At 40.9% G+C, this 102,580-nt stretch carries 80 protein-coding genes, 1 other RNA gene and 3 pseudogenes (1 of these 84 running past the window's edge); 47 read left to right on the forward strand and 37 right to left on the reverse strand.

Translation table 11 applies throughout. The features are described 5' to 3' along the window. The 7 genes from GTQ34_RS14210 to GTQ34_RS14240 all read right to left on the reverse strand — a co-directional run. Nucleotides 1-253 carry the start of an OmpA family protein gene (locus GTQ34_RS14210; protein WP_166524480.1) on the reverse strand. The gene continues 833 nt to the left of window position 1, outside the view, so only the first 253 of its 1,086 coding nucleotides appear in the window; it begins with the start codon at nt 251-253; the stop codon falls past the left edge of the window. Between the two features lie 122 nt (nt 254-375). Continuing rightward, nucleotides 376-1,770, reverse strand: coding sequence for an alpha/beta fold hydrolase (locus GTQ34_RS14215; protein WP_166524481.1), 1,395 nt, complete (start codon nt 1,768-1,770; stop codon nt 376-378). 7 nt (nt 1,771-1,777) lie between these two features. Further along, a complete protein-coding gene (locus tag GTQ34_RS14220; RefSeq protein WP_166524482.1) occupies nt 1,778-3,457 on the reverse strand; it encodes an alpha/beta hydrolase in 1,680 nt (559 codons plus the stop codon). Between the two features lie 102 nt (nt 3,458-3,559). Next, nucleotides 3,560-4,798 (reverse strand): FG-GAP repeat domain-containing protein, encoded by a 1,239-nt coding sequence (locus GTQ34_RS14225; protein ID WP_166524483.1) that lies wholly within the window; start codon nt 4,796-4,798, stop codon nt 3,560-3,562. 52 nt (nt 4,799-4,850) lie between these two features. Further along, entirely contained in the window at nt 4,851-5,657 is an 807-nt protein-coding gene (locus GTQ34_RS14230) for a helix-turn-helix transcriptional regulator (protein ID WP_166524484.1), read from the reverse strand. Nucleotides 5,658-5,737: 80 nt separating this feature from the next. After that, a complete protein-coding gene (locus tag GTQ34_RS14235) occupies nt 5,738-7,489 on the reverse strand; it encodes a TonB-dependent receptor (protein ID WP_166524485.1) in 1,752 nt (583 codons plus the stop codon). A 13-nt stretch (nt 7,490-7,502) separates the two neighbouring features. Next, nucleotides 7,503-10,526 (reverse strand): tetratricopeptide repeat protein, encoded by a 3,024-nt coding sequence (locus GTQ34_RS14240; RefSeq protein WP_166524486.1) that lies wholly within the window; start codon nt 10,524-10,526, stop codon nt 7,503-7,505. A gap of 221 nt (nt 10,527-10,747) precedes the next feature. Between GTQ34_RS14240 and GTQ34_RS14245 the strand changes: the two genes are divergently transcribed. The 4 genes from GTQ34_RS14245 (at nt 10,748) to ppgK (ending at nt 14,089) form a co-directional block, all read left to right on the forward strand. Next, a complete protein-coding gene (locus GTQ34_RS14245; RefSeq protein ID WP_166524487.1) occupies nt 10,748-11,290 on the forward strand; it encodes a LemA family protein in 543 nt (180 codons plus the stop codon). 14 nt (nt 11,291-11,304) lie between these two features. Further along, nucleotides 11,305-12,405: a DUF3137 domain-containing protein gene (locus GTQ34_RS14250; protein WP_166524488.1), complete on the forward strand. Its 1,101-nt coding sequence runs from the start codon at nt 11,305-11,307 to the stop codon at nt 12,403-12,405. 97 nt (nt 12,406-12,502) lie between these two features. Continuing rightward, nucleotides 12,503-13,186 carry a cell division ATP-binding protein FtsE gene (locus GTQ34_RS14255; protein ID WP_166524489.1) on the forward strand — a complete coding sequence of 228 codons (684 nt, stop codon included), beginning with the start codon at nt 12,503-12,505 and terminating at the stop codon, nt 13,184-13,186. Nucleotides 13,187-13,321: 135 nt separating this feature from the next. Continuing rightward, nucleotides 13,322-14,089 carry a polyphosphate--glucose phosphotransferase gene (ppgK, locus tag GTQ34_RS14260; protein ID WP_166524490.1) on the forward strand — a complete coding sequence of 256 codons (768 nt, stop codon included), beginning with the start codon at nt 13,322-13,324 and terminating at the stop codon, nt 14,087-14,089. Here the strand turns inward: ppgK and typA are convergent. Next, the gene (gene typA / locus GTQ34_RS14265; RefSeq protein ID WP_166524491.1) at nt 14,086-15,885 is read right to left on the reverse strand and encodes a translational GTPase TypA; all 1,800 of its coding nucleotides are present in this window, start codon (nt 15,883-15,885) and stop codon (nt 14,086-14,088) included. The genes ppgK and typA overlap by 4 nt on opposite strands. Nucleotides 15,886-15,982: 97 nt before the next feature. Further along, complete coding sequence (locus GTQ34_RS14270; RefSeq protein ID WP_166524492.1) at nt 15,983-16,540, reverse strand: hypothetical protein; 558 nt, start codon at nt 16,538-16,540, stop codon at nt 15,983-15,985. Nucleotides 16,541-16,609: 69 nt separating this feature from the next. On the opposite strand from GTQ34_RS14270, the gene kdsA reads away from it, so the two are divergent. Beyond that, nucleotides 16,610-17,428 carry a 3-deoxy-8-phosphooctulonate synthase gene (gene kdsA, locus GTQ34_RS14275; protein ID WP_166524493.1) on the forward strand — a complete coding sequence of 273 codons (819 nt, stop codon included), beginning with the start codon at nt 16,610-16,612 and terminating at the stop codon, nt 17,426-17,428. Here kdsA and GTQ34_RS14280 read toward each other — a convergent pair. The 3 genes from GTQ34_RS14280 to GTQ34_RS14290 form a co-directional block, all read right to left on the reverse strand. After that, complete coding sequence (locus GTQ34_RS14280; RefSeq protein ID WP_166524494.1) at nt 17,425-17,796, reverse strand: DUF1801 domain-containing protein; 372 nt, start codon at nt 17,794-17,796, stop codon at nt 17,425-17,427. The genes kdsA and GTQ34_RS14280 overlap by 4 nt on opposite strands. A gap of 97 nt (nt 17,797-17,893) precedes the next feature. After that, nucleotides 17,894-18,049: a hypothetical protein gene (locus tag GTQ34_RS14285; RefSeq protein ID WP_166524495.1), complete on the reverse strand. Its 156-nt coding sequence runs from the start codon at nt 18,047-18,049 to the stop codon at nt 17,894-17,896. A gap of 181 nt (nt 18,050-18,230) precedes the next feature. Beyond that, the gene (locus GTQ34_RS14290; RefSeq protein ID WP_166524496.1) at nt 18,231-19,436 is read right to left on the reverse strand and encodes an NAD(P)-dependent oxidoreductase; all 1,206 of its coding nucleotides are present in this window, start codon (nt 19,434-19,436) and stop codon (nt 18,231-18,233) included. 239 nt (nt 19,437-19,675) lie between these two features. Here GTQ34_RS14290 and ssrA point away from each other — a divergent pair. The 3 genes from ssrA (at nt 19,676) to GTQ34_RS16960 (ending at nt 21,520) form a co-directional block, all read left to right on the forward strand. After that, nucleotides 19,676-20,073, forward strand: a transfer-messenger RNA (tmRNA) gene (gene ssrA / locus GTQ34_RS14295). A 233-nt stretch (nt 20,074-20,306) separates the two neighbouring features. Continuing rightward, nucleotides 20,307-21,251 carry a site-specific integrase gene (locus GTQ34_RS14300; RefSeq protein ID WP_313790509.1) on the forward strand — a complete coding sequence of 315 codons (945 nt, stop codon included), beginning with the start codon at nt 20,307-20,309 and terminating at the stop codon, nt 21,249-21,251. 35 nt (nt 21,252-21,286) lie between these two features. After that, nucleotides 21,287-21,520, forward strand: coding sequence for a tyrosine-type recombinase/integrase (locus GTQ34_RS16960; protein WP_313790510.1), 234 nt, complete (start codon nt 21,287-21,289; stop codon nt 21,518-21,520). Here the strand turns inward: GTQ34_RS16960 and GTQ34_RS14305 are convergent. Further along, nucleotides 21,515-21,682 carry a hypothetical protein gene (locus tag GTQ34_RS14305; protein WP_166524497.1) on the reverse strand — a complete coding sequence of 56 codons (168 nt, stop codon included), beginning with the start codon at nt 21,680-21,682 and terminating at the stop codon, nt 21,515-21,517. The two genes, GTQ34_RS16960 and GTQ34_RS14305, sit on opposite strands and share 6 nt — an antisense overlap. 99 nt (nt 21,683-21,781) lie before the next feature. On the opposite strand from GTQ34_RS14305, the pseudogene GTQ34_RS14310 reads away from it, so the two are divergent. Further along, a pseudogene (locus tag GTQ34_RS14310) lies at nt 21,782-23,121 on the forward strand (IS3 family transposase). On the opposite strand, the gene GTQ34_RS14315 reads toward GTQ34_RS14310, so the two are convergent. The 4 genes from GTQ34_RS14315 to GTQ34_RS16825 all read right to left on the reverse strand — a co-directional run bounded on the left by GTQ34_RS14315 (nt 23,116) and on the right by GTQ34_RS16825 (nt 25,404). Beyond that, nucleotides 23,116-23,601, reverse strand: a complete 486-nt coding sequence (locus tag GTQ34_RS14315) for a JAB domain-containing protein (protein ID WP_166524498.1) — start codon at nt 23,599-23,601, stop codon at nt 23,116-23,118. The pseudogene GTQ34_RS14310 and the gene GTQ34_RS14315 sit on opposite strands and share 6 nt — an antisense overlap. Nucleotides 23,602-23,656: 55 nt before the next feature. Continuing rightward, the gene (locus tag GTQ34_RS14320) at nt 23,657-24,001 is read right to left on the reverse strand and encodes a single-stranded DNA-binding protein (protein ID WP_166524499.1); all 345 of its coding nucleotides are present in this window, start codon (nt 23,999-24,001) and stop codon (nt 23,657-23,659) included. 364 nt (nt 24,002-24,365) lie between these two features. Next, nucleotides 24,366-25,016, reverse strand: a complete 651-nt coding sequence (locus GTQ34_RS14325) for a transposase (protein WP_166524500.1) — start codon at nt 25,014-25,016, stop codon at nt 24,366-24,368. Further along, nucleotides 25,009-25,404 carry a transposase gene (locus GTQ34_RS16825; protein ID WP_313790512.1) on the reverse strand — a complete coding sequence of 132 codons (396 nt, stop codon included), beginning with the start codon at nt 25,402-25,404 and terminating at the stop codon, nt 25,009-25,011. Before GTQ34_RS16825 ends, GTQ34_RS14325 begins: the two co-directional genes overlap by 8 nt. Between GTQ34_RS16825 and GTQ34_RS16965 the strand changes: the two genes are divergently transcribed. From GTQ34_RS16965 to GTQ34_RS14345, 3 genes are all read left to right on the forward strand, one after another. Continuing rightward, a complete protein-coding gene (locus GTQ34_RS16965) occupies nt 25,342-25,479 on the forward strand; it encodes a hypothetical protein (RefSeq protein WP_166524502.1) in 138 nt (45 codons plus the stop codon). The two genes, GTQ34_RS16825 and GTQ34_RS16965, sit on opposite strands and share 63 nt — an antisense overlap. Nucleotides 25,480-25,894: 415 nt before the next feature. After that, complete coding sequence (locus tag GTQ34_RS14340; protein ID WP_166524503.1) at nt 25,895-26,671, forward strand: glycosyltransferase family 32 protein; 777 nt, start codon at nt 25,895-25,897, stop codon at nt 26,669-26,671. Nucleotides 26,672-26,815: 144 nt separating this feature from the next. After that, nucleotides 26,816-27,940: a glycoside hydrolase family 76 protein gene (locus GTQ34_RS14345; RefSeq protein WP_166524504.1), complete on the forward strand. Its 1,125-nt coding sequence runs from the start codon at nt 26,816-26,818 to the stop codon at nt 27,938-27,940. Nucleotides 27,941-27,952: 12 nt separating this feature from the next. Here GTQ34_RS14345 and GTQ34_RS14350 read toward each other — a convergent pair whose 3' ends face one another. Further along, nucleotides 27,953-29,095, reverse strand: coding sequence for a glycosyltransferase family 4 protein (locus GTQ34_RS14350; RefSeq protein WP_166524505.1), 1,143 nt, complete (start codon nt 29,093-29,095; stop codon nt 27,953-27,955). A 125-nt stretch (nt 29,096-29,220) separates the two neighbouring features. On the opposite strand from GTQ34_RS14350, the gene GTQ34_RS14355 reads away from it, so the two are divergent. From GTQ34_RS14355 to GTQ34_RS14420, 12 genes are all read left to right on the forward strand, one after another. Beyond that, nucleotides 29,221-30,300 (forward strand): HNH endonuclease, encoded by a 1,080-nt coding sequence (locus GTQ34_RS14355; protein WP_166524506.1) that lies wholly within the window; start codon nt 29,221-29,223, stop codon nt 30,298-30,300. A gap of 11 nt (nt 30,301-30,311) precedes the next feature. Further along, nucleotides 30,312-31,166 (forward strand): hypothetical protein, encoded by an 855-nt coding sequence (locus tag GTQ34_RS14360; RefSeq protein ID WP_166524507.1) that lies wholly within the window; start codon nt 30,312-30,314, stop codon nt 31,164-31,166. A 12-nt stretch (nt 31,167-31,178) separates the two neighbouring features. Continuing rightward, on the forward strand, nt 31,179-36,896 hold the full coding sequence (locus tag GTQ34_RS16830; RefSeq protein WP_235915054.1) for a collagen-like protein: 5,718 nt from the start codon (nt 31,179-31,181) through the stop codon (nt 36,894-36,896). An 11-nt stretch (nt 36,897-36,907) separates the two neighbouring features. After that, a complete protein-coding gene (locus GTQ34_RS16970) occupies nt 36,908-37,654 on the forward strand; it encodes a collagen-like domain-containing protein (RefSeq protein WP_166524508.1) in 747 nt (248 codons plus the stop codon). 80 nt (nt 37,655-37,734) lie between these two features. After that, nucleotides 37,735-38,451, forward strand: coding sequence for a glycosyltransferase family 2 protein (locus GTQ34_RS14380; RefSeq protein ID WP_262885618.1), 717 nt, complete (start codon nt 37,735-37,737; stop codon nt 38,449-38,451). Then, entirely contained in the window at nt 38,448-40,286 is a 1,839-nt protein-coding gene (locus GTQ34_RS14385) for a glycosyltransferase (RefSeq protein WP_166524510.1), read from the forward strand. Before GTQ34_RS14380 ends, GTQ34_RS14385 begins: the two co-directional genes overlap by 4 nt. A 307-nt stretch (nt 40,287-40,593) precedes the next feature. Further along, nucleotides 40,594-41,220, forward strand: coding sequence for a hypothetical protein (locus GTQ34_RS14390; RefSeq protein WP_166524511.1), 627 nt, complete (start codon nt 40,594-40,596; stop codon nt 41,218-41,220). Between the two features lie 774 nt (nt 41,221-41,994). Further along, complete coding sequence (locus GTQ34_RS16975) at nt 41,995-42,801, forward strand: LytR/AlgR family response regulator transcription factor (protein ID WP_313790511.1); 807 nt, start codon at nt 41,995-41,997, stop codon at nt 42,799-42,801. 126 nt (nt 42,802-42,927) lie between these two features. After that, nucleotides 42,928-43,590, forward strand: a complete 663-nt coding sequence (locus GTQ34_RS14405) for a CPBP family intramembrane glutamic endopeptidase (RefSeq protein ID WP_166524513.1) — start codon at nt 42,928-42,930, stop codon at nt 43,588-43,590. A gap of 264 nt (nt 43,591-43,854) precedes the next feature. Continuing rightward, a complete protein-coding gene (locus GTQ34_RS14410; protein ID WP_166524514.1) occupies nt 43,855-45,387 on the forward strand; it encodes an alpha/beta hydrolase in 1,533 nt (510 codons plus the stop codon). Nucleotides 45,388-45,788: 401 nt separating this feature from the next. Then, nucleotides 45,789-46,307: a hypothetical protein gene (locus tag GTQ34_RS14415; RefSeq protein WP_235915050.1), complete on the forward strand. Its 519-nt coding sequence runs from the start codon at nt 45,789-45,791 to the stop codon at nt 46,305-46,307. Continuing rightward, the gene (locus tag GTQ34_RS14420; RefSeq protein WP_166524515.1) at nt 46,301-46,996 is read left to right on the forward strand and encodes a nucleotidyl transferase AbiEii/AbiGii toxin family protein; all 696 of its coding nucleotides are present in this window, start codon (nt 46,301-46,303) and stop codon (nt 46,994-46,996) included. The genes GTQ34_RS14415 and GTQ34_RS14420 overlap by 7 nt, the downstream gene beginning before the upstream one ends. Before the next feature lie 178 nt (nt 46,997-47,174). Here the strand turns inward: GTQ34_RS14420 and GTQ34_RS14425 are convergent, their stop codons facing one another. From GTQ34_RS14425 to GTQ34_RS14455, 7 genes and pseudogenes are all read right to left on the reverse strand, one after another. Next, entirely contained in the window at nt 47,175-50,615 is a 3,441-nt protein-coding gene (locus tag GTQ34_RS14425) for an alkaline phosphatase family protein (RefSeq protein WP_166524516.1), read from the reverse strand. Nucleotides 50,616-50,649: 34 nt separating this feature from the next. Further along, on the reverse strand, nt 50,650-52,014 hold the full coding sequence (locus tag GTQ34_RS14430) for a hypothetical protein (protein ID WP_166524517.1): 1,365 nt from the start codon (nt 52,012-52,014) through the stop codon (nt 50,650-50,652). Between the two features lie 6 nt (nt 52,015-52,020). Then, entirely contained in the window at nt 52,021-52,980 is a 960-nt protein-coding gene (locus GTQ34_RS14435) for a hypothetical protein (protein WP_166524518.1), read from the reverse strand. Between the two features lie 156 nt (nt 52,981-53,136). Next, nucleotides 53,137-54,476 (reverse strand): annotated as a pseudogene (locus GTQ34_RS14440) (IS3 family transposase). Between the two features lie 848 nt (nt 54,477-55,324). Further along, entirely contained in the window at nt 55,325-56,212 is an 888-nt protein-coding gene (locus GTQ34_RS14445) for a hypothetical protein (protein WP_166524519.1), read from the reverse strand. A 33-nt stretch (nt 56,213-56,245) separates the two neighbouring features. Further along, complete coding sequence (locus GTQ34_RS14450; RefSeq protein WP_166524520.1) at nt 56,246-57,979, reverse strand: SusD/RagB family nutrient-binding outer membrane lipoprotein; 1,734 nt, start codon at nt 57,977-57,979, stop codon at nt 56,246-56,248. Nucleotides 57,980-57,998: 19 nt separating this feature from the next. After that, nucleotides 57,999-61,256 carry a SusC/RagA family TonB-linked outer membrane protein gene (locus tag GTQ34_RS14455; protein WP_166524521.1) on the reverse strand — a complete coding sequence of 1,086 codons (3,258 nt, stop codon included), beginning with the start codon at nt 61,254-61,256 and terminating at the stop codon, nt 57,999-58,001. A 329-nt stretch (nt 61,257-61,585) separates the two neighbouring features. Here GTQ34_RS14455 and GTQ34_RS14460 point away from each other — a divergent pair, with 329 nt between their 5' ends. The 9 genes and pseudogenes from GTQ34_RS14460 to GTQ34_RS14495 all read left to right on the forward strand — a co-directional run bounded on the left by GTQ34_RS14460 (nt 61,586) and on the right by GTQ34_RS14495 (nt 70,425). Next, on the forward strand, nt 61,586-62,368 hold the full coding sequence (locus GTQ34_RS14460) for a LytR/AlgR family response regulator transcription factor (protein ID WP_208103903.1): 783 nt from the start codon (nt 61,586-61,588) through the stop codon (nt 62,366-62,368). Beyond that, the gene (locus GTQ34_RS14465; RefSeq protein ID WP_166524522.1) at nt 62,365-63,471 is read left to right on the forward strand and encodes a sensor histidine kinase; all 1,107 of its coding nucleotides are present in this window, start codon (nt 62,365-62,367) and stop codon (nt 63,469-63,471) included. The genes GTQ34_RS14460 and GTQ34_RS14465 overlap by 4 nt, the downstream gene beginning before the upstream one ends. Before the next feature lie 297 nt (nt 63,472-63,768). After that, nucleotides 63,769-64,254: a helix-turn-helix domain-containing protein gene (locus tag GTQ34_RS17040; RefSeq protein ID WP_417936291.1), complete on the forward strand. Its 486-nt coding sequence runs from the start codon at nt 63,769-63,771 to the stop codon at nt 64,252-64,254. 96 nt (nt 64,255-64,350) lie between these two features. Further along, complete coding sequence (locus GTQ34_RS17045) at nt 64,351-64,683, forward strand: integrase core domain-containing protein (protein ID WP_417936292.1); 333 nt, start codon at nt 64,351-64,353, stop codon at nt 64,681-64,683. A gap of 160 nt (nt 64,684-64,843) precedes the next feature. Then, on the forward strand, nt 64,844-65,902 hold the full coding sequence (locus GTQ34_RS14475; protein ID WP_166524523.1) for a helix-turn-helix domain-containing protein: 1,059 nt from the start codon (nt 64,844-64,846) through the stop codon (nt 65,900-65,902). A gap of 95 nt (nt 65,903-65,997) precedes the next feature. Then, entirely contained in the window at nt 65,998-66,894 is an 897-nt protein-coding gene (locus tag GTQ34_RS14480) for a M61 family metallopeptidase (RefSeq protein WP_166524524.1), read from the forward strand. After that, nucleotides 66,876-67,454 carry a hypothetical protein gene (locus GTQ34_RS14485; RefSeq protein WP_166524525.1) on the forward strand — a complete coding sequence of 193 codons (579 nt, stop codon included), beginning with the start codon at nt 66,876-66,878 and terminating at the stop codon, nt 67,452-67,454. The genes GTQ34_RS14480 and GTQ34_RS14485 overlap by 19 nt, the downstream gene beginning before the upstream one ends. 37 nt (nt 67,455-67,491) lie before the next feature. Continuing rightward, nucleotides 67,492-69,258, forward strand: coding sequence for an amidohydrolase family protein (locus GTQ34_RS14490; protein WP_166524526.1), 1,767 nt, complete (start codon nt 67,492-67,494; stop codon nt 69,256-69,258). Between the two features lie 101 nt (nt 69,259-69,359). Further along, nucleotides 69,360-70,425: pseudogene (locus GTQ34_RS14495) on the forward strand (IS3 family transposase). Between the two features lie 506 nt (nt 70,426-70,931). On the opposite strand, the gene GTQ34_RS14500 reads toward GTQ34_RS14495, so the two are convergent. After that, on the reverse strand, nt 70,932-72,626 hold the full coding sequence (locus tag GTQ34_RS14500) for a hypothetical protein (RefSeq protein ID WP_166524527.1): 1,695 nt from the start codon (nt 72,624-72,626) through the stop codon (nt 70,932-70,934). 198 nt (nt 72,627-72,824) lie between these two features. Here GTQ34_RS14500 and GTQ34_RS14505 point away from each other — a divergent pair, with 198 nt between their 5' ends. Together GTQ34_RS14505 and GTQ34_RS14510 are read left to right on the forward strand one after the other, a co-directional pair. Then, complete coding sequence (locus tag GTQ34_RS14505) at nt 72,825-73,340, forward strand: RNA polymerase sigma factor (RefSeq protein WP_166524528.1); 516 nt, start codon at nt 72,825-72,827, stop codon at nt 73,338-73,340. A gap of 11 nt (nt 73,341-73,351) precedes the next feature. After that, complete coding sequence (locus GTQ34_RS14510) at nt 73,352-73,819, forward strand: hypothetical protein (RefSeq protein WP_166524529.1); 468 nt, start codon at nt 73,352-73,354, stop codon at nt 73,817-73,819. A gap of 211 nt (nt 73,820-74,030) precedes the next feature. On the opposite strand, the gene GTQ34_RS14515 is transcribed toward GTQ34_RS14510, so the two are convergent. The 8 genes from GTQ34_RS14515 to GTQ34_RS14550 form a co-directional block, all read right to left on the reverse strand. Further along, the gene (locus tag GTQ34_RS14515; protein ID WP_166524530.1) at nt 74,031-75,284 is read right to left on the reverse strand and encodes a hypothetical protein; all 1,254 of its coding nucleotides are present in this window, start codon (nt 75,282-75,284) and stop codon (nt 74,031-74,033) included. A 77-nt stretch (nt 75,285-75,361) separates the two neighbouring features. Then, a complete protein-coding gene (locus tag GTQ34_RS14520; protein WP_166524531.1) occupies nt 75,362-77,083 on the reverse strand; it encodes a SusD/RagB family nutrient-binding outer membrane lipoprotein in 1,722 nt (573 codons plus the stop codon). A gap of 22 nt (nt 77,084-77,105) precedes the next feature. Beyond that, nucleotides 77,106-80,360: a SusC/RagA family TonB-linked outer membrane protein gene (locus GTQ34_RS14525; protein ID WP_166524532.1), complete on the reverse strand. Its 3,255-nt coding sequence runs from the start codon at nt 80,358-80,360 to the stop codon at nt 77,106-77,108. 438 nt (nt 80,361-80,798) lie between these two features. Further along, nucleotides 80,799-81,218, reverse strand: coding sequence for a helix-turn-helix domain-containing protein (locus tag GTQ34_RS14530; RefSeq protein ID WP_166524533.1), 420 nt, complete (start codon nt 81,216-81,218; stop codon nt 80,799-80,801). Then, nucleotides 81,215-81,580, reverse strand: coding sequence for a hypothetical protein (locus GTQ34_RS14535; RefSeq protein WP_166524534.1), 366 nt, complete (start codon nt 81,578-81,580; stop codon nt 81,215-81,217). Before GTQ34_RS14535 ends, GTQ34_RS14530 begins: the two co-directional genes overlap by 4 nt. A gap of 87 nt (nt 81,581-81,667) precedes the next feature. Next, nucleotides 81,668-81,868, reverse strand: coding sequence for a hypothetical protein (locus GTQ34_RS14540; RefSeq protein WP_166524535.1), 201 nt, complete (start codon nt 81,866-81,868; stop codon nt 81,668-81,670). Nucleotides 81,869-81,901: 33 nt separating this feature from the next. After that, nucleotides 81,902-82,288, reverse strand: a complete 387-nt coding sequence (locus GTQ34_RS14545; protein ID WP_166524536.1) for a hypothetical protein — start codon at nt 82,286-82,288, stop codon at nt 81,902-81,904. 245 nt (nt 82,289-82,533) lie between these two features. Next, the gene (locus GTQ34_RS14550; protein ID WP_166524537.1) at nt 82,534-83,364 is read right to left on the reverse strand and encodes a helix-turn-helix domain-containing protein; all 831 of its coding nucleotides are present in this window, start codon (nt 83,362-83,364) and stop codon (nt 82,534-82,536) included. A 597-nt stretch (nt 83,365-83,961) separates the two neighbouring features. On the opposite strand from GTQ34_RS14550, the gene GTQ34_RS14555 reads away from it, so the two are divergent. The 5 genes from GTQ34_RS14555 to GTQ34_RS14575 all read left to right on the forward strand — a co-directional run bounded on the left by GTQ34_RS14555 (nt 83,962) and on the right by GTQ34_RS14575 (nt 89,125). Then, nucleotides 83,962-84,741: a hypothetical protein gene (locus tag GTQ34_RS14555; protein WP_166524538.1), complete on the forward strand. Its 780-nt coding sequence runs from the start codon at nt 83,962-83,964 to the stop codon at nt 84,739-84,741. A gap of 660 nt (nt 84,742-85,401) precedes the next feature. Next, nucleotides 85,402-85,923: a (2Fe-2S)-binding protein gene (locus GTQ34_RS14560; RefSeq protein ID WP_166524539.1), complete on the forward strand. Its 522-nt coding sequence runs from the start codon at nt 85,402-85,404 to the stop codon at nt 85,921-85,923. 68 nt (nt 85,924-85,991) lie between these two features. Further along, the gene (locus GTQ34_RS14565; protein WP_335341374.1) at nt 85,992-88,079 is read left to right on the forward strand and encodes a xanthine dehydrogenase family protein molybdopterin-binding subunit; all 2,088 of its coding nucleotides are present in this window, start codon (nt 85,992-85,994) and stop codon (nt 88,077-88,079) included. Nucleotides 88,080-88,192: 113 nt separating this feature from the next. Beyond that, complete coding sequence (locus GTQ34_RS14570) at nt 88,193-88,366, forward strand: hypothetical protein (RefSeq protein WP_166524541.1); 174 nt, start codon at nt 88,193-88,195, stop codon at nt 88,364-88,366. A 198-nt stretch (nt 88,367-88,564) separates the two neighbouring features. Continuing rightward, a complete protein-coding gene (locus GTQ34_RS14575) occupies nt 88,565-89,125 on the forward strand; it encodes a hypothetical protein (RefSeq protein WP_166524542.1) in 561 nt (186 codons plus the stop codon). A gap of 248 nt (nt 89,126-89,373) precedes the next feature. Here GTQ34_RS14575 and GTQ34_RS14580 read toward each other — a convergent pair whose 3' ends face one another. From GTQ34_RS14580 to GTQ34_RS14590, 3 genes are all read right to left on the reverse strand, one after another. Next, a complete protein-coding gene (locus tag GTQ34_RS14580; RefSeq protein WP_166524543.1) occupies nt 89,374-90,681 on the reverse strand; it encodes a TolB family protein in 1,308 nt (435 codons plus the stop codon). A gap of 370 nt (nt 90,682-91,051) precedes the next feature. Continuing rightward, on the reverse strand, nt 91,052-91,558 hold the full coding sequence (locus GTQ34_RS14585) for a DUF4199 domain-containing protein (RefSeq protein ID WP_313790513.1): 507 nt from the start codon (nt 91,556-91,558) through the stop codon (nt 91,052-91,054). A gap of 338 nt (nt 91,559-91,896) precedes the next feature. Continuing rightward, on the reverse strand, nt 91,897-92,229 hold the full coding sequence (locus GTQ34_RS14590) for a hypothetical protein (protein WP_166524545.1): 333 nt from the start codon (nt 92,227-92,229) through the stop codon (nt 91,897-91,899). Between the two features lie 397 nt (nt 92,230-92,626). On the opposite strand from GTQ34_RS14590, the gene GTQ34_RS14595 reads away from it, so the two are divergent. The 7 genes from GTQ34_RS14595 (at nt 92,627) to GTQ34_RS14625 (ending at nt 102,446) form a co-directional block, all read left to right on the forward strand. Further along, a complete protein-coding gene (locus GTQ34_RS14595) occupies nt 92,627-93,502 on the forward strand; it encodes an alpha/beta hydrolase family protein (protein ID WP_166524546.1) in 876 nt (291 codons plus the stop codon). A gap of 824 nt (nt 93,503-94,326) precedes the next feature. Further along, nucleotides 94,327-96,165: an amidohydrolase family protein gene (locus GTQ34_RS14600; RefSeq protein WP_166524547.1), complete on the forward strand. Its 1,839-nt coding sequence runs from the start codon at nt 94,327-94,329 to the stop codon at nt 96,163-96,165. 29 nt (nt 96,166-96,194) lie between these two features. Continuing rightward, nucleotides 96,195-97,130: a DNA/RNA non-specific endonuclease gene (locus GTQ34_RS14605; protein ID WP_166524548.1), complete on the forward strand. Its 936-nt coding sequence runs from the start codon at nt 96,195-96,197 to the stop codon at nt 97,128-97,130. Between the two features lie 13 nt (nt 97,131-97,143). Beyond that, nucleotides 97,144-98,070 carry a CHAT domain-containing protein gene (locus GTQ34_RS14610; RefSeq protein ID WP_166524549.1) on the forward strand — a complete coding sequence of 309 codons (927 nt, stop codon included), beginning with the start codon at nt 97,144-97,146 and terminating at the stop codon, nt 98,068-98,070. A gap of 5 nt (nt 98,071-98,075) precedes the next feature. Next, nucleotides 98,076-98,762 carry a hypothetical protein gene (locus GTQ34_RS14615; RefSeq protein WP_166524550.1) on the forward strand — a complete coding sequence of 229 codons (687 nt, stop codon included), beginning with the start codon at nt 98,076-98,078 and terminating at the stop codon, nt 98,760-98,762. Nucleotides 98,763-99,020: 258 nt separating this feature from the next. Then, nucleotides 99,021-101,303, forward strand: a complete 2,283-nt coding sequence (locus GTQ34_RS14620; RefSeq protein WP_262885617.1) for a tetratricopeptide repeat protein — start codon at nt 99,021-99,023, stop codon at nt 101,301-101,303. Nucleotides 101,304-101,525: 222 nt separating this feature from the next. Continuing rightward, complete coding sequence (locus GTQ34_RS14625) at nt 101,526-102,446, forward strand: tyrosine-type recombinase/integrase (RefSeq protein WP_166524552.1); 921 nt, start codon at nt 101,526-101,528, stop codon at nt 102,444-102,446. Nucleotides 102,447-102,580 lie beyond the last annotated feature (134 nt).

Here is a 102,580-nt window from a genome sequence, read left to right on the forward strand (position 1 = left end):
CCTCAAATGCCTCCTGTTTTCCTTTAAAGTTCAGCGGAATGCCCAGCTTGGTCTTGCTACACTTGTTAAAATAGTCTGTGGTGCCCAGTGTAGGAGCGTTCCAGAACTCCGCATCTCTATTTAGGTTGCTCATTTTTACAGGGCAAGTGGCGAAATCTTCAAAACCTCCATTATGTACGAGATTTTGGGAGCGGGTTGTTCCAGAGCACAGAAAAACCGTTATGGACACTATGTGAATGAATCGCAATGACATGAGTTCCAATAATTTTGGAACGCCCAATCGCAATTTAGGTTGATTGACTGGCGTACGTACTATAACGCCATTTTTCAGAATTTATTTCGTTAATACCTAATAATCAGTCATTTGAAAAAAAATCAATTAACGGCATGCATCCAATCAATAACTTCTTTGGCAATTTCTGGATGGTAATTTTCCCTTATATAGTTCCTATACCTCCCTTGAAGGGACAACCTTGCACCTTCTTCCTTGGATTTTGTTCTTGCAAACACATGATCAGCTTCCTGAATTTCCAAAAAGGTACCATGACCCGGATTTTCTTCATTAATCAAGGACACAATATCCTTAGCAGCTTCATTGCTTAGCGCTTGAAGGTCCGAAGTTCCATAAATGGCCAGCACTTTTGATTTTACTTTGGACCATGATTCGGCATTACTGATAGCGTTCATTGTGGAGAAAAAACTAAAATGCCTGCCAAAAAAGTAATCACCGTCATTGTAGTTAAAAGCATTCATCTCTTCAACCAAGTATTTTTTATTTTTTGGATCGTCCCGTATTTCCTGAGGCGATTTTCCCTCTATTAACCATTGGTGCATCAATGAAATGGAGTTTCTTGCCATTTCGTCCATTTGCTTCCGGGTTTCCACTCCGTAATAGACAGGTTGTTCCCGAAAATTATCGAGAAAATATTCAAACCATGTCTTGTAAATTGGTGCATAAACAACAACTCCTTTGGGTTGATACACTTCTGCCAAAATTGGTGCTGTAACACTTCCCATGGAATGGCCAAAGAGAAACAATTGCGATTGATCCACATAAGGCAATGTCCTAAACTGTTCGTAAGCCGCCCTATATATATCCAGTTCTTCTTTGTAATCAATATCTCTACAGTGTTTGGTTCCTCCACTATCTCCAATACCTGGTCGTTCAACTCTGTAAACAGTATATCCCGCATTTACAAAATCATCAATTAAACGTTTGGCAGGTTCTGTTGGGTTCGCCCAAAAATCTTGAGAACCACAATAAATACCTTGTAGAAAGAAAATTGCAGGGGATTTATCCTTCTTTTTTGATCTATGGACAATGGTGCGCAAAGTCCCAAGTTTTGTTTGAAGTGCACCATAGATTGCCTCGCCATCGTCTACAGGAGTTTCTTTTGGTCTCCCCAATGCTTTTCCATGGATTTTTTTTAACCTTCCCCGTCTATTAAGATGAACAATTAAATCGTCATCCTGCCTCAAATTGGCAGAAATTCTAAAAACCTGCGATCTGTCCGTTATACGTTGACCATTAATTTGTAAGATTACATCTCCCTCTTCCAGCCCTAGGACATCAGCGGTAGTTTCAGGGATACGTCTTGTTATTAGGATTCCTTCATTGGTTTTTAAATTGTGAACTTTGGCCAACGAATCATTTACGTTAGCCATTCCTATGCCCAAAGAAGCTTTTCGCTGTAATTTCTGGGCAGGTGCTACTGAACAAAACAAAAAACTAGCCATAAATGCCAATATCATTTGATTTCTTATATCCATAGCATGGTTATCCATTTTTTTTGAAAAAATCATCAATCGCTTTAAAATATTCACCTGGAGCATCCAACCATCCATAATGGGCACAATTTTTCAGGAGTTCAAAAGTTGAATTCGGAAATATAGCGTGCATAAAAACTGCATGTTTTGGATCTACAATATCATTTTCTCCGTGAATGATCAGAACCGGTTTTGTGAATTGTTTCATCGTATCGACCACATCATAGTTTGTTTCCCTCAAATCCGCCCATAATAGCTGATTTATTCTGGGGTGGTATCTGGAATTGAAAGCCAAACCTCTAAAAACCTTATCCTTATTTTTTTTGTAGAAAAGATATCCTCCTGCCAGGGCCTTGGATTGCTTCATGGAACGTAAATCTGGATTTTGTACCTCATCCAATTCAGCCAAAGCAATCCTATCGGTCTCTTCCAAGTTGCTCGTCAATCTTTTATCCACAGTGTTCAGAAAATCCATGTTCATACCACCGGAATGCGACAAAATCATGCCCTTTACATGTTCTGGGTACTTTGCGGCATAGCTCATTGCATAAATCCCCCCAAAAGATTGCCCAAATAAGGTGATTTCCCGCAGTCCCAAATGTCTTCGTATCGCCTCCATATCCTCAACCATTGCACTCATGGTAACATTGTCTTCATTCGGTTCAGCTAATTTTGAGAAACCGGTGCCCCGCTGGTCAAACAGCACTACCAAATGGTTCTTGGAAAATTTTTGGGCCAAGGAGACAAAATTATGACTGGAAAAACCTGGTCCCCCATTAAGGATAAACAATGGCTCGCCTTGTCCAAATATTTTATAGGCCAAGTTTATATCCTTCATCTCCAAATAGGAATAATCCGCTTGGTTCTTTTGAATATAGTCCACTATGAGACTTCGATATTTGGAGTTCTTAGGTTTTGCTAAATCGCGAAGCAATTGTCCATGGTTCATGTCTTTAGCGTGATAAAAATCCATGGTTTTGTAATTGGCTTGGCTGGCAGCGTGTTCTAGCAATTGGGTATAACCGTAGGTGTCCTTTTCCGAGATGACCAACATTGGAATCCATTGATTCTCGATGTAAAAAGTGGGCGAGGCGTTTTTAAACTGCTTTGGTGTATTTCCAAAAACAGCTTGCACATGTTTTTCGGCCATATCCCTGCCATTATACCTCAAATGGCTTTCATGATAAGCAGCTATGTCATAAGCTCCAGCTATGGGAATTGCTCCCTTAATCTCTCTAACAGATCTTCGAACTTCGGACAGATAGCTAGGGTCCATGGCCAATAGAGCGGACAAATGACCTCCCGCGGAATAACCACTCACGAAAATTGAATTTTGATCGTAGTCAAAAGATTTTGCGTTCTTATACACCCAAGAAAAAGCACGAGCCACATCCTTAATATGTTCAGGATGCTGAACGCCTTCATCAAATTTCGGATTCTTCCAAGTACCAGGACTCAATCTGTAGCTTATCGCAGCTACTGCAATACCATCACTTGCAAACGCTCGAGCCAAATCTGTTTCAAACTTCCTTCCTCCAAAAGCCCAAGCACCACCATGAATCCAAATCAGTATCGGTGGATTTTCAACATCTTCCGGAAGAAACAGGTTAAGCTTATGCTTTACGGAATCCGCATCTTTCCCTTCATAATAGACCAAATCGTGGTGCTCGCGAATATTTTCGACCTGCACCTTGTTTTGGAAACCTGAACATCCCCAAGTGCAGACAAGACATAAAAGGCAAATCAATGTTACAACGAGGGGCTTTTTTCTAATTTCGTTCATTCTATAGCTCTATTTATTTCTTTTGAGCAAGAGGTCTTGACCTCTAAAATTGCACAAATACATATCTGCGAGACCGTCTCTGTTGAAATCGCCAAAAACAAAATCAAAGGTGTAGCATTCTATTTCTGGAAAGAAATCGGACGTTTGATCTTTGAAGGTGGCATCTCCCTGATTAATCAAGACCATCATTTGTCGTCCGTTGAATCGATTTCCGTTGATCAAATCCAAAAATCCATCATTATTGATGTCAAAGAATGATGCCCCCACGGTTCTAAAGTTGTTTTTGGGCAATGATTGCTGAGTGATTTCCGTGAAAATTCCGTGTCCGTCATTCATCAAAAGTCGATTTTGGGGATTGCCAACTCCACCAAAGTCGACGTTGGCGAAAAAAATATCCAAATCACCATCATTGTCAACATCTCCCAGTTCAACCTCACGGGTTTGATCATTTACCGTTGGCAATCGCTCACCGGTCTCATCTCTAAAATGGCCCTTGCCATAATTGATCATAATTCGGTTTTGGGTTTCGTTGGCTTCCACAAAATCCAAATCCCCGTCGCCATCCAAATCGCCTAGTTCAATATCTTGCGTTGTTGATGAATCCGACGGTAATCTCAGTTGGGTCTCATCAGTAAATACTCCATTTTTGTCATTGATCAACAAAAAATTCTGTCCTTGATTTCCTATGATCAAGTCTCTAAATCCATCTTCATTAAAATCGGCAGTTTCCACGACGTTGGATATCCCTTTTACTGGTAGTCCCTTTGGATGATCCTCAAAAAAACCAGGGCCTTTATTGAGATAGTATTCATTTGTTTGATCATCCTCACTAACAAATATCAAATCCACATCACCGTCCTTGTCAAAGTCTCCCATAGCGATGTCCTCAGAATCATGAGTGTTCTTTGGAAACCTATTTCCGCTTTCATCCACTAAAGAACCCTTTCCATTATTGATGAGAATAACATTTCTTCCAAATTCAATGGCCAGAACCACATCCTCATAACCATCGCCGTTAAAGTCAAAAGCCTTTCCAGCCATGGAGTTTTGGTCTAAGTTCTTGCTTTTTAAGGCATTGGAATCAATATTGTAAATTGTTTCGGATGTACTTTTCTGTTCAACCCAAACAGTGCTTAACATAGACTCCTTCAAGAACAGAAATCCCATGAACAAAACAGAAATAAATAATACAATGAAAAACAATAGAGCAGACCCTTCGCGTCCCACTATCAATCGATTCAATAACATGTGAACAATTTAGTGCTTGCCCGAATAGGGTCGAGGTAAAATCTTGCGAATTTTATTCGATGGATCTTTTCTTTAAGCACTTTTTTAGATAATGCGCATCACTGAAGCCACAATGAAGAGCAGTATAAGTAGCATCATGTCCATTTAGAAGCATTTGCTCAGCATGCTGCATTCTAACTTTGGTCAAGTACTTACTGGGAGATTGCCCATAAAAACTCTTAAATTTCTTTTGAAAATGAAATGGGGATAAGCAGGCTGCCTTGGCGATTTGCTCAAGACTTAATTTTGAATTGTAGTTTTTTTCAATAAACATTCTCCCCTTTTCCATCTTTTCCCATAAATGACATTGGGTTTCTTTTTTTTTCGCATCAAGCTGAGGCAGTTTACTGGAAGAATGTGTAAGGTATGGGATCAGTCTACCAAAGACGTTTTCAAGAAAAACATCTGGGTCGCTCCACTGCATCTTGTTAGAGGGGCAAGAAAAAACGTCGGGGACGGCCAAATATGAGGTAGAAATTGGAAAAATTGGAACTATGGGAAATTCTGTTTGATACCTGTCCAGTTGCTCTTCAAAAGCCTCCTTCGAAAAATAAGCGCAAACCCCCTTTACCGATTCGTTTGCTTTGATTCTGGTTTCCAATTCCTGACCGGGTGGCACCAGCAAAAACTGATTTTGACCCACAGTTTTCTTTTGCCCATTGACGATGTACTGTTCGGCTCCATGGAAAACCAACTTTAAGGAATAGTTTTCGGTTAAGGAATGCGCCCTAAACTCTGTTAGATTGGAAAAAAGGACTTTTCCATCAACCTTCTTTCCCGTAAAGCTGTTGATCTCACCCTTTTTAATTTCTACCTCCATGGTTCGGCCTTTGAACTAATATAAAGACTTTCCAACGTTTGGTCGAAATCTTTTTTGATAATTTACAGTGTGGTGCAATGCTACAGATCAAACTTATAGGAAACTCCAGCCAACGCCTGAAAACTTTGAACTCTAAAATTGGCCCATCGCTGATAATCATTATTGGCAATATTGGATGCCTTGATGAATATGGACAATTGCTCATTGAACCGATATCCAAAATGCGCATTGACATCAAAAAAACCATCCAAGGTCAATATCGTGGCTGGAAACTCGGAAGGCTGAACATTTTCTACTACCAATGAAGTTAAATCCTCTCTCTCGCCAATATAAAAAAGATTGGCCCCAAGATACCATTGATCATTGATTTGATAGTCCATAAACAAAGAACCTTTTACCGAAGGTAAATTCCATGCAGGGTTATCGGTCTCAGTATCATAATCATTAAATTCCGCATTGATTCCCAACATAAAATTCCTGTTTACATCCACATTTAGTTCTGCGAAAATGCCCAAGGTTTTGACATCATCATAGAAGACTTGGAAAGAGTTGCCATAAGTGTAGCCTTTTTCATCATTTCTGAACAGGTTTTGTGGATTCAACAAAAACAAGGGTTTTCTGTTTTCTGCAGTATAGGAACCCTTTACATTGTAGCCCACATTGGATGTTAACTGCCCTTTCAAACCCACGTAGCTTTCATATTGCCGATCCGTCGGCTGTATGTCAAGTGTTGGGGATACAAAGGGGTTCTCATCCACAAAATCATGATAGGAGTTTTGCTCCAATTGCCCTTCAATACCACCATATACAATCACATTATCTTCTAGCAATCGATACGATGCGATTACTGCCGGATAAATGAAAAAATTACTATCGCTGTTCTCTGTTTCCAGACCGTACACAAAACAGGCACCCAAATTCAAGGCAAGGTCGTCACGAAGTACCAATAAACTTGGTGTGACACCTGCTTGAAACTGACTATAATCAATTCCTCCGTCATTCACTGTGTTATTGACCGAAGTGTTTTCAAAACTTCCATTTACAAGGTCGAGTCTCACATCAACAGTCAACAACTCCTCTGTAATCGGCAACTCTAGGGTAGAATTGATTATGGCCCTATTTTCGGCTGACTCCGCAACGTCCCAAAATCGTCGTAGCAATACATCGCCTTTCCTAAAATAAGAATCTTCGAATTCCAAATGGGCTGTGCCCTGGGCATTAAAATAATGCTGTGTTTCGTCAATCCCATCAATGATAGCTTGGTCCAAACTTTCACTTTCAATCCCATACCAGTTATACATTTGATGTTGAAGACCAATACCCGCACCCCAATTCATATCCCTATCTTTCTTTTGGTAGGAAACATCCAGTTTGGTATTGTAGAAATCCGTGTCCAACGGGGTGAAATCGATATCGCCTCTTGAAGAAAAATGGTTCAACCCTACATCCAAAAAATCTTCTCGCCTGTTCAGCTCCTGACTTGTATAAAAATCCAGCAAGGCATTGTTATAATTTCCAAGACCCAAAGACGCATACGTATTGTACAGGGTAGGTGGCGGAACTTTTTTTACCCTGGAGGCTTTCCCTTTGGCCGGGGTAAAGGTGGAAGCGACCGGCACTGAAAATATACTATAATCAATATCCTTTTTCTGCAATACAATGGAATCATTTAGGTTTGGGGAAGACTTGATTTTGAAAGCATCTGAAACTGTTGGTGAATAGGGCTTGACAACCGTAACGGTTTCTGTGCCTATATTATCGGTTTCTTGGGCCAAAAGGACACCCCAAATGCTCAAAAAAAGCAATGGAAATATACAGGTTCTCTTATCCATATTGGTTCTCAATTTAATTTTGATTGGGGTCAACGGATGAATTGATTTCCGCTTCTTTCGTTTTGATTACAGCCAATTCCCCTTTTGCCTCGGCCACAATTGTTTCAAACTCCGAAAAGCTGGAAATAACACTTTCCAGAATATAGGTGGCCTGAAAGGCATCGCCCATGTTATAAAAATTCTTGGCCATGATGATGAGTCCTTTTCCTCCCCATTTTTTATAAGCAGAATAGTCCTTGGCCAATTTTTGTACGGATATATTGGAAGCTTCAAAATCTTGGTCCTTGTTTTTGAAAAAGGCATCATAATACCAAGCTTCAGCTGCCAGTTCACCCGTTGCGATTTCCTTTACTTTTTGATAGGCTATTTGCGCCAAACTTTCATTTTCTGTTGCCATGGCCGATCGTGCAATCATAATTTGCGCATCGCTCTTTATACGATCATCGACTTGCTCGGCTCCCAATACTTTTTCGGCGTATTCAATTGTCTTGTCGTAATTTTTTTTATTGTAGTATCCTTTCATCAAATTGGATTGTGCGAAAGTCCTGTTTTGGGAAATTTCTGCTATATTTTCCAATTGTTTTAGGTAGGAAATGGCATTTTGATAATCTTGTTTCTCCACATAAATTTCGCATACCCGTGTTAGGGCCTGTTCCACAAACTCACCACTACCGCTGTTTGCAACCACCTGATACTTGGGCAATGCCTTTGCTTTGTCTCCATTTGCAAAATAGAGCTGCGCCAGTTTAAAATTGACCTCCAAGGCATTCATCCCATTGGGAAATTCGTTTAGGTAATCTTCGTAAGCCCTTATGGCAACCTCCGTTTTTCCCTCCATATACTTACGTTCCGCAGCCTCATAACTGGCATTGTCCAATTCTGCATCTGTCACTTCCACAAAATCCAAACCTCGAGCCCATGCAGCATATTCACTTACCTTACCCTCATCAACATAGACCAATTTTGCCGTGGCCACTGCCTGTTTGGCCTCTTGGGTGTTTGGATATTTTTGTACCACTATTTTTAGTTTATCCAAGGCTTGATCGTTTCTGCTAGCGTTATAGTGGACCAATCCTTGGCGCAACAAGGCCCTTGGTGCAAACCTGCTGCGTGAGTATTCCGCAATCAATCGGTCATAGGTTTTCAATCCTTCCGACTCTCGATTGACCTTGATATATGTATTGCCCAGTTCAAAAAGTGCATCATCACGTAATGGGGATTTGGGGTATCGAATCAAGAATTCATTGATGCCCGCTATTTTTCCGGAACTGTTTCCCAGAAATCCAACACATAGTGTTTTTTGGAATGCTGCATAATCCCGTTCAGGTCCGTTTGCCTTAGAAGCTTCTTCATAAGCGGACTGTGCCAACCTATATTTACTGGTGACGAAATAACTGTCACCCAGTCGAAGATAGCCATCATTTCGCTGCTGATCATCTATGCCGGTGGCATTTGTGACCTTTTTAAAATGGGATATGGCATTGGAATAATCTTTGAGTTTGAAATAGCAATATCCCAAATTGTAGTCAGACACTTCATACTCTTCCATGGACTTGGCCGCTGGCAGTTTTTGATATCGGATGAAATCAGCCAAGGCTTCTTCAAAACGGTTCAATCGATAGGCGGACTCGGCCTTCCAATATAGGGCCCGAGCTTCAAAATTTGGATTTTCAGTATTTTTTAATGCTTTGGCAAAGCGTTCCAAAGCCGCTTCGTATTGTCCATCAATGAACAGCTCCACACCTCTATAATAGGCCACTTTTTGGTAGGTCTCCTTGCTGGCATAGGAACTGTTTTCCTCCAATAGTTGCATGGCGCCCTCAAAATTTTTGGAGGTGATGTATGAATCCACTAAAAGTTCCTGAATCTCAGATTGATGTTCATCTTTTGGGTATTTCTCCAAGTATGCCGCCATCACTTGGGGAACGGGCTGGTAAGGATTGCCTATTTCATAGCATAGCCGGGCGTAGTTGAGAAAGGCATCTTTCTGGATATCACCACTGAAATCCATCTGGGATGCATTTCGGAACGCGTTTAATGCTTCCGGTTTTTTATCCACATTCAAATAGCACTCGGCTAAATGGTAATAGGCATTTTGGGAAACACTGTTGGTGCCTCCAATTATTTTGTTGAACTGTTGAATCGCGCTTTCATAGTCGCCTTGCTTGTAGTGTGCGTATCCCAATAGATAATAATCGGTGTTGTTCAGCTTTCCCCTTTTTCCCCGATACTTTTTTAGATAAGGAATGGCTTCGTCATATCTTTTCAAGTTAAAATAGCTTTCGCCAATTATCTTGTTCAACTCGGATTGTTCCTTTCGGTCCGATTTGGGCAATTGTTTTTCGGCCATGGCAATGGCCTCTTCAAAATTTCCAAGCTTGAAGTTTAGATCGGCCTGATAATAGGACAGCTTTTCATTTAGCAACTCAGGGTCGGTAATTTGGTCAAAGCGGGCGCTGGCCTGTTCGTAGTCGTCTTGTTCATACGCAATATATCCCAAGTAGTATTTTGCCTGGGACCCATATTTGGCTGAAGTGCTCACTTTGCTCAAGTACCGTTCGGCTTCCTTGGCCCGTTTAGAGGCATACAAGGCGTATCCCATATTGAAGTTGAACCTTTCTCCATCAGAATGGGACATAGCAGATTGGTCCACTTTTTTATACCATTTTAGGGCATACGGATATTTACCAGTATCAAAATAGTAATCAGCCACATCCATAAATGCCGAATTGCGCTTGGTCGATGTTGGGTAACGTTCCACAAAATCCTCCATCATTTTATCGGCACCGCGCTGGTTTAGTCGAATTGCGGCATTGGCAGAATAGTACGCGCTGTTGGCTTCGGTCTCGTAATCTTCGGTATTTGCCCTTACTTTCTCAAAAACGGCCTGTGCAGCCTGATACTGTTGGTTGTTGTACAATGCCAAGGCGTCCTGAAAGGCTTTGTCATCATGCACGAATACTTGCGATTCTTGTGAAAAGAGTGTGAAAAGAACTCCCATAAAAATGGGAAAAAAGATGAGGTTTTTTCGATTCATAGTGTTCTACGCTGTTCTCGATTGACTGCTATCATAACGTCAAAATCTGTGTCAAAGTATGTTTTGTCAATTCATAATATGCATATGTCCATTGACACTCTGTTTTATGATTAAATTTTTTGAATTTAAACCCACAACTAAAAAGTGGTGCTTGACTTCTTAAAATTGGATAAAGAAAATCCTATCCGAAAAGAGTCATTACCACATTAAAACATAACATAATGATTTATCTAGGCATTTTTTCCGTGTTTGTTGGGGTTTTTATCATTCTATATAATAACCTAATCCGTAAAAAGAATAAGCTCAAAGAGGCCTATAGCAGCATCGACGTAATGTTCAGGAAAAGAACTGACCTAATACCCCAGCTAGTACGAACCGTAAAAGGATATTTAGAATATGAAAGGGAAACTCTGACTGAAATCACAAAATTGCGAACACAGGTTATGGATGAAAATATGGATGATGATCAACGTATCGCCCTGGAAAACAAGCTTGATTCAATGTTGGGCAAATTACAGATTGCCGTGGAGGCCTATCCGGATTTGAAAGCAAGTGAAAACTTTCTGCAATTACAGGCCAGTTTAAATGAAGTGGAAGAACAATTATCAGCGGCAAGGAGGTCCTACAACGCCGCTGTAAATGCGCTGAATAATGGCATAGAAATGTTTCCTTCCAATATAGTGGCCAAATTGATGGGATATCGTCAAAAAAGTATGTTCGCAATAACTGAAAATGAAACAAATCCTCCTAAAATTAAATTTTAACCCCATGTTGCAAGATGAATTTTCAAGAAGTTAAAAAAGAGCTCCTCCCCATTTTGGAGAAGGCCGAAGAAAAACGAAAGGTCTACAGGCGTTATAAATTAATAAGTACCTTGTTTCTGCAGCTTTTTTTTCTCGCAATAATTATAGTTCCAGTTGCGATGTACCTTTTCAACTCACAATTTGTAGCATGGGTGGGAACATTGCCCAAAAACACCATATCAGGATTCCCGATCCAGTTCGCAATGTTGTTTTTTTGGGGTGCTTTTATTGTTGTAATCGTTATTTCCAACAATCGAAAAAGGGAGTACCGCAATCTTGAAGGAGAAATTTTATCAAAGCTTATAAAAAAAATAGCTCCTTCTTTCAGATACTACCAGCACAGACAAATCAGCTCCGAAGCATTGAAAAAAAGTGAATTACTTACGAAATACAATCCCTTCATCAAGAACAAAAAACAGGAGACCATATACAATCTTAACCAAGGGGTTCTTTTAGGAAAAGTCGATTCCACAGATATTACCATGGGCAATGTTAAAACTGTCGAAACAAACTATGGGTCTTATTTAATGTTCCTGCCAATTCTGGCTCATTTATACTTGGCATATGAACATCTTAAACCTTGGTTCAAAAAAGAAGCAAGTATTGAGCAAATAGGGGGCAGCTTCGTTGGAATGTTTGCTTTTGTTGACTTTCCTAAAAGTTTTAAAGGCACTACGGTAGTGCTCCCCGACCAGTATGAAAAAAAATTGGGATATCTGGCAAAGAATATACAATCCATAAACTTCAAACGTGACGAATTAGTAAACTTAGAAGATGTTGCTTTTGAAAATGAATTTGTGGTCTATAGCACTGATCAAGTGGAAGCTAGGTATTTATTATCCCCCTCTTTAATGGAGCGGATAAGTAATTTCAAAAGAAAAATAAAAAGTCCTATCTCTTTATCCTTTAAGGATAATAAACTTTATATAGCGGTGACTATGCCACACGGGTTTTTAAGTTTAAGAACAAATGAAAACCTGATTACATCCAATGCGCTTGAACTTTTTTATGATGACATCACAACAGCGATTGGAATTGTGGAAGACCTTAACTTAAACACCAAGATCTGGGGATAGATAGATTAATTTAATAAGAACAGAAGTACATTTCATGGATTTCAGAAGCCCCAAATGATATTAATCTCACTATTTTTATGGCATACTTTTAAAAATTATGTCCGAGACCATCGTTTCTTTGAATGACGTAGCCATTTTCCAAAATGAAAATCTCATCTTGAACCATATTGACCTTGAGGTGAAAAAAGGAGATTTTGTGTATGTAATCGGTAAAACAGGAAGTGGCAAAAGTAGTTTTATGAAAACCTTGTATGCCGACCTGCCTTTGAAACAAGGTTCTGGGAACGTGGTCGGTTTTAATTTAAAAGGGCTTTCGGAGAGAGAAATTCCATTTTTACGCAGAAAATTGGGCATTGTTTTTCAAGATTTTAAATTATTGCCCGACCGTAACGTGAACAATAACCTTCGGTTTGTGCTTAAAGCGACAGGGTGGACCGACAATTCAAAGATGGATGCTAAGATTGACGAGGTCTTGGACAAAGTAGGCATGAAGACCAAAGGCTTCAAGTTTCCGCATGAGCTTTCTGGTGGTGAGCAACAACGTATCGCCATTGCCCGTTCACTATTGAATGACCCGGAATTGATCTTAGCGGATGAACCAACCGGAAATCTGGACCCCCAAACCAGTGTTGAGGTAATGAAAGTGTTGCAAGATATCAACCAAAATGGAAAAACCATCATTATGGCAACGCATGATTATGCATTGATCTTGAAATATCCGCATAAAACCCTAAAATGTGATGGCAGCAAGGTTTTTGAAGTAGTACAAAAAGCGATTTAATCCCAATACATTCTAAGTGAAAAAAGCTGCCAACTTTAGCATATGTCAATCGGTGTTCAATTCGATATCTGCATTATATGTTCACCCCAAAAGTTTTTTTGTTTCTTTGCCTAAATTAAAATTCACTAACCGTTTATGAATATTCTAGGTATTGATATTGGTGGCTCAGGTATTAAAGGTGCTCTGGTCAATGCAGAAACCGGTGAAATGCTGACGGAGCGTTTTCGAATTCCTACACCAAAATCAAGAAAACCCAAAGAAATGGCCCAAGTGGTCGCGCAAATTGTTGAACACTTTGATTACAAGGGCCCTGTGGGCTGTGGCTTCCCCTCTATCGTTAAAAATGGGATTTGCCGCTCCGAAGGCAATCTTCATCCCAGTTGGATAGGGATCAATGTGGATGAACTGTTCACCGAGGCCACGGGACGTGAGTTTACCGTATTGAACGATGCCGATGCTGCTGGCTATGCTTCCATGAATTATGGTGTGGGAAAAGGAAAAATGGGGCTGGTAATTATGATTACAATAGGTACTGGGCTGGGAAGCGGCGCTTTCTTCAATGGTATGCTTATTCCCAATTTTGAACTCGGGCAAATTCCATACAAGAATTATAAGAAAATTGAACTTTGGGCAGCCGCCTCGGCAAAAGAACGAGAAGGTCTCAGCTTCGAAAAGTGGGGCAAGCGTTTTAACAAATTCCTTAAAATTGTGGAAACCGTGGTTGCTCCTGATCTTATCATTGTTGGCGGAGGCACTTCAAAAAAATGGAACGAGTTCAGTCATTTCATCAATATTGAAACCGATGTGGTAAAAGCGGAACTAATGAACCATGCCGGCATTATTGGCGCCGCTGTGGCCTGTTTGCGCGAACAACACCATGGGCACTTGAGTGCAAAAACTTAGCCTAGTTTATTTCTTTTGCGGTCTACTTCCTTAAGAAAGATTTTTCGTAGTCGAAGATGATTCGGGGTTACTTCCACATACTCGTTTTTTTGGATGTATTCAAGAGCTTCCTCCAAGGAAAACTTGATGGCAGGTACTATTTTGGCTTTGTCATCCGCTCCTGCAGAACGTACGTTGGTAAGTTTCTTCGTTTTGGTCACATTGACCACCATATCATCTCCTCGGGAATTCTCACCAATCACCTGGCCTTCGTAGATATCCTCCCCTGGATCAATAAAAAACTTGCCCCGTTCTTGAAGTTTGTCGATAGAATACGGGATAGCAGTTCCGTTTTCCATGGAAACCAGTGAACCATTCTGCCTTTGGGCAATATCTCCCTTTAACGGCTGATATTCAAAGAAACGATGCGCCATAATGGCTTCTCCCGCAGTTGCCGTAAGCAATTGGTTTCTTAACCCAATAATTCCTCTTGAAGGGATAATGAACTCACAAACCATACGGGACCCCTTGGCTTCCATGCTCGTCATTTCGCCTTTTCTGATGGATACCATTTCCACCGCTTTTCCTGATACTTCCTCCGGAAGGTCTATGGTCAAATGCTCAACAGGCTCGCATTTTACACCATCAATTTCCTTAATGATGACTTGGGGCTGACCAATTTGGAGTTCATAGCCCTCACGCCTCATGGTCTCTATCAACACGGATAAGTGAAGGACTCCCCGTCCAAACACCATAAATTTATCAGCACTATCGGTTTCTTCAACACGTAGTGCCAGATTCTTTTCCAGTTCCTTTTCCAACCGTTCCTTAATGTGTCTTGAAGTGACAAACTTACCATCCTTTCCGAAAAAGGGACTGTCGTTTATAGTGAACAACATGCTCATCGTAGGTTCGTCAATGGAAATGGTCTTCAGCTTTTCAGGATTTTCAAAATCGGCCACGGTATCACCAATCTCAAAGCCTTCCACCCCTACAATGGCGCAGATATCCCCTGCCTCCACTTCTTCCACTTTTTTACGGCCCAAACCTTCAAAAATGTAAAGTTCTTTTACCCTGGTTTTGATTATTTTTCCATCTCGCTTTACCAAAGAAATCTGTTGGTTTTCCCTCAATGTTCCTCGTTGCAATCTTCCAATGGCGATTCTCCCTGTGAAGGATGAAAAATCCAAAGAGGTTATCAGCATTTGGGTAGACCCTTCTTCAGGCTGAAATTCGGGTACATGCTCGATGACCATATCCAAAAGTGGTTCTATGCTTTCCGTTGGCTTTCGCCAATCCTCACTCATCCAGTTCTGTTTTGCAGAGCCATATACCGTGGGGAAATCCAACTGCCATTCTTCTGCTCCCAGTTCAAACATGAGATCGAACACCTTTTCATGAACCTCCTCAGGCGTACAATTCTCTTTATCCACCTTATTGATCACCACACAAGGCTTCAACCCCAGATCAATTGCTTTCTGCAACACAAACCGGGTTTGCGGCATAGGCCCTTCAAAAGCATCGACCAACAACAAAACTCCATCGGCCATATTCAAAACGCGTTCCACTTCGCCACCAAAATCGGCGTGACCAGGGGTATCTATAATATTGATTTTGGTACCCTTGAAGACCACGGAAACATTTTTTGAAACAATGGTAATTCCACGTTCCCGCTCCAAATCGTTGTTATCCAAAATAAGATCACCTTTGTTTTCATTATCCCGAAACAAGCGACAGTGGTACATAATCTTATCTACCAAAGTGGTCTTGCCGTGATCTACGTGGGCAATAATGGCAATATTCTTTATTTTGGACATAACCTGAATTTTAAGCCCGCAAAGATACTGCTATTTTCTACTTGTCAATACGCCAAAATGTTATTTTTATCTTATTGATTTTGTGAAAGTTCCATACTTACAGGCCCACACACCAACGTTTCTCGCTGATGATCCATCCGATACTAAGGTTTACCACTGGATGAATGGCTCCCTTGAAAGGTCCCACATAATACCCTGCACCGGCATCGATGGAAAAACTAAACCCCGCGTCGAAGCTACGTTGAATACCATAAACCAAGCCTGCGTATCCATGCAAACCGTCAACCAATATGCCCTCTACTATTCTTTCGCCCGGTGAAAAAAGTGCTATGCTGGGTGCTAGATAATTCCCCGAATTACCATAAATGGATCTTCCCCTTCTATGACGTGAATTAAAATTGTGGTAATACCTATTCTGTGCGGTTATTGCTGGAAAAAAATCATAATTTTCAATCGGTTCGGAACTTGCAGGTTCAAGGGCAACTTGCCAAGCAACCCTAATATCCAAAGTACTGTTCACACCCAGACCCATTTCATATTCAATACCCGGGTTGAACAGGTTTAGCTTCACTTGTCGTACTTCACAATTTTTACCGAATTGAGCATTGGCCGATACAGCCGTACCTAGCCAAATTAAAATGAAGAATCGCCACATAGTAGGTTATTTGGGTATTAGTATAACAAATCCTTTTTCAAAATAGTATTTTTGCCAAAAAGGTTTCCGATGCAATTAGACGTAATTCCCCAGATAAAACATACAGATAGCGGTAATTTTTTCCTATTGGCAGGTCCTTGCGCTATTGAAGGCGAGGAAATGGCTTTAAAAATTGCAGAAAAAGTAGTCGCCATTACCAACAAACTTCAAATACCCTATGTGTTCAAGGGAAGTTTTAAAAAAGCGAACCGCAGTCGTATTGATTCTTTTACCGGGATCGGGGATGAAAAAGCGTTGAAAATTTTGAAAAAAGTTTCTGATACTTTTGAAGTTCCCACCATAACGGATATCCATGAAATATCCGATGCCGCAATGGCCGCTGAATATGTAGATGTTTTGCAAATCCCCGCTTTTTTGGTCAGACAAACCGATTTGGTGGTTGCCGCCGCCGAAACCGGTAAGGTTGTGAACCTGAAAAAGGGACAATTTATGAGCCCTGAAAGCATGCAACACGCAGTAAAAAAGGTGACTGATTCTGGGAATGACAAGGTTTGGATCACAGATCGTGGAACCATGTTTGGTTATCAAGACATGATAGTGGACTTTAGGGGGGTGCCAACTATGAAACAATATGCGCCTGTTGTTTTGGATGTTACACATTCTCTCCAGCAACCCAATCAATCCTCTGGTGTGACCGGTGGTCGACCAACATTGATCGGTACCATGGCCCGCGCAGGAATTGCTGCAGGGGTGGATGGTCTCTTTATGGAAACCCATTTTGATCCAGCCAATGCCAAAAGTGATGGTGCCAATATGCTCGATTTGAGTTTATTGGAGAAGTTGTTAGCTGATTTGGTGGCCTTGAGGGCTGTGGTGAACACATTTTAGTCCCGTTTGTAGAACCCTTTTCCACGATGGGCATAGACCTCTGCTAAAACCTCTACTAAAATTGTGTCGTCAATCTCTTCCAACGAAGCATAGCGAAGAGATTTGACCACTTTCCGCTTTTCAGTGACCATCAATTCGATATATTTCGTCAGGTGGGCAGAAGTCCAAAAGGCAATGTCAACATAATCTTTCTTTGATGGGGCATTAAAGTAACAGATGGGAAATTTATCAACATAGAAACAAGGGATGCCCCATTTGTATTTCATGGCTGCTTCGGGCACAACAGCTTCAACAATTGCCTTAAGATGCAATAAAATGCTACGCTTGGGCTCGGGTTGTCTCAGGATATATTCTTCCGCGGGATTCATGAGGTCCAAAAATAGGATGCTAGACTAAAAATTTTGATAAAACCAAAGGAAATGTTCAAAATGTGATTACTCGCTTTTCATAAATAGCGCTTCAGAATTAGGAACCGTTGATTTCCCTATCAAAGTCCTCCCTTATATGATCAGCATACTTTTGTGGCGTTTTTTCTGATATCCAAACCCAACGGTTCTTCATATCCACATCAAAATAAAAACAATTGAAGTTACCATCGAACTCGGTATCTAACCGATCCATTAAAAAACGAGTGATTTTTGGTCGTAAGAGATACTCAAAATCAATACAGGCCTGTTGTATTTTGGCACTCTTCTTTTCGGAGATTATCCAGTTGAATTTCACTTTTCTTAACTGAGCATAGTAAGATAGTGAAAAAAGACATTGGACTGTCAAAAAAGTTCAAGGCATCGTTTAACGGCAGTTATTCCAACCCATCTACGTAATTTTGCAGATAGGAAAAACGCGGTGTCAACTTTCCATTTTGGGTCATCCTTGCCCTTTCTAAAATGCCATCCATATCTTGATTGAAAAAAGCGGGAATTACATGTTTGGAAAAGGCCTCCCCGAATCCTGTACTGGCGTCACGTGGCAATTCGCAGGGTAGGTTATCCACCGCCATAACCGCAATAGCATCCTCTTTCCTGTAATCCGTTTCTTTTTCCAAAATGGGATTGTAGCCATAAATGGGCTCCGCAACGGTAGAAGGTCTGATGGTGGAAGCCACCGGACCATCAATATCGCAGCTGATGTCGGCAACGACCTTAATGTTAAAATCGGGGTGTTTGGCATCTTCCCTGGTATACAGGTAAGGTGCGCCATCGCCATAAAAATGTCCAGCGATATAGAAATCGGTCACTTTGGCAAAACGGAAAAAATTAGATTCATATTCATGCGGATTTGCAAAAAAATCGGTTTTGCTTCCCCGTACTCCATCTTTTCGCTTGTTGTATTCCGAAGCATCAATCTGACAATAGACCGGTTCTTGAAAGGTGTCAGCAAGATAGTCGGCGACCGTCACTTTTTTCAACCCCATGGCATCCAACATTTCTTTGGCCCCGTTGCCAACCCTACCCCTACCGGTAAGCAATATTTTGATATTGGGGAGATTGATTTTTTTAAGTTCGGAAATAAGGGCTTGTTGGTCCTTCAAATTTTCCGCCTTGGGAAGTTGGTACAAGTTGAACTTTAATCCATAGGCGCGAATGCCATTATAGGCGCCTACAATTCCGGCATAACGGCCAAAAGCCACTAATCGTTGTCCTTTTTTGTTGGTGATCACTTCATGATCATATAACTCGATGTTCTTTTTTAAGATGGCCCTTAACAAATTACGATTGTAGGGTTGTTTTTTAATGGTATGCGAGAAGAAGAAATATTTTTTGTTGGGAATCAGGGCATCCAGGGGCACCTCTTTAACTCCAAGAAGTACATCGCAAGATTCCATATTGTCCACCACAGGAATTTCCAATGCCGCATATTCTTCATCACTGAACACCCTTATTGGGGAACTTTCAACCAAAATTTCAGCTTTTGGGTGGTGTGATAGGACATTTTGACATTCGTGGGGAGACAACACTACTCTGCGATCTGGAGGATTTTTACGCTCTCTAATGATTCCGAACTTCATAAATTGATTTGGTATAATTCTTGGTCTAAAATACGTGTATTGGAAAGGGTGAGCAAACTTTTGATTAACTTTGCCGCCCGCGTTAGGGATAGAGGCAGGTACCCTGTACAGCCGATAGTCCGACCCTTTTGAAAAAGGGTAACGCCCAAATGGTTCTTTGAAAAAAAAGTGAGTGAACAAGGTCCTGGTATTCGGGACACGATTCGATTGCGCAAATCAAAGATTTGCCATCTCATTATGGGGCCGACCGGTTTTGACAGCGAGACCAATGGCAATGTAAGCATGTCGAGCTATGGGAATGATGCTCGTTAATACAATATCCCACACTTTTAAATGGCGAGTCTAACTACGCTCTTGCCGCGTAATCTGAATCAAAGTAAGATTATGCCACGTCTCTGCTAGGCAGAGAAGCGAGATGTCCTCTAGTAGCCCTTGTTGACGGCGACTAATTTTTGGGCACCATAAAAGTCAACACCGGACCACCACGGCTTCGATGGTGGTTCTAAACTAAAGAAGCTAAGCGTACGATAGGCGGTTTTGGGTCGGTCGTGCGTCGACAATCAATTCAAGACTAAACATGTAGAAAGCTTTGTTATTGCTTGTTTGGACGAGGGTTCGAATCCCTCCGGCTCCACTTTTTAGGTATCAAAACGATACAAAATCCTGTAAATATCTGATTTACAGGATTTTTTTATTTTACATGTATCCATTTGAATCCAAAATACACCATTCTAAAAGGCACCAAATCGATACCCATTTTGAAAATAAGAATAGGTATCGATTTCCTTGTAAATTACTCTTTTTTAGTTATTTATAAAAAAATAAAATTATTTTTTATACCTTTATTTAGCTAAAATCGATACCCAAAAAATGGCAAATACCTTTTCAACTCTATTTTACCTCAAAGACAAGCGGCTTGACAAGAATGGAAAAGCGGGCTTATACCTAAGGATTACGGTCAATGGACAGCGTACAGTGCTAAGTTTGAACCGAAAAATAGACCCGTCCAAATGGGACTCACGAATGAATAAATTGAAAGGGAAAGGTGCCGAACCTGAAGAATTGAATCGTTTTATGACAACAATTCGGCATAGGGTAAACAAGATTCAACATCAACTTATTGAAGAAAGTGAACCTTTTACAGTTCATGATGTTAAGGACCGATATCTTGGAAAAGACAAAAAATATAAAATGCTTCTGGAGCTCTTTGAGGAGCATAACCAACAAATGGAAAAATTGGTGGGTATTGAATTTGCGTTGGGTACCTGGAAGCGATATCATACTACCAAAAGCCATGTTACAGAATATTTGAATACAGAGTATCGTAAAAAGGACATTCCAGTAAAGGATGTGGATTTGAAATTCATCAAAGGTTTTGAGTACTTTCTAAAAGTTACGAAAACTTGTAACCACAACTCGGCCCTTAAGTATGTCAACAACTTTAAAAAGATTGTTCGGATTGCTGTAGCCAACGATTGGATTGCGAAAGATCCTTTCTACAATTACAAAGTGCAATTTAAAACTGTAGAGCGTGAGTTTTTGAACAAAGAAGAGTTACAAAAGCTCATTGACAAAAAAATCGATGGGGAACGGTTGGGTATTGTTCGGGATATGTTTGTACTCTGCTGTTTTACAGGTCTGGCTTATGTCGATATTCAAAAATTGAGACCAGAGGAGATTTATCAAAATGAGGAAGGCGGATATTATATTAAATCCAAACGTTCTAAAACGGATACGGACTTTACTATTCCACTTTTACCCACAGCTGTGGCCATCATTGAAAAATACCAGAACCATCCCAGGGTAGTTGTGTGATTCCTGTTTTAAGCAATCAAAAATCCAATGCCTATTTGAAAGAAATTGCCGATCGTTGCGATATCAAAAAGAACCTTACCACCCATTTGGCCCGTCATACCTTTGCCACTACAGTAACTTTGACCAACGGGGTGCCCATTGAGACGGTCGGAAAAATGTTGGGGCATAAAAATTTGCGGACTACGCAACATTATGCTAAAATAATTGACTCGAAAGTGGAGGAGGATATGGCGATTTTAAAAGAGAAGTTGGCCAACAACTCTCTATAAGTCAGTCATCATATCCACTCTCCGACTCCCCTTCTCTTCCTTCAACTCAATCATCAACTTTTCATTATCCCCAAGTACAAATTTTGGAAGCACATAAACAAATCGCTTTATTTCTCCTGTTTTGATTTCATTGGGCAATTGATATTGATTGTAAATCTTCAACCAAAAGTGGACTGAACTTGGTCTAAAGTTAAGTGATGGTTTTGTTATCTTCAAGGCTAGCCTTGAAGATGGATTCATTAACCATTTAAATCACTTAAAATGACAAAGAAGAAGAACACGGAATCAATCGTAAAGGACATCAAGAGAAAGACAAGGCGCAAGTTCTCCGCCGAGGAAAAGATCAGTATCGTACTAGAAGGGCTCAAGGGCGAGGAATCGGTATCCGGCATATGCAGGCGAGAGGGAATCGCCCCGGCACTGTACTACCGTTGGAGCAAGGACTTTTTGGAGGCTGGGAAGAAACGCCTGATGGGCGACACTTTGCGCGAGGCCAATACCAGTGAGGTAAAGGAACTGCGTGGGGAGAACTCCCAACTCAAGGAAACGGTGGCGGAGCTTCTGCTCCAGAACCGTGTGCTCAAAAAAAGTACGAATGGCTTAGAGTAAAATGGAGGAAGTACATGCGATTTACCCAACAGGAGAAATATGAGATCATACGGCTCGTGGAGACATCCGAGATAGGCGTGAACAGGACATTGAAGGAAATAGGCATCAACAAGAGTACCTTCTACAACTGGTATGGTAAGTACCTCGAAGGCGGCTTTGACGGACTTGCGCCCAACCATAGGGCACGCAATACCTATTGGAACAGGATACCCGACAAGATCAGGTCGGAGGTCGTGGAGATGGCCCTGGACTTCCCGGAGGAATCCTACCGTGGACTTGCCTGCAAGATGACCGATGAACGGGAGTACTATATCTCGGAGAGCAGTGTCTACCGCATACTGAAGTCCCGTGGACTGGTGACATCCCCTGCCTTTGATACCATGGCCGCCTCACAGGAGTACAGGGACAAGACCACAAGGGTTCACCAGATGTGGCAGACGGACTTCACCTATCTGAAGATCGTGGGATGGGGATGGTACTATCTCTCGACCATCCTGGACGATTACAGCCGTTATATCGTCCATTGGGAACTCTGCCCCTCGATGAACGCGGGGGACGTGAAGAAAACAGTGGGAAGGGCACTGGAAAAAGTGTCGCTGCCCAAGGGGAAAATGCCAAGGCTCCTGTCCGACAACGGGCCCTGCTACATCAGTGGCGAACTGAAGGAGTTCATAAAGGAAAGGGAGATGGAGCATATCCGGGGAAAGCCCAACCACCCACAGACACAGGGCAAGATAGAGCGTTACCACCGTTCGATGAAGAACATCATCAAACTGGACAACTATTATCTGCCGGGGGAACTCAAGGAAAGGTTGGAAGAGTTCGTGGACTATTACAACAACAGGAGATACCACGAATCATTGGACAACCTGACCCCTGCAACCGTATATTTTGGATTGGACAAAAAGATATTGGAAAACCGTAAATCGATAAAGAAAAGAACGATGCTCAAAAGAAGGAAAGAGCACCAAATTCAAAAGTTGAAACTATGACTTAACTTTGGACTGGACCAGTTCAGATTCGTTTGAAGACGTACAATCGGCGAAGCTGTAGTAGCGGCCATCGGGTGCCAGAATGATATGGTCCAGTACTTGGACATCAAAGACTTTGGCCCCTTCCTGGATCTTTTCGGTGATCAGGCGATCGGGTCCACTGGCCCGCAACTGTCCCGAGGGGTGGTTATGGGTGAGGATGATCCCGGTGGAGAGGGTCTTCAGTACAATGGCGAACAGAATCCGCACATCGACCAAGGTTCCCGAGATACCTCCCGTGGAAAGCGGATAGATGCCCTTGACCTTGTTGGATTGGTTGAGCAGCAGCACCTTGAAGGTCTCGTGGAGGCCTATGGTATCGGTGTCCCAGTTCTTGAACAGCAGTTGGGCCACTTCGTTGGAGTTCTGAAGGGAAAGCGACTTCAGGGTACTGAGCTTTTCCCGGTAACTGATCAGTATTTCGTTGACTTTATGTTCCATGTCTTTTTATAAAAGGGAAAGTGGGCGCCCAGATGTATCGGGGCACCCATTGGTCCTATTGGTCGTTATTGCCTCCCAACAACAGGATCTCACTGACTACCACTTCGGTCACATAGCGTTTGTTCCCTTCCTTGTCCTCATAGGTACGTGAGGTGAGTTTCCCCTCGATGGCGATTTCCCTGCCCTTGGTCACGAACCCTTCGATGATGTCGGCAATCTTGCCCCATCCGATAAGGGTGTGCCATTCGGTGTCGGTGATGCGCTCCCCTTCCTTGTTCCTGTAATGCTCGTTGGTGGCCAAGCTCAGACGTGCCACCCGTTTGCCACTGTCCAGATCGGTGATCACAGGGTCCTGTCCCACATTTCCGATCAACTGTACCTTGTTTCTTAATGTACTCATGATAAAAAGTTTTAAAAGGTTAAAAAATCCCCCGTTCCATTTGCGCACTTGAACCCAAATTTTAAGGGGCGTTCGTTTGGTTCCCTTCGTGCACAGCAACATAAAAGAAGTCGGTTCTGTCAAGGCTTTTGCTGGGAAATCGGGAGGGTCCGTAACGTAGTTAAACCCTTGGGTTTTTCAAGGAAATGGATACCCTATTTGCCCGCAAAACAGTGCTTGGCCTTTACAGGTTCGACAAGGGCCCCTAGGAATTCCCTCCGACCCATTGGCAAGGGAGCGTACGAGAAGTAAAGCGAGTGCAGGCGATGGTGTCCTGATTGGAATTCCTTGGGCACTGCCCTGTTTTTCGATGCCCCGAAAAACATCAGGGGCTTGTTTTATTATGGCCCCCTTGAAATTTGGGGTGACCATGGTACCCATCCGTTGGCAGGGCATGCGGCATATCCATCGGGCAACGGTACTCGTCCCTTTTCCTGTCGTAGGGAAAACCCTCTATCTCAGGTTTGTACTTTCCGAAGACGGGTATCCATCCGGTGACCTTCCTTTGCTCGAGAAAATCGTAGTTGGAGCCGTTGGAATAACCCGCGTCCGCCAGTAAAATCGTCTTTATAAGCTCGCTCTTCCCCAAACGGTCCTGCACCCTCAGGCCGATACTCTTCAGGTATTGGCTGTCCCTGCCGTCGGCAAAGTCCGCCTGGATGTGCGAGATGACCCCTTCCGCCGTATCCACAGCCATGCTGCAACGGTAGTTGAGCTTTCTGGCCTTGCCCGGTTTTACCGATATGCGGGCATCCGGGTCATGGGGGTTGTAGTGTGTCTTGTTGCTGAGCAGTCGTGCTCTCTTGTGTGATGCACCAGAGGGGCGTACCGGACTCTCCCGAAGGTTTCGGTGGTGCTTTTCCATGCGCTTCAGCTCGTGTTCGGGTGCGGTGATATGTGCGAGGGAAACGGTCTTCCCATCCTTTTTCGTGGCTCCCCCGTTTTCTTCCGACACTTTTTTCAAGTGGTCATCCATGGGTGTGGCCGGACACCATCCCGCTTTCGACACAAAGTGCAAATACCTTGCTGAAGAGTTTCTCGAAAAGGGATTCCGGGTAAAGTTGCCTTGTCCTGCTGACCGTTGAGTGCCATGGCAGTTCCTCGTCAAGGTCATAGCCCAAAAAATAGAGCACGTCCATCCGCATGCTACAGTGTTCCAACAGTTTTCGGTCAGAGGTGATGTTCTCTAGGTATCCCGTGATCAAAAGCTTGAAGAAGACCACGGGGTCAATCGACGGGTTGCCCGTACTGCCATAAAGTTCCTTCGTATACCTGTAAAGAAAACTCAGATCAAGTGTCTCGTGGAGCCTTCCGTAAAGGTTGTACTTGGGAACACGGTCCGACAGCCTGAAGCTGAGGAACAGTTTTTCGGTGTAGCTTTTTCTGCCTTGCATACCATAAGTTACCGATTTCCCGACGCCTATGAAAGTAAGAATTGATGAATATCAGAGTTGTGCAACAGCCACGGCCTTTTTATTGGACTCAACAGAAGAATTAACTCTCTTATTAGAATTTTGCTTACCCCATTTAATAAAATTTGTCTATTTTTAAAATCAATTGATGTTCTTTTAGTTTTTAGGAGTTATAGGCGACCGATTCGGTTACCATCCAAGGAAGTTGACATATAAATAATTGTTTTTCAAGATAATATAATTAAGGTTTGGGTACCGTCCAGACCGCACTAAAATTAATGCGTCCAATTTCTTGGGAGCATTTTTTCTTTTTTAAGAGTACCACATGTGTGTACAACCTTCCCTATAATTGCAGTATTTATGCCATTCAAATTGGCTTTTCAAATCAAAACGAAAGAAATTGAAAAGGAGATATTGGTGCTTGTGGCGGTTAATATGACTTATGAAAATCAAACCGGAAGAAATACCCGATGCCGTCAGTCTGGAAAAAGGTAAAATCACGCAAATTGTGCATCAAACCTGGAAGACCTCCGTTGTTCCCGACAATTATAAGGGATGGGTCGATTCTTGGGAAAAACACAACCCCCATTTTCACCATGTTCTCTGGGAAGATAAGGTCATTATTGAGTTTATAAATACCGAATATCCCGAGTACCTAGATTTGCTGGGCAGGTTAAGACGTCCTGTTGAGCTGGCCGACTTTTTCAGATATCTGGTGGTATATCATTTCGGCGGAATCTATGCAGATCTTGATACCGAATGTCTGCAACCCATAGATCCGATTCTTGAAACGAATGATGATTTTTTCTGCTGTGTTGAGAAATGTTGCCCAGACGAGCAAACCATGAAAGCACTAAGATTGGTAAGGCCCTTGCAACTATGTCAATGGTTTTTCGGAGGCGTAAAAGGGTGCGTGCTTTTAAAGTCACTATGTGATAGAATTAGCACAAATTATCCACCCAATCGGGTTGCCTCATGGGGGCTTGAAGAGACTTTGCAACACACAGGTCCTGGCGTGTTCACTGATATGGTCTTAAAAGCCAAGGAAGAAAAACAAAACGTAACGGTATATCCCCAGTACTTCTTCGCCAATGGGTCGTGCGGTACCACGGGTTTTGAAGATGACTACCCCTCTTTGGTAGCGTCCATTCCCCAAAGTATCCACAAGCAGCATCTTGTGTTCATCCATCACCACTTTAGTGGTAGTTGGAAGACCTGACAAGACCACAACGATCAAGCCATACAACCATATTGGAATCAATCGAACTTGGATGCATACCTACTTGTAAAACAATTCCTTTTGAGTTGTAAGAATCTTCTAAAATAGGTATATTAAGTGTCTACTAAACAGAACGTTCTTGCCATGTCAACCAATAACAATCCCTATTACAAATATTCCAAGACCGCACTAAATATTCTCACCTCAAATTGGTTTACTCCAGACACTCCGGGGAATTGGGTGCCCAACGATTATTGGCGTACCCCGACCATCTGCCTTATCTTGATTGAGGCCATGCAGCTGTATGACACTAATGACTACCTGAATACCCTTGTCAATGCCTATAATGCCGGCAACCCTGATACTACCGACTGTGCGTATTATGACGATCTCAGTGTATGGGGAAGAATGTACACCAAGGGCTATAGGTTGCTGAACGCCCAGGGGAAAGTACAAGATGCCGCCAATTTTCTGAACGAGGCTAAAACGGTGAGCAATCAATTGAAAAGCGCTGCCGATTCGGTCTGCGGTGGGGGAATTTGGTGGAAACGGGATACCGGCGACCCCAATAATTTCAAGGCCGCGAATTCCACTATTGGATGGGCAGAAACCGCCATCGACCTATATAACATCACACAAGATGCGAGCTATTTGAACGATGCCAAAACCGCAATGGACTGGGTAATGGCCAAGGGATTGATTGCTTCAAATGGTGCTGTTTGGGGCGGCATGGGGCATCAAACAGATTGTAGTATCGCCAATGACAATCCCCCGGTAATTGCCCTACAGGGCAATCCATTGGCCCCTTTATGGGCGCTGTATGCCGCAACCAAAAATCAATCATATCTAACGGCTGCCCAAAACTGTGTAGCCTGGGCGATGGCCAACAAGACCTTTTCAGGAACACAGATATTTCAGACCAAAGAAGATGTTGAATGGAAAAACCAGTCCCTCAACTGGCAGGAAGGAAACTCGGGCCCATGCCTGTTCAAAGGAATATTTTCGCGATACTTGGCCGAACTTGCGATCAATATGTTCAAATCTGGCGATGCTGATTTGGTCATACGGGCAAAAAAATATGACACCATGCTTAAGGCCAATGCAGATATGGTGGTGAAAAACTACCCTTCCTACATTTTTAGTATGGATTGGAATAGCCCGAACCCTGGGTACACGCCAACACCCAATGACCAATTGAATGCTTCCCTGCAGTACAGTGGGGTTTCGGTATTGCTGTCAGCCGCGAAAACGGCCAGCATAATTTCATAACTATCCATCAAATCAGATCGCAGATTCACTAGACAGTATTTCCAAAAATCTATTTGCCGCGTTCTTCCATGAATATTTTTCTAAAAATAAGCTCCGTGGTGATGTGATTTTCTTGCTGGTCCCATCCAGTATGGCCCTAACAATGGATTTAGCCGCTTCCGCATCCGGCTCCCACCAGTGGGCGTCCTCAAATAGTGAAAGGTCTTCAATGCCAAGTTGTCCATCAAATTCAACTGGCACCTTTCTACTTGGTATAAGATGAGCAATTTCGTCATTTAGGTAGGTAGTGTAGGCAGTATGATGTGGTGCAATCAAGGTTAGACCTGCAGCACCGGCCTCCATCATGGGCATATCCCAACCTTCGCCATGTGACATGCTAATATAGTGGTTGGTCGTTCTGTACAAGCGTACCATAGACTCGGATGACAGAATTTCTTGAATGAAATGTATCGGAGCGTAGTGACCCCTTTCTATACCCAAAGAATTTTGCATATACTCCAAATCAGCTTTGAATGTTTCATAATAGCCCTCTTGCAGCCCACCAATCTTCAGAATCAAGATAGCATCATCTTCTGCTGTGGTAGCCTCCATCCAAACCCTAATAAGTTTTAACAGATTCTTTCTGGGACGCAATTCAGAAATGTTCAAAAAGCGAAATGAATAATCAGAAAGTGGCCTTCCTTCGGTATCACCGATATTTAACGGAGGCCAATTCTGGACAAACAGTTCTGAATCCACACCCAAAGGGCATAATCGTATCCTATTTTTTGGAAATCCCCTGAACTCCCAAGAGGCCCTTGAAGATTGCGTGGGCACTATCAACAAGTCAGACTTGAGGCTGGGCTCCAACCACATTGCAGGTATGCGATCGGCCTCGAACATGGTAAACAACACATGCCTGCCCTCCTTTTGAATCTCAAATTGATGTGGCATGCAGAAATACAGGTATACATCACACCCTACGTCATCGTTTAGGGAGTCAATCCAGTTCGGCTGCAGTGCATCCGGCAACTGCTTCTCACTCCAAGTTGCGACATCTTTGAGATGAATATCGATGCCCAACTTCAAAAATTCGCCCACAAAAGATCTCACATGATGGTCATAGCCCGATACGCCTTTATGTGGTCCGACGATATGTAAAGCAGTAATTTGCACTGAATAGTCCTTTTATTATCCTAACAATAGGATTATTATTTTAGTAAGATCGATCCTCAAATTTAGCAGGTAATTTCTTATAATTCAGAAATTTATTGTACCTTATCGCCTAGCCATTTTCGTACATGCGACCCGTAACCAAAATTACTCCTCCCCCTCATTATCAAGTGCCCGCTACCCAAAAATTTGCCGCGCTTAAAGGTGGGGTGATCAATCCTGTGAACTACGTGTTTCAGGTGCACAATAACACACCTATACAGACCACCGCCATTTTGGAGAAAATGCAATCATATTCACAGAACCCACCTGCAAAAAAAACCGTTGATGCTGAAGCGTTCCGGCTAATGAAAGTCCGAATGTATGGCATTTACGGCTCGTCTCGCAGAGATCTAATCGACAATTTCGGACAATATTGTAATTTCTGCGGATTACCAGTATATGATTCATCTCTAGCCGTTGAACATACCCTTCCAAAAGATCAGTTTCCCATAGTATGTGTAGACTATAACAATTTTTTGTTGGTTTGCCCGGTATGCAACAGCAAAAAGGGGTCCAGACCAACCTATGCAGATGGGGTGGCGTGGTCGGGCGTACCCCATCCGACCCTAGCTCAGGTGCGAGATGCCGCTTTTGCTAACTTCATGTGGGCCACACTTAAAGAGGCCTATCGCGGTTTTTATCCCACATTTCTGGTAAAACCCGTAGGCCAGGGAAATTGGACAGCCCTTCCACCAAACTATGCGTTTTATCTTCAAAATTCATTTATCGAAACGAGTGGGCAGGAAGTCATTGCCAGCATTTTTGATGGCAATCAACTTCAGCGGGTGGCGGTTATGGCCTTTGTCAATCCAAACAACAATGTATCTGACAACATGCTCAAACTAATTGGTCAAAACGACTTTAATCCAAACGCACCGGAACTGAGCGATCGAAGAATACTAAACCTGACCAAAACCTGGTTGGCTGTACTTGAGGCCCTCAAAGGTTTTGAAATTGCCGTCGGTACAGGAAACCAGACCATTATCGATACTTTTTTCAACCAATTAAAGAGTATGGCTTCTGCCAAAGGTTTCTACTATATGTGGATATTCATCCTTCAATATTTCACTGCCAACACCAATATGAAAACCTTGGTGACGGAATTCGTCCAAAAAACCGCGAACAACACCTATTTCCCCGGAACGAATACAGCTGAAATCCCATAAAAACCACATCCATGCGACCACTAAAGAGAAAAGAGTTCGGCAAAAATGAAAAGGATACTTCCCAAAACAGTGCTGGTCCGAACCTAAGGTGGCGATTGTTGGAAACGTTCGGAGAATATTGCTCTTATTGTGAAATGCCTATCGGCCAACTTGAAATTGAACATCACAAATTGCATAGAAAATGGCGTAAAACGCTGGAAAGAAAAGATTGGAAACACTTATTACTTATCTGCAATGATTGCAGACGCCATCTTAACCGGGCCAAATTGAATGCAACAGACCTATCCAAATATCTATGGCCAGACACCGATTTGACATTTAGCCTCCACCCCGACCACACACCTTTCTTGTATGAGAAAATCCTAATAGAATACAAAATAACCGACGGTAGCAAGGCACTTAGTACTGAAGAGAAATACTTTGTGGCTATAAGGGCCAATCCTAAATTGAAACCATCGATTTATAAGAAAGCCCAAAAGACGATCGATCTCTTTGAACTGAACACCCCCCATTTTTCACATAGCAATCATACAGTCTCAATCCCCCTAAAGGACCATATGCAATTGGTGGATCATCGGGCTCAACAGCGATTGAATGCCTGGCATGAGGCCGAGACCGCTGTGGACCGTTGGAAGACCATATCCTCAAAAAACCAAATTTTAAAGCAACATACACAGATTCGGGACCACTTCAGAAATCTAATCACCATGACCGCTCAAGCAAAAGGGAACTGGTCTGTTTGGATGACCGTTTTCTGGAGAGAATTTAAAGACAGGGAACTTATCAGTGACCTGTTTGTACAAAGGAAAGGGAAAGACCATTTTCATTTTCCAGGAACGCATAAAGCCATACTTAAATACGAGTGACAACAACTCATCATGGCCAAACGGACAAACACACCACCGCAATCAGTACTTCAAGAACTCGCTGAACGACTTAAGAAAGCAATCACCGACGGCCGGTTGATTTTGGATCAAAAGACCATTGTTGCTGAAAATATTACCGGTCTTTTCGATACATTGTTGAATACCACCAACAATAGCATCATTCTTTCTGGGGTCACCCCGCAAAGTATTGTTTTAAACCCTACCAACGTGACCGTAAATGGCCAGGTTGATCTATATGGTTCAAACGTTGCAATCACCGCTGTCTTCACTACCCCTGTGGCAGAACTCGAGTTGGAAATATCGGCCACTTTCCCGCTTTTGGGCTTGAAACAATTGGCTGAAAACAAACTGTTGCCCTACTCGTATTCCACCCCACCTGATGATTATCCCGATGTTGGTTTTCAAGGGATTTCCTTTGTCTTTAAGTCAGAGACACTTAGTGTCTCCTTGGAAAGCAAGAAATCAAAAGACTGGCCAATCTTGGGATTAGGAGGCGCGGCCATTGATGCCCCTGTCCTAAAACTCACCAACCAATTAAGCAATATCGGTCAAGCCAAAACTTACCATATCACCGTGGGAGCCAGCATCAAACTAGGCACTGGCCAACAAGCAGTGACCATTCCTGTAGAGGTACAATTACCTTTTGGAATTTATGGTTGGAGTATAAGCATTGTACCCCCTGGCATCTCGTTGTCGAGCATCGCCCAGATTGGTGAATTGTTCACAGGTATCAACATTTTAGATCAGCTTCCCGACGGTTTTAATGGAATTGGCAATTTTACCTTGAACTCACTGGCAGTACAGTTCAATCCATCAACCCCCAGGATAAATACCATTCTCTTGGATATCAAATCCACCGCCCCTTGGACCATCAAGGAGAAAGTGCTGGTGATAGACGATGATGTCTCGGTTCAGCTCTATTATCAATATTATCCTGAACAAAAAGAAAAACCCGCTTTCTCTACGCTAACGGGTGCCATTCAAGGTTCAGCTATTTTTGGTGATAAAATACATGCCACTGCCAAAATACCCATCTATGCTGACCATACGTACTGGAAGATCGAGGTACAAAGCGATATGGTCATCCCCGGCTTCGGTGAATTTATCGGGCTGCTTCCAGGAGTTGATTTGGCGGCCATATTTCCAGAAGGCCTAGGCAATATCGGTGAATTGACCCTTGAGTACCTTCAGGTTTCATTTAGTCTAAAACCGGTAAAAATACAAGAATTGGTTTTCCGGTTGAGCGCTCCCAATGATTGGCAAATACCCTATTTCGAATCGGTAAAAATCAGCGATGTCTCCATAGATATGGACATTACCGATCCCTTGGGTACTGCGGCAATAAGCGGTGAGGTGTCAGGAACCATGCAATTTGACTACGCAGCGGTGGTTATCGATGTGGTGCTGAAAAAAGTACAGAAAGATGATGACTGGATACTCTCCGTGACCTCTGAAAATATCGTACTCCCCAGCATCGATTCACTGCAAGGATTCTTGGGTAGTATCTCAAACGATCCGATGAGATTCAAGGTCAAGGCAGGGCGCACGGTGGAAGAAGGCCCAAATCTAATTTCATTGCTTCCCAAAAGTATAGACCAAGCGGGTCAATTGATCATCACCAATCTTGAAATTACATTCGATGTCACCGAAAAACAGGTGACCTTCTTTTCATTTTATTTAATCTATGATGCTGGCACGGATTCCTGGAAAGTGATCGACAATTTTCTTGCTGTCGAAAATCTCTATATCGGTGTGACCATTGAACACCCGATTGATGATAATCGCACCTCAACGGGAGTCATTGGTGGTTCAATCGATTTGGTTGGATTGGGATTAAGTGCACAAGCACTCAAAGAGAAACCAGACAATCCCTGGACCTTCTCAGGACAACTGACTGCCGGAGGCAATTTTTTCGAAGCCTCGGCACCACTTGCTTTGGATCCATCCCGCTTCCGGGAAAATGTATCTGAAGATGGGCCGACCGGGCCTTCAATAGACTACAAGTCGTTGCTAAAGCAATTCGATACGCCACCAGATTTCAAGTTACCAACAGCCTATGATTTTCCCAAAAAATTCTTGCTGGTCACGGCCGATTTTTCCTTTACCCCCAATACCGGGGAATTTACCTTTCATGGAGATGCTCATTTAGACTGGCCTATAGATATCGGTATCACAAAAATTGGATTGACCAATTTGGGAGGGGGCTTTGAATTGGGGCACACAGGTACGGCGGAAGCCGCTGATGGACGGCATTACAAAGCAAATATTTACGGTGGATTCAAAGTCGGCGACCTCAAGGCCATTGCAAATCTCGAATTGGGAAGTGCAGGCAACGATACCATACTGACCGCCGTAGTGGCAGATGCAGACAAACTATCGGTGGCCTATCTCACCGACACCCTGGCAACCAATGATACGACCGGCACAAAATGGGAAAACCTGCCCAGACCGTCAGATTTTCCTTCAATCGGTTTTGACAGTGCTATGCTCTATCTAAACGTCACCAAAAATACCTTTATCCTGACGGGCAAGGCGTCGAGATTTGGCACAGCAGCCATGCTACTGCAAAAAGACAACGAGAAAAAATGGCAATATGCGTTTGCTTTCTCGTTATCAGAAAATTGGTCCTTTGAGGCCCTATCGAAAGATCTAAAGCCGGTGGACAATTTCCTAAAAGTGAAAAAGGGGGTAATCGCAATATCTTCTGTGGCCGATCAAAGTCTAGATCCCATCGTACAATTTGTGCCTGATCTGGCTGAGATTCCACCAGGACCGACAGGTCCTACTGGCCCTTCCGCCGCCATGTTTTATGAGAATTTTCTCGGTGCCTCGGGATCTTCAGGCCCAACCGGAGCCACTGGTGCATCAGGACCCTCAGGACCAACTGGGCCATCTCAATATTTGGTAAAAGGTGTGAACTTTTACGCGGAGCTCGAATTTGGGGCGGGCAGCACAGGGCCCGTAAGCAATCTGCCCAAAATACTGCCGGGAATAGAGCAGAAATCCAATTTGCTGATACATGCCGCGCTTACCCAACCTTCAAAAGATTCATTCTTCGAAATCAAACTGGACAACTATACCATTGCCGACACCATCGTCTTTTCCGATATCTGGTTCTGGTATCGAGCCAGTGACGAATTTGTCGGTTTAAAAGGAATGATCACGCTGAAAGTAGGGGAACAAGCCTTTCCTTTTGCTGGCAACCTGCTCGTACAAAAAACGGAAGCGCGTTTTTCAGTAAAAACTGCCAATTCAATTGACAAACCTCTGGGCATGAGGGGTATCTTACTCAATCATCTCAGTGCTGAAATTGATTATTTGTTCCCACCCAATAAGCCCAAAGAAATGACAGTGGCTTTGACGGGCAAGGTCACCATTGGTAGTGCCATCGGCCTCAAGGGCGCTATCATTTTTATCAACGGAAAGCCACAGATCGTCGACATTTTGATACAAAACTTTAGCGTACTGAACTTATACCAGCAGAAAAGCATTCCCGACAATCAATGGCCCACTACCATAAGTCCGTTCGAATTCGCTGAAGGACGTGTCTATTATGCCACAGCCGATATTACCTACAAAGGATTCGACTACAAACAGGGGTTCAATGTTTACGCGAGTATGTATTTGTTGGGCATCCATACCACCATACTGTTCAATGTCAAGGAAAATGGCATCATCGCCAGCGGACAACTGGATTATATCGATTGGGGATTCATACAATTTGGGGATCCCAATTCAAGAACCGGCCCGAAGCTCGAGGTAAACACCCAGAGTTCGCCGGCAACACTGTCGATGCAGTCGGGTTTCAGTCTGTTCAATAGTTATATTGGAACGTTTACGGTATCATTGAGCAAAGACAGCACCGATCAGGCCACCCTGGTCTGCGGAACCTATCAAAAAAACGACGTTCCCGTTTTCGGTTCCATTTCGTTAACGGTCTGCTGGAGCAAGGCCAAAGGCTTTTATGTAGATAACTGGGATTTTCCAAAAAAACTGCCATTTCGCCCCAACTTCAATGTCCCCTTTAAAGACGCCAAATGTGGTGAATTTCTCAATGCAACTTTCAAAGGGGAGTATACGATAACTAAAACCAATTTTGAGGTTCAAGACAATCTTAATCTGGATATTACCATGCAGATGTCATTTGTGCTGAAAGTTTTAGGCTCAAATCCCATTCTTTGTGGTGATCTAAAAAAATTCAGGGTCACCATTCCTTTCTCCCAAGCACGGGATTTAACTTGGAAAACACTTCCGAATTTCATACTGGATGCCTTGGCCGCAAATGCAGCCTCCTTATTTAAACAACTTCTATCAGATCCCAAATTCGTGGCCAAACTACTGGCTATCGAAGGGGCGAAATTTGCAAAAAAAGAGCTGATATGTGCGTTGGAGGAGTATTTCAAGGATTCGGTGAAAGACTTGGCCGCTGAATTTGTGGAGGCTGCGATGGGTGATTTTGCGGTCGATGTCGCGGGTGCGATGGTGGGCGGTATCGGAGGATTATTTATTGGAGGATTATTTGTAGCAGGCGGGCAAGACCATGACGGTCAGCCACCGAAAAAACCAGGAACGCCCGTCTTAAAACAACCCACCTTTAATCTCGATGAACAGCTGCGATTGTATGTGAGCTGGAATGCGGCCAGCAGCACCCAAACTTATGGAATTATTGTAACCGATGCAGGCCAAAACACGGTGTACTCGACAGCGCAAATATCCTCAACCGAGATTTATGTGCCCGGTTCTTACTTGTCAAAAAATGGGGAAGCATACTCCATAAAGGTCAAAGGAAACAATTATGGGCGGCTAGGTGACAGCAGCGTTGCTGCCCAAGTCCGCATCCCGGCATTACCACAGGTACAGATGCAATATGTAAACAGCCTACTGGCCTTGAAGATAAGATGGTCGGCCGATTCAGGTAATGTAACCTATGATTTTGAACTATGGGACAGTAACCATAAGGTGGTTCCCAATTCTGCGCAAAGCGGTCTAAAGACTACCCAATTGGTGGTAGGGTCGCCAAGTAGCAATGTACATCTGATCGAAAACGCAACCTATACAGCGCGTGTACGGGGTGTTACCACCTCAGCCATTGGCAGATGGGGCCATAGCGACCCCGTTGTCATACCCATGCGCGGACCCACGGGACCCGCCGGGTCGATGGGGCCAACGGGCCCAGCAGGAGCAACTGGAGCTATAGGACCTACAGGATTGTTGGGGCCAACCGGTGTAGACGGACCAACCGGAGCATACGGTCCCATAGGTATTATTGGGCCTACTGGTGCAATTGGGCCAACCGGGATCGACGGCCCAACCGGGGCAGCAGGCCCTACGGGAAGTATCGGGCCAACCGGGATCGACGGCACAACAGGCCCAACTGGGATTATGGGACCAACCGGTGCCGAAGGGGAAACAGGCGCCTATGGGGCAACCGGAGTAACCGGACCAGCAGGACAAACTGGAGCAGTTGGATCACAAGGGCCAATCGGAGACATAGGACCTACAGGGCCTCAAGGACCCACCGGGTCAAAAGGGCCAACTGGAGTGACCGGTCCACAAGGGCCAACAGGGGCAATTGGAAACCCCTATGATCGGCCTTTGCTAAAAAATAAGGAAGAAATCGTCAAGCTTTTGCATGAATTTCTGCGAAAGGGAGATACCCAAGAACTCATGGAAGCCTTGCAAAATAGAATACAGATTTTAAAAAAATAAAAACATAGGATATGGACACTAAGAGTAACAATCCTGAAAAGGTGGTTTCACCAAACGTATTTTTTATTTCAAGGGCCAACGATAAGGACGGTCAAACGCACAAACCAAAAGATGTTAAACCTAAAGCATTGACCATACTGGCTGAAAAAGACATAGGGGCAAGCGGACCAGGACCCGTCGGTCCAACAGGACCAAAAGGACCCACAGGACCAAAAGGACCAACTGGACCCATCGGACCAACGGGACCCAAGGGACCCACTGGACCAAAAGGACCTACCGGACCAAAAGGGCCTACGGGGCCAAAAGGACCAACTGGACCTGGAGGACCTACGGGACCAACAGGACCAACAGGACCATTCGGACCTACAGGACCAAGCGGACCCACTGGACCAAAAGGACCTACCGGGCCTTTCGGACCGACAGGGCCCACGGGAGCGACAGGACCTACCGGGCCTTTCGGACCAACTGGACCTGGAGGACCTACTGGAAACACAGGGCCAGACGGGGCAACAGGAACAACAGGACCTGTTGGACCCACGGGACCAACAGGTCCAACGGGACCTAAAGGTGAGACCGGGGCGCAGGGGCCCGTAGGGCCAACCGGACCCAAGGGACCCACAGGGGCAACAGGTAGTGCTCCAGCCGGAGCAGATATCGCCAAAAAATTGATGGAGGCCATCAATTCAGGTGCTGCGGATGATTTTGTCAATGAGCTCTACAATCAGTTTAAACGTTTAGAGAACAGAAAGAAGAAATAGTGATACGCTATTAGTAGATGAACACCTTTCCGAAGATAAGCTGCCTGACAGTCACCCAAGATCGGCTGATCCAATTAAAGATGGCCATCAAGTGCTATATGGATCAGACCTATCCCAACAAAGAACTCGTCATCGTCACCGACGGTACTGATTGGTTTAAACGGGCTGTAGCCGATTATATAAAACATCTTGAGCGCGATGATATTCGATTGATATCATTAGAGCAAAAGGATTATAAACTGGGGCAACTTCGAAATATTTCAATCTCGGAGGCCCAGGGAGATATTATCTGCCAGTGGGATGATGATGACCTATACCATCCCAAAAGACTTCAGGTACAATTCGAACAAATGGCGGCCGATAAGGCTGATGCCTCTTTTTTTACCGATCAGCTACAATATTGGTGGGAAGACAGGGTACTCAATTGGGTAGACTGGACCAAAGATTCACATATGGGCCCATGGCAACTGATTCCAGGCACGGTAATGATGTACAAGAACACAGATTTCTCCTATCCAGAAGATGGTATTTACGCCCGGATAGGTGAAGACAGTGCCCTGCTCGATTCAATGGTTCAGCATTTGAAGATCAGCAGGCTTTCCAAGTATGGCTATTTATATATGTATACCTACCATGGCCGCAATACCTTTTCGAGGGAACACCATGGACGGATTTCAAAATTGTACGGTAGAAATCTGGGCTTGTTGGAACAATTTGATGATAGCATCTGGAAGCATTTGACTTACTATCCCATCGCACGACCAGTGCGTTTTAACATCTTATCGCATATACAATGAGTATCTGTCTGAACATGATTGTAAAGAACGAGGTCGATGTCATTGAACGTTGCCTTGGGTCAGTCAAAGACCATATTGACTATTGGGTCATTGTCGACACCGGTTCCACCGATGGCACGCAGCAGAAAATAGCCTCCTTTTTAAAAGACATTCCCGGAGAGCTGTTCGAGCGGCCCTGGATAAACTTTGGCCAAAACCGTACGGAGGCATTGCAACTGGCCCAAGACAAGGGCGATTACCTGTTGATTATCGATGCTGATGAAATTCTCGAGTTCGAACAAGGTTTCGACTGGCCTTCACTTACAGCCGATGCCTACGATATCAAAACCCGTCTGGGCAATTTGGATTACTATAGAACGCAACTGGTGGCCAATGGCCTGAATTGGTATTATGAAGGGGTGGTTCATGAATATATCACCACCGATCAAGATCATACCAAACAAAAATTGATTGGAGCTACCAATAAACCCTTTCGGGATGGGGCGCGATCATCTGACCCCAACAAATACAGAAAGGATGCCCTCTTGTTGGAAAATGCACTGCTTACCGATCCAACCAATACCCGCAATGTCTTTTATTTGGCGCAAAGTTATAGGGATGCGGCGGAGTACCCGCAAGCGTTGAAATATTATGAAAAAAGAATTGAAATGGGCGGCTGGGAAGAGGAAGTATGGTATTCGCTGTATCAAATTGCGGTGATCAGTGAGATGCAGAACGAGGATTGGTCCTACGTTCTACAGGCCTATTTACGGGCTTTCGAATATCGACCCAAACGGGCGGAACCGCTATACAGAATTGTGCTGCACTACCGCATCAACCGACAGTATGTCCTTGGCAACTTATTTGCCACCAATGCTGTCAACATGCCCATACCGGACGATATTTTATTTGTCGAAACCTCGATCTATCGGTATGCCTTGCTAATGGAATATGCCATATGCAGCTATTGGGTAGGCAACCATGAAGCAGCAATCGATGCCAACAATACCATTCTTTACCGGCGAAATGTTCCGGCAAACGTGGTGCAACAGGTGATTGCCAACAGAAAATTCAGCCTGAATCGGATCTATCATAAAAATGAGGCCGCTATACCCAAAAAGAATAAGATCATAGTCTTTGTTCCATTTTATAATCCCGGACACTTTTTGGACAATTGTATATCGAGCTTGCTCGCGCAAGATTACGATGATTTTGAGATGATTTTTATCGATGATGCCTCAACCGACAACAGCCATACAAAGGTGCCCGTTTCCGATTCCAGGGTAACCCTAGTCCGAAATAAGGAACGTATGGGGGGCGGGTACAACATACACACTTGCCTAAGCCAATATTGCAAGGATGATGATATCTACGCCCAAGTTGACGGAGATGACTGGTTGGCCTGCACGGATGCCCTAAGTCATATCAACCAGCAATATAACCAGTACGATTGCGAGGTACTATACGGGCAGTTTCGATTTGCCAATGGGGAATATGGCTGGTCTCAACCCTTTTCGGGCAAGCAAGCTTTCTCAAAGTTGCGTTCCTCCTGGGTTTGCCCGGCCATCAGAACCTTTAGGGCTTTTTTATACCATGAAATAAGCCGTCAAGATCCTGATTACAGTTGTATGAAAGACAAAGACGGCAATTGGTTTAAAGAAGCTATGGATGTTGCCCTTATCTACCCCATTTTTGAGTTGGCCGGCTTTGACAAAGTCAGGTATAACGATCGGGTATTATATGTCTATAACAATGAAAACCCGATTAACATATTCAGGATCAATAGGAGCCAAGAGCTGACCAACCATCAAGAAATCTCGAAGAAAAAGAAGTTTCTGCAGTACGAATTGTTATAAAAACTGCTTATCCAATAGTATAGCTCAACAATAAAATATGTTAAATGGGGTCACACAAATATAATATTGCCTTTATTTTCCATTTCCCATCAAAAATATTTCAAAATCATCATCAACGATGAATGATTGACATACCTCAATTTATAAGGTTAATGTAAACAATTGAAGATTGATCCAGGAAGCTTTCCCGCAGGCGGTCGCGGGTTCAAATCCTGTCATGACCGCCTCAAGAAACCTTTCTAAATTCGAAAGAATTTTTGTTGGATTACGTTAAAATGAATTTCCTAATCTTATTAACTTTTGTCAAATGCATTTCATTGGTAACGAGGTTTTTGTATTTAACTCAAAACCTGTAAGTTTTTCCCCACCATTTTTTTCAGCCGCCATATCGCCTATTGCAGGTTGTGCCAAGGAAACAGATTTGAGGAACGCATGGCAGATTAGAAATATTTCTGTTTGGGTCATCCATGGTGCAAAGGACAAAACCATCAATATAAATTGTAGTTATGAGGCTGTAAAGCATATCAAAAGTAACGGCGGTAGTCCGAAATTCACAGTTTACCAGGATGTAGGGCATGATCTAGAGGAAATTTGGGGAAATACATTGTACAACGATGAGTGGTATACCTGGATGCTCAACCAAAACAGAAAAAACAATCTTCCCAAATACATACAACCAAAAAAGAGTATCCTAAAGGAATACTACGGGCAATATTCGATGGATGGAAATACATTGTCCATAACGATGGAAAATGAACATCTCCAAGTATCTCTTGGCAAGGGACGAACCCGGAAAATGCAGGCAGAATCGAATACGGTCTTTTCCTTCGAAAAAAGTTCCTTTATTGGACTTAGATTTATTAAAACCGTGGATTCTGTAACCGGTTTCGAAATGCTTCCTCAAACTGAAAAAAAAGCGAGTAAGATTAATTAGCAGTTTCAAACCTAGAGCCTACTTGACCTCGTAAAACGAACGTTTTCGTGGAATCTAACTCTCCCCATCAATCCGTCCCATTAACTCGCCGTTTTTTGTGACCGTCCAAAGAGGGAATAGAGACTTTTTAAAAACTATGGGCCGTGCAAGTTGTGATCAGATTCCGTGCTGCGGTATTAATACATTGATAGTATATTACAAATCTCAATTATTCTTGTTCTCAATAAATACCCTTTTCAATTTGCCTCTTATGGAAGATGATTCTCCTAAGTTCTAATATTTGTCCATTTGTGAGCATGGATGGCAAATATCTATTCTATACCAGCAATCAGGATATTTATTGGGTGGACGCAAGCATTATCGAAAACTATAGGGATTGAGCAGTTGGGCAGTGTACTTCGCTAATGTACCATGAGATGCCATCAAGTCTAGGATTCATAAAACTTTTGGGATACCCCACTGCTAAAGGTCACTAATTTCCACCTTAGAATTATTTTGCTTCGGTTATGGATGCAGAAAATAAATCATAGGGATTGGTATCACTTTTTTGTAAAAATATCTGAGGTATATTATTCATATCAACCCCTTTTCCAATTAAACACACTTTTAATAATTTCGTTAAAACTTTATTGGATTCCATGAGGGATAATACTGGAAATGAGCGACTACCAATATTTGTGATAACACTTCCATAGAGGGATTATTCCTTATTTTTAATTATGACAATAACGGAGCCTTTAATTCATAAGTAACGCACAACCAAACAAGACCATCGTGAAAACAGTATGGCACGCATTTATTCGTAGTTCAGCATGGCGATGGGCGCAAAAAATAATCCTTTTTATAATTTTCTCCCTTGTGGTAAATCATTTAGGGTCGCCTGAAAGTTTTCCTGATGGCGAATCGTACCGGTTTCCCATCGAAGGCTTTCTGACCTCCATTGCCTTGTGTATTCTTATAGGAACCATAGCTGAGCTTAATTTTAAATTTTACGAGAAAAAGTATTTCTCCAAAAAAGTAGACATCGTCTCAATCTCATGGTATATGGTTTCTACTCTTGGCTACATAACAGTTATGTATGTTCCTTTAGGTATTGCTTTAAATAGAATTGCGGGTGCAGAAACAAAATTCTATTATTTATTAATCGGCCTGCTCCTAACCTTGTTGATAAGCTTTGTTCTCATCGGGCTGGCATATGCTCAAGACATATACAATTTGTACAAAAAATCCATAAAAGATGCTGAAATCACCATTGAAAGTGGAGCGAAAATAAAGAAGCTTACCTACGAACATATTGCTTGCTTTTACAGTGAAAACAAAATGGTCTATACAGTTCAAAATGATGGCACCACAATTACTACCGATTTTACATTGAATGAACTCGAAGAAAAAATAAACGCCCAATTGTTTTTTAGGGCCAATCGTCAAATTATCATTCATAAAGATGCGGTTGACCAAATTGAGAAGATTGAAAACGGTAAGTTGCGCATTCAGTTAAAAGCTTTCCCTAAAAATGATGCGAATGGTGAAATCAATATTAGTCGGTACAGACGAAAGGCGTTTATGAATTGGTTCCAATAAAGGAGGGCGAAAGTGACCGACCATTCAGTTGTAGATTCGCTACCATTCAGTAAAATCTAAAGTATTTCTGGGGGTTTTTCAAAGATTTTATTCGGTATTTGGTTTCGAATTTAAAATCAATTGAAAATGACAAAACTGAGCTTACGTCAAATAGTTATTCCACTGGTAACCTTGGCAATTATTTGTTTTATGTATTTTGGGCCCATCACCCGAACTGCTTTTGAAAATATAATTCTCTCCGTAATAATCATTATAGCCAATTATCTCGAATACAAAGGGAAACCATTTTCGGCACTTGGGTTTTACCGTGAAAAATTTACTGCGAAAAACCTATTACTCCTTGCCCCTTTGGTAGCATTTGTACTTTTTGTGTTTTATGTCTTTGTCTTGGTCCCGGGAATCGAGATGCTCACGGGAGTTCCCATTGATTATTCTAGCATGTCTCAAGTAAAAGGAAATCTTACAACCACTGTCGTTTGGTTGTCAATAGTTTGGGCCACCGCAGCGTTTGGAGAGGAAACAATTTTTCGCGGTTATTTTATGCGACAGTTTATCAAATTCTTTGGAGATGGTAAAATCAGTTTGGTCATTAATGTTCTGATTTTCTGCAGCTTTTTTGGATATATGCATATGCAGCAAGGAATTACGGGACAAATTGTAGCTGGGTCCACCGGAGCCCTGTTGTCTGTTATATTTTACTTACGTAAATATGATCTGTGGTTTAATGTCATGGTACATGGCTTTTTCAACACCCTTGGTATACTTAGCTTTTACTTTGGTTTGGCATGATGATAACAAGTTATACACGGTGAAAAGAATGATTCTTGGTATCCGCGCCTGTTTGTAACCAGTACCACAAATTCTAAATTTCAATGACTTTCATTTCTACGGAAATCTTTGTGGTAAAATCTATACGTTTTTCAAACGCATAATTTATCAATAATCATAGCGCTTGTTTTCTGCAAGCATAAAAAATTAACATCATATTAAACCTTCACATAATTTCATAGTCCAAATGAGAACAAATCAACCTGAAAACCAAAATATAAATTGATGGTAAATTTTAAATATTTCATAATCCCAATTGCGCTGTTCCAATTCACATTGGTTTTTGGACAAACTGTTGTCCAAGGTAAGGCAACTTCTTCAAGTCCACTTGCTGAACAAAAGCAGCCACTGCTGGAGGCCCACAGTAATCTTATCAAGAAAAACGATTCTTTTGTGACGGCTAACCGTGAAAAGATATTCAGTCAAGAATTGGAGTCGTTTAACTTCACCATTGATTCTTTGGAGCAAACCGTGCTAAAATTGCTCAAGAAATACAAAAGAAATTCTGAAGAAATAGATGCGAAAATATTAGATAGCTTATTGACTGAAACTACATTCAAACACAAACGCTATCGGTTGTTGTATCCAAATAACTATCATCGTTTTGCTAACTTTAAGAAAAACGCAACCGTCTCCAAAGACTATTTTGAAAATGTGATGAAGGGAAGTTTTGATAACCCTTCCTTAGTTCAGTTTAAGGAGTATAAAAGATGTATGAATTATTATTTTGATATTCTTTCTGCTGGAAAATACAAGTTTTCACATCTTGAATATGTTTCTTTAAAACGTTTGGATAACCGTTACAACGCCATCGTTGACTTGGACGCTCATCAAAGCGTGAAAGATTTTTTCATTAAGGAACATTTTACTTCCAATATTTGGACCTACCGTGTCGAGGCTTTTGATTACGCTTTCGCGAAAATTTTAGAAGACGTCAAAAATCAAGAGTATGTAAAGGAAATTAAGGATACCTACAAAATGGGTAAAGATAGAAGGAATGATGCCAGCGAAATTAAAGTTTACAAAACCGTAGATGGTATCACTCTTAATGCTCATATTTTCTACCCAGAAAATCATGATAAAACTCAACCAAAACCTGCCCATATATTTTTTAACGGGGGTGGTTGGGCGATTGGATTGCCTGAATGGAGTTATGGAGCTTGTCAAGGTGCAGCAAAAGATGGAAGAGTTGCAATCGCTTTCGATTATCGAAAGAGAAATGTATACGGTACAGACGTAAAAGCTTCGGTAAGTGATGCGCTAACTGCCATAGCTTGGGTACGTGAAAATGTGAAGGAATTAGGCATTGACCCAAACAAGATTTTGGCGGACGGTTTTTCTGCAGGTGCACATTTAGCCTTGGTTTCAAGTATGATTGAAGACAGAGAAGATTTTGGGGTGGCGTCAAAATATAGTTCAAAACCAAATGCTATCATTTTAGGTTCTTGCCCATACGACATTGAAGGTAGAGATGTTTACAACGTTTCTTACGACACAAAAACGATCTCACCCCTTTATCTTATAAAGGACAACCTTCCTCCCATCCTAGCCTTCCATGGTGAGAATGATGATATGGTGGAATTTTCTGAATTTGAAAAATTCAGGGATGCTATTCAAAAAACCAAGAATAGTTTCACTTGGCGTTCCTATGCTGGTGCCGGACATTTTTATTTTAGAGGAAGCTCTCAAAAGGATTCGGATGAAAGAAGAAGACTTACTGAAGAATTTTTGCTAAAAAATGGTTTTAAAATTAAATAAAGCCTGCAGAGGACAATGTGCCCTATGAAAAGCCCTGGTCCAGTTCTGTAAACCCAACTTTTTACGGAACCATAGAACCTTTTTATGAAAATATTTTGGCTTAATTCTTTCTAAAAAATTTGGTTTTTAATAGAGTATATAAATAGTGAGGAACGAACGGCTTTATGCCGTCCCTTTTCCGAATAAAATTTTGCGAGTTTACCTTAGTGATGAATATTGGTATGAATACCCAAACATCCATTGGAATAATCAATGTTTATACGAATGAAATAATCTAAATATCGCAAAACTTGTTCTTTAAATTTAGAATATCGCGTATCGCGATACGCGATATTTTTATTTATATCATTGTTTTATAATGTTTTATATGCTAATATTGCATATCGCGATATGGAATAATTATGAGTAAAAGTAGTTTGCAGCAAATGAAACCCCAAGATATAGTAGTCTTGGCAAAACTAATTGCCATAAACGACCCCGACTACACTCAAATGGCATTGTCCGAAATGCTTTATATGAGCCAGTCCGAAATCAGCAGTTCCATATCAAGGTCTTCATATGCCGGACTTATCATAAATAAGGGAAAGGAGGTCAACCGAAAATTATTTTTTGATTTTATCAAATGTGGTTTGGCGGTGGTTTTCCCCCAACACCCAGGTGCCATAGTAAGGGGTACTGTAACGGCCCATAGTGCTCCGCCATTGGATATGGAAATCGTGAGCGAGGAAAAATATGTTTGGCCATATGCCAGGGGGAGTTCAAGGGGGCAGAGCATAGACCCTTTGTACCCAACAGTACCCAAAGCCGTGGCTTTAGATTCCTCTTTGCATGAATTATTGGCCTTGATGGATGCCATTCGTGTAGGAAGGGCACGGGAAAAAAATAGGGCATTGGAACTCTTAGAGCAACGTATATGCTAAAGAACACGTTAATCAATAGAGCGGCAACGAAAAAAGTGGCTCTGGCTTTAGGGGATTTAAACCAGGAAGTAGTTTACGTAGGCGGGGCCATGGTAAGTCTTTATATTGACGACCCTGCCGCCGAAGATATTAGGCCGACCAAAGACATAGACCTAACTTTTCAGCTGGCCACTTTCGCCAAATTGGAAAAATTACGAATGCAATTAATTGAAAAAGGGTTTACCCAAAACGCGGAGGATACCGTGAACTGTAGGTTTAGGTATGAAGATTTAAAAGTGGATGTTATGTCAACCCAAAGTGTCGGATGGGCGCCATCCAATCGATGGTTTGCCCAAGGTTTTGAAAAAGCCATTGAAAAGGTTTTGGATGAAGTGACCATCAAAGTGTTGCCATTACCCTATTTTTTGGCCACGAAGATAGAAGCGTTTTTTGACCGGGGAATACAAGATATTTACGCCAGCCATGATTTAGAGGATATTGCCTACCTGTTCAATTACACGACAGATATTGACAAGCAAGTTCTGGTTTCTGAAAGCGAAGTTAAGCCGTACTTGATTGAAAAACTGAGGGCATTCAAAAAAGATAGTACGATTCTAACCGCCATTCGCGGCAGTTTATATTACAGCCAGGCAGATGAACGGATGGAAATCATACTACAACGTCTTCATAACATAATCGACAGTAAGTAATAGGGGATTTTACACCGAAAAAGCAAGGTCACCTATTCGGTGAGCATAAAAATGCGAAGGCGTTGAAATACCTATAAACTAGGTCATTTAAAATTTAGGTTCTGGTCTTTATACATCTATATTTAGAAAGCACAAAAACTGTGTCCGATATTAGATTTGTTTTGGGATAATCCTAAAACTATTTTCTAGGAATTTCGCTATATATTTTGGACAGGACTCTGCTTAAATGCCAATTCCTCATGAACTTCGATTTTGGAGATAATCGCAACCAATCAGCCTTGGCTCTGTCAAATCCATTTTTAATGAATTTCTCATCGACTACTTTCCCGGGAATATTTATAAACATCGGAATATAGGATTCAGACTCTGTGGCGCCACCATGCCATCCATTGTATTGATCGCCACTATTCACAGTCAGATATCCCATGGCACCATCTGTAAAAACCACAACATCTCCTGATCTACTTGTTGTACTTTTATCGTTTAACTCTTCCAACCTCGCCTCAAAATCAGGCCAATCATTTTGATGTCCACTAGCTCTTAAATATTCATCAATTGTACCAAATGTAATGTCACTATTGAGTGAACTAACATCTTTAACCCAACGATATTTCCCCATATGACGATCATTACAATCCACATTGCTAGCACATGCCTTGATGAATATTGCAGGTTTTGCACCGAATGCTCCGTTATCCAGCCTACCATTATTAGCTCTATTTTTCTTTGGTCCAAGCTTTTGACTTTGAATCTGATATTGTTTACCCTTACCTGTTGAAGCCAAAAACAGAAATTTGGCACATTCTTTTGCCAAAATATTATTCATTCTAGGCGATCTGGTCCTGGTATAAATATGTCCCATCCCACCATTGGGGGAATATTGAACAATCCCAGAATTGGCAAATTCCGTAACATTGGGGTTAATTGGTTGCAATTCCTTTTTATAATCTGTAAACAACGGCCTGTTTATTGGATTGCTGAAAAAAGTTTCAATGTGTTTTGTCAAAGGCACAACAATGTCTTCGGGCAGAACATTAAAGCTATCATCAGGTTCATTAATATAAGCGTGCAACCCGTGATCTGCAGATAGCACAAACATCGTAGAATATTGTAATCCGTTGTTATACAAAAATCCATAGTTCTTTCTAAAGTAAAAATCCGTTACAATAGTAGCATGTTCTTCAATGGCTTTCAAGGGCCTACTTACTTCAGGAAGTTTAGGGCCATCATGGTAATCTCCAGTGTTTATGGTAAGCCCTTTCTCAAAATGATACGGAGGTTCAAAATCTTCTGGCGCTTCGTCACCCAGATAATGCGCCATGTTATCCGGCCCAGGGAAATAGAGAGACACAACATCAATAGGATTGCTTCTACTGGCAAGTAATTTATTGGCAATATTATTGGTGAACACATCTGAAGTGGTCTTATCCAGAGTCCGGGCACCATCAGGGCTATGGGCAAAAAGGTCAAAACCCGAAAAAGAAAACTCGAACGAAACAAAAATATTCTTAATGGTCTTACCCAAATAGAGTAGAAATGATTTAATGTAACCATAGGATGATATATCCACTTTCTCATCGTCCACTTTGTTATACCAAGGAAACGCGGTATATACCTTTAGCTTTTTTGTTCTGTCGATGGGGTACACAGAAGAAATATCATTAAACAAGCTACCCCCACTTTCGTAAGCATCCTCATTAAAACCAGATGAGACCGCTCCAAAGCTTTGTGCAAGATTAATAAGCCTAAATGAAGAGTTGAATCCGATATAGGAGTTACCAATAATACCATGTTCGCGTGGTGGGTTACCACTATAAATCCCTGTCCAGTTGCACCAGGTTATTGTAGGGATGGCCGATAATACTTTTTCCTTAATTGCATCATCATTGCGCAACCAATTGAACGCTTTCTGAAACCCGTTGGCCCAACTATTTTGATTGTTGATCAAATTAAACGCGGATTGATAGGCAAATCCGTCCACCCCAATAATGATTGTTTTTAAAGTACCTATCTTAAAAGCCCCTAGGGCCTCCGTTCTTGCACTATTGTTAGCTGCTCCCTTTCGTTTTATTCTAGCTTTAATAAAAACTGTTTTGCCGATTAAACTTTTCTCAAATGGAATTGTAAAACGTAATTGTTTGAAGGTCAAAGCTCGTCTTTGAATAGTATTGACCGTAATATTTTTCCCATCAATTATTTTTTTGTTGGGCTCACGCTCATCAAAGATCCCAAGAACTTCCGTAATATCATGGTTGAAAAACAGTGTTGAGCCAACAAGATGATTGTATGTGAGGCCCAATGCGTAGGTATATATATTAGCCGGACTATTCGCCGTAAAATTCCAATGCAGCTCCCTTTCCACATCGTTGTATTTTAGTGTATAATTCTGAAAGTCGTTGATAGAAAATAGATTGGGGACATCATTCAATGTTTCTGGAATAGAGTCCAATCCAATGATTGGTGCTTCCAAGTTAAACTCATTTGGTTTGTTGGGACTTGGATTGGGAATCATATTCAAATATTTACCAGCAAAAACAATCGAGTCAGCATCAATCTGATCCCCAACACTTCTAACAAAATTGGATTTGGTCACATTTATTTGAACAGGGTTGTTGTAACCCGATCCGATACCATTGCTTACTTCAAACTTTTGGTGTTTAAACCGTACAGGTTCAAATGATGGATCATTGGATATTTCTGAATTATTCTTTTCCCCTGAAGCTAATAGAACAATTGATGCACTTGTTTCGTTTCCGAGTGCATTGACAGCTCTTACATTTACGCTTGTTTCTTCACCAAAAACAGGCACTAATTCGTTCTGGACAGAGATTTTATAGTTATGGGCATAAGGTCTCCATTTTGTAGGCTTACTGGGGGATTTATTAAAATTGAGACGTCTACTTATTTGAAAATCTTGGGAGGAGGGGTCTAAATACTCAAGATATATGCCCTTAAGTTCCGCGTCATTTTCAACAACATCATCAAGGAAATCCGTAATGGTTGCCGAAAAGGATAGGGATAGGCTGTTATTGGACAACTGTTCGATATGAATAGATCCATCATCAATAATTACTTCAGGAAAAGGGTTTGAGAAATTAGCGGTCAAATTAATCTGTTGACCGTTCCCGTTGCCAATACTGATTCTTGGATTCGGAATGAGTACATAGTCCGTAACTATATCGTCATCTTTTCTGAGCTTCGTTTGTAGATCAAAATTTGGTCTTCGCCATTGAATTTCCGATTCCCCCAATGGCCGAAAGACACCTGTAAATGCCAATTTGTTCTCTTGTTTTGTAAATAGCTCTAAAATCTCCGGATTCCTCGGATTTAAAGAATCGGAGAGGTCTGGAACATCACCTACAGTTGGATAAACGTATGAAACTGTGAAACTTCCATCAGATTGAACAGTACCGTCGTAAACCGCTTTCCTTTCATTTAGTCTCTGAAATTTCATTTTGTCATTCTTAATGACAATATTGATGATAGTAGTATCTTGGGAGGTAGGTGCTCCAGAGTTTTTTTTAACCATCAACCAGGAAGCTCTATAGTCTACCTGTCCCATCAAGGGATTTGTGCTAAGGATAAAAAACAAAAACAAGGTTAACTGATGAACTGACATAGCTAGAAATTTAAAATTTATTCAATCAATATCTTTAATCTTCTCCAAGTGGTAGATTGATTTTGGGGCCTTCCAAATCATCATCCATATCATTATCTTCATCAAAATCCAATTCGTCCAACGCTTCATTGTCATAATCTTGGTTTTCGTCGGTTTCTTCCTTTTTATCGGGTTCCGTGATGGTAACTTCCTGGTCTTTGTCGTCATCCAAAGCGGTATCGACAACAAGAACCGCTGTTCCAGCTTTTTCCTTAGCACCATCAACACCAACACCACCTGCCGTGTCATCCATGAATTTGTCAAAACCTTTTCCTTCTGGCCATGCGCCATCGTCGGCAAACAAAAAATCAGGATCCAAAACAAAAAGTACAATAATAATTGATTTAACAGCTGCCGGGGGCACTCTATTTTGCAACAATAAAAATCCACCGCCTGTTAGAACCATTAAATAATACATGGCCTTCATTCCCATTACCATCAAGAGCACACAGGAAACTGTTATTCCTGTGATGAACAGGAACCATTTGGGCAATCCTTTTGACGAGTGATCATCAATCTTTACAGTTTTGAAAAAGTAAAGGCGAAGGGACAGTACGATCGATGCAATGCACAAAACCAAAGGGAGTTGCTTACTGGGAAATCCATTAATTTTTGGCATTAAGGCCAATAAAATAATAGTACTGACAGCTCCTAACAATATTAGTTCGAAGCTTTTGAAATTAATTTTTGATATGCCATTATACCAATAATTACTAAACGACAACGTGCCTTTATAAAAATTAATAAGGCCAAATCGTCCACCCAATTTTATGAGGGTAATTACACTAAATACTATTAAAATCCACAATAGTTTAGGTGTAATTACATCGTAATCAATCAACCTGGTTTTATGAACGGAGATATTATTTGATCTGTAGGCAACTCCCACAGAAGATTCTCCTTCATTTAATTTTTTAGTTTTCAAACACTCATCAATTCTTCTAAAGTATTCATTGTCTTTAACCAACCAATAGGAATGGAATTTTTTTACACAGGTAGTACTATCAACTGGTAAATCGTACCAGCCCGGATATTTTTTATGCACATAATAAATTTGAAGAGAAATCATAAATGCGCCAAACACGGCGATGTACAGAAAAGTGCTTGCCCATTTTCTAAGGGTCATTGTTCTCTTCCTATTCCGCTTGTACCATCCCCTAATGCCCCCGATCAATATCCAAACTATTAAACCATTATAGGGTGACAAATATGGATTGTAATAAACTTGTTTGAAATCCCATTTGCTCAAATACCAAACAAGTACGAAGATCAAAAGGTTAAATGCCAATCCCCATAACAAATAGTAGCCTATATACCTTAGAATTGAATGAACGGTTTTTTTTGAATAGTTGATTTCCATAATTGACTATTTATATTGTTCCACGGGTTCACATAGAATGAATACCCCCTTAATTGCACTATCCTCTTGTATGAGTACATGAAAAATTCCGAATGATTCCAATAACCTAGATGATTTGCCGTCAGGTTCTACGGGAATTTCTTCATTTAGTAAAGGCAATAAAAATGTTACCTCGGATGAAGTTTGATTTTGAAAATATAGCATTGATCCTCTATCGACACGGATAATACCCGGACTGATCTTTTTATTCTTTAAAGTAAAATTGGGGTCAGCGTTTATTTCTTTTGATGAGATACTCCATAAAACTATTGTGGTAATCAGGGTAATTGAAAAAAACCACAATAAGCCCTTTCTGAAGAAGTTTATGGTCTCCATTGACACTTGATGATTTTGAACCATTTTACCAAGAGGATATCCATATGCCACATGGCCTAGATATGCCGCAATCAACGCCATTGGTTTGCCTGTAAGACCAAATAATTTCCCAAAGGGAGAGATTACAAAAATGGTCTCCAAGAGTAATGCATAAAAAACCGCCCACCACATATTCCTGCCTTTCATAAACAAGGCATACATAATACCAAAAGTAATTCCATTTGAAAAATGATAAAGCCAGCCTATCAAGTCTGAAAATGAAGTGCTTACGGTCGCATCGGTCAACCACATCCCATACATGGAAATCGGTGCGAATATGCGGCTACCCATAAGCATAAAAGGAATGCGAATAAGGTCATATCCTATTGTTCCAACCAGACCACCCAGGAATCCTAAAAGCAAAACATGCAACAATCCGTCCTTTTTATACCATAAAAACCCTGCTGTGAAAATCAATAACAGTAAAGACGGTAAAAACAAAATATAGGTAGATTGATGCATTTGAATAACGCCGTACATCTTTAATAGCAAGATTCCTCCAGAAGGAAGGCATAATAGAAACAACAATATTTTGGTTATAATGATTCTCATTTCGGTTGAACTTATCTGAAAGCCCTTGTGAAGATTAGTAATGGAATACTCTGGGGAAAAGAGTCTATTGGGGACTATAATATAATGATATTTAATTACTTACGAAAATCCTGTACGTCTTCAAACGAATTAGGACTGGCCCGGTCTAAAGTTAAGTCATAGTTTCAACTTTTGAATTTGGTGCTCTTTCCTTCTTTTGAGCATCGTTCTTTTCTTTATCAATTTACGGTTTTCCAATATTTTCTTGTCCCGTCCAAAATATACGGTCGCTGGGGTCAGGTTGTCCAATGATTCGTGGTATCTCCTGTTGTCGTAATAGTCCACGAACTCTTCCAATCTTTCCTTTAGCTCCCCCGGCAGATAGTAGTTGTCCAGTTTGATGATGTTCTTCATCGAACGGTGGTAACGCTCTATCTTGCTCTGCGTCAGTGGATGGTTCGGTTTTCCGCGGATATGCTCCATCTCCCTTTCCTTTATGAACTCCTTCAGTTCGCCACTGATGTAACAGGGCCCGTTGTCGGACAGCAGTCTTGGCATTTTCTCCTTGGGCAACGATACCTTTTCCAATGCCCTTGCCACCGTTTTCTCCACATCTCCGGCGTTCATCGAGGGACAGAGTTCCCAATGGACGATATAACGGCTGTAATCGTCCAATATGGTCGAGAGATGGTACCAGCCCCACCCGACAATCTTCAGGTAGGTAAAGTCCGTCTGCCACATCTGGTGCACCCTTGTGGTCTTGTCCCTGTACTCCTGTGGGGCGGCCATGGTATCAAAGGCCGGGGATGTCACCAGTCCAAGGGACTTCAGTATGCGGTAGACACTGCTCTCTGAGATATAGTATTCCCGTTCATCGGTCATCTTGCAGGCAAGTCCACGGTAGGATTCCTCCGGGAAGTCCAGGGCCATCTCCACGACCTCCAACCTGACCTTGTCGGGGATCCTGTTCCAATAGGTATTGCGTGCCCTATGGTTGGGTGCAAGTCCGTCAAAGCCACCTTCGAGGTACTTGCCGTACCAGTTGTAGAAGGTGCTCTTGTTTATCCCTATTTCCTTCAATGTCCTGTTCACGCCTATCTCGGATGTCTCCACCAGATGTATGATCTCATATTTCTCCTTTTGGGTAAATCGCATGTACTTCCTCCATTTTACCCTAAGCCATTGGTACCTTTTTTGAGCACCAGGTTCTGCAGCAACAGTTCGGCCACGGTTTCCTTGAGCTGGGAGTTCTCCCCACGCAATTCCTTTACCTCACTGGTATTGGCCTCGCGCATGGTGTCGCCCATAAGTCATTTTTTTCCTGCTTCAAGAAAATCCTTGCTCCAACGGTAGTACAGTGCCGGGGCAATACCCTCACGCCGACAGATGCCGGATACCGATTCCTCTCCCTTGAACCCTTCCAGCACGATACGGATCTTTTCCTCGGCGGAGAACTTCCTCCTTGTATTCCTTTTGATGTCCTTTACGATTGATTCCGTGTTCTTCTTCTTTGTCATTTTAAGTGATTTAAATGGTTAATGAATCCATCTTCAAGGCTAGCCTTGAAGATGACAAAACCATCACTTAACTTTAGATCAGCTTCAGTCCACTTTTAGTTGAAGATTTGCACTCCATGCTTATCCAATTTTCAATCATTACATTATTTTTGGATACATTTTGGATACATCAATATGGTTGTTACAAAGAGATGATTTTTTAATTTCAGTATAGCTTCCCGTTCAACCCCTTTTTTTATTGATGGGTCTCTTCAAGGAATTTAATTTTTCTATTTGATTGTTCCAAATTTCAAAAATTCCAATGTTTTTCAATCTTTTAAGCGAGACCTAAATCATCCGTGAGATTGCATCCAAAAAAAATAATGCCCCATAATACAACCCAAGTTCAAGGTAAATAAGATTCTTATCCCTTTACCAATTGCTATTAGAGTTTTTGAACTTCCAATGTCTTTAACCAAATCCATAATATCTAAATGGAATCGAGTCTTTATGTCATTCTTGTGATTCCCTTCTTTAAATCAAATGTTGCTCTTGCATCATTAAAAGATATCCATAAATAAAGGGAGTCCGAAGACTCCCTTTAATAGCTAATTCAAACAATCCAAACGAAGAATAAACTCAATGGATTGAAAATAATAATCTAAAATAATAGATTGACTGATGCACTTATTGACAAATGATTTGAAGGACTTCAAATATGATGTAAGGCAACCTAAATATTGATTAACAATAATTAGAAATAATCATAAAAAATAAAATTTACCGCCCAACACCCACTATTCAAAAAAACCATCCTTAATAGGGTGGTTTTTTACGTTTCACTTCAAATAATCTAAAATCTTCCCATCCTAATTCTTAACCAGTATAAATGTTTGGTTAGTTGCAAAACCAACAAATTCGAGATTCAGTGTAATGCTCCCTGTACAAGTACCAACACTTCCTACACCGATTACATCAATAGGAATTCCATAGTCAAAAGGCTCATTAACCTTCATGGTGGCACTTCCAGTGGAAGGATCAATTGTAACTTCCATATACGAAGTGCCTGTATTTGCAATGAAGGGATTGTTTGTCGATAAAATTCGGAACGTGAAGTTTGAAACAAATTGAACTGGCACTACATCCCCAGGTACATAATCTACCCAAACATCTTCTACAACGGTATAATTTCCGTCAAATAATGAGGCATCTGCAAGTTCACAAAAAAACTGTGCAGAATACGCAAAAGGAGAATTAAAAAATGAACCGTTTAGTACAGTTCCAGCAGCCCTATTGGTAAACTCTCTTCCATCGGTTAATTTGGCTGCTAAGCGAATATTGAAAGAGTCTGCACTGTCATAATCACCATTTTGAAGACCTAGTGCATTAAGAGCCTCCGACAAAGAAATCGAAATATCTCCTCGAGGTAATCCAAAGGGACCAGTTGAAAAAGTTGAAGCCGATACGGTCTTTACCAAAGTTTCATTTTCTCCAATCCCATCATTGATAAAAGTCATGTAAATATCAATTTCTGATAGAAGTTCGCCATTTTCAGCATCCTGTACTTCCAAAGTGACACTCCATTCTTTAGCGGGGTCAAAAAAATCAAATGTAGAGCTGTTTACAGATATTGTTCTGAGAACAACGCCATTTGGGGTAGTTGCAAGTACTTCCTCCACTAATTTTTCTTCAGAACTGCAAGAAAAAAACAGAATGGACAGAGTCAACAGGTAGATATATTTTTTTAGATTTTTCATAATTTATGATTTATAGAACATTGTTTTGGTAATTTAGTTGGCCATTGGAAATGACGGCCCGCTTGGATTAGTGTCCCAGAACACCTGGACCTCTACATTAGATTTTTGAGAGATATTGGAGTTTGAGTTCACCGCTTGATTGGGATAGAACATAGATCTAGGAAAATTTCCAGGATTAGGTTCCCGATTTGGTTGAAGGGTTGCAGGATAGCCTGTTCTCCTATAAAAATTATACACTTCTATTCCGTTACCGTAGTGGGAAACAAAATAGTTCTCTCCAAAAATATTCCACTGATCTGTACCCGACGCTGCTGCAAAGGAAGCAACTACACCATTTACGAAATTCGCAATATCAGAATCGCTTGGCTCCAATGATAGATCGGAATTGGTATCATTAGAGGCTAAGCTTCTTACTTTGGCAATTTGTTTAGTCAAGCCAGCCTCAAAAAATATTTGAGCTTCACTTACATTACCTTCCAAAAGGGCAATTTCCGCTCTCCAGAAGTCAACCATAAAAGCGTCGAGTATTGGTGTAATTCCGTTGCCTCCAGCTCCTAAAGATGCCACATTGGAAGATTGTCCAACTGGACTAAAACTGCTATCATCAAAGCGTCCACCTACCGGATAAACCCCCCATGTCGATCGTAATAGACCATCTGGCGGGGTGCCTTCATCATCACCATGGTCACGACCCCAATAACCATTAGGCAAGCTACAGAAAGTAAACCCTCCATCCACATAGTGTGCTGGCGCAGTTTGCAAAGAACAACGAATAGTTTGTTCGTTAGGTTCAATCTCTTGTCCGGGAACCTGGGCCGTTTGACGATAAAAATAATACCTTATTCTGGGATCATTATTGATTTGCATTTGGTTCATTAACCAGTTGGAGGTATAATCCGAACCACCGGTAGGCGCATAATTTAATCCATATCTGGGATGTCTATTGTCTGGCAAGGCTGCACTGGTTCCAGGCCAATTCCAGTCAAAATCATCAGACGAATCCTGAATGAAGGTTCCAGAAGCCACAATCGTTTTGAATTCATCAATTGCACCAGGATTCACAAGTCTTGTCTGCAATAACAATTTCAATTTTAATGTATTAGCTGCTTTTACCCATTTTGAATAGTCATTTGCATAAAAGAAATCTGTTGGTGGATCTGCTGATGCCGAATTAGTGAAATTAACAATTGCCCGATCTAATAGCACAAAAGCGGTATCGTATACTGATGCGCCACTATCTAAAACAGGGTTTAAGATTTCAGGGGCCCTTACAGCTTCTGTATAGGGAATATCACCAAAAAAATCTACCAAGGAAGAGATAATATAAGCTTCTATGAACTGAGCTATCCCCAAATGTCTGGTCAGGCCAGCTTCTTCCGCGGTGGGGGTCATAGTCCGAATATCGAATAGAATCCCTTGATATGCATTGATCCACTCATCATCAAAATCACTATCCTGATAGGCACTGGCATAATCCCTGCTTCGCATTTGCATGACCCTTGTAAGTTCCATTCCCAAGGGAGAAAGACCATCACCATTTTGAAATCCCCCCGTAACAAATCCATCACCTGCATCTCCATTTGCATCCCCGTCTATTTGTCTTGCAAAATCTTCTTGAATTGAATTTAGAAAGAAATCGGGAACCGCCTTATCAGGGGTCAAGAAATTGGGGTCTTGTGTAAGGTCCAGCTCCGTTGTCTCGCAGGAAAACAATACCATCAAAGAAGTCATAAGACCGAATATTTTGTATCCTATAATATTTTTCATTTTTCTATCTTTTTTATTTTTAGAATGTTGCTTTTACGCTGAATCCGTATCTTCTTGAGCTTGGACCGTTTAGAAAATCAAACCCAAAACCATTACCTACACCTGTTCCGGAAACATTTGGATCAAAGTTTGCGCCATCTGGGGTATTAATGGCATCATACCATAGGTTGAAACCCGACACGGTAAATGATAGCGATCCAAGTGGAGTCCTATCTAAAAATTTCTTAGGAAGTGAATACCCCAACGATAATTCTTGTAATCTTATAACTGTGGCATCAAATACCTGTAGTTCTGAGGGTCCATTGAGGATATTATTGAAAAAATAATCTGAGTTATTGATTTGGACATCGTTGATACGGCCATCGCTAGCCTGCACACCTTGAAGAACAAAGGTGTTTTCTCTATCTATTGTCTCCACAATCAGGCCTCGACCCAGCAAGGTAGAAATAGTACCGGAATATATATCCCCCCCATGAGTATAGTTCAATTGAAAACCCAGTGTGAAATTCTTGTAGGAGAAGGTGTTGATTATGTTCGCAACCCAATCTGGGTTTGGGTCTCCAATAACTCCATCCTGTGGATCTTGCACATAATCTCCAATAGCATTTATCACGAACTCTCCATTAGCATCCCGAAGGATTCGAGAACCATAAATGACCCCTAAAGGCTCTCCCTCTATTGCTGCATTGCCCAAGTTGCCAAATCCAGAATATACTATCAAGTCAGTATCTTGACCAAGATCAGTCACCTCACTTTCATTGGCAGTAAAATTAAAATTGGTCTTCCAATCAAAATCACCTTCTGCATTGCCTCTAAATAGATTAAGTCCTAAATCTATTTCTATTCCTTCTCCTTTTATCTCTCCAACATTGGTGTTTGTTTGAAAAAACCCCGAGGAGGGATCCAATGGCTGCGATACAATTAAGTCACTAGTTATTCTCTTATAAACCGACACATCCAGTGTTACTTTTCCACTGTACCAACGTGATTCAATACCAGCTTCAATCTCGTCTACCCTTTCTGGTTTAAGGTTTGGATTACCGAGTGTTAAACTGGTTGTGTTGGTTACTATATTAGTTCCGGTATCGTCCTGAAAATCCTGAGTGTCTAAAACCAACCTGTTTGCCACAGGATAATTATCAGAATTAGCATCAGGAAATCCAGCTGAGGTACCATAACCTGCACGAAACTTAAGGTAGTTTAGTATTTTGTCGCTCTTCAATCCATCAATAGCAGTTGTCGGCACGAAGGAAAGGCTCGCGCTAGGATAGAAAAGAGATCTATTTTCTTTTGTTAAGTTGGATACCCAATCATTCCTTCCAGCTAGAGTTAAAAAAACATAATTGTCGTAATCAAATTCCATTTGACCGTAAAGTCCCACAAGATTTCTCTCTGAAGACCCCTGGATCTCATTTTGATTTAAGAAGTTGAAATGTTGCAGCACCCCAAATGCTTGTTGGGCGTCACTTGCGACTCCTTGTTGTTCAAATAGCTCTCTTCTGGAATTAACTCCTATGTTAAAGGTGGTTCCTATCTTTTCGGTAAGGTCATAATCACCATTGATCGCAAAGTTGTGGTCCCATATCGTATTTGTATTGTTCCAAGTCTCATAAATTCCACTGGCCAATCTTGGCTGCGGAACATTACCGTTCACGCCTCCCTTGTTTTGATAGTTCAAGTTGTTTTCACTATATACATCAATCCCAGCACGATAGATAACATTCAGATTATCATTCAATTCATACTGAAGTGATGCTTGTCCAAAAATCCTATTGGTTTCTTGCTCAGTACCGGCATTGTTTACTGTCCAAATTGGGTGTTGTATATCATTGCCATTGCGGTAGTAAATACTGCGCCCATCGATAGGGCTCTGGAACGGGAGACCAAGCACATCAATACTACGTGGGGTAAAGAATAGGTCACCGAATACAGAAGATCCAGATCCAGTCGCCCCATTGCCCTGACTTAAGGCCACAGGGGGAGAAACGAATTTTGTCCTGGCAAAGTTTAGAGTTCCAGTAACACTGAATTTATTGCTGAGCAATGCACGACCGCCAACTCCTAAATTGTTTCGGTTAAGACTATTGCCCGGAGTGAACCCATTATCCTTCAGGTACCCATAATTAGCATTATACGAAACTTTCCCACTTTCTGAAGATCCACTAACATTGATTGAAGTATTGATAACGCTTCCTGTTCTGAAGAAGTTCTCAAAACTATCATATGGTTGCCATTTATATCTTGCACCAGAAAATTCAGGAAAAGCCTGCTGACCCGCAGTGGATGTAGAGTAAGGGTGAGGTAGCGTGCCTTGGTCATCGAAGGCTGAACTATTGCCCCAACCCGCCACACCGTCTCTATCAAAGCTTGGGCCCCAGTTACTGAAGAACCAACCAAAGGATTGGTCAAAACCTCCACCATATTGATCCTGATAATTGGGTGTAGAGGCTATTTCATTGAAGAAAAAGGAAGAGTTTAGAGTAATTTCGGTTTTCTTAGCTCCTTGTGCACCGCTACCCGTCTTTGTAGTAATCAGTATCACTCCGTTTCGACCTAAAGAACCATAAAGGGTTGCGGCAGCCAAACCTTTTAGCACATTCACACTCTCAATACTATTAGGATCTAAATCCAAAAACCTGCTGGAGCCATTATTGCCATTGATAAAATCTTGTCGCTCCCCTTGCCTACCTGAGGTATTGGTGTCTGCATTAAATGGCACTCCGTCCACAATAAAGAGAGGTTGATTACTTTGGCTGAAAGAATTGAATCCCCTAATTATAATATTTGTACCTGACCCTGAAAGACCACTTTGTTGAGTAATGTTGACACCAGAGGCCTTACCTAATAAGACTCTTCCAATATCCCCTTCGGCTCTTTGTTCAATTTGTTCGGATCCAACTTCTGCCACAGCATAACCAAGAGCTTGTTTTTCTCTTTTGATACCCAGTGCAGTTACTACGACCTCTTCCAGTGTCTGGGTATCTTCCTCCATCTGGACATTAATCGTATTTCCCGCACCGACCAACCTTGTAGTGCTCCTTTGTCCTATATAGGTATATACAAGGGTTTGACCCTCACTCGCTCGTATTGTGTATGCTCCGTTAAAATCGGTTTGGGTTCCCTCAAGGGTACCTTGAACGACTATGTTTACGCCTGGTAATGGTATCCCATTTTGGTCCGTTACATTACCGGAAATTAAATTGTCTTGAGCTATGACGTTTATGCTCATTAATACAAAACCCCACAAGAAAAGGGGAATCCTTAATTGTTTTCTCATTTTAAATAGTTTGAGTTATTTGAGTTAGATAATCACGAATGTATTGTGATGTTCCTCACTATTAGGGCGGAATGATTTAAGTGCTACGGATTTTGATTTGAATAATTGATAAATCGCTGTGTAGCTATCTATAGAGCGGTTTCAAACTACATTCAGGTGTTGAAGCTTTTATATCATCAAAGCTTTAAACTACTCTATAAATGATTTCTATCAACACATATTGATGTAAGCATCAATATCATGATTTAAGCGAATTCCTATTATTTCTGCGTTGTCCTTTTATTCTTAACTTGTATAAAAAAGTATGTTCAAATACATAATTTGAAAAGATGATAAAGGGCATTATTGTTGATGACGAACCTATTGCAAGAAAAAGAATATCAAATCTTATAAACGATTTCAGTGATGAACTGGTTCAAATAAGTGCAGAATGTGGCAATGCAGAAAATGCAATTAGTTGCATCAACAAGATTCAACCACAAATTATCTTTCTTGATATTAAAATGAAAGATATGACCGGGTTTGATGTAATACGAAAAATGAAGGTAAAGGCTCCCCCCGTTATAATATTCACAACAGCTTATGATCAGTATGCTCTACAAGCATTTGACTTCTTCGCTTTTGATTTTCTATTGAAACCGTTTAAAGATGATAGATTCTACCAATCCTTAAGGAGGTCAATAGAGCATATAAAAAAGTCAAATGCCAATCTTTATGAAAAAAAGCTAAATGATTTGATATCCTATGTGAAGGCCCCCAATGCCAATCAATTTTACTCAAAAAAAGAACGGCTTCTTATAAAATTGGGAAATAAAGCTACTATCATAAATACTAATGATATCAAGTACATTGTTGCAAATGGCTACTATGCTGAGATATTTACCAATCAAAAGAAATATGTATTAAGAACCTCTCTTACAAAACTTACAAATCAATTGGACCCCAATTGTTTTATTAGAATTCACCGTTCGACCATAGTAAATATTAATATGATTCAAGAAGTAGTCTTTTCAGATTATGGTGAGATTGATACCAAAATGCTAGATATGAAACTATTTAGGGTAAGTAAATCAAATAAGAAAACTTTCTTGAGCAAACTTGGAGCAGAATGAAAAACCAAGCACTTAAATATTCAGGGTATATAGATAAAAAATTAGTGCTATTGATGATTTACTTCTATACATCATTTTCTCTTGTCTCTTTACTCAAGGTTGGATACTTAAAAGTTAATGGAATGGAGTATTCAAATAGGACTTGGTCCTCGATATTGAAATTTCATCTACTTGATTTTTTTGTTGTAATATCCGTAATGACATTGTTGACAATTATTATTAGATATGTGATTATAAAGCGTGTGAAGTTTTTATATGTTATTCTTTTACATATATTTTTATCTTTTATGATGGGCCTGCTCATACTTATCGGATTGAGTTTATTGCACAACCTTTTTGGCATGGACTATTACTCTGATTTTAGCATCCAGGGAATTCTTACCTATATAATAAGGTATATCGATGTCACATTTCCAATATATTTTTGTCTTACTGGAGTAATCTACATTTATTATTACTTAAATGAAGTAAAGGAAGCTAAATTGAAAGAAGAGATCATAAAAAATCAGTTAAACGATAGCAGAATCAGTGCTCTTCAATCTCAGCTACAGCCACATTTTTTTTTTAACACATTGAATACAATATCTGGTTTAATAGAAGTTAATCGCAAGGAAGCGCAAAATACCATAGGAGATTTTGGGGAACTGCTTCGAATGATTCTTGACTTAAGCAAAAAGCGTTTCATTTTACTTGAAAAAGAGATTGAGCTTATGGACAGGTATATTAAAATTGTAACGGTCCGATTTTCAGATCATATTGAATTCAGAAAAGAGATAGATTCTGATATAAATTCTCTACTGGTGCCTAGCCTATTATTACAACCTATTGTGGAAAATTGTGTAAAACATGGATATTCAAAAAATCATTTGAACTTAAATATCTTAATAAAGATTACTCGTTGCAGCGGTAAGATTAAAATTATTGTCGAAAATAATGGCAAACCAATGAGTGGAAATTTCGATAAGGTATTGACCAAAGGTATGGGCTTGAGAAACATAAAAGAAAGATTGGATTCATTATATGCAGGTAATTATCAATTTGAACTTTCGAATAGAACTGCTTTAAAAGGAGTCAGATATAAACTGCTTTTACCAATATCTTAAAAAGTCTAATGGTAATGCATTTAATAGGGGTAAAACCGCACATGGGCCATTTGAAACTGTAGACACCCCAATCTTTGGTGAAGGTTAGAATGAAAGTAAGTTAATTGTACCAATAGGTGTTTTAACCAAAATAATATGGATTCAAGTATAATACATTTTCAACAAGCTTCAAGCTTTCACGTAATAATCATTCTTTGAAAACAAATATTTGAAGAACATTCTGAATTGGGAAATAAACTGTGACTACATCAACTAAAAGTGTGCTATTATGATAATAAATCAAGAGACACTTTTGACATGGAAAAGACAAGGGAAATTGAACATTGTTTGAGATGGAAGTTCAAACTAAGGGTACTGGAATTTGCAAAGGATTATGGCAAGGTCAAGGAGACCTGTGAAATGTTCAATGTGAGCAGGAGCACTTGCTTCAATTGGAAAAGAAGGTTTGATGAACATTGTGCAAAGGGTCTTTTAAGGAAAAGGAGAGAAGCTGATACCTGCCCCAAGAGAATTAATCAAAGAACAGTTGAACTGATGTTGAACCTTAGAAAGGAATACAAACTTGGCACATGGTGTATCAAATGGTACTTGGAAAGATACCATGACATCAATGTCTCCGAATCAAGTGTCTGTAGAACCCTGAAAAGGAATGGCGTAAAACCACTCAAGCGGAACATTGCCAAGAGGGCCATGGGACCGGCACGATATGCCAAGGAAACCTCGGGACACCATGTCCAAGTGGATGTCAAGTGCTTGGTCTTCCACACCAACGAAGGAAAATAGATAAAACGGCACCAGTACAGGGCCATTGACGATTGCACATGTATCAGGGCATTGAAAATATATGAAAGGCACAACCAATCAAGCTCCATTGACTTTATGGATTACGTGGTCGACAAGTTCCCGTTCCGTATCCATACGGTCCAGACCGACAACGGGCACGAGTTCCAATCCAGGTTTAACTGGCATGTAAAGGACCTTGGCATGGAGCAACGTTATATAAAGGTAGAAAGACCACAGCTCAACGGAAAGGTGGAGCGGTCACACCTCACCGACAAGAAGGGGTTTTATCAGCTACTGAACTACTCTGGAGATGTGGACTTGAACAAAAAAATAAAGCAATGGGAGGACTTTTATAACTTTGATAGGTACCATGGTGCATTTACAGGAAAGACACCCTATGAAATCTTAATGCATCACTTGAAAAAATAAGGTTTTGGTGCCATTTTAGCTAAAGTAGCGCAGTACTAGTTTATGCTTATCACCCCAATGGCAAAGGAGTTTAAGAAAAGAAACAGGAATAAGCCGATGAATTGAAAAAATTAAATGTAATAATTGTTTTATTCATTCGTCAATTATATATACTAGAATTATGAATGTAGCAACTTTTGGTGATGTCTCCTTACTGTTAAATGCATTGGGTGCGGGAAATGGTTTTCTATTATTCATCATGTTTCTAAGACGCAATAGCAGAAAATGTAGCTATTTAAACCTTACCATTTCGTTAATTTTTCTAACCTTCTCGATTATAATATTAAACACCATTATTAATAGTGCAGGTCTATCTCACTTCTTCAAAACTTTTGAAGATTTTAGCAATGCCATTAATTTTACCTTGTCACCTTTATTGTTCATTTATATAAAATCCCTTAGTGAGAATGAAAATTATTTAAAGGCAAAATCTGTTCATTTTGTGCCATTTTATCTGTGTATTACTATACTTCTTTGCTCCTTGATTTCCACAACTGAAATTGCTCTTTTTCTTAGAAGTCGAGTTCTCGACAGTACAGCATTAAAAGTGATATGGAATCTCCATTTTTTGACTTACATTCTACTACCCCTGAAGCTCCTAAACAACAATAGAGTTAAAGACTTGTTTTTGCCAAAACTGCTGATATTTGGGGTTGGGTTAATTTGGCTTTTAAATTTGTCATTATTTGTTTATTCTAGGGTTATTGAGCCTGTCAATCCAATTGTTAGTCTAAACATTGCATTGGGTTTTACTCTAATTATTGTGTGGTATTCTTTTAAAAAATTAAATTCAACCTCAAATAATTATGAGCAGGGTAAATATTTAAATATCAATTTAAATGAACAATTACAATATCAAAATATCGACAAAGTAATATGGGAAAAGAAATATTTCAGAAAACCCGGATTGAACATCAGAGAGCTGTCTGATATTCTTGAAATACCATATTTTAAGTTAAGTGCTCATCTAAACAATGTTCACCATAAAAATTTTAATGAGTATATCAATTCCTACAGAATCAAAGAAGTCGTTCATAATCTTCAATCAAATCTACATTACAACTATACAATTGCCGGGCTTGCCAAAAAATCAGGATTTAAATCCACCTCCTCTTTTTACGAAGCGTTCAAGAAAGAAACAGGGACTACACCTAAGGATTTCATAAAACGCAGATTTTAATTGTACTCATATATCCGTATTTGCAATTACGGATGCATCCTTTTTTTAATGGTCAACCATTGTTGCTAATATTGTTCTAGCAAAGTTGACCACTTATGAAAAATTCCTTTTATCAAATCCGGATTATTTCCATTCTTGTTCTCATCATCAGCAGCATAGGTATTCTGAAAGCACAAGTAAAATATGAAGTGCAGCTTAGCGACTACTCAAAAATTCATGTTATTGCTTATATGGAAACTTCCGAAAATCGTCTCTATATGCCTATTCAAATTCCAAACGACTTGCCAAATGGTCCGGCCAGTTTTGTACGGAACTTAAATATTCATGACCAAAACGGAAATGTTGCCATTTTAAACGCTTTTAACAAAGAAGATTTTTATGAGTGGCATCTCGAAAATCATGAAGAAAAGATTGTTGTGGAATATGATCTTCTGATTGAGCATTATTTGTATAATCGGCCATTTGGGTTGGAGGAAGTTGCTAATCGAGAAGAAGACGGGGTTATGATCATTGGAAAATATCTTTTTATAATACCCTCTTGGGATGAAGGCAATTCGAATAATGTTGAATTTATTTTGCCTGAATCCTGGAAAGTTAGTACTGCTCGGACGAATAACAATTCACAAATGAAATTCCAAAGGGTTAAAGGAATTGATTTACGTGAAAATGTAATTTATATCGGCGAGCACAAAGAAGAGACTATAAAAATTGGTGGGGTAAACTTAAGGGTCATTATAGGAGCATCTCTGGAAGCCAAAAGAGAGACAATCCTTTACTACCTAAAACCAAATATGGTTGCAATTAGAGATTTGTTTGGTGGAACACCGAGGGATTATTACCTAATCGTTTTTAACGAAGGGGAGATTGCCGGCGGAGCCTTTAATCAGAGCTATAGCATGTTATTTGAAAAACCTATTAGTGATAACAGTTCGGTGCTATGGGGACATGGAATGATACATGAAACATTTCATCTGTGGAATGGGAGAAATTAATTCCAAAAGAACAAATGGAATGGTTTAGAGAAGGCGTCACCGAATATTTAAGCATACAAGTGCAAGCTTTAAATGGTTCAATGTCAAAAAATACCATTGAGAAGAAGATTGAAAATTCATACAGAAGATATTTTTTGTCTACCGTAATGGGGCAAAGTATGTCACTCCAAAGGGCAGGTGACAACAAGCACAAGAACAGGATGAAAGTCTATGGTCTTGGAACATTTTTTTCTCTAATACTTGATATTGAGATTAGAAGTGCGAATGTAAACAAAGCCGGATTAAGAGAGGTACTACGTAGTATGTATCAAGATTTTGCTATGAAAGACAAAATGTACAGCTTGGAGGATATAATCAAATATGTAAACAAGGTCGCTGAAATCGATTTGACATTATTATTTGACAAATATGTTATGGGCACGGAGATACTAAATCCTAAAATGCATCTGGCTAAAGCAGGATTACAAATTACAAAAATGTATGATGAAACATACATAGCCCCATCTGGGAAGGCAGATAATTTGGCGAAAAAAATAAGAAGGTCAATTTACAACTACTAAATAGCACATCTTTCCTAATTGTAAAAACGATAAGAACATGACAATTTCCAATTTAATTCGTTTATCACTATGCATACTGACAAGTATGCTATTTGGCCTTTTTCAACTGAAATCACAAAATGTTTCAGAAAAGTCACTCCCGGAAATACAAAGTGCAGAGCAATTGATAATTGAGGGTGTCAATGTGATCAGTATGTTATCAGATGCTATTAGTTATAATCAAAATGTCTATATATCTAAAGGTGTAATTGATAGCATAATACCGTCAAAATATCAATTACACGAAACTGACCCAACGACCTTAGTTATCAATGGCAAATTAAAATTTTTAATCCCCGGGTTAATGGATGCACATGCCCATATTGACGAGGTCTTTACAGGTGAATTTTATAGCGACGCCCCTATTTACTTATCGTACGGAGTGACATCTTTAATCAACCTAAATGGAAACAAAAGAATTCTTGATTTCAGAAATGGTCTTTCGAAGGGGTCAATAGAGGGTTGGTATCCACGAATTTTTACGGCAGGAAATTATATAAATGAACCTTTTTTCACTTCACCAATGGAAGTAGAAAATGAAGTAATCAGGCAAGTAGAAGCGGGATTTGATCTTATTAAAACCCATGGCTCCCTGAGCAGTGAATCATTTGAGCGCTTGCATAATGTATCTAATAAAAATAATATCCCGGTAATTGGCCATGCCCCACGCAACTTATCAATATCAGAAGTATGGAAGAACAAGCATAATCTTGCACATGGCGAGGAATTTATGTATACCGCTTTTCAGCCGATTATTACCAGACAATGGCAGATACTTTTTTTTGCGGGGATATTATCTTTAATAGCACTTGTGATAATCGAGGTTTTTCACCTTTTCTTTCATTTGATTTTAAAAAAGAAAAAACTTCATAGGTTTAAAACAAGATTTTATTCTGGAAAAGTAATCCTGGCCCACTTTGTTTTTATCCTGTTATTTTTATTTTCTGTTCCTCCTGTAAATGGATATTTCTTTGATAGTGTACTCGTTCGGATTGTTTTGATTTTATTACTGTTTTCTATGGGCATTCTTTTTTTTAAGAATGTCAATGATGTCAAAACGATAAAAACCTTTAGATATAGAGCAATAAACTTGTTGGTGCTGCTATTACTGGTTTCATCCTTTTATCTGACTGTACAGTCTTGTAAAACCTTACCATGGTATATCGATAAGGTAGCCACAAAGGCCAAAGAGGCGGAGATTTTTGTTTGCCCTAACCTGACTGCCTATCACTATATTGCGTTGCATCATAATGATTCTTTATTAAAGGAAATAAGGGCAAGAAAAGAAATGAATTTGATCAATTCATATTCCAAGGAGTGGTGGGATAGAGAGGCACAAACAGGTAGAAATATAAAAAAAATCATAGCCAAAGGGTTTATCAGACAGAAAGAACTTTTGAACTGTACTACCAGGGCATTGTTCGACCAAGATGTCCCATTACTGGCTGGAACGGATACTGGAATTCCATGGGTTATTCCGGGCAGATCAATGCATGAAGAGCTGGAGTTTTTAGCGGACACCGGAATACCGCCTTATGAAGCATTAAAAACAGCAACATTAAATGTGGCTCAGTTTTTAAAAAAAGATTCCATTCTGGGAACAATAGAAAAAGGCAAGTATGCCGATCTCGTCTTACTTGATGCAAATCCATTGGATAATATTACAAACTCACAAAAAATAAGTGCAGTTATTTATAGAGGGCAGTATATATCATCAGAAATGATTTCTAATACTTTATCAATTATTGAAGAGAACAATAATTAAATCTAGGTATTTGCCAATGGTCATTTTGTAGCCTTGCCCTTTTTGTAAGTTTCCCTAAAAACAGCTACGGTCAAAATTAGAATAACCTTGAATTTGGAGACATGAAAAGAAGCAGGTTCACCAAGACCCAAGTGGTCAAGATCTTAAAACAGCACGAGGCGGGCATTTCCGTTAAGGAACTGTTCAAGGAACATGGCATCAGTGCAGCCACATTCTGCAATTGGAAGGGCAAATACGAGGGCATGGACACCTCACAATTGAGGAAGCTAAAGGAAATGGTAGTGGAACTGTCCCGCTACATGCAGATGTACGCAGAATTGGCCCATCAGAACTATGTCTTGAAAGACTTGATTGAAAAAAAGCTTTAGGGTCGGCCGATAAACGTTCCTCCGCGGATTTCCTTGTCTCCGAGCACCGAATGGGCTTAAGGACGGCCTGTGTCCTATTGTGCCTGAGCACCTCGATATACTATTACCGTCCCAAGGAAAAAGGAAGATGGGGACATTGTTGGGGCGCTTGAGCGGTTGGCCCAAGAACATCCTACCTATGGGTTCAGGAAAATGTTACTGATGCTTCGTCTCCAAGGACATCTATGGAACCATAAAGTTGTCTATAGGGTCTACAAGCAGATGGGACTCAACGTCAGGTATAAGCAAAAGCACAGGGTTCCAATACGGGTGAGAGAGCCGCTGACCCCGTCCATTGGACAGAATATTGTCTGGAGCGTTGACTTAATGCAGGACAGCTTGGCCTATGGCAAGACATTCCAGGTGCTGAACGTCATCGACTACTTTAACAGTGAAGCTCTTTGGAGCATTTCCGATGTCTCAATCGGTTCACGGAGATTGGTCAGGGAACTGGACAGGCTGGTGGCATTCAGGGGGAGACCATCCGTTATTCGGGTGGACAACGGGTCCGGAGTTCACTTCTGCCAAATTCCAGCTTTGGTGCAAGGCACAAGATATCGAGATCAAGTATATCCAACCCGGAAAACCTGTCCAGAACAGCCTTATCGAACGCTTCAATAGGAGCTACCGACAGGAGGTGGGCAATGCCTATCTGTTCGAATCACTGGAATAGGAACAGGTAACGATGTTGACCGAACAATGGATGGAACATTACAATGAAAAGAGACCCCATGAGGCGCTACAAAAACTGACGCCATAGAAGTTTTTAAGGAAATATGAAAAAGCTAGCTTTTCCTTATCAAACAATAATGTAATTTGTATAACCTAACTTGTAGCTAATCTAGGGGTACTTACAGTTCCCTTTCAGCCATCTTTCAGCCATCATTTTATGGGACTACACGATATTCCCTTTGGCCTCAAAATAATATACTTGGGAATTGATTCATGTGGCGTTTTCCGAAAATTGATCTAACCCTGAATCCAACTTCTTATTTGGTCATCCCCCATTCCCTTACAAAAATCATTTCGGCAATTTTAATGGAGCCGCTTACTGAACCAGTGTTGCTAGGAATGTTTGAATGGGTATCTGTGCAGGAATTAAAAAAGAAACCAATGCAGCCGCCAGTATCAAAATTGATTTTCTCAAAATTCTAATCTTTTATTGACAAACACTACTTATCAATAGACCAAGGCATAATTTATCGATGAAGTAAACACAATTGGATTTATGGGCTATTTATCCAATTAACCATGCCTCCCAAACCGTTACACTTTCTTTAAAAAGTCATGGGCCAGTCCCTCATATCTTTTATCTGGATTTAGTTCCAAACATCTATTGAAATAATGTTTTGCTTCCCCAAATTCGGATAGCCAAAAATACCCCAATCCCAAATTGAAGTTGGCCATATAATTTTCTGGATATAATTTTTGATTAAGCTCAAAATATTTGATTCCTTCTTCCGGTAGCTCAGACATGAAAAGTCTGTGAGCGGAATGATTGATCTGCTCATAAGTAAAGCTACAGTCCCCATTAAATTCATAAATGGTCTTGAACATGATTCCTGATTCGTTAGGGGTAATATGTGAAACTACATCATTGTAAAAGGATTTAGGATAAAATTCACCATAAAGTTCAAGTATTTCGTTTCCTAGTTTTTCATTGGACTTAAGAACATTGAACACAATCTTTCTAAATTCACCTTCTGGGTATGGAAATTTACCGTTGGAAGTATTTAGGCTAGTTAAAAAAACCTTGATACTTTTCTGATCTTCTTTAAATAGGGCTTGGGTCAATTCCTTGGGTCGGGGAAGCCCTTTTTTAGATTTAAATTTCACACCCATTTTCTTATCCCTTAAAGAGACTATTAGCTTTTTTGCGACCATATCACCAAATTTTAAATCCTCATGGAATACGCCTTGGAGAAAAGCGAGGGTATAATTGCATATTAGGTTATAGCCAAATATTTTCTTCTCCATGTCAGCTTCACTGAGAGCACTATGTGTTAAGTTTAACTTAAGGAATTGGGAAGCTAAATCCGTGTGGGTCAAGAAGGGTAAATCGAATACATAGCTGTCGCTATAAACGAGCTTTTCATAAAAAGGAAGTGAATGAATAAATGTCTCCGAGTTAATAAACAGGGTCGGCATTTTAAAATTGGAATAGTCGTAATAGGGGGAATCCTTGAAAATACCATAAAGTTCGTGAACACTTGGATCAAGCCCTATCCAGGCTTTAATGGCAACATCCCTGGAGGCGACAAAAACATTGGACAGTCCTCCAAGACTAAATCCTGCAACTGCCAATTTACCGGCATCTGCATTTGATAATCCAATAGCCGTGCCAATAAGGAACTCCATATCTCTTGCCTGCGTTGTAATCCCTAATTCATTTATGGGCATTTCCCGGGTTTTGGGCCCCATACTTGGACTGGATAGAACAATGAAACCATTACTTGCCAAAAACTCGAACAGTAATTCGTTTTCAAAAGTTGTTGACCACCAACTGGGCGCATAAATTATTGTAGGGAATTTTCCCATAACAGGTTTTGCGTCCCAGCTTGCGAACACGTTTGAATTTAATTCCCGCAATAGTTGATTCTCCTCAATAGGGTCCGATTCCCGTATGACCATTTGTCTCAAAGTGTCAGCATCTTTTAACAGGCCAGTTTCATGTGCTTTTAGAAGGTAATAGTCTTCATATTTCATTAAATCTGATGACTCCGATTTTTCCGCAGGATACCATATCCCAATTTGCATTGGCCTATAATGATTCTTACCTTCTGGATGTTTCGTTTGCTTATGTTTTCCTTCAAAATTTCTGGAATAGTCATAGGTATGGATTACTTTAAAACCCACATCATATGGCCCTAGGGGTTCACGGAGATCTAGAACGGTCTGGCCAAATCCTTGAAGGCAAACAATTGCACAAATGTTTAGAAAATGGAATTTTAAAGGTTTCATAATGTATTTATTAAAGTATGTGTTGTCAATCCTGGGAATCTATTTTTCGAATAGGCCATCTGGGACCCATTACATGAATTGTTATACTTTTATAATACATGGAAAGTAAATGGGTTGCACTGACAATTGAATTTTAGAAAAAAGAGGATTTTATTGCAACTTAAAGGCAGTTTTTGCATTGTAGTACTAAACGTTTAAATGTTGTTTGATAAACTTTATGATGAATACTATTCGGTCATTTTTAATTATTGTTTGAGACGTACGGGCGATTTTCACCAGGCGTATGATATTGCCTCACAAACTTTTTTAAAAGCATATTTAAAATTTGACAACTATGAGGAAAAGGGTATCCCGGTAGTCCACTGGTTCTATAGAATTGCCTCAAATGAGATCAATCTATTTTTTAGGTCGAAAAAATATAGCCCAACCTTGATCAAAAATGTATATGGAAATTATTTGGAAGAATTACACTCTTATGAAATTGAAAAGGAAATTGAATCAGCGAATATTGAATTTGAAAAAAATATGGAATTCATAAAACTCCATCAGGCAGTTAAACAATTACCCACTAATTATTCCGATGTAATCAGTTTAAAGTACTTTGAAGGGATGACAATTTTAGAAATATCACAGATTTTAAAAAAAAAAGAAGGCACGGTAAAGTCTTTACTTTCCCGCGGTATTTCGAAACTAAGAAAAATAATGACCAACTAAATTATAGCTGAATGTCAGATTTTGAAAGAAAATTAAAAGAAATAGAGGTCCCAAGTGTTGATGTCTCGAAGCACCAACAGGAATTTAGAATGGTTCTGTTGAATACAAAAAAGACTGCAATCACAGGTGGTCTTTTGATTTGCCTACCCTTTCTTTTTCTGGTTGGCTTAATGTTTAACAATTACACACAAATCGACATTAAGATGTTGACCTTCGTATATGATTGGATAGTTGAACATGATAACAGGTTTGGTGACACGTCAATTCTGAATTGGATTATCCGAATGGTTTTTTTATTGGGGCCCATATTGGCAATTATTTTTAATCTTTTAGGAATTGTGCATGTTCGATATGAAAATTCTAAGAAGGAAATCATACTTTCCATAAGAGTAAAATGGTTGAATATTTTTATTATTCTGGTTTGTTTTGTTCTATTGTTCCTAATGCTGTCTTATTTGACGTCACAGACCGGTCGTTAAACATATAATTTGTCGCTACCAAAGTTCCGAATAATAAAAAAATCCATTTATAAGACAGTTTTAAAAAACTGTTGCCTTCCCTAAACATGTAGACTTAAACCCAAAAGTTTTAATGGACCAACAAATTTGACATCGAAAAATAGAGGTTTCTCCGGACAAGACAGAAAAGGACATCCAAATGGATGCCCTTTTTATGAAGATTGCAATCTGTTTATTCACAGACCAATAGTTCGACTGGACCTGGAGTGGGGTTAGGCCCACCATCGGCAGCAGCCTTTCCGTTTGGATCTAAGATCCTGAAGATGTGTTCTTCCTCATAGGCCCCCGGTACATACTCGATTAACAAGGTAGTGGTGCCTTCCGGTACGGTAAAGGTGGCCTCTCCGCTCCCACCAGTTTCCAAGGTAAAGCTCTCGGTCTCCCCATCATCTATGGTTACATCGAATCTAGCCCCGTCCCATCCATCTCCGAAGGTGTCGGTAAACTGGATGGTGTATTCCCCTGGAAACGGGGCATCGGCGTTGAGCTGGATACACTCGGTCACAATGACAGAGTCGAAGAACTCCTCTCCGATACCGTTCTCATCGTCCACGGTGACCACGCGGCCATCAAAAGTTATCAACTCGTAGCGCAGGTTGAAGCCATCATTGAGCCCAAGGTCATCAAAGGTAAGGTTCGGCCCATAGAGATCGTCCAACGTAACGACAAAGTCGTAGGTTGCGATAGCTGTTTCGGCATCAACCATGAAATCGGACATTAAATCGAAGGTATCGAAAAGTGCCTCATCCTCAGAGAGGTCGTCTTCTCCTTCATCAATACTGCGGTCGACGAACCTACGGTACACGTTCACGGTTTGGACAAGGCCATTGGCAACCAAGGTCGAGTCGCCGATAATAATGGTCACGGCATAATCCTCGTTAGGATTGGTGAGCGATACCTCGTTGGCATTTACGTCCTCAAGTTCAAACTCAATACCATCGTCCACAGTATAGGAGTACTGGTAGGGCGAACTGAAGAAGGAACCTCCACTCACGTTACCCGTTGTGCTGTCGGCCCCGAAGGAACGCCCATCGGTAAGGAACAGCTCCATATCGACTACAAACTGGTCTCCAGGCAGTACATCTGTCACCGAAAGCCCCACAACGTTCAACAGCTCCCCAAAGGTGATCCTGTAGTCGAAACTGGGGAGCCCGTCGGTGCTACCGAACTCGGTGATCGTGGCCAAGGCCGTCCCAGAACTTGAATTCCCTCCCGCGTTGTTGTCGTTGAAGCTCAGGGTAATCTCTACACGATCCAAAAGACCGCCTTTTTCTCGATCTTGTTCCTGGATGGACCAAGTCAGTTCAACATCCTCGTCAAACATGTCCAGGGCCCCTGTCTGGTCCAAGGTCCTGAGGATTGCACCAGCGGTGAAATTGTCCTGCACGAACAGGGTCACCTTGTCGTCCTCGCTACAGGCGGCCATAAGGACGCCGATCGCGAGCAGTATATATATCTTGAAATTTTTCATGAATTTTAAATTTTTGTTCATTGCAATTTTTATTAGTTAGCGGGCGGCACCCCATTGTCGTCCCAGAAGACAGGCTGCTGTTGGTTGGCCTTCTGTGAGATGTTCGAGTTATTGTTCACAGAATTTATAGGATAGTACATGGATTGTATGAACACATCGGGATCTGGCTCCAAATTGGGCTGCAGGGTCGTGGGGAAATTGGTCCTCCTGTAGAAGTTATAGGGTTCCACGCCGTTGCCAAAGTGTGCCACAAAATATTGCTCACCCAATATGTCCCACTTGCCATTGTCATCCGCTTCGTCAAAGGCAGTGCCAACAGCACTGATGTAGCCGTTCACGTCAGCATCGGAAGGGGCAAAAGATGCATCCGCACTCGCCAGCCTAGGGGTGGAGAAGGCCTGTACCTTTTCTATCGACTTGGTCACAGCGCTGATCAGTGCGGTACGGGCCCCTGAAACATTACCAGCTACCATGGCACGCTCTGCCAACATGAAGTCCACACCGAAGGCGGTCAACAGGTTGCTGACCCCATTACCACCGGTCCCAGAATTCTGGGAAATCTCGGCAAAGGTATCGTCGTCGAAAAGTCCTCCCACGGGATATACCCCATAGGTGGTCCTCAAAAGACCGTCAGGGGGTGTGCCATCGGCATCCCCATGGTCTCGGCCCCAATAACCGTTGGGCAACCAACAGAAGGTAAATCCACCATCCACGTAGTGTTGCGGTGGGGCCTCCAAGGAGCAGTTCAAGGTCTCCTCGTTGGGATCCACACCGGGAGCCCCCGGCACCCCTGGACTCTGGCGGTAGAAATAGTATCGAATCCTAGGGTCATCCGAGGTGTCCATCAGGTTCATAAGCCAGTTGGACATGTATTCTCCCGCACCGGTCGGTTGGTAGTTTATGCCATATCTGGGATGTCTGGTATCGGGCTGTGTGGCACTGGAAGCGGGCCATTCCCAGAGCATGTCCTCAGAGGTGTCCTGGATGTAGTTGCCGCTGGCAACGATCGCATCGAATGCTGCAAGGGCACCACCATCCACCAAACGCTTCTGCATATAGATCTTCATCTTCAACGTATTGGCGGCCTTGGTCCAAAGCCCATAATCATTGCCATAGTAGAAATCGACCTCGGGATCAGAAGTTGCCTCGCTGGCAAAGTTGTCGATAGCCCGGTCCAAAAGGGCCAGACTGGCATCATAGATGCTGGCACCGCTATCGACCGCGGGATTGAAGTTGGGCTCTCCCGATTCGGCCTGTATGGCCTCGGTATAGGGCACATCTCCGAAAAAGTCTACCATACTGACCATAAGGAAAGCCTCGATGAACTGTCCAATACCGATGTGGTGGGTAAGCCCAGATTCCTCGGCCAAGGGCTGCATCTGGCGGATATCGTTCAAAACACCCTGGTAGGCGTTGGTCCATTCGTCGTTCATATCAGAGCCTTGGTAGGCACTAGTATAATTACGGCCGTTCAGGTTCACGATACGGGTGAGTTCCATGCCTATCTCATTGAAACCATCACCTGTGGTGGCACCACCAGAAACCCAGTTATCATTATTATCAAAATCTGCATCCCCTTCAAACTGTCGAATGAAGTCCTCTTGGATAGAGCTCAGGAAAAAGTCTGGGCTTGCCTGTTCAGGGGTAAGCGCATTGGGGTTTTGTGTAAGGTCCAGCTCGGTAGTCTCACAGGAAACCATCGCAAGCATTGTCCCGAGGACCGTTGCCGCTAAATATTTATTGATAGTTCTCATTATTCTCATAGTTTTTTTATTCTTAGAATGTTGCTTTAACGCTAAGACCATATCTTCTGGAACTTGGGCCGTTGATAAAGTCAAAACCTTGTCCGTTCGATACCCCAAGTCCGGCCGTGTTGGGGTCGAAGTTGGCTCCCTTGGGCGTGTTGAAGGCCCTGAACCAAAGGTTCTGACCGGATACCGTAAAGGTCAATGCTCCGAAAGGTGTCCTGTCCAGGAACTTGCTTGGCAGGGCATAGCTTATGGAGGCCTCCTGCAGTCTAAGGGTGGTCGCATCGTACACCTGTAGTTCGCTGGGCCCGAAAAGGATGTTGCTGAACCAAAAGGTCGAGTTGTTGATCTGCAGCTCATTGGGGTTTCCGTTTGTATCCACCCCTGGCAGGATGTACGTATCCTCCCTGTCCAGGGTCTCGACGATCAATCCCCTTCCCAACAATGTGGAAATGGTACTGGAGTATACGTCCCCACCTTGTGTATAGTTCCATTGGAAACCAAGGGTGAAATTCTTGTAGGATATGGAGTTGATGACGTTGGCCACCCAGTCCGGGTTGGGGTCACCAATGATTCCGTCCACGGGGTCTTGCACGTAGTTACCATCGGCACCTACCACAAACTCACCATTGGCGTCCCTTAGGATACGGCTACTGAAGAAGACCCCCAAAGGTTCACCCTCGATGGCTGCATTACCCAAATTGGAGAAACCGGAGTATACCACTTGATCGGTATCCAGGCCGAGGTCCGTGACCGTTGTTTCATAAGCTGTGAAGTTCACATTGGTCCTCCAAGAGAAGCCTCCCTCTTCTGCGGCCCTGAACCACTCGACGCCAAGGTCGGCCTCTACACCCTCGGACTCAATCTCACCTATATTGGTTGAAGTTCTCAAGAACCCGGCCGCTGGATCAAGGAACCTGTCCAAGATCAAATCATTGGTCTTACGTTGGTACACAGAGGCATCAAAGGTGATACGGTTGTTCCACCATCTTGACTCTACACCTACTTCGATTTCCTCTAAGGTCTCAGGCTGAAGATTTTCGTTCCCCAAACGTCTTCCTGTTGTATTGGTCACCACGTTCTGTCCCGAACCGTCCTGTACATCCTGTGCATCAAGGAACAACGTGCTCACGGTCGGGTAGTTGGTATTACCGGCATCAAAGTTGGCCGATACCCCGATACCACCACGAATCTTGAGGTAGTTCAATATGTTCTCCGATTTCAATCCGTCAAAAGCGGCGGTCGGTATAAAGGATACACTGGCAGAGGGATAAAACTGGGCCCTGTTGTCCCTGGCAAAATTGGATACCCAATCGTTCCTTCCCGCCAAGGTTACATAGACCATATTGTCATAGTCAAAATCGGCCTGTCCGTAGACCCCGACAATGTTCTGCTCGCTGAAGTTCTGTATCTCGTTCTGGTTGAGGAAGTTGAAGTGTCTCAATACCCCAAAGACCTGCTGGCCATCACTGGCCACACCGTTCTGGTCAAAGATTGTCCTCCTGGAGGTCGCACCCACGTTGAAGGTGGACCCTATCTTATCGGTAATATCATAATCGCCGTTCAGCACCAGATTGTGGTCCCAGATGGTGTTGGTATTGTTCCATGTGGCATATATTCCGCTCTGGAGCCGCACATCACCACTGTTGCTGTTGATACCTCCTCTATTTTGAAGGTTCACATTGTTCTCACTGTAGATATCGATACCGGCACGGTAGATGATGTTCAGATTGTCGGTAAGGTCATACTGTACCGTTGCCTGTCCAAAGGTTCTATTGGTTTCCTGACTGGTCTCCGCATTGGCAATGGTCCAAAGTGGATGCTGTATGGAGTTGTTCTGGCGGTAGTAGACACTTCCACCAGTGATTGGATCTTGGAAGGGAAGTCCTTGAATATCAATACTCCTTGGCGTGAACCAAAGGTCGCCGAACACAGAGGAACCGGTACCGGTCGCACCGTTGCCCTGGCTGAGTGCCACGGGAGGGGAGACGAATTTTGTCCTAGAATAGTTCAAGGTCCCCGCTACGGTAAACTTGTTGGTGAGTATAGCACGTCCCCCAACCGATAGGGTGTTACGTGTAACACTGTTATTGGGCGTGAACCCATTATCTTTGAGGTAGCCGTAGTTTAGGTTGTACCCTATCTTTCCATCGTCGGAAGCTCCCCTGACATTGACCGAGGTGTTGGCCACAGTCCCTGTTTTGAAGAACTTTTTCACACTGTCATAGGGCCTCCATTCGTAGCGTGCCCCCTGAAACTCAGGGAACGCCGCCTGGATGGCCGATGTGGAAGTGGAATAGGGGTGCGCCAATGTGCCATTGTCATCGATGGCGTTCTGGTTGCCCCAACCTGACGGTCCATCTCTATCGAAACTGGGGCCCCAGTTACTGAAGAACCATCCAAAGGATTGATCGAAGCCGTTACCGTACTCATCCTGATAATCGGGCAACGAGGCAATCTCATTGAAGAAGAGCGATGAGTTCACGGTGATCTCGGTCTTTTTGGGACCGGAAGCTCTAACGGAACCCCCTTTTGTGGTGATTAAGATCACCCCATTACGTCCCTGTGAACCGTAGAGTGTGGCGGCTGCCAAACCTCTAAGTACGTTCACGCTCTCGATGCTGTTTGGGTCCAGGTCAAGGAAACGGGACGAACCGTTATTACCATTTACGAAATCCCGTCTATCACCCTGTCTACCGACCGAGTTGGTGTCGGAGCTGAAGGGCACACCGTCCACGATGAACAGTGCCTGGTTGCTACCGCTGAAAGTGGAGTTGCCACGAATCACTACATTTGTACCAGAACCTGAAAGGCCACTCTGGTTGGTGATCTGTACACCTGCCGCCTTGCCTTGGAGCACCCTGGCAACGTCACCTTCGGGCCTTGACTCCAACTGTTCCTCGCCGACCTCGGTCACTGCGTAACCAAGTGCCTGCTTCTCCCTTTTGATACCAAGGGCGGTCACAACGACCTCCTCAAGGGCCTGGGTATCCTCTTCCATCTGAACGTTCACAACGCTCGCCGCACCAATGACCCTTCTGGCAGGTCGCTGCCCTATATAGGTGAAGAGCAGGGCCTGGCCCTCGCTCGCACTGATTGCGTAATTTCCATCGAAATCCGTTTGGGTACCCGTAGTGGTCCCTTCAACGACAATGTTGACCCCAGGCAGTGGAAGCCCATCGGCGTCCGTAATAGTACCTGTAATCTGTTTTTCTTGGGAAAATCCGGCTGTAGTACAAATGCACGTAAGCAAAAGAATCCCCAACAGTTTCCTTACTTTCATAGAATTAAAAGTTTCGTTAGTAAATGATTATTTTGAGTTAGTGCAACTGAGAAAGGCGGGCGGGAAAGAATTTGGAATAGCTAATTCAAATAACACAAACGAGAACAAAACCTAATGGGTTGCTTCTCTAAATGGTGTGGCCTCTCACCGCCCTACCTTTACAATTGCAAAACAAACAAAATGAAAATGCTTTGCTACGATGTCCGAAATCAACGGGAATTCCTTTGTCTAATTCCGAAATTATAATACCGGACATTTTTTAACATGTTATGGGCAGTCAAGGATGTTGGATTCCAATCTAGATAGAAAGTAAGGTTCATTAAGTGGTCAAATCCATGGTCTATTCAATGGGTGTCGGAAAAGGGACGTTCCAGCACCATGTACTATGCAGGTTTGAAAAACAGTAACATAAAAATTTGTGCAGGTTATCGGTAGTAATCAGTAACCCCTGTTTCTACGATATTCATTGGGTGTAAGACAGGTCTGTCTCTTAAAAACCTCGTAAAAGGTGGAGGTACTATTGAAACCTGACTCGAAAATGATGGTTTTTATACTGGCTGCCGGTTCCTCAAGGAGCATTCTTTTGGCCTCTTCAAGCCTGAAATGTATGAGCCATTGGTTGAAATTGCATCTATAATGTTTGTTGATGACCATGGATACCTTATGTCTTTGAGCGGATACGGCTTCCGATAATTGTTGCAGATCAAGGTCATTGATCTTATAGAGACCGGAACGCATAATCTTTTCAATCTCGTTCTTAATATGGAATTCCTCCTCAATGGAGATACTTAATTTTTCGTATTTCTTAGGTCTTTGCCTAGTATTAAGGTACGCTATGAAGTCCAGAAAGCCTTTCATCCCATAAATACTATTACCCGTGTAGATTCAAGAATAAATAATGGCCTATGTTTTGGACAAATGGATGGGAATCTATGGTATCGGTGCGCCATGAACTTTTTTTTGGAGTGAACTCCGTTCAGATATTCCTTGGAGATGTCGCTATAAGTGTTCTCGTCACTCAAAACGGGTGAAAGGACCGTCCACCCTTGGTATAGGTCCTTAACAAGCTGAATCATGTTCACTCCTTTCATGATATATTCCCCATGGGGTGTTTTTAACACAAACTCATCGGTGCTGAAACGTTGGGCCACCTTACCGAATAAATGGGTGGTCTTATTGATTTCAAGCTCACTGAAGGATACCACCTGCATTTTTTTCATTATTTCGGCCTTTGTTCTTGACACGTACGTACCCTGAAACCCTGTATCCACGACCCAAATCGTTGCCTGGGGCGTGGTAATATGAAATCAAAATTCCATCTCCCATTGTTCTCCCTTTTCAAAAGAAATGGCCCTGTAGAGTCCTGAGATGACCTTATCTATTTGCGGTTTATCCTGCGCATCACCTTGGCCATAAAAAAATAGAGGAATGTGCAGGAGTCCAATGAGTAAGGTAGCTCCTGGTGGCTTTTCTATTGGTCGGGAATAATTGAGAGGGTTATTTTTCATGTTTTTCACTTTTTAATCGAAAATGGTGAAGCACTAGTCACTAAAGAGCACATGCCTGATCATTAAAATGATGAGAACACTTGCCAATAGATTCATACCAATGTCCTGGATGAACTCGACCAGTTTCACATTATGATCCAACGTGGAAATACCATATTTTGGAAGCAAAGCGATTATGACCGGCAGCAATGCGAATTTAAGCGCATCGATAAGCGTGGGGTAATGGACTTGATACATGCGATATAGGATTAACAAAACGATGGAATAGACTACATGGCCAAGGATAAAGTAGAGTATATTGGGCTGTGAAATGCCATAATCATTTTGAAAGTCCATTTTCATAATGTTATGGGTCACCGAGAAAACGATAGAGATGGAGCAGGTCGAAATAAATGCCAATAAGAGTCTTATCTGTAACATTGGAATCTTATTATGCTCTAAAGATTTGTTTAATTTGGATCACTTCGGTTTTGAAAAGAGTTCCAGAACCAAAAAAACAATATTCATTACAGGTTTTAAGGGCCCTTTGACATGTTCAGCTCGTTTGGAGGTTTCTTTTCGGCGGGGAAATTGGACTGTCAAAAATGCCTAGGTACCCATATTGAAAATACAATGGCCTGCCTGATGCGGTTGGGAAAAGGTAACAATGGATGAAGTCAAGGAGGTTAGAGCTTATTTCCTGAAGGCAGTTGGGGCTTCTCCTTCTCACGGTATTCTTTGGGGGTCATTCCAAACTTTTTTTTGAAAAGCGTATAAAACGGGGATTTGGAATTGAACCCGACCTCGTACATGATTTCATTGATCCGCCAGTCCGATTTGTCATTGGCCAAGAGGAGCCGGGCCGCTTCCTCCAATCTTAGGTGATTCACATAATCCTTGAAATTTTTTCCCCGATATTGGTTGATGGATTGGGAAACCTCCTTGAAATCCTCTCCAATCATCTCGGAAACCTCTTCAATCTTTAGATCCGGGGTCTTAAAGACCATTTGGTTTTTCAGGACCCCATCCAATTTGTCCAATATGGATTTGGCTCTTTCCTGCGTCAATGAGCTGTAGCTGTACTTACCATCTTTCAATGAGGTGATATGACTTCGCAAGACCTTGACGTCGGTCAAAAGTTCCGGGAACTTTAAGGCAACATAGACCAGTGCGTTAATAAAAACAATGATTAGGATAAATTGGATGTTGGCAATCTTTATTATGGCTTCCCTATTGTTTGAAAGGACAGAATCCGAGATAAGAAGGAATTTCACCAGATAATAATTCAGGTTCATCAGGATGGCAAAGCAGATCAACGCGAATAACGTGTTGTATTTGCCCTTGCCCGATGGGTTCTTTTGAATGATCGCAACCCGGGATCTTATAAATTTATATAGGACATAGGACAATAAAAAAGTATTGAAAAAGTCAATTTGAAATGAGAGCAACGGAATGGGATTTTCTGAAGGGTATCCACCCAACATAATGGTTGAAAGGAAATAAATCGTCACATACATGGGGGGCAAGAACAACAAAAGGGTGGAGTGGCGCGAGAATTCTTTAAAGGGTCGTACTTGGAGGTAAGAGGCAAAAAAAAGGAAAAGCAGCGGTCCGTAAAAACTTGTTGTAAAATAATCAAGGAAATAGGCTAAACCCCCGAATCTTTCAACAAAAAAGGGCAACGCAAAGTTAAATGAGCCCCCAAGTAGGTAAAATCCGAGATAAATATTGCGATGATGGGTTTGATTTCTTTTAGCTAGAAAAACGACCGCGATGCCCAAGCATTGAAAAATGCATGCACCACGAAGTATGCTTAATAACAATTCAGCTCTCATCCTAATTTCCAATCAACATAGGAAGGGGACAACGATCATATCAAGCCAGGTCGTAGTATACCATCTGTCCATTACTGTTGAAATGTGCAAAATTATTGATTAGCTTCAAATGTAAGCAACCTTATGACCAAGTATAGGCAGTATCGGGATATTTAACATATTGAGAATGGTAAGGTCTCCCCGGTATGAAGCAACCGTAATTTTCGGCAAATCCCTAAAACGGATGCCCTGGGCCTTAGGAATCCTTGCTTACAAAAAATTAGGTTCCCAAACCAATTCATGAACCTTTATTGGCTTGGGTGCACCTTACTTGTGCCAGATATGGAAAAAGTTTTGCTCATTGCAGTTTTGTTCTTCTTTAAGGTGTATGGTTTGTCCGCCCAACTGGCTGAAGTGTCCCGTACCGATTTTAAAAACCGGGTTCCTGCCGAAAAATTGAAGTATGCCATGTTACAGGAGGGGGATTCCCTGGGCTGGACCCAAATCGAGTATTACTACAGCGACGATATCCTCTGGTTTCATGAGGAGGTAGAAGCCATTTTTAATGACAATGTGCTCAAAGAGACCCTTGCCACAGCGTATAACTACTCAATTCACAGGATGATATCCACTGTGGCCGAGATAGAATATACAGGAAAAGTAAAAAGAACACAGGTTGAATGGTCTGTCGATAACGATTCCCTTTTTGTACATTCAGGAATTAAGGACACGTTGATTGCCGCAGAAACTTCCCATCTCGATAGGTCCTTGGGCCTTTTCGTCCTCCCTAAATTAGTGGACAGCAGGGAAGACAATGTCTCCTTTAAACAATTCAATGTTCTTGATTTAGCATTCAGAATTGTTTACCTAAAATATGAGGGGGAACAGATATTGGCGACGCACATGGGCAATAAAGAGTGTGCCGTTATGTCTTTTGAGGGCGGTATGGCCGAACAAACCTTTTATATTGACAGGAAGACCCATAGGATTATAAGGATTGATATTCCCAAACTGGGTTGGAGCTATAGGTTGGCTACAAGTCTCCCTATTTCACAGCACCAAGGTATCAATGTGGATTGAACGTGATATTACTGGATTTTTCAGGGAATCTGGGCGGCCTTTAAACGCAGTAGGTGAATATAAACAAGGAAATGCAGGTGCCGAAGTGCCCTAAACTTGGTTTTGGATACCAAGCGTTTGAACCTTTGCCATGCTAGAGTCCTTTAGGGACGATCTCGGCATTTGGGATACTCGTGCAGGGTGAAAATATGGTCCATTCTGATTGGTACCTGCCTGAACTCCACGGCAGGAGTCCCCAATCTTGGATTAGTTTTGATCAGTTTCTTGAAGATTGTACCAAGAAAGTAGATTTTAAATGGCTTTTCGTAATCCTGCAACGGCAACTAATCATGTCACTTTTGGCCACTGTGTACTATGGTCCATAGAAGAGCTAGCGAAAGGACAAATCTGTTTTGGTTTGGAACTGTACCATAGCAATTACCGAGTGAAGTGTTGCTTTGGGATTGGGGAGCGTTGCACAATCAGGTGGGGTATGACAGGGCACATAGATATTTGGGTTATTACGAAAAATAGGTTCTGAAAGTCATTTCGATACTTCTAGTTGTCCATGGTTAAATAGCTTCACAAACAAAAGACCATTAATCCGGCCAACAAGTATTGCCGGGCGATGAAAAAGCAATACGAAAGATTGTAATCCAAACCTGTCTTAAAAAAATGCATATGAAAACCATTAAGATAAATGGAGAAGACCATTCCCTAGATGTTCCAGGAAATGTTCCCTTACTATGGGTTCTGCGTGATTTTCTGGAATTAACGGGAACCAAGTATTCCTGTGGGATAGGGGTCTGTGGGGCCTGTACCGTCTTGATTGATGGCAAGCCCGTAAGATCGTGTTCCAGATCTCTGGACTCCCTTTCCAATAATAATGTAGTGACCATTGAAGGGTTGGGCGAAGAAGAAAGGCTGCATGAACTTCAAAAGGCTTGGATAGAAAATGATGTGCCACAATGTGGCTATTGCCAAAGTGGGCAGATAATGAGCGCACTGGCTCTTTTGAGCGTGAATGCAGATCCATCGGATGCGGATATCAATCAGGCAATGGCAGGTAATCTCTGTCGGTGCGGAACCTATCTAAGAATTCGAAAGGCCATCAAACAGGCTGCTTCCATGCTACGAAACACTAAAAATGACATATCAATCAAGACCATTGGAAACAAAGGTCACAAATCACTATTACCATAAAACGAAGAGAATTTATCCAAACAGCGGCAATCAGCGGGGGAGGTCTGTTGATAAGTGTGTCCATTCCCGTGGGATGTGCCCCAAAAAAGAGGTCCAAACAAAACTGGATGCCCAATTTTTTCATTCGCATAAGTCCGGACAACACTATTACGTTTCTGTGTGCCCGGTCTGAAATGGGACAGGGAACTTCCACGGGGCTGGCAATGATTGCTGCTGATGAGCTGGGAGTGGACATGGACCAAATTGAAATCGAATTCTCAACAGGCAGCAGCGAACGGTATGGTAATATGCAGGATACTGGGGGCAGCAATGGCATTCGTATGCAATGGCCTGCCCTGCGAAAGGCGATAGCCACCACCAGGGAACTACTTATTCTTGCTGCATGCAATAAATGGGAAGTGCTCCCAAAGGATTGCTACTGTGAAAAGGGAATAGTAAATCATAGGCTTTCAGAAAAAAAGGCAGCTTTCGGTGAGCTCCTGGAGATCGCATCCACTTTGGCTGCTCCCAAGGATGTAAAGCTGAAGGAGCCCTGCGAGTTCAAATATATCGGCAAGTCCATCATAGGGCCCAAGACCAAGTTGGCGGCCACGGGAAGGACAAACTATAGCCTCAACCTGAAGTTTGAAGACATGCTCTACGCTGCAATAGAACGTTGTCCCGTATGGGGTGGGCGTTTGGTTTCCTTCAATGATGATAAGGCCAGAAGAGTTCCAGGGGTAATCGAGGTCGTTCAGGTTAAACCTTTGGAAGAGCAACCTGATGACTATAAAGGGGGTGTACGGCACGGTGTAGCGGTCCTTGCGAGTAACACCTGGGCCGCATTTGAAGGGAAGAAGGCTCTTGAAATTCAATGGGATGGTGGAGCCAATGCCAAAAAGTCAGATGAGGACATCAAAAGGGAATTGATACAGGACAGCCTCTCCAACAATGACATCAGTTTGGAGATAGACGAAGCAAACCGAGTATTTAAAAAAGGTGACGATTTTTTTTCAGCCTATTACAGTTCCCCTTTTCAGGCCAACGCATGTATGGAACCCCTGAATGCCACGGCATACCATCGTGGGCATAAAATCGAAATATGGGCCGGCACCCAGTCCCCGAGCATTACCAGGGACCGGATATCGGAACTTATGGGACTTCCTCCAGCGGCCATTACCGTAAACAACCTGCCTTCCGGTGGCGGTTTTGGTCGCCGCTTTTTTACGGATTATGTTGAAGAGGCCGTGGTCCTTTCCAATCATTTTAGAAAACCTGTCAAGGTGACCTGGACCCGTGAAGATACGTTGGCTACCTCTAAAAATCATCCGTATTGGGTAGATAACTGGGAGGCATCCTTGGACAATAAAGGGGTTCCTATTGCATTCAAATATAAGGGAGCGATAGCGGGCCCGAGTGGTTTTACTCCATTTCCCTATGGAATACCGACTACCTTTTACAGGCCATTGGGCTACAGATATCCACGTTTGTTGCCTAGGGCTTCTTGGCGAAGTGTGGCGGCCCACCCTTGGGGCCTGTCGCTGGAAAGCTTCATAGACGAATTGGCACATAGGGCACGGATAGACCCTCTCGAATTTAGAATCGGTTTATTGAAGAACGCAGATGTCGTGGAACAGGTTTTTGAACCTTGGGTTGGTGATGATCTTTATCCCGATAAACTTGGAAACACCTTGGAGATTGCCGCTGAAAAGGCAAATTGGGGCGTAGGTAAGGAAAGGGGCATTTATCAAGGGGTTTCCTCAATCAGTTATAACACTTCCTACTGCACCCAGATAGTAGACCTTTCGATAGTCGGTGAGGATATATTGAAGATCCATAAGGTCACCGCAGTGGTCGATTGTGGTCTCGTAATCAATCCAAGCCAGGCAACGGCCCAAGTGGAGGGCAGTATCGTTTGGGGGTTGACAGCACTTTTGAAGAATCCGATAACGGTGAGAAATGGAAGGGTTCAGCAAAGAAACTTTGATACATACGAGCTGCTCAAAATGGCAGAGGTTCCCGAAATAGAAGTGTATTTTGTGGATAATGAAAATGCTCCGACAGGAATCGGTGAACTTGCTGTTCCGGGTCTCGCTCCAGCAGTTTTGAACGCTGTTTATGCGGCAACTGGCAAAAGAATTAGGGACCTGCCCTTAAAGCAGCCAAAAATCGTTTAGCGCCTTTGGAGAAGATCTGGTATTGATCGATTCGCCAATGGATATGTCCTCTCGGGTTATGCCCCACCACAATTGGGATATAGGGGTGGAGTATAAGTTAATAAAATGAACAGATGCTTGAAGGAATCACTGATGGGAATTTGGGTGGCAATATTTTATGGGGCGGCGTTTTATCAATGGGATATCTGGGGTTGTTGGTCCTGATACTGGGCTCTTACGGCGTATGGAGGGAACAATTAATGGGCCTGTCGATGTATTCAATAGGCCTTCGAATCGGCAAATCGTAGTTTTTTACCTCTTTTCCGGGATATCCCTGTTCGGCACTACCTTGGACTGGTGGGAATATGGGTCCTTGGGCTGTTGGCACTGATGAGCGTGAGCTCAAAACCATTGACAAATAGAGGAAGGGAACATCTTACAGAATCCAACAATTGTGCCTAGGAAATCAGTCAGGGAATTTTAGAATAAAACAAAATGTAAACATAATGAACAGATTTTGCCATCTAAGTCTTCTGTTGACTCTTTTGTTCACAGGACATACCCTTATTGGGCAAGTCTCACTTGCTCCAAATCCCATTGCCCCCGAAGGGCTTTCACAGTTTCAGTTTTTGGCTGGAAACTTCTCGGTCCTGGGAAGAAGCAAAACAAAAGGAGGGTATTTGGATTACCAAGGACAATGGAATGGTTACTATTTACTGGACGGGTATATTTTTACCGATGAATTCTCAATAAAGGATAAACTAGGCAATGTACATTTCTTGGGAATCACCTATAGGTCGTACGATCCAATAGACGATACTTGGACGATGAAGTTCTATGACGGCATTAAAAGAGAATGGATTGATACTTTTCATGGGAAAAGGAAGGGTGGTGAGATGCATTTGGTTGCCAAGAATAAGGATTCGGAGGGTAGGCAGTTCATTTCTAGGATTAAATTTTACGATATGGATGAAAATGGTTTCAAATGGAAATCAGACCGATCGTATGACAATGGTAGGAGTTGGATTGAGGATTTTGGTATTATTAAAGCCATCCGTGTGCAATAAGCGTCCTATTATGGTTTGGTTTATCCAGAGACAGTTTATCCCTTCTCTCCAGACATTGTTGGGCAGCCTTTTATCGGACAACCTCGATGACGGATGAATCCGTGTCACATTTTGTAACGTCTCCCCAAGGGGCGGGACACTAGTGGCGAAACATACATTCCCAAACTTTTGGATTTTGTAGTTATGGGTTCTTTCTGATTTCCCAAGTGGCAAAAACATATCACAGACTGTAAATCCTATTAGATTGATTACTTTGAAAAAAAGTCTGATACAGAATAGAGGGTACTTTTATCCAAGACCAATGCATAAATTCTTGCTTCACCCGTTCTATCGCTTTCAAAAAAAATAGTATTGCCATCTGGGCCCCATACCGGATTGTTGTCTGAAGCATTGCTCTTGGCAACATTTACTTTTTTTCCACCTGTTCTGTCCATAACATATACGGTTGGTTTATCCTCAGGGCGGGCGACCCATGCAATCTTATCGCCCAAAGGTGACCAAACCGGATTGTTATCCCGAAAAGTGTTTTTGGTCAATCGTATCAAGTCTTTAGTTTTGATATTCATTTTGTAGATTTCAGAGTTGCCATCGCGTAGGGAAACCCAAATAATCTCTTTTCCATTTGGAGAAATTGATTGATTGAAATCAGGTGTTTGAACGCTATCAATAATGCTTAGATGTTTAGTTTTGAAGTCTATATAGGCTATGTCATATTGCTTGCCCTCAGTCGTGGTCAATGAGATATCATAATTATTGGGGGAAAACCGTGCATAGTAAGATTTCGGTTGGTTTACTGAATATTTTTGTGCCATACCTGTACTGACATGAATTATGAAAGGACCCTCAGGACTTGAGTACATCAAATATTTATCATCAAATGACCAATTCAATAAATCGGGGGAATTCGCACCATGGGTGATTTGCCTTTTTTGCTTTCCATCTGGGTTCATGATATAAACCTCCTTATTTCCAGAAGCATTGGAAAAAAATGCAATTTGACTACCCTTATTGGACCAAACGGCGCCTTCTTCATCAACAGTTTTGCTGTTGGTAAGATTAATTTCCCCTTCCTTTTTGGAATACTTAATAAGGTCTTTGTTGCCTAGCTCTTCCCGAGTCAAAATTAAAGCACTTGCAGGGGTTGACCAATTTGGTGAGGATTCAATGATTAGCTTAGTAACACTTTTTGATATTTTTATTCCTGAGAAATTCTGATGTGACCCATTGGTAGTGAAAGTTCCTTCCACAACATCATCAGATACTCGATTAAATTCACCATGGATTTTATAATCAGAACCAAGGATACCAAAAAAAATTAAGGAGTCGTTGCCAATATTGGTTATTTGAACAGAAGTATTTCCCAACGAATAACTTTCAAACCTTCCTCGAAATTCATCATCCAATTTCAAAATACTCAAATTGAATTCAAGCTTTTTGCCATCCGTGGATTTAAACTCCCAAACCCCGCCAAGTTGAAAAAAATTACCCTTCTGTCCAAAAAGACATCCGTAATTCGTCAAAGAACAAAGTACCCATATTAATAGAAAATTCCTCATAATTCATAATTAAATTGAAAATTCACCTCAGAAAATAAATCAAAATCACAATTGTATTATTTGTTTCAATGTTTCCTTTTAACCGCCCCGACTATTAAAACATTGTGGGGGGTCAAAAATCTTGGAAAAAAGTTCTCAATCGGTAATAGAACTTTTAGCCCCGAGATTAGTCCCGTATACTTAAAAGCAAAAAAAACAACGTCTTTTAATTTGTAATAATTTTACTGTTGTTGGCCCAAAAAAGCTTTGACTTTTAAAATTTATAGTTGACCCAATTCCATCAACTAGAATGTGGACCACTTAAAGGGGCATCGACTGGACAATAGTGATCTTTACCAAATTTAATTGGGTTCACAACCCCTAACTACGCCTAATTTTTTACTATTTTCCGCGTAAAAATAGCAGTTGCGGCCGATACTAAGATGCCAACAACAATACCTGCCAGAGTCCCAAACTTTAAATAAAACAATGGCGTAATACCTTCCTTAATCTTTACAACTAACTGGGTATAATTGGCATCTTCTTTATCCAGTGTGTTGATTGCATTTTCAACTACCGTTCTTACCATGAGATCATCTATATAAGTCAAATAAACATACATGAACAATGAACTCACCATTGCCGCCAGTAAGCTAATCAGAGCACCAAAGAAAAATCTTGACTTATATGATGTCTGATAAACCTTGTCAAGGTTTTTTTGGCCAATAAATATGACTATTAGGTATGGGGTATACCCAAGCCAACCTGCCCATTCGGTGCCGGATACTCCCAATAAATTGGTCAATAGGAAATAAATTATAGTCGCTATCGACAATATTAGACCATATCTAATTACTTGTTTTCCCAGGTTATCAAAGTTTATTGAGAAAATTGCAATTAATTATGCAAAAGTCGCTCAGATTATTGTGCAAGCTTTTAAAAAAAAAGATGGATAAGGTTCTAAAAGAAATAAGAGTACCACATTGTACGGTACCTTTAGCAATAAGGAATACCATTTCGTTTACAAACCTTTATCCTCATCTTCAAATTAAAAAGGACAAACGGAGCCAAAGTGCTTCTTGCGTATTCCAAAGAATGAATAAATACTCAATCGACTTTATTTACTGGAGTGAACATGGAAATTGATACTGATTTTTAAAATACTTTTTAAAGACCCACTCAGAAAAATCCCAATTTCTTTTTTTTTGCAATTACTAACATTTGTATCAATGTCCCTTACATTTTATAATATCTGTTCATTGTAGTATCAAAATCGCCTATCAGTCTTTCCTGCTCCGTAAACCTTTCACAATGCTTATCAAGTTCTAAAAATTCTTTGGAGTATTTTTTATGGAAATTATCCCGGTCTTCCTTTGTGTTCCAATAATCAACTGTTAGGAATCGATTTGTACTATGCATATCTTGATCAAGATCAGTTGCAAAATATCCTTTGCCCTTTCTAAATAATTGAACCCAATCTCCCTCAGGGCCATATACTTTCTCAAATTCCGTCATATACTCCTCTTTGACAATATATTCCCAGATGTAAGCAAAAACCTTTTTTGTCATAACTATCACTCCCAATAACAAAGCACAACGAATCAAACTATGAGCAATAGTACAGATTAGCATTGAAACTCACAAGCATGAACCATGTTGAGCATCCTTCGGCATTTTCAGAGCAACCAACAACAAATAACTACCTGTAGTCAGATACGGAATAAAAAGGAGTTCTCAGTATCGTTGATAAACAGGCAGAACTCGATTGAAATAGGTGTTATTAGTTCAAAAATAAGTTTCAGCACCTTTATTTGATCCTTTTTAAACAACTTGCATTAAGGAAGCGATTTGAGCTTGGTATTTACAAATATGATTATATGGGATTTATATAAGACGGGAAGTTTTGAACAATAATCTCTCAGTTCGCACATTTTAGCCACAATCATTTTCACAAAATAACATAAACATGAAGATCAACTTCCATATCATCCTCCAGTCGTTAGCCTTTATTCTGATGGGATTTAACTATAATTCACAAGAGAAAACATCCTATAGAGAAAGGCATGTAACTATTACTTCCAAAGACAACTTTAAACAGCACGGAGTGTTGTACACCCCACAAAACAGTGGAAAATTAACTCCGGCAATAGTAGTTGGTCATGGATCCGCTCCTTCCACCTATGAAGATGTAGGATATTATACCTACTTAGCTCAAAAACTGGGCTTTGTCGTGCTTGCATATGATAAGAGGGGTGTAGGAGAATCTAAAGGTATTTATAGACGCTTTAATCTCAGTGAAAGCCAAGAATCGTTTGATCTTCTTTCAAATGACATGTCCCTTTGGGTAGATTTTCTTGCCAGACAACAAGGAGTAGACTCAAACAATATTGGACTGCTAGGAGGAAGCCAAGCTGGATGGATAATGCCCTTTACGGCTTACAAGAACAATAAAGTCAAATTCATTATTTCAGGCGAAGGAACCCCTTTATCTGCAGGTGAGGAACAATATTTTAGTGAATTGACGGATGACAGACTGGATGGTCCAATGTCCATTAAAGAGGCTGATGCTAAAATGAGTGAATTTAATGGACCTAAAGGCTTTGACCCAAGAGACATACTTAAAAAGATAGATGTCCCTATTCTTTGGATTTTTGGAACTAGTGATCCCGTTATTCCTGTTGATGCTTCTATTAGAGAATTAAAAACCATGGAACACCCCAAACATGAAATTGTAGTGCTAAAAAATGGCAATCATGACTTTGTCAATGTTGAGACGGGAGTGAGTTACAATTTGTTGGAATATATAGGACCATGGTTAGCCAAGATAGGAGTAAGCAAATGATACTCCTGCCAAAAAATCCAATTTCCTCAAATGAAATCAATCAAATGACCAGACACTCCCTTTGGGGTACTTTGATGGACTTACAGCAGAAATTCAAGAAACTTAAAGAGTCATTTAAAATTTGAATTGCCACGTTTTAAGTTAAGGACGAAAAAAACTAGGTTATTTGAGCTTTCATTCAAAATTAGCTCCCATAAAAGGGGAACCGGCAAAATGCAACGACTAAAACTTACCCAACCAAATGGAGAATTTACTGCTCAAAATGAAAATTGAACTATCTACGATTAGGTATCTAAAACTGTTTTTATATCAATGTAAATCTCCAACCAAAAGTGGACTTGGCCCGTTCAAATTCGTTTGAAGACGTACAAGGAAGACTACAATACTAATGCAGTCATAAATATAGGTTGACAGAAATATTCTATTAAAGTTACCTATTCGGTGAGCAAAAAAACGCAAAGACTCTGAAACTCCAGCAAATTCAGCTATTTAAAATTTAGGTTCGAGATTTTATACTAAGGAAAAAACATAATTAAAGCCAATAAAAACCTTTAAGTTTTAGGGGGTTTAATTAAAAAATCTTCGAGATAAACCTTAATGATGTTAGGGGTTTCATCCATGCAGTGCGTTTCATCTAATTATTTGATAATTAGTCTATTATAATTTAGAAATTCCCGTCAATTAGTAACTTGTAATTATTCCCCCTTTGATTCTAATTAAACCTCTGTTATAAAATCCAGACTTTGTCTTGAATTGACCTTATTGTCTATTTTAATAGTTAAGCATGAAGGAAATAGCAAGAGGATTTTTTAAGGTCCTAAACTATGACCAAGAAAGAGACCGCTAACAACGATCGGCCCGAGAAAAGTGATGGACTCTCAAGAGGACCACAGAAAATTCCACCTATCATAAACGCCCATTCCCATGTCTTCACGGCAAGGCACGTACCACCTTTATTAGCGAAAAGGTTCGTTCCCTTTCCATTTTACTACCTAGTTCATCTTGATGTGGTCATAGGATTTTATAAATTCTTGAAGGAATTCAAAGGACTGGCGTATAGCAATTGGCATAGGGCGGTGAAGAGATTCTTATATTTTGTATCCGTTACTATACGTCGAAACTTCCTGTTGGCCTTAATCTCATGGATTCTTGGTGCTTGGTTGTCTATACTGACCTTTTACTACATTTATGATTTTCTGATTGAACTTACAAACACCTCGGGTGGGAGCTCATGGTTGGGCCAGGGCATTGAATGGCTAAGGGAACTGATGTCTTCCAATGGAATATTCCCCAAAAAACCTCCCATCCTGCTTAAGATAGCAATTGCACTATTTGTTTTTGTATTTGTAAAGTCGGGGCGCAACCTAATCATATTCCTTTTTAAAAAAATGTTCACCTTCTTTAAAGTACTTCCTGGGAAGGAGACCAAAAAGTTGATTGAGCGCTATATGCTGATAGCTAAGTTTGCAGTCTACAAAAAGCAGACTACCATATTTTCCAAAATGAAGGAACAGTATCCAAGGGGTTCTGGATTCGTCCTATTACCCATGGACATGAAATATATGGGTGCCGGTAGGGTTAAGGACTCTTACCTCTCTCAGCTCAAGGAGTTACAGAAAATCAAAATCTCCAGTACCTACAAAAAGCAGGGGGTTGGCGTTTACCCTTTTGTATTTGTGGACCCTCGTCGGATTCGGGACGATAAAAAACCAAAGTCAGTAAGAATTTCGAAAGGGCACCAACTTTTCAATTTTAGCACCAAAGGACACAAGGTTATCCTTGAGGAATGCATCATTAAGACTTACATGGAGGACCACGGGTTCAACGGATTCAAAATCTATCCGGCGATTGGGTACTATCCCTTTGAAAAAGAGCTACTACCTCTTTGGAAATATGCCGTAGATAATGAGATCCCCATTATGAGTCACTGTATCAAAGGTACCATTTTCTATAGGGGGAGAAAAAAAAGGGAATGGGATGAGCATTGGGTTTTCAAAGACGAGGAAACCAAGAATCAACTTTTATTACCTGAAGTGAAGAATATTGATTTCCAAAGAAACTTCACCCACCCCATGAACTTTTTATGTCTTCTGGAAGAGCCGCTGCTCCGCGTGTTAATTGGACATTACGATGACCAACAGCTTAAGGACCTTTTCGGCTATAAAGGACCGGATTCGCCCATGGACAAAAACCTTAACGGACTTAAAATCTGTCTTGCGCATTATGGAGGTGAAGACCAATGGAAGAGATATTTGGAAAAAGACAGTTATGGGTACATTCAACAGATTATAAAAGCACCCGGAACCGGAATCAAGTTTATCAAAACTCAGGACGATACCGACAAAATAGATTATGACCGCTTGGCACAGTTATGGAAATATGTGGATTGGTACAGTATCATCAGTAGCATGATGATGCAGTACCCAAATGTATATGCCGATATCAGTTATATACTACACGACCCCTCCATTTTCCCCTTACTAAAGGAGACTCTGAAACCCAAGTACGGAAAATTAAGGGAACGGGTATTGTATGGAACGGATTTTTATGTGGTGCGCAACCACAACTCCGAAAAAGAGCTTTTCGTGTCCAGTGACTTTTTGCTGGAAGAACAAGAATTTAATCGAATTGCAAGATTAAATCCGAAACATTATCTGTCATGAGTAGTCAACAATCATTGTAAAAACAATCAATGTCATATTCTCCTGCCTTTTTAAAATCCGATATAGTTCCATTTCCAACTCTAAATGAAAATCAAAGAAATAGTTTTAATGAGGAAAATCTTGATGTTAATGATTATCTCCTTTCATACGACAACTTTAGTCTATTACATAATCCATTTAGAAAATTCCCATTTTACACGGCAACCAACATTGATGGCAAGCTGATAAAGGAAATCAAGCGAAAAGAGCTTTTTGATGGTAACGGAGACAAATGGACAAAAGATTCCAGGATTCCCGATAATCATCAATTTGGGACTGAGCTTTACTCCGCTGAAAAGAGCGATTTCGATAGAGGCCATATGACAAAGAGAGAAGACGTACAATGGGGCATAGATATTGAAAGTGCCAAAAAAGCGGCTGAATCTACTTTTTTTTACACCAATGCCATTCCTCAGCACAAAAAACTGAATAGGGGTATTTGGTTAAAACTAGAAAACTACATACTTCATCATGAAACCATAAGCAAAAACCTGAAAATAATTTTGTTTACAGGCCCTGTTTTACGAAATCAAGATCCAGAGTTCGTTACTCCAATAAACGGTATGCCCATCAAGTTGCCCACTCTATTTTGGAAGGTAATTTACTATGAAAATTCCGAAAACGAACTTATGCGGGTTTCGTTTATCACCAATCAGCAGGATATTCTTGAAAAGAATAGGGTAATAAAGCCCATCATAGTAAGAACGGTTGATAGACTTCCAGAAAAATCTCAACACAACTTTCAAAAATTTAAGGCTGCCGAAACATATCAGACAGATGTTTCCCTTATTGAATCTTTAACAAATCTGACTTTTCATAAGGCTATCGAAATTTTTAAGGAAAAAAGACCTGTGAGGCTGATTGAGCAGTCGACCAATGTCAGAGGGTTAACCGACACTGTCATTATAAAAAACATCACTTTATAATACTGCTTAGTTTATGAGTTATAAAATTCTCTTGTTTTGGTCAAATCCGGTGGATCGCGAAAGCCTCAAGTTGGTAGAGGAAGAAAACCTTATTTCAGATTTTATCAAAAAAACCGGTGCAAATGAGTTTGAGTTTGACTCACGTGGAGGTGCTAAGGTAGAAGATTTTTGGGATATGGTAATGGAACATGAACCAAAACTAGTTCATATATCAGCCCATGGTACAGAGAATAACGAAGTCTGTTTTGAAGACAGAGAAGGTTATGAAGAGAAAATCAATATACATGATATCATCGATTATTTAAATGACATTAAATCCATCGAATGCTTGATTTTAAATTCCTGCTACAGTTCCAGAAATATAGATGAAGACAGAATTAAATTCAATTATCTAATAGGGATGAACAAAAAAATACCAGATGATACCGCCCACCTTTTTTCAAATTCTTTTTACAATGCCTTGTTGAAAAAAAGGGGTGTCAGAAATGCATTTAAACTAGCTCTCGGTAGAATAAAATTGTCATATAGAGAGGAATCAAAAATTCCAAAATTAATTGAAAAAGAAGAGATTATATCTAATAGAGCAGTGGATGAAAATCAAAATGAAGAGAAACTAATCTCAACAGAAGAAATTGAGTCACTCAAAAACTCCGTGAAACAATATTGGCATCCAATCTTAATCGCTTTCATATCAATTTTAATAAGTCTTTGTTGTTTCATGATAATTGGGAGCAAAAGTGATAGTACCGCTAAAATAGCAGGCATTCTTGTTTTGGCCGTAGGGCTAATTTGGTCATTGTTAATTTTCAGGAAAATACAGCGAACATTACAAAAAATAGAAGTATTGGAAATTAAAAGAAATCGATACCTAAAGGCTCTTGGGAAGTTAAACCAAGAGGATATAACCGAACTGAATAATGATTTTTACAAATTAATGTAGTATACATGAAAACTGATTCCAAAAACAAACCTTCGAAAACTGTGTTCCAAAAAAAACTTGACAGTTTGAAGAAACGAGAGCGTGTCGCTTCATTGGTAGGAATACTTAGCTTAATAGTTGTTGCTTCTATAATATTGTTTACGGTTTACAATAATAATCTAAGAAACCAAGAAATTGAAGTAAAAGAAAGACAGATTGATACCCTAAGGTTAATGCTTCAACACAGAGATAGTTCTTTAAATGATTTTCAGAACAGAACTATCGAGTTATTGGATAGTATATCCGAAGTGGTGAGACAGAGAGACCAACAGGAAAAGGTTTTGCATTATAATAAAAAAGCTATTCAAATACTTCAAAATCCAGATGCCATAATATCCCAATCCGAGACTTGGTCAGGTCGTTCCGGAAATCTTTTTTTTAAAAATGTAAACGTTGTTCTTAATGGCAAAGGCAATGTTAATTTAAGGGCAGAGATTAGTTCAAAAAGTCAAACTCGTTCATCTGGTAGGCTTCTAATAGAGTTTTTTAATGATTCAAACTCTGAAGTATACAGTAAAGTCGAGAATTTTAACATGAAACCTGTTTCAGTTTTCTCCGCTAAATCGCGTTTAACCGAATACGAAAACAGAAGCTTTTCCATTCCAATAGATAAGTATTTAGACATTACTTCAATCAAAGTGAAATCTCTTTAGCATTGGTTGATTCACAAAAAATGACCAATTGGGTGAACATAAATTTATTAATCTTTAGATGGACAAAACTTATTGAAATCTTGAGAGATAGGTTCGAGTCCTTCTGAAAAATTCTTAACGGAATCAATCATTCTGGAGGCATGTTATTACCAGAATGAAATTTATGTGAGCTGAAAAAAAATGTCCTAACTAATAATGATTTTCTCATCAAAAAGAACCATAATTTAACATGTTCAAAGAGCATTCACCCATCCATCAATGATAGCGAATTCTTTCTTTAAATTCATCGATATTAGAATCCTTTTCTTATTGTTAGTGTTTACCTTTTTGGGCTCATGCGGGGTTTCAAAAATAAATGAGAGGGGTTTCACCAAAATTCAAAAAAAGCAATATTCAGAGGCGGATAAGTTGTTTTCAAAAGCCCTTAAAAAAGACCAATCGAACAAAGATTCATATTACGGCCTTGGGATTTCTGCTTATGAGCAAAAAGCATATTCAAACTCCATAAAGTTCTTTAATAAAGCTATTGAATTTGGTAAAATTTCAGCTAGAAAAGATCGTGGTTTCGCTCATTATCACGTTGCTGAAAACCTTCTGCATAAAGGTAGCCATAAAGAAAGCTTGATTGCTATAAACAAATCACTTCTTGACTTTCCAACACTTGAAAGTGCCTTATTATTGAAACCTAGGATTCTTATTGAGAATATTTTGGAGGATATGAATGATAATAAACCAGAAAGTGTAGAAAACAAATATCAGCAGTTGATGAATCAAGATAAAAAATACCTTTATCCCATTGAGGATGATTTTTTAAAGCTTAATCCCCAAGTTCTCCTTTTCTTGGCTAAATATGATTTGTCCAGAGGATATGATAAAATTGCCCTTAGCAGGGTAAAAAAAATAATAAATAGCACCTCCAAATATGCAAATAAATATAATCGTGATGCAATAAAACTAAGAGGGTACATTTATGAGTACAAGTCTCAGAAGGAGTTTGATTCAAACAACTACGATATCGCTTTGGAATATATCCAAAAGGCCCTACGGGATATTCCCAAAAAACAGTCCTTTGTACTTTTAAGAGCAAAAATCTATGAAAAAAAGGCACAGCACCTTCTATCCAAAAATAGCTTAATAGATGCTTTGAAATTTGTAAGTCTTGCCATAGAAGAAGGAGAGTACGATACCCAAAAAAGTTCAATAAAGCTTAGGTCTGAGATTTATTTTGCTTTTGCCGTCAATCAAAGAAAAATAAATGATAAAATACGTTATGCTGAGCTCTCTTACAAAGACGCTCCCTACGACAGCGAGATTAAAGATTATATATACAACCTGTATCTATCATTAGTAGCACTCCTTGTAGATGATAACAACTTGCTTAGGGCAAGAGATATCTTTGAAAAGGCAATTAAGGTAAGCGATGTACATAAGTCAACTTATGGAATGTTCAACCGAAATCTTCGAAATGAAGAAAGCATTTTTCTTGACGCAGCAATTGCTGAAATCTATGCAATAAATCTAAGATATAAAGATGCCATAAATCATTTAAACAAGCATAAATATGATACTAGCTTTTACTACAAGCAACTTTTATATGACTTGGCCCGTTATTATGCTTTAAATAATGAACGACATCTATCACTTCAAACGCTTAGAAACTTCTACACCAAAAAAAACCTCTACTCTTCATATGGTTCTTTTAGAAACAGAGCAAAAAACGACCCCAGTTTTATACTACTAACTGAAGATGAATCCTTTTATGATTGGCTTAATGGTATAAATAGAATTAAGCTGTCCTTAAACAGTTTGGTAAATATTCCTCAAACGGATTGGGCAAGCGAAAGTGATTCTTTCCTACAAATCACCCAAAACTCCAACTCTTTATTGACCACGCCCAAAGCTCAAGATAAATCAAATGTCTACTGGCCAAAGAATTTGTTTCGAGTTGTATTTGACTATGACGTAGATGACCCATTGATTTTCAAGTTGTCTGATTCCGATCTTACCTATGATGATTTAATTTTTTATGGTAAGTATAATGATTTTTATCCGGGTGGATGGAATGTTATTTTGAATGAAAAAACGAATACTGTTTTAAATATAGAAATAGAAGACTGTAGTTCCTGTCCAACCCAATATACTACGTTCAACAGTCTACCACCCAAAAACTCCTTTTTCGCATCTTGGGAAGACAGAAGAATACGTGAAAACCTTGATCACATCTCCACAATTTATGTTCCTAAGATTGCTGAGGATTATGGACGTGTTAATCAGAGCTATTACTTTATTTCAGGGATTATTGACGCTTTAGCACCATGTTTTGCGACTTATGCAGTAGCTATTTCCGAAAGAGGTTTTGTTACAAAACAAATTTTTTACTGGCATATTCAATATTTATGGGGAGAGTTACAATCGTACAAAAGATTTACCATAGAAGCATTTATTGAATACATGGTTTCCAAGGTCGGTAATCGTTTTTTACAAAATGCCAATAATTTTCGTGTTTTCTGTGATTGCGCATATGGCCGAATCAAAGGTTGATTTTCATACTAAAATTTGAGATAATTAAGAATATGCGGTATTAATCTTTCATAGTATGCTTGTAATGAACTCAATACTATCCCTTACGAATGATTTGCATATTAAAATGAAAAATACTGTTTAAATCTTGTTTGTTGACTATCGGGTTCTTAATTAGCTTTATCTAGGGATATACACATTGAATTGCACTACATTAATTGGTTTAACCAAAAAAACCAAGTAATGTATCTAAACCATTTTGTATCCCATTGTAAGATTGAAAAAAAATTAAGTGAAAAAACAATTGAGGCTTATACTTCTGACCTCAAACAATTTAGAAAGTACATAAGAGAAGAATTTGATATCCACGATTTTAGATTAATTCAAAGAGAGCATATTAAGAAGCATTTAGTTCATATTAATAAATACGCTCCTAGAACCGTCAAAAGAAAAATAGCAACCCTCAAAGTATTCTACAGTCATCTGCTATATGAAGATTGCATTTCAGAAAATCCGTTTGATAAAATAAGGATTAACATAAGGGTTCAAAAGTCACTTCCATCTGTATTATCTTTAAACGAGGTTGCCGCAATACTTAAAAAACTACAATCTCAAAAATTAGGGGCTTTAAAGACTTCAATGAGATATCGACAGATTGTTAGAGATATAGCTATTGTTGAGCTGTTATTCGCTACCGGAATTCGTGTTTCAGAGCTTTGTTTTCTTAAAAGGTCAAACATACATTCGGACTTTAGCACAATAAAAATCCTGGGCAAAGGAAATAAAGAACGTATCATCCCCATCACAAATGGGGAGACCATTAACGCATTAGAAGATTATTACAGATTATTTCAGGAAAAAATAAACCAGAACTCTTTCTTTTTTATCAATCGCTTGAATCATCGCATTTCCGAACAATCTGTTCGTCATCTTATCAAAAAAATATCTCAAGAATCAGGTATCAAGCGTGGTATTACCCCTCATGTTTTTAGGCATACTTTTGCTACTCAGCTGTTAGAGGCCAACATTAACATTAGATATATTCAAGAGCTTTTGGGGCATAGCTCAGTAAACATTACCCAGATTTATACCCATGTCAGTCATCAGAGAACTTCAGAGATTCTGAAACTAAATCATCCACGCAATCTTATATCACACAATTAGCCGTCTGAATAACGGATAACTAATTATTATGCCACTTAAAAGTAAGGTGTCAATTCCCCTTGAATTTGTTTTAATAATATCAGGAATGCCCGGTGCAGGAAAAAGCACACTTGCTCTAAATTTGGTTAAAAAAT

The organism is Flagellimonas ochracea, assembly GCF_009903685.1.
Lineage (GTDB): Bacteria > Bacteroidota > Bacteroidia > Flavobacteriales > Flavobacteriaceae > Flagellimonas > Flagellimonas ochracea.

Coding starts and splice junctions, on each gene's coding strand:
- GTQ34_RS14215 (WP_166524481.1), bottom strand. CDS start 1,770: ATGGATATAAGAAATCAAATGATATTGGCATTTATGGCTAGTTTTTTG.
- GTQ34_RS14225 (WP_166524483.1), bottom strand. CDS start 4,798: ATGTTATTGAATCGATTGATAGTGGGACGCGAAGGGTCTGCTCTATTG.
- GTQ34_RS14230 (WP_166524484.1), bottom strand. CDS start 5,657: ATGGAGGTAGAAATTAAAAAGGGTGAGATCAACAGCTTTACGGGAAAG.
- GTQ34_RS14235 (WP_166524485.1), bottom strand. CDS start 7,489: ATGGATAAGAGAACCTGTATATTTCCATTGCTTTTTTTGAGCATTTGG.
- GTQ34_RS14240 (WP_166524486.1), bottom strand. CDS start 10,526: ATGAATCGAAAAAACCTCATCTTTTTTCCCATTTTTATGGGAGTTCTT.
- GTQ34_RS14245 (WP_166524487.1), top strand. CDS start 10,748: ATGATTTATCTAGGCATTTTTTCCGTGTTTGTTGGGGTTTTTATCATT.
- GTQ34_RS14250 (WP_166524488.1), top strand. CDS start 11,305: ATGAATTTTCAAGAAGTTAAAAAAGAGCTCCTCCCCATTTTGGAGAAG.
- GTQ34_RS14255 (WP_166524489.1), top strand. CDS start 12,503: ATGTCCGAGACCATCGTTTCTTTGAATGACGTAGCCATTTTCCAAAAT.
- ppgK (WP_166524490.1), top strand. CDS start 13,322: ATGAATATTCTAGGTATTGATATTGGTGGCTCAGGTATTAAAGGTGCT.
- typA (WP_166524491.1), bottom strand. CDS start 15,885: ATGTCCAAAATAAAGAATATTGCCATTATTGCCCACGTAGATCACGGC.
- GTQ34_RS14270 (WP_166524492.1), bottom strand. CDS start 16,540: ATGTGGCGATTCTTCATTTTAATTTGGCTAGGTACGGCTGTATCGGCC.
- kdsA (WP_166524493.1), top strand. CDS start 16,610: ATGCAATTAGACGTAATTCCCCAGATAAAACATACAGATAGCGGTAAT.
- GTQ34_RS14280 (WP_166524494.1), bottom strand. CDS start 17,796: ATGAATCCCGCGGAAGAATATATCCTGAGACAACCCGAGCCCAAGCGT.
- GTQ34_RS14285 (WP_166524495.1), bottom strand. CDS start 18,049: ATGGATCGGTTAGATACCGAGTTCGATGGTAACTTCAATTGTTTTTAT.
- GTQ34_RS14290 (WP_166524496.1), bottom strand. CDS start 19,436: ATGAAGTTCGGAATCATTAGAGAGCGTAAAAATCCTCCAGATCGCAGA.
- GTQ34_RS14300 (WP_313790509.1), top strand. CDS start 20,307: ATGGCAAATACCTTTTCAACTCTATTTTACCTCAAAGACAAGCGGCTT.
- GTQ34_RS14315 (WP_166524498.1), bottom strand. CDS start 23,601: ATGGAACATAAAGTCAACGAAATACTGATCAGTTACCGGGAAAAGCTC.
- GTQ34_RS14320 (WP_166524499.1), bottom strand. CDS start 24,001: ATGAGTACATTAAGAAACAAGGTACAGTTGATCGGAAATGTGGGACAG.
- GTQ34_RS14325 (WP_166524500.1), bottom strand. CDS start 25,016: ATGGATGACCACTTGAAAAAAGTGTCGGAAGAAAACGGGGGAGCCACG.
- GTQ34_RS14340 (WP_166524503.1), top strand. CDS start 25,895: ATGAAAATCAAACCGGAAGAAATACCCGATGCCGTCAGTCTGGAAAAA.
- GTQ34_RS14345 (WP_166524504.1), top strand. CDS start 26,816: ATGTCAACCAATAACAATCCCTATTACAAATATTCCAAGACCGCACTA.
- GTQ34_RS14355 (WP_166524506.1), top strand. CDS start 29,221: ATGCGACCCGTAACCAAAATTACTCCTCCCCCTCATTATCAAGTGCCC.
- GTQ34_RS14360 (WP_166524507.1), top strand. CDS start 30,312: ATGCGACCACTAAAGAGAAAAGAGTTCGGCAAAAATGAAAAGGATACT.
- GTQ34_RS16830 (WP_235915054.1), top strand. CDS start 31,179: ATGGCCAAACGGACAAACACACCACCGCAATCAGTACTTCAAGAACTC.
- GTQ34_RS16970 (WP_166524508.1), top strand. CDS start 36,908: ATGGACACTAAGAGTAACAATCCTGAAAAGGTGGTTTCACCAAACGTA.
- GTQ34_RS14380 (WP_262885618.1), top strand. CDS start 37,735: ATGGCCATCAAGTGCTATATGGATCAGACCTATCCCAACAAAGAACTC.
- GTQ34_RS14385 (WP_166524510.1), top strand. CDS start 38,448: ATGAGTATCTGTCTGAACATGATTGTAAAGAACGAGGTCGATGTCATT.
- GTQ34_RS14390 (WP_166524511.1), top strand. CDS start 40,594: ATGCATTTCATTGGTAACGAGGTTTTTGTATTTAACTCAAAACCTGTA.
- GTQ34_RS14405 (WP_166524513.1), top strand. CDS start 42,928: ATGACAAAACTGAGCTTACGTCAAATAGTTATTCCACTGGTAACCTTG.
- GTQ34_RS14410 (WP_166524514.1), top strand. CDS start 43,855: ATGGTAAATTTTAAATATTTCATAATCCCAATTGCGCTGTTCCAATTC.
- GTQ34_RS14415 (WP_235915050.1), top strand. CDS start 45,789: ATGAGTAAAAGTAGTTTGCAGCAAATGAAACCCCAAGATATAGTAGTC.
- GTQ34_RS14420 (WP_166524515.1), top strand. CDS start 46,301: ATGCTAAAGAACACGTTAATCAATAGAGCGGCAACGAAAAAAGTGGCT.
- GTQ34_RS14425 (WP_166524516.1), bottom strand. CDS start 50,615: ATGTCAGTTCATCAGTTAACCTTGTTTTTGTTTTTTATCCTTAGCACA.
- GTQ34_RS14430 (WP_166524517.1), bottom strand. CDS start 52,014: ATGGAAATCAACTATTCAAAAAAAACCGTTCATTCAATTCTAAGGTAT.
- GTQ34_RS14435 (WP_166524518.1), bottom strand. CDS start 52,980: ATGAGAATCATTATAACCAAAATATTGTTGTTTCTATTATGCCTTCCT.
- GTQ34_RS14445 (WP_166524519.1), bottom strand. CDS start 56,212: ATGAAAAATCTAAAAAAATATATCTACCTGTTGACTCTGTCCATTCTG.
- GTQ34_RS14450 (WP_166524520.1), bottom strand. CDS start 57,979: ATGAAAAATATTATAGGATACAAAATATTCGGTCTTATGACTTCTTTG.
- GTQ34_RS14455 (WP_166524521.1), bottom strand. CDS start 61,256: ATGAGAAAACAATTAAGGATTCCCCTTTTCTTGTGGGGTTTTGTATTA.
- GTQ34_RS14460 (WP_208103903.1), top strand. CDS start 61,586: ATGATAAAGGGCATTATTGTTGATGACGAACCTATTGCAAGAAAAAGA.
- GTQ34_RS14465 (WP_166524522.1), top strand. CDS start 62,365: ATGAAAAACCAAGCACTTAAATATTCAGGGTATATAGATAAAAAATTA.
- GTQ34_RS17040 (WP_417936291.1), top strand. CDS start 63,769: ATGGAAAAGACAAGGGAAATTGAACATTGTTTGAGATGGAAGTTCAAA.
- GTQ34_RS17045 (WP_417936292.1), top strand. CDS start 64,351: ATGGATTACGTGGTCGACAAGTTCCCGTTCCGTATCCATACGGTCCAG.
- GTQ34_RS14475 (WP_166524523.1), top strand. CDS start 64,844: ATGAATGTAGCAACTTTTGGTGATGTCTCCTTACTGTTAAATGCATTG.
- GTQ34_RS14480 (WP_166524524.1), top strand. CDS start 65,998: ATGAAAAATTCCTTTTATCAAATCCGGATTATTTCCATTCTTGTTCTC.
- GTQ34_RS14490 (WP_166524526.1), top strand. CDS start 67,492: ATGACAATTTCCAATTTAATTCGTTTATCACTATGCATACTGACAAGT.
- GTQ34_RS14500 (WP_166524527.1), bottom strand. CDS start 72,626: ATGAAACCTTTAAAATTCCATTTTCTAAACATTTGTGCAATTGTTTGC.
- GTQ34_RS14505 (WP_166524528.1), top strand. CDS start 72,825: ATGTTGTTTGATAAACTTTATGATGAATACTATTCGGTCATTTTTAAT.
- GTQ34_RS14510 (WP_166524529.1), top strand. CDS start 73,352: ATGTCAGATTTTGAAAGAAAATTAAAAGAAATAGAGGTCCCAAGTGTT.
- GTQ34_RS14515 (WP_166524530.1), bottom strand. CDS start 75,284: ATGGCCGCCTGTAGCGAGGACGACAAGGTGACCCTGTTCGTGCAGGAC.
- GTQ34_RS14520 (WP_166524531.1), bottom strand. CDS start 77,083: ATGAGAACTATCAATAAATATTTAGCGGCAACGGTCCTCGGGACAATG.
- GTQ34_RS14525 (WP_166524532.1), bottom strand. CDS start 80,360: ATGAAAGTAAGGAAACTGTTGGGGATTCTTTTGCTTACGTGCATTTGT.
- GTQ34_RS14530 (WP_166524533.1), bottom strand. CDS start 81,218: ATGAAAGGCTTTCTGGACTTCATAGCGTACCTTAATACTAGGCAAAGA.
- GTQ34_RS14535 (WP_166524534.1), bottom strand. CDS start 81,580: ATGAAAAAAATGCAGGTGGTATCCTTCAGTGAGCTTGAAATCAATAAG.
- GTQ34_RS14540 (WP_166524535.1), bottom strand. CDS start 81,868: ATGAAAAATAACCCTCTCAATTATTCCCGACCAATAGAAAAGCCACCA.
- GTQ34_RS14545 (WP_166524536.1), bottom strand. CDS start 82,288: ATGTTACAGATAAGACTCTTATTGGCATTTATTTCGACCTGCTCCATC.
- GTQ34_RS14550 (WP_166524537.1), bottom strand. CDS start 83,364: ATGTATGTGACGATTTATTTCCTTTCAACCATTATGTTGGGTGGATAC.
- GTQ34_RS14555 (WP_166524538.1), top strand. CDS start 83,962: ATGAACCTTTATTGGCTTGGGTGCACCTTACTTGTGCCAGATATGGAA.
- GTQ34_RS14560 (WP_166524539.1), top strand. CDS start 85,402: ATGAAAACCATTAAGATAAATGGAGAAGACCATTCCCTAGATGTTCCA.
- GTQ34_RS14570 (WP_166524541.1), top strand. CDS start 88,193: ATGCTTGAAGGAATCACTGATGGGAATTTGGGTGGCAATATTTTATGG.
- GTQ34_RS14575 (WP_166524542.1), top strand. CDS start 88,565: ATGAACAGATTTTGCCATCTAAGTCTTCTGTTGACTCTTTTGTTCACA.
- GTQ34_RS14580 (WP_166524543.1), bottom strand. CDS start 90,681: ATGAGGAATTTTCTATTAATATGGGTACTTTGTTCTTTGACGAATTAC.
- GTQ34_RS14590 (WP_166524545.1), bottom strand. CDS start 92,229: ATGACAAAAAAGGTTTTTGCTTACATCTGGGAATATATTGTCAAAGAG.
- GTQ34_RS14595 (WP_166524546.1), top strand. CDS start 92,627: ATGAAGATCAACTTCCATATCATCCTCCAGTCGTTAGCCTTTATTCTG.
- GTQ34_RS14600 (WP_166524547.1), top strand. CDS start 94,327: ATGACCAAGAAAGAGACCGCTAACAACGATCGGCCCGAGAAAAGTGAT.
- GTQ34_RS14605 (WP_166524548.1), top strand. CDS start 96,195: ATGTCATATTCTCCTGCCTTTTTAAAATCCGATATAGTTCCATTTCCA.
- GTQ34_RS14610 (WP_166524549.1), top strand. CDS start 97,144: ATGAGTTATAAAATTCTCTTGTTTTGGTCAAATCCGGTGGATCGCGAA.
- GTQ34_RS14615 (WP_166524550.1), top strand. CDS start 98,076: ATGAAAACTGATTCCAAAAACAAACCTTCGAAAACTGTGTTCCAAAAA.
- GTQ34_RS14620 (WP_262885617.1), top strand. CDS start 99,021: ATGATAGCGAATTCTTTCTTTAAATTCATCGATATTAGAATCCTTTTC.
- GTQ34_RS14625 (WP_166524552.1), top strand. CDS start 101,526: ATGTATCTAAACCATTTTGTATCCCATTGTAAGATTGAAAAAAAATTA.